Here is a 115,343-nt window from a genome sequence, read left to right as displayed (position 1 = left end):
TCGTCATGTCGGCGGCATTATCGAAAACCCGGAGTTCTATCCGTATATGACGGGCTGGGATAACCTGAAGCAATACCAAAGAATGTCCGAGGGCGTCACCGAAGCGAGAATTCACGAGGTGACGAAGCTCGTCGGCCTGCAGAACGCGCTCGGGAAGAAGGTGAAGACGTATTCCCTCGGCATGAGGCAGAGGCTCGGCATCGCGCAGGCGCTGCTGCACCGCCCGTCCGTGCTGATTCTGGACGAACCGACGAACGGTCTCGATCCGGCGGGCATTCGCGAGATGAGGGAATATATGAAGGAAATCGCGGAGAAGGAAGGAATCGCGATTCTCGTATCCAGTCACTTGCTGTCCGAGATGGAGCAGATGTGCAGCCGCGTCGTCGTCATCCAGGAAGGCAAGCTGGTGACGGTCCGCTCGATAGGAACGGAAGAGAAACGGGAACGGTCGACGGTGCAGCTGTCCCTGCAGGTGGATCGCGCGGAGCACGCGGCCGGCTTGCTGCGCCAAATGACGGAAACGCGGGATGCCGAAGTGGTTCAAACCTCCGAGGTTCGCGTCCAGCTCGGCCTGGCACATGAAGACATTCCGGCCGTAGTGGCCGCGCTTGCCGCGGCGGGGATCCGTTTGTATCGCGTGGAAGAAATCAAACAATCGCTCGAAGACGAGTTTTTGAAATGGACGGAGGGGAACCGCATTGCTTAACTTTGGCGCATTAATAACGAATGAGTGGATTAAGCTGTACAAGAAAAAATCGTTTTTTGTTTATTTGGCCGTTATGGCCGTATTTGTCGGCATCATTGCCTACGCGGCTTATCGCGGATGGATGAGCGGAACCGACAGCGCGCTGGGGTTTGTGGAATCCATTGTCTCCATGAGTGCTGCTGGACAAATCTTGCCAATGGTTGTTATCATTGCAATTGCTAACATCGTACCGCAGGAATTCCGGATGGGCACGATCAAATTCCTTCTCATTCGGGCGCAGTCCCGCAATAAAATATTGGCATCCAAATACGTCGTCGCGCTTCTCTTTTCCTTCTTCCTTATAGCGGCAACCTGGCTGATGTGCTTGATAGCGGGACTCGCATTGTATGGCTTCGGCGGGGGCGGGGATATGTGGCCGCAGATCGGCGAAAACGTGCTGTACTTGACGATTTATACGTTCGCCTTCGTATCGTTAACATTTATGCTCGGCGTCTTGACCCGGTCCAGCGGAGCCACCGTCGGCATCGCGATGTTCAGCGTCATGGTCGGAGGGCTGTTCACTTTGCTCCTGACGCGCTACTCCTTCATTAAATTCGTGCTGTTCCCTAACGTGGACCTGTCGGTCTACGATGGCGGCGGCTCGATGCCGCACGGCATGACGCTTGGTTTTTCGGCAACGGTTATCGGGGCTTACGTTCTTTTATTCTTGATCGCTAGCTTCGTTACTTTCAGAAAACGCGATGTATCCTGATGCGGGCGGCGCCGCAGGGCATCGAAAGGAGCATGGCCCATTGTGACTATCGAATTCGACAATAATGCCCCCATCTACATCCAGATCATGAATTACATGAAGAAACAGATCGTCATCGGCAAGCTGGGGCCCGGCGACAAAATCGAATCCGTTCGGGACCTCGCCGCCGAGCTGCAGATTAATCCGAATACGATACAGCGCACGTTCCAAGAGCTGGAGCGCGAGGGCATCGTGGAAACGAAACGCGGTCTTGGCCGCTATGTAACGGAAGAGGAGTCGACCATTATGCGGATAAAAAAAGAAATGGCGGCGGAGCTGCTGGACCGATTCGTGGGCGGTATGAAAGAGCTTGGCTTCACGGGGGCGGACATCGTCGCGCTCGTGGAAGACGCCGTTCGCGACGACGCGAACGCCAAAGGAGGCGCTTAAGAATGGAGCCGGTATTGGAGGTTGCGCAGGTCGGGAAGCGATACGGCTCGAAGGAAGCGCTCAGGGACGTATCGTTCAAGGCCGGCGCGGGCAAAATCATCGGCCTCCTGGGCAGCAACGGCAGCGGAAAAACGACGCTCATGAAGCTGGTTGCGGGCATCGCCGCCCCATCATCGGGCGAGATCCGGATTTGCGGCGAGCCCGTCGGCAGGCAGTCCAGAGCGATGACTTCCTTCATGCCGGATAAGCCGATGACCGAGCCGTGGATGCGCGTGAAGGACGCGATCGCGTTCTCCGCCGATTTCTTCGCCGATTTCGACCGGGCCAAGGCGAAGGAAATGCTGTCGTTCATGGGACTGTCGGACCGCGACAGAGTGTCGTCCTTGTCCAAAGGCATGAACGAGCGGCTGCAGCTGACGCTGGCCTTGTCGCGGAATGCAAGACTGTATTTGCTCGACGAGCCGATCGGCGGGGTGGACCCCGTCGCCAGGGAGAAGATATTGGATGCCATCGTCCAATATTACAGCGAGGACAGCTGTCTGATCGTATCGACGCATCTAGTAACGGATATCGAACGCATTTTCGACGAGGTCATCTTCGTCAAAGACGGCCGATTGGTCCTTCACGAGGAAGTGGAGCAGATCCGAATGACGCGCGGAAGAAGCGTCGTCGATCTATTCAAAGAGGTGTATGCGGAATGATCAAGCTGCTTAAATACGATTGGAAGCGCAACGCAACCGCGATTACGGCAATGTTCTGCATCTTGATCGCCGTCCAAATCGGCTTCTCGGTTTTCGCATGGTATCGGGATTACGATCCTACTGTGCAATACGTTATCTCAAGCATGCTCTACGCCTTTTGCGGTTTTCTGGCGTTTATCGCGGCGTGCATGACGTTTAATGCCAATTTGAAGTCATACAGCAGGAGGCTGCTTCCTCTTCCGTCGCTATACACCGTGTTGTCGTGTTTTGTTTTGCTGCTTGCCACGCATGCGGTATTGGCCGGATTGTATTTCCTGCACGATTGGATTTATAGGCTCCTATTCGACATCGAGACGTTGTCCGCGTTAGCTGCGGAGCATTTAACGATCATCCATGCGCTCAGCATATTGTTGGCCTATGTGTTCGGGCTCGCCTCGACGACCATCGTCATTTTCTTCGGGGTGGCCATCGCGCGAATGTTTGAAGGTAAATTGGGGATCTTCCTTGGCATCGCCGCATGCATAGCGATTTATAGTTTGGTTGGATGGCTGGGAGAAATTCTGTTTCCGTTTAGGGAATCGAGCATGTCTTTGGTGTTTTTACAAGTGGACTTTGCGAACCATGGTCCGGGCAACGAGGAAGTCACCTTTATTCCGTTCGAGAATATGCGGCTGGGCGAGGTGCTTTACGAGCTGCTGTACAACAGCGTCCTCTTATACGGTATTCTCTACATCATGGATCGGAAAACAAAGCTGTAAACTCATTAAGCCGCAAGCATGCCAGCTCCTGGCGCGCTTGCGGCTATTCAAGTTCGTTTACGTATCAGCGGAAGATCGGCGCGCGGCGATCGATCTGCGATAGTCCTTCGGAGCGAGGCCTTTGCTTTCGCGGAATACCCGCGAGAATGTCTTGTAGGAGCCGTAGCCGACCTCCATCGCAACCTCGGCGACGCTCATTTCCGTCGAGGCGAGCAGTCCGCAGGCATGCCGGAGCCGCAGATCGCGGAGAAACTGCGAATAGGTTTGACCGGTCGTTTCCTTGATCACCTCGCTCATCCGCGAAACGCTGAGAGAGAAACGCGCGGCAAGATCGGACAAGGCCAGCTCATCCTGGTAATGCTGATGAATGTAATGAATGATGGACCAGATCGAACCCGTCTTCCTTCCATCTCCGGCGCGAAGGCTATCCGCGGAATGATGGCCGCCGCTTGTTCCTCCAAGCTTAGCGGTCCTTCTCGTCCTGTCGAAGAGAACCAATATTTCCTTCAAGCGGGTTTGCAGCATCGTCTGCCTCCAAGGCTCGCGGCCCGCGTACTCCCGGTACATATCCTCGATTAGCCATTTCATCCGCTCGCGATCCGACCCTTCAAGCTGGACAAAAGGCCTTTCTCCCGCGAGATCGATTAGCCTCAGCAGCCCTTCCCCCGCGGAGGATTCCATCAGCAAGTCCATGCTGAACATGCAATTATATAAGGTCAGCGGTCCGTCCGTGCCCGTATACAGCTCGTGTATCTGATACGGCAGCACGAACGTGAACGTCCCGGGCAGCATTTCGTGCAGCGTCTCGTTGATCGCTTCGCGCCCGGCCCCTTCGACCACATACGAAAATTCGAGAAAATCGTGCCGGTGAGCCCGGAAGCCGTTCGGCAGCCGATTAAGGCTGATATGCAGAGGGCTAGACGTATTCATGTTCGGATATGTTTTGAGATAGTCTGGAAAGTAGGTCATGACAGCCTCCGAAAAAATGAGATATTTATCGAAAAAACCAGCACTCTTTTTGGATACGATTATTTTAACATAAAGGGCGTAAGCGTTTGCTATGAGTTGCATGGACAATCGAAAATAGAAGACATATCGGAGGTTATCGGAATGGGCAACAAGATTAGAATCGGCATTATCGGCGCGGGCAACATCGGGAACGTGCATGCGCAGGAGTTCTCCAAGCTATCGGAGCTGTGCGACATTACGGCGATTACGGATGCATACCTTCCGCTGGCGCAAGAAAGGGCGGTGCAGCACGGCATCCCGGCCGTAACCGCGACGCCGGAGGAGCTGATCGCACGCAGCGACGTCGACGCGGTCGTCATCGGAGTGCCGAACCAATTCCACGCGGCGCTTGCCGTTCAGGCGATCGAAGCCGGCAAGCATGTACTGCTGGAGAAGCCGATGGGCATCAACAGCGATGCAGCACGCCAAATCTTGCAGGCGGCGGATAAGTCGGACCGCGTCGTGATGGTCGGTCATCAGATGCGGTGGGAAGCGATTCCGATGGCGATCAAGGAGCAAGTGGAGCGCGGCGAGCTCGGTAAAATTTATACCGCCAAAACCGGCTGGTTCAGACGCAAAGGGATTCCGGGCTGGGGTACCTGGTTTACGAGGATGGATCAGTCCGGCGGCGGTCCGTTGATCGATATCGGCGTGCATATGCTGGATCTGGCCTTATATTTGATGGGCAATCCGAAGCCGGTTTCGGTCTACGGCTCCACTTACGCGGAGTTCGGTCCGAAGCGCAAGGGCATCGGAACATGGGGCAAGCCGAACTGGGACGGCATTTATGATGTCGAGGATCTAGCGACGGCGCTGATCAAGATGGAGGACGGCAGCACCTTGTCCCTCGAGGTCAGCTGGGCGGTTCATATGGATACGGACAATACGCCGTTCGTACATCTGATGGGCACGGAAGGCGGAGCGAGCTATAGAGGAGGTTCCGGCAAGCTGCTGACCGAGAAGTTCAACCGACCGCTGGAGACGCCGCTGACGAAGCCGGACAACGACGAAGGCGAGAGGGCGCGCCTCAGCCGACATTTCCTGGAATGCATTCAAACCGGGGCAACGCCGATAACGTCTGCGCTTACGGGCTTTACGAACAATCTGATTCTTGACGCCATCTACGAAAGCTCGAGAACCGGACATGAAGTGATTCTGGACTGGAATCTGAACAAATAGGAGGCAGGGAGCATGCTGAGAGGACTTACGGGCGCCGGGCTGGGCAAGCTGGAGGATGAGCGGCAGCTGATAGAACTAGCGGGAAAATTCGGATTCCAGGCGGTTGACCTGGACGCGAGAGCCTTAATTGAAAAGTATGGCGAGGTAGAGGCGAAGAGATTGCTGGAGAAGCATGGCGTCGTCGTCGGATCGATCGGGTTGCCTGTGGAATGGCGGGGAACGGAGGAGCAGTTCGCGAACGGGCTGAAGGAGCTGTCGAAGTCGGCCGAGGCTGCCCAGAAGCTGGGCTGCACGCGCTGCTGCACGTATATTTTGCCGTCGACGGACCTGAAGGCCGCGCATTTCATGGCGCTTGCGACCCGCAGGCTTCGCGAGTGCGCCGTCATTCTCGGCGAATACGGCCTATCGCTAGGACTGGAATTTGTGGGTCCGCATCATTTGCGCACGGCATGGAAAAATCCGTTTATTTGGACGATGCAAGAGACGCTTGATTGGATTGACGCGATCGGAGAGCCGAACGTAGGCCTCCTGCTGGACGCTTATCATTGGTACACGAACGGAATGGACGCGAGCGCGATCGAGGCGCTGCGGAAGGACCAGATCGTCCATGTCCACATTAATGACGCGCCCGACGTACCCGTGGAGGAAGCGCTCGACAACGGGCGGCTTTATCCGGGCGAAGGCGTTATTGATCTCGCCAGCTTCCTGAAGGCTCTGCAGGAGATCGGTTACGAGGGTCCCGTCGCGCAGGAAATTTTGGCCGCGGCTCCGCCGCAAGGAACGCCGGAGGAGCTGGCGCAGCGCTCGAAGAACGGTTTTGACCTTGTATTCGAAGCGGCAGGCCTATCCGTAAGAGCATAAGCTTCTATTCCATGAAGAATGGCTCATTCCGCCGCGCGGCGGAATGAGCCATTCTTTTTTTGTTGGCATAACCGATTCGCTACCTACAAATAATGAAAAGGATTGAAGCTTATGTTATAAGGGAGGAAACGGAATTGGCGTCGAAAGGAAACACTTCAAGCCCATACAAAAAGATGTCGATGTCGCCGAAGGAATACCAAGCCTTCGCCAAAGAGAAGGAACCGCCCCGTTCTGTGCTTGGCAATTGCGTCAAAGCGTTTCTTGTCGGCGGTTCGATCTGCCTCGTCGGACAAGCGATATCCGAGCTTTTCGTTCATTTGATGAACATGACGCCCGAGGAGGCGAGCAATCCGACGGTTGCGGTTCTGATCCTGATATCCGTTATTTTGACGAGTCTAGGGGTTTACGACAAGCTTGCGCAATTCGCGGGCGCGGGTTCGGCCGTGCCGGTGACGGGCTTTGCGAATTCGATGTGCTCCGCGGCGCTGGAGCATCGAAGCGAAGGGCTCGTGCTCGGCGTGGGGGGCAACATGTTCAAGCTCGCGGGCGCCGTTATCGTGTACGGCACGGTCGCGGCATTTTTTGTCGGCATCGCGCATCTTATTCTGGGAACCGGGGGGCAATAACATGCTCCGCGGCAAACAATCCTGGTGGTTCGAGAACAAACCCGTCATTATCGGAGCGGCAACCGTGGTCGGACCCGACGAAGGGGAAGGGCCTCTCGCTTCGGAATTCGATCTGGTGCATCCCGAGCTCGACATGCAGCAGAAAAGCTGGGAGAAAGCCGAGCGGCTATTGCTTGAGCAAGCCTCGGAATTCGCCATCCAGAACGCGAAGATGGACAAAAGCGGCATCAACTTCTATGTCGGCGGGGATCTGATGAATCAGATCATCAGCAACAGCTTCGCCGCACGGTCGCTCGGGGCTCCGTACCTCGGCGTATTCGGGGCGTGCTCAACTTCGATGGAATCGCTGGCGATCGCTTCGCAGCTTGTCGACAGCGGCGCGGCCACGCATGTGATGGCCGGCACGTGCAGCCATAACTGCACGGCGGAGAAGCAGTTCCGTTATCCGACGGAGTATGGCTCGCAGAAGCCTCCGACGGCGCAATATACCGTGACGGGAGCCGGCGCCGCGATCGTCGCGTCGACCGGAGAGGGTCCCGTCGTGGAATGCGCGACGATCGGCAAAGTCGTCGACCTGGGCATCACGGATCCGTTCAATATGGGCGCGGCGATGGCGCCGGCCGCCGTCGATACGATTCAGGCGCACTTCAACGATACGGGCAGGACACCGGGCGACTATGATCTCATCGTGACCGGCGATTTGGCTGGCGTCGGCCATCCGATCGCCAAGGATCTGCTTATGCAGAACGGGGTGCCGATGGACCATACGGAATTTAACGACTGCGGCCTGATGGTGTACGACGTAGAGAAGCAGAAGGTTCAGGCAGGCGGCAGCGGCTGCGGCTGCTCGGCCGTCGTGACGTACGGGCATCTGCTCAAGCGGATCGCGCGCGGAGAGCTAAAGCGCGTATTGGTCGTGGCGACGGGCGCGCTGCTGTCGCCTTTATCATTCCAGCAAGGCGAGAGCATTCCTTGTATTGCCCATGCTGTGGCCATTGCTGCGGGAAAGGAGTTATCGCCATGATCTTCTTGTGGGCTTTCCTGGTCGGAGGCGCCATCTGCGTGATCGGCCAGCTGATGTTCGACGTTCTGAAGCTTACTCCCGCCCATACGATGGCCACGCTCGTCGTAATCGGCGCCATCATCGACGGCTTCGACTTGTACGAGCCGCTCGTCAAATTCGCCGGCGCGGGCGCTTCCGTCCCGATTACGAGCTTCGGCAACGCGCTTGTTCACGGCGCGCTGACGGAGCTGCATAACTCCGGCTGGATCGGCGTCATCTCGGGCATCTTCAAAGTGACGAGCGCCGGCATCTCGGCGGCGATCATCTTCTCGTTCCTCGCCGCCCTGGTCGTTCGGCCTAAAGGATAGGCAAATAGAAACTTGTGGTAATTGGAGAATCCTGTGGGATTCTCCAATTTTTTTTGGAAGAACACGATTTGTTAATGTCTATAACCTACTGTAAAATAGTACTATTATAACTTGCTCAAAAAGTCCGCTTTTCAGCACGTTTTTCAACTTTTTGAACTTCTTCTATTATTAAAGCGCATTCCTAGACTCAATTCCGGGAGGTTATGAAATGGATATTCGTACTGCTGACATGCAATTATGCTCGACGATACTTCGAAACTTAAACACTTGTATCCTGGGAAAGCAAGAAGAGATTGAGAGATTGCTGATCGCGGTCATGGCCGGCGGACACGTTCTCCTCGAGGATGTGCCGGGAACGGGCAAGACCCAGCTGGTGAAAGCGCTGGCAAAGTCGATTGGAGGACAATTCAGGAGGATTCAGTGCAACCCCGACCTTCTGCCTACGGATATAACGGGCGTATCGATCTACCATCCCAAACAAGAAAGCTTCATCTTCCGGCCGGGTCCGGTCATGACCAATATATTGCTCGCCGACGAGATCAACCGCGCGACGACGAAGACGCAGTCCGCGCTGCTCGAGGCGATGGAGGAGGGCTGCGTGACGGTGGACGGCGACACGTACGAGCTGCCCGCGCCGTTCATTCTGCTCGCCACGCAGAACCCGATCGAGTTCGAAGGCACGTATACGCTTCCGGAAGCGCAGCTCGACCGGTTCATGATGAAGCTTTCGCTTGGCTACCCTAGCCAGGACGACGAGCAGAAGATGATCTCGTCAAGCGGGAGCTACCACCCTTCCGATAACGTGCAACCCGTGCTGGAGACCGGAGATATGATTCAAATCCAAAGCCAGGTGCTGGGCGTTCATATCGACGACGCCGTCGGCAAATATATCGTGAGCCTTGTCCGGGGCACCCGGGACCACGCCAGCGTCATGCTGGGCGCAAGCCCGCGCGCGGCGATCGCGCTGACGCGCGCCGCCAAAGCGAGCGCTTACTTGAAGCAGCGCGATTATGTCACGCCGGATGATGTTAAAGCGCTTGCGCCGTTCGTCCTCTCGCACCGCCTGCTGCTTCGAACGGAAGCAAGAATGAACGGCCTTCAATCGAGGGACGTCGCCCTGCAAGTGCTGCAATCCACGAAAGTGCCGGTCCGGCTTGAGCGATAACGCCATGGAAGCGAAGAAAGCAAAACGGATTCGCTGGCGGTTCATCGCTTTCGTGTACGGCTGCAGTCTTTTCTACTTTTTGTTCCAGGGCGGCAAAACCGCATTCATGTTATTTATTATTCTTAACCTGCTGCTCGTGTATCTCATGCTCGGCCGGTGGAGCGGCATCAGCAAGGTAACGGGAAGCCGGACCTATCAGGCGCATGGCGTTTCCCCGCACGGGCCCATTTCCTCCGGAGGCGCGCTGGAGGTCCAGCTGAATGTAAAAATTCCGGGATATTTCCCATTGCCGTATGTCATCGTGAGGGATGTCCTGCATCGGCATAACGGCCAGCAGCTGAGCTTCGAGACGTCGTTCGTTCCCAACTGGAAACGCTCGGGAGACGTTTCGTACCGGACGCCTCCGCTCACGAGAGGCGAGTACCGCTTCCGGGATACCGAATGTCTCTCCTATGACGTCTTCGGCTTATTCGAGCACGCGGGAACGTTCCGCAGGGAGGCCGTGTTCAGCGTTCTGCCGCAGACCGTGCCGCTCAGGCAGTGGAACGGCTTCCAGCGCGGCATTCGCGGACCTTACTCCCATGCCGCCGCCTCGCGTTCCGCGAAGGAAACGACGCAGATCAACGGCGTCCGCGAGTATCATCACGGCGACAGGCTGTCGCGCGTCCATTGGAACGCGACGGCGAAGACGGGAGAGTGGAAGTCGAAGGCTTTCGAGCGGGAATCCCTTCCCCGGACGCTGATCATTCTCGATCGCTACGCGGCTTCTTCCAGCGCTTCGGCCGATGAGCAGTTCGAGCTGGCCGTCTCCGCTGCGGCTTCGTTCATGGAGCACGGCTCGCGCGACGATACGGCGATCGGCTTGTTGTCCATCGGCGAGAGAGTGACGATGCTGCCGCCGAAGTCCGGCATGGAGCAGCGCAATATGGTCATGAAGCATCTGACGTTCGTCGAGGCGGACGCTCCGCAGCCGATCTATCACTCGCTGCAGCTTGCGGATTCCATCGTCGAGCCCGGCAGCTTCGCGCTGCTGATCTCGCCCGATACGGGAAGCCAAATTATTCAGAGCATGGAATGGCTGTCGCGCAAAGGCGTGACCCCTTGTCTCATTCATATCCGCTCGGCTGAGAAAATATCCGGCAACGTGGCCTGGAAAAAAATCGTGGAGAGCCGCGGCTGGCCGGTTTACGAGATCCGTCAGCTGCAGGAGCTGCCGGCCGCGCTCGAAGGGAGCGTGATCGCATGAGGAAGCCGGCGAAGGCCATCCTGCACTATTTCGGCAGCCATTGGTATGAGAGATTCGTTTCCTTGTTCGTCGCGGCCGTCGTCATGAGCTGCTTGGCCATCTTCGAAGACTACTGGTGGCCCGAAAGCTACGCGATCGCTTACGGCACGTTAATTTGGGCATTCATCATCGATTTGTTTCTGCCTTATCGGCTGAGGTTCGTCAGATGGACGCTGCAATTCCTTGCGGCCGTTATCTTATCGTTCCGCCACGCCAGAATGGAATGGGAGGTCGCGCCGCCGGAGCAAGCCGGCGATGTGGGCTGGTGGCTTCAGCAGACGCTTGCGGGTCTTCATCCTTTTATTTGGTTCGGCATTCTTCTATGGTTTATCCATCTCTTGTTCAGCCTATGGACGGTGACGAGAATCCGGATGTTCGGCTTTATCGGGGCGAGCATTCTCCTGCTTACCGTCGCTGATTCCTTCACCCCGATCTGGCTGTGGGATAACGTCGCGATCGTCGTCTTCGTCGGATTGATCTGGCTGGTGCTGGATCACCTGCACAACCTGGAGCGCAAGCATCCCGACAGCTGGAGCCATCTGCTGGAATATCCGGTGCGGGTCATCACCCCGGCCGCCGTCGTCTTGGCCGTCTTCTTGGTCATCGCGCTGAACGTGCCCTCGATCGCTCCGCTGCTCCAGGATCCTTACACGATATGGAAGAACGCGAAAGGCGAAGAAGTACGCGTATTTCTCGGAGAGAAAGCGATGGTGGACGACAGCGAGCCGTTCTCGAGCGGGAACGCGAGCTCTGGCTACAGCCGCAACGACGAGGAGCTGGGCGGCGGCTTCGACTACGACTTCTCGCCGATGATGACGGTTCAGACCTCCCAGAAGAGCTACTGGCGCGGAGAAGACAAGACCGTCTACAACGGCAAAGGCTGGGATGACTCGGACGTTCCGGTCGAGATGACCCGCGTCGCCAAGGAGCAGGAGCTCGCGCTTACCTTCGAGCCTTCGCTTGCGGAAGTGACGAACGTGAGCCAGATCGTCACGATCGAACGCGATGACGTCTTCCCGGTGTTGTTCGGAGCGGCGCCGATCTCCAAGATCAACTGGATCGGAGAGCCAGAGGCGGCTCTGCCTCGGCGCCTAAGCTGGCTCCCGGAAAGCGCGGAGCTCCGCTGGAACGGGGAAGAGGAGTATCCGAAGACGTATTCGATTACGTCCTCCGTCGTCGTCCTCGACGAAGAGGGACTCCGCGGCACCGAAGCCCGGCTGCCTGATGCGAGACTTAACCAGATGTATCTGCAGCTCCCGGACACGGTTACCGAACGCGTTCGCAGCCTTGCGGCCGAGATAACGGCCGCCGGCGCAACGGATTACGACAAAGCGAAGCTGCTTGAGCAGTATTTGAAGAATACGTACGCCTACAATAATAAACCGGATTTATCGAAGCTGTCGGGAGAGAGCGGGGATTTTGTCGATCAGTTCCTCTTCGAGCTTCTCGAAGGCTACTGCGACTACTTCTCCACCTCGATGGCCGTTATGGCCCGCACGCTGGATCTGCCGGCCCGGTGGGTGAAGGGCTTCTCGCCCGGCGCCCTGCCGGCCGATTATTACGGTCCGCCAAGCGGCATGCTGGACGAGGAGGACCTTAATCCTACCGGAGCGGGGATGTATACGGTGCGCAACTCGGATGCGCACTCCTGGGTCGAAATTTATTTCGACGGCTACGGCTGGATTCCGTTCGAACCGACTTCGGGCTTCCGTTTCCCGTATGTGGCGCCCGAAGGGGAAGAGCTTGTTCTTCCCGAGACGGACACGGATTTGCCGGAGACGACTCCGGATGCCGCGGAAACTTCGAAATCCTCTAACGGCGCATGGGCGTGGATCGGCTTGTCGGCTATCGCGATCGTCGCGGCGGCCGCCGCGTTCCTCGGACGCCGGCAGGTGCTGCAGACTTGGCGCAGCCTTCGGAACCGTTCCTACACCGCCAACGAGCTGATCGTCATGGAGACGAACCGTCTTCTCCGCATGTGCAGGAAGCGGGGGCTTCAACGGGCGGAGCACGAGACGCTTCGCGAAGCCGTCTCCAGGTGGACGGAGAGTCAGAAGCGGCTCAAGGAGGATTTCCGCTACGTGCTGGACCGCTTCGAGCAGGCGAAGTACGGAGCGGCCCCGGCTTCCAGGGAGGAAGCCGACCGGTTCGTGAGCAAGGTGCGTTATTTGATCGGAGAGCTGAAGTAGCAGGCAGCACTCGCGCATACCGCTTGACGGCGTTCGCCGCCAAGCGGTATTTTTTTGCAACAAATTCGGATTATATGGTATAGTTTCGTAAGATAGCAGGGAGAAAGAAGAGGGATATTCACTTATGTTCGAACGATTGCTGCCGAATATGCGCGTTAATTCGGTATATGATATTAACCTCGATGAACTCGCCGCCAGAGGCGTGCGAGGCATCATCACGGATCTCGACAATACGCTCGTCGGGGCGAAGGAGCCTCTGGCGACGCCGGAGCTGGTCGCTTGGCTGGATAAGGTAAGAGCCGCGGGCTTCAAGGTCGTCATCGTGTCCAACAATAACAAAACGCGGGTAAGCAACTTCGCGGCGCCGCTGGACATTCCGTTCTTGCACAAGGCGAAGAAGCCGACGCAGGCGTCGTTCCGCAAAGCGCTCGCGATGCTGGGCCTCGAAGCGCAGCAAACGGTCATGATCGGAGATCAAATGATGACCGACGTGCTGGGCGGCAACAGGATGGGGCTGTTCACGATTCTGGTCATTCCGATCTCGCCGGCAGACGAAGGCGTTATGACGCTGGTGAACCGCCGGATCGAACGGTTTGCGCTCGCGAGGCTTCGCAAGCGCGGTTTGTGGTACGAGGAGGAAACGAAGTGAGCGACCAACAGCTAAGAGAGACCGCGATTTCCTGCGCGGGCTGCGGCGTCAAGCTGCAGTTCCAAGATCCGGAGCAAGCCGGATACATACCGGAGGCGGCCGTGCAGAAAGAACCCGTGATCTGCCAGCGCTGCTTCCGGATCAAGCATTATAATGAAGCTTCATCCGTAGCGGTGGACCAGGACGATTTCCTGAAGCTGCTGGGAAGCATCGGAACGACGGACAGTCTGGTCGTGCATATCGTCGACCTGTACGATTTCGAAGGAAGCTTGATTACGGGCCTACAGCGGTTCGTAGGGAACAATCCCGTGCTGCTCGTCGTGAACAAGATCGACTTGCTGCCGAAGGGCATGAACACGAACCGGATCCGGAATTGGGTGCAGAAGCAAGCCAAAGCCCAAGGGCTCCGCACGATCGACGTCGTGTTATGCAGCGCCAAGCGCAACATGGGGTTCGAGCATGTCATCGAAGCGCTGGACCGTCACCGCGGGGATCGGGATGTGTACGTGGTAGGCGCGACCAACGTCGGCAAGTCCACGCTCATTAATCGGCTGATCCGGGATTACAGCGATATGGAGCGGGAGCTGACGACGTCCAGATATCCCGGAACGACGCTGGACGCGGTGAACATTCCGCTCGAGGACGGCAAATCGATTATCGATACGCCGGGCATCGTATATGCCAGCCGCATGACCGAAGTCGTGCCGCGCAGCTTCTTGGGCTCTCTGCTGCCCGATAAGCCGATCAAGCCGCTTGTCTATCAGCTGAACGAGCAGCAAACCTTGTTCATCGGCAGCTTGGTTCGATTTGATTTCGTCGAAGGCGAGCGCCAATCCTTTACGCTTTATATTTCCAACGCCTTGAACGTCCATCGGACGAAGCTCGAGAGGGCGGATTCTCTCTATGACGATCATAAGGGCGAGCTGCTCGGCGCGCCTACGCTCGAGGAGCTGGAGTCGATTCCGGAATGGACGCGACATTCGCTGCGAGTCAGACAAGGGGAGAAGCAGGACGTCTTTATTTCCGGCCTCGGGTGGATTCAGGTGAACGGCATGCGCGGCGCGCTGATGGACGTCTACGCGCCGAAGGGCGTCAAAGTTTTGCTGCGCGATTCGATGATCTAACCGGATCTTGAATCGGGGGCTCCGGTTAATGGTTAAGGGGGAGACACTGTGACGGGGATAGCAACAGGACACAAAATTGACAGCCATACGGTGCTGTACGGCGTAATCGGCGATCCGATCCGCCATTCGAAATCGCCGATCATGATGAACCGCGCTTTCCGGGAAACGGGAATTAACGGCGTCTACTCGGCTTTCCATATTACGGACGATAAGCTCGGGGATTTCGTCAAGGGCGTACGCGCAATGGGCATCCGCGGCGTGAACGTCACGATTCCGCATAAGCTCCGCATCATGGAGCTCCTCGACGATATTCACGAAAGCGCGCGCATCATAGGGGCCGTCAATACGATCGTGAACGATAACGGCAAGCTGACTGGCTACAACACCGACGGCATCGGTTATGTGCGGTCGCTTAAGGAGGAAGCTTTGCCTGATTTGTCGGGCAAGCGAATCACCGTCATCGGCGCGGGCGGAGCGTCCCGCGGCATCGTTTATGCGCTGCTTCTGGAAAATCCGGAGCGGGTTCGAATCGTGAATCGCTCGGCTGACCGCGCCGCGGAGCTGGCCGCGTCCCTCTCGGGCGGCTCGGCCCCCGTCGAGGCAGCTTCGACCGATAAGCTGGAAGAGTGGTGCGCGGACGCGGACATCGTCATTAATACAACGTCCGTAGGGATGTTCCCGGACGTCGGCCAGTCTCCCGTCCCGGGCGAATGGCTGAAGCCGGGCTCGGTGGCGAGCGACCTGATCTACAACCCGCTGCAGACCGCATTCCTGAAGGCGGCCGAAGCTAGAGGCTGCACCGCTCACGGCGGTCTCGGCATGTTTATTTATCAAGGAGCTTACGCGTTCGAGTATTGGACGGGGCAACCCGCGCCGGCGGCCGCGATGAGGGAAGAGGTGCTCGCTTCGCTTCTCGGATGAGAGGCGAATTTGCGTTTTGGGAGCCCGCATGCGGCAACGATAGAATATGGACCATACGTATACGACAAAGGATGTTGAGAAGATGTTAACAGGCAAACAAAAACGTTATTTGCGCTCGCAGGCGCATCATTTGCAGCCGATATTCCAGGTCGGCAAAGGCGGAACGAACGACCAGCTGGTCCGCCATATCGAAGAGGCTATCGAGACGAGAGAGCTGATCAAGATTTCCGTGCTGAACAATTGCCTTGACGACCCGAAGGAAATCGGCGTCGAAGTAGCCAAGGCGTCGGGGGCCGAGCTTGTGCAGGTTATCGGCAAGACCATCGTGCTGTACAAGGAGTCCAAGGACCACAAAACGATTGAGCTTCCTTAAGAAGAGGAGCTGGAGTTAGTGAAGAAGATCGGCATCATGGGCGGGACGTTCGACCCGATACACGCAGGGCATCTCATCGCGGCGGAAACGGCCCGGGAGCAGGCGGACTTGGACGAGGTTTGGTTCATCCCGACCGCGGATCCGCCGCTTAAGGATCGGGCGCCGCTTGCGACAGGGGAACGGCGCGTGGAGATGGTGCGCCTGGCCACCCAGGGTAACGGCTCTTTCCGGGTCCTCGATATCGAGCTGAAGCGAGGCGGAGTCAGTTATTCCATCGATACGGTAACGGAGCTGCGCAAGCTTCACCCCGGACATGCCTTCTCTTATATTATCGGATCGGACCGCATTAACGATCTGCCGCGCTGGCATCGCATCGAAGAGCTGTCGAAGCTGGCGGGCTTTATAGGATTGGAACGGCCGGGAGAGCCTTTACGCTTGACCTGGCTGCCGGACTTCCTGCGGGATTCGCTGACTCTCGCCAAGATGCCGCAGATCGGCATCTCGTCGACGGAAATTCGGAGCCGGTTCGCGGATGGACGTTCCGCGCGATATCTCGTGCCGGAGCCGGTATATGCTTATATAAGGGGGCTTGGGCTCTATGGATCGTCAATTGATGATTGAACGGGTTCGGGCGGAGATGCCCGAGCGCCGATGGATTCATACCGAGGGCGTCATGGCGACGGCCATCCTGCTCGCGGAACGATACGGCGAGGATCCGCGGCGCGCGGAGCTTGCGGCCATCCTGCACGACGTCGCGAAATATTGGCCGACGGAACGCCAGGGCAGCCTAATCCGCGATAACGGCCTTTCGGAGGATGTGCTCGGCTACGACAAGGAGCTGTGGCATCAATTCGTCGGCGCCTGGGTCGCGGAGCAGGAGTTTGGAATTACGGACGCCGGCGTGCTGGACGCGATCCGGTATCATACGTCCGGGCGCAGGGGCATGTCCAAGCTGGAGAAGATCGTATGGCTGGCCGATTATATCGAGCCGGGCCGGTCCTTCCCCGGAGTAGACGAGATCCGCGCCATTGGCGAGGAAAGCCTGGAGAAGGCGGTCCTGGCCGGACTCGACGGCACGATCGGCTTCCTCATCGCCAAAGGCAAAAGGATTTATCCGTTAACTTTGGAAGCGCGGAACGGATTAATTGAGGAAATTCGCGGAAACTAACGATATCGAATGTTGGAAGCTTGCGAAGCGGTGCTGCTTCGTCATATTTAGGAGGAATGTCCATAATGGCATTGAATGCTGACCTTTTGTTGAAAACAGCGGTGAAGGCCGCCGAAGATAAAAAAGCGATGAACGTCGTCGCTTTGAACCTGAAGGAAATTTCGCTTGTGGCCGATTATTTCGTGATTTGCAGCGGCAATTCCGATACGCAAGTGCAGGCCATTGCGACGGAAGTGCGCAAGCAGGCGGAAATCGGCGGCGGGCGCGTGCGCGGCATCGAGGGCATGGATACCGCGAGATGGGTGCTCATCGATCTTGGCGACGTCATCGTGCATGTGTTCCACCGGGACGAGCGGGACTATTATAATATCGAACGATTATGGTCGGACGCTAAGGTCGTGGAATTCGCATGAGCCTGACGGCAGGTCAGACCTATACGCTGAAAATATCGCGGGAAGTGTCTCCGTACGGATTTTTCCTGAGCGACGGAGAGGCGGAGGTACTGCTGCATTACACGGAGCTGGTCGGTTCGAAGCCGGGCGTCGGGAATACGGTTACCGTCTTCATCTATTTCGATTCCGAGGACCGGCTGGCCGCTACGATGAAGAAGCCGCTTCTGCAGCTCGGCGAGCTTGCCAGGCTGAAGGTCGCCGACGTGCATCCGAAGCTCGGCTGCTTCCTCGAGATGGGTCTCAGCCGGCATCTGCTGCTTCCTCTCTCCGAGCTTCCCGAGAGCATTGCCTACCGGCCGCTTCCCGGCGACGAAGTATTCGTCGTGATGAAGCACGACAAGATCGGCAGGCTTGTCGCCAAGCTTGCCTTCGAGGAAGATCTGTCTCCGCTCGTGTTCGAAGCTCCCGCTAGCTGGCGGAATACGTGGGTCGAGGGCTGGGTAACGAAGACGCTCCAGATGGGCTCGTTCGTCATCGTCGACGGCGGAGTCGTCGGGTTCGGCGTGTACGGACTCATCCCAAGCTCCGAGCGGACGAAGCCGCTTCGTCTAGGCGAACGCGTGCGCGCGAGAGTAACCTACATACGGGAGGACGGACGCGTTAACCTCTCCATGACCGAGCGGAAGGAAGTCGGACGAGTCGAGGATGCCGACCGGATTCTGGCGTTCCTGAAGGAACGTCCGGCGGGAGGCATGCCTTATTCCGACGAGACCGAGGCCGACATCATCAAGCAGCGGTTCGGCATTAGCAAATCCGCGTTCAAGAGGGCGCTCGGCAAGCTGATGAAGGACGGAATCGTTACGCAGAAGGGCAGCTGGACCTACCTCGCGCAGCCTCCGGGCGAGAAGGAGCAGACAGAAGGGGCCGATACGAAATGACGCAATCCTACGGACAATTCGCCCTTGTCTACGATCAGCTGATGGAGGATATGCCGTATGCGGATTGGCTGGGCTTTGCAAGGGAAGCCTGGTCGCGCTACGGCATTCCGGCCTCCGTCGTCGATCTGGGCTGCGGCACGGGAAGCCTGGCCATTCCGCTGGCCCGTTCGGGTTTTCATGTGTACGGCATCGATCTGTCTTCGGATATGCTCTCGGTCGCCCGCAGCAAGTGGGACGAGACGCCGCAGCAGGCCGTCAGATCCCGCGCCGGCACGATCCGCTGGCTGCAGCAGGATATGCGCGAATGGGAGCTCTCCGAGCCTGTGGACGCGGTTATTTCGTTCTGCGACTGCTTGAACTACCTGACGGAGGAAGAGGATATCGAAGCGGCATTCCGCCGCACGTGCGAAGCGCTGAAGCCTGGCGGTTCGTTCCTGTTCGATATGCATCCGCCAAGCCAGCTGATCCGTTACGCGGAGGAACAGCCTTTCGTCCTGGACGAACGCGATATCGCTTACATATGGACATGCGACTTCGAGCCTTCGCGCTGCTTCATCGAGCATCATCTTACGATTTTCGCCCGCGGATCCGAATCGCCGTCCTTCCATCGTTTCGAGGAGACCCACCTGCAACGGGCCTACGATCCCGATTGGATCGAGTCGGCGCTTCGCAAGGCGGGCTTTCGCACGGTCGACAGGTACGCGGACTTCGAATTGAAGCCGGCTAACGCCTCTTCCGAGAGGCTGTTCTTCGCCGCGGTCAAATAAGCTTAGCAACCGAACAAGGCTGCTCTGACGCTCTTGCCGAGCGCTGGAGCAGCCTTGTCGTTCACAGGGACTGTCGAATTTCCTCGATATTTGTATAAAAAAGTTGTTGCCGTTGTATTGACCCGGAACCGTTTGCGAGAATTTTCGACAACCCGGTTCGGGCCCGCCGTCCCCAAACCGCTACTCCCGGAGGGCGTCTTTGAGCCTGCTGTTCATGGAAGCAGGCATGGACGATCGTCTCGACGCGGCGTCCTTCAGCCTGCCGATCTCCGACTTAAGTCTCGCGTTTTCCTCCTCCAGCAAGGCGAGCTTATTTTCCAGATTATCCACATATTGAAGGAGCGCGTTGTCATCGCGCCCCGCCTCCCGGAACAATTCCAGCAGCGCCGAGAGCGCTTCCGTGCGCTTCAATTCCGTCTCCATAGCAGCCTCCATTTAACAATAAAATGTCACTATCCCATCATAGCCATATCTGTTAAAATAGTCGAGTGCGCCGCAAAATCCGTTTCATAGATTCTCCATATTTTTCATTGACGGAACCTATATCTTGATGTAAAATCAAAAACATCATACAACATCTTGATGGATATGGTGAATTCAATCAACTACATCTAGTATATCCAGATGAAGCGCGTCTGCCTGCTACCGGCGGTCAGAAGCGCTTTTTGATTGCTATAATTCAGTAGGGGAGCGGGCTCGCGGTGCTGGTTGTGTACGATTCCAAAACGGGCAATGTCAAACGTTTCATCAATAAACTGAATATGCGCGCGGTCAAGATCGACGAGCAGCATAAGGTGGACGAGCCGTTCGTGCTCGTGACCTATACGACGGGGTTCGGACAGGTGCCGGAGAAGGTGGATTCCTTCCTTGCCGAGAACCACGCCATGCTGCGCGGAGTGTCCGCTAGCGGCAATCGCAACTGGGGACCCGGCTTCGCGAAGAGCGCGGATACGATCTCCAAGAAGTATGATGTGCCTGTCATATTGAAGTTTGAATTGTCGGGAACAAGTCAAGATACGGAACATTTTGTCGAAAGGGTGCGGGCCATTGAAGCATATTGAACTTAACAACGAATTGATGCAGCGCGGAGCGGACGGTTTCTACCAGCTGGACAAGGATAAGGAAGCGGTACAAGCCTTTATGGCGGAGGTAGAAGAGAAAAGCGTGAAGTTCGGATCCCTGCGCGAGAAGCTGGATTACCTGATTACGAACGACTATTACGACAACGTGTTCGATCATTATACATACGAGCAGGTTGAGGCGGTATTCAACCTGACGTCGAGCGCCGGCTTCGAGTTCCAGTCGTACATGGCGATCTCCAAGTTCTACAAGGACTACGCGATGAAGACGAACAACAAGGCGCAGTATCTCGAGCAGTATCCCGATCGCGTCGCGATCGTGGCCCTTCACCTTGGACAAGGCGACGCCGAGCGCGCGCTCCGCATCGCGGAGGCGATGATCGAGCAGCGCCTGCAGCCTGCGACGCCGACGTTCCTGAACGCGGGCAAGAGCCGCCGCGGCGAGATGGTATCCTGCTTCCTGCTGGAGATGGACGATTCTCTTAACTCTATCAACTATGTGCTCGGAACTTGCATGCAGCTGTCCAAGATCGGCGGCGGCGTTGCGGTCAACCTGTCGAAGCTTCGCGGACGCGGCGAGCCGATCAAAGGCGTGGAAGGAGCGGCCAAAGGCATTATGCCGGTGCTGAAGCTGATGGAGGACGCATTCTCCTACGCGGACCAGATGGGCCAGCGCAAGGGCTCCGGAGCGGGCTACTACAACATCTTCGGCTGGGATATTATCGAGTTCCTCGATTGCAAGAAGATTAACGCGGACGAGAAATCCCGCATCAAGACATTGTCCATCGGCCTCATCATCCCGAACAAGTTCTACGAGCTGGCCGCTCAGAACAAGCCGCTCGTCGTATTCGGACCGCATTCCGTACAGAAGGCTTACGGCCGGCATTTGGACGACATGGACATGGACGCGATGTACGAGGAGCTGCTCGCCAACGAGAACGTGACGAAGAAGACGGTCATGAACGCTCGGGACATGCTGACGAAGATCGCTTCGATTCAGCTGGAATCCGGTTACCCGTATATTATGAACAAATCGAACGCCAATAACGTGCATGCCCTTAAGGATATCGGCTCGATCAAGATGTCCAACCTTTGCACGGAAATTTTCCAGCTGCAAGAAACTTCGGAAATTAACGACTACGGCTACGACGACGTCATCCGCCGCGATATTAGCTGCAACCTGGCGTCTCTCAATATAGTGAACGTAATGGAAAAGAAGAAAGTGAAGGATTCCGTTCATGTGGGTATCGAAGCGCTGACAACGGTCAGCGACTTGTCCACGATCGACAATGCGCCTGGCGTGCGCAAAGCGAACGAAGAGCTTCATTCCGTCGGTCTCGGCGCGATGAACCTGAACGGCTATCTCGCGAAGAACAAGATCGCTTACGAGAGCGAAGAAGCGAAGGATTTCGCGAGCGCGTTCTTCATGATGATGAACTACTACTCCTTGGAGAAAAGCATGGAAATCGCGAAGGAACGCGGCATTACGTTCAAAGATTTCGAGCGCTCCGAATACGCGAAGGGCACTTACTTCACGCGTTATATCGAGACGGACTACCGTCCGAAGCTTGACCGCGTGAAAGAATTGTTCGAAGGCATCTACATCCCGTCCCCCGAGGACTGGGCGGAGCTGAAGGAGAAGGTGCAGAAGCACGGCTTGTACCATGCGTACCGTCTGGCCATCGCGCCGACGCAAAGCATCTCCTATATCCAGAACGCGACTTCCAGCGTTATGCCGATCGTCGAGCATATCGAGACGCGCACGTACGCGAACTCCACTACGTATTACCCAATGCCGTATTTGTCGCAGGATAACTTCTTCTACTACAAATCGGCTTACAATATTGATCAGTTCAAGCTGATCGATCTGATCGCCGAAATCGGGCAGCATGTGGATCAAGGCATCTCCACCGTCCTGCACGTGAACAGCAACGTAACGACCCGCGAGCTGGCTCGCTTCTACGTCTACGCGGCGCAGAAGGGCCTGAAATCTCTCTATTACACGAGAACGAAGCGCCTCTCCGTCGAAGAGTGCACGAGCTGCGCCGTTTAAACCGCGATCAAACGCTTGTACAACAATAAAATGTTCGAACTACCTTTAAAGGAGTTTTCTAAAATATGAAAGCAGTTAACTGGAATCGCCCGGACGACGACTTCACGCTGACATTCTGGCAGCAGAACGTGATGCAGTTCTGGACGGACGAAGAAATTCCATTATCCGACGATAAGATGGACTGGATGCAAATGTCCGACGAAGAGCGCACGCTGTACAAAAACGTACTGGGCGGTCTGACGCTGCTCGATACGATCCAAGGCGGAGTCGGCATGCCGAAAATTTTGGAGCATGTGGACGGCCTGCAGCGCAAAGCGGTATTGTCCTTCATGTCCATGATGGAACAAATTCATGCCAAGTCGTACAGCAGCATCTTCACGACGCTGGCATCCGGCGAAGAGATCGACGCGATCTTCAAGTGGGTGGAAGAGAACCCGCAGCTCCAGAAGAAAGCGAACCTGATTTCGTCCTGGTACTCGAATATTACCGGACCGAAGGAATTGTACAAAGCGATGGCGGCTTCCGTCTTCCTGGAGAGCTACCTATTCTATAGCGGCTTCTTCTACCCGCTTTATCTAGCGGGACAAGGCAAGATGACCAGCAGCGGCGAAATTATCGACTTGATCCTTCGCGACGAGAGCATTCACGGCCTGTACGTCGGCGTGCTCGCTCAAGAGCTGTTCGCAACGTTCAGCGCGGAAGAGCAAGCGGCGCTTCAGAGCGAAGTAAACGCGCTTCTGCTCGAGCTGTACGAGAACGAAGTCGTATATACGGATCACCTGTACGCGCCGATCGGACTCGAAGAAGAAGTGAAGGCCTACGTTCGTTACAACGCGAACAAAGCGCTTATGAATTTGGGATTGGAGCCGCACTTCCCGGAAGAGCCGGTCAATCCGATCGTATTCAACGGTATCAGCACGCACACGAAGCAGCATGACTTCTTCTCCAAGAAGGGCAACGGTTATGTGCGCACGATTCACGTGGAGCCGCTGAACGACGACGATTTTGTTTTTAACTTCTAAAACGACGGCTTGACTCATACATTCAATCATGATCGCTCTCGACTATGCCTTGCGGCAAGGCGGGGGCGATTTTTGCGAGAGAGAGGGAGGATTCGATGAAGGTTGTCACGGTCCAAGAGGTAGCCGCACGTTTCCGGCTCGAGGTGCTCGCCGGCGAGCGGCAGCTGGAGAGGAACATCGCGAAGGGCAAAGCGTATCGGCCGGGACTCGAGTTTGTCGGTTACTTCGATTATTTCCCGCAGGAGCATGTTCAGGTGCTCGGCAAAAAAGAAATCACATACCTGCATCGCTTAACCGAGGAGGAAAGAAATCACCATATCGGCAATATCGTCAAATATCATCCTCCTTGCTTCATCGTCACAAGCGGGCAAGAGGGACTTAAATATTTGACCAAATATTGCGAGGAAGAAGGAATACCTCTCCTTCGGACGAGCGAGGAGACGACTCCCTTTCTCGGCATGCTGGACGCATACTTGACCAAGGCGCTGGCGCCGGAGATCGCCGTCCACGGCGTGTGCCTCAACGTGTCGGGAATCGGGATTCTGCTTCGCGGCAAATCGGGCGTCGGCAAAAGCGAGACGGCCCATACGCTGATTCGCAGAGGGCACCGTCTTGTGGCGGACGACATCGTCGTCATCAAGAAGCTGAGTCCACAGACGCTGCTAGGCAGTCATAATGAGAAAACAAAAGAGTTTCTGGCGCTTCGCAGCGTCGGACTCGTGAATGTCGTTCGATTATACGGGAGGAAGGCGTTCCAAGACGAATCCCGGATTACGCTCGATATCGAGCTGACGAAGTGGCGGGACAACGAACTGAACAATGATTTGGAGCTGGAGCCGAAATTCGTGGAGTATATGGGCGTGAAGATTCCCCATATCGAGATTCAGCTGCAGCCGGGACGCGACGTAGCCGGGCTGATCGAAGCGGCAGCGAACAATTGGTATCTGAAGCAGCAAGGCTACAGCGCAGTCGAAGATTTTATGAAGCGGCTGGAATGCGATTGAAATAGGGTATCCTAATTGTTGGAATTCGTGCTACACTTATGAAGGAGAAAGCTCATCCGAACGCCTAGGCCTTACGACAGACGGGAAGCGAATGCTTCTGCCAAGCCTGACAAAACGTTAAGGAGGAAGACAGCGTGGAAAATTGCTCGATCATCTCCAAACCTGCTTTGCAGCTAGTTGGAATCAGCTATTGCGGACCTTACTCATCCTTTCCGGATGAAGCGATTCGGCTCCAGACGGAGTTCCTTGCGCGGAAGCATGAATTCAACGACGCCGTCAAATCGATGGTGCTATACAGTCCCTATTACGGCAATGAAGCTTTCGCGACGTATTGGGCTTGCTATGAAGTGCATCATATGGAAGAGCTTCCTCCGGGGATGGTACGCATCACGATTCCCGCGCATCGCTACGCGATGGTCGCCTGCTCCAACAAGCGAATCGGGGAAGGCTACGAGCAGTTGAATGCCTGGATGAACGAAAAGAAACTTCAGAAGCATGAAAACGCGGTGTCGCTGGAGCTTTTTTATATCGATGAACAGCATTGGGAAGAGGAGCCGGTCGAGCTTCTGATTCCGCTTAAGGACTAAGATCGCAAAGAGCTTGCGGAAGCAGGTTCTTTTTCTTTTTTTTGATGAAAGGGAGGAAAGGCTATGGGTCTGGTATTGCATATTGTGGATGCCTTCACGAATCGCAGGTTTGCAGGGAATCCGGCAGCCGTTTGTTTCGCGGAAGAAGGGTTAACGGATGAACAAATGAACCATATTGCGGCGGAAATGAACTTGTCGGAGACGGCGTTCTTGCGGGAAGCGGAAGGGGAGTGGGAGCTGCGCTGGTTCACGCCCCAAACGGAGGTCGACTTGTGCGGGCACGCTACGCTGGCGGCGGCGCACGCGCTGTGGGATACGGGACGGCTGGCCGCGGAACTGCAAGCCGTGTTCCTGACGAGAAGCGGGAGGCTGACCGTAACGCGTCGCGGAGAGTGGCTCGATATGGACTTCCCAAGCGAGCCGGCCGCAGCCGTGACGGCGCCGAAGGAGCTGATCGAGGCGCTCGGATTGATCCCCCGATTCGTTGGGCGGAACCGCATGGATTATCTGGTCGAGGTGGACAGCGAGCAAACGGTTCGGACTCTCGCGCCCGACATGTCGCTTCTCGGCCGTCTGGAGACGAGGGGCGTCATCGTGACGAGTCTCGCGGCGGATGGCGGCCAGCCATCGTCTCAGGCGTCAGGATATGACTTCGTATCCCGCGCCTTCTTCCCGGCAATCGGCATCGACGAAGATCCCGTAACGGGCTCGGCGCATTGCGCACTGGCGCCTTATTGGGCTAAGAGATTGCGCAAAAAGGAGCTCGCGGGCTATCAGGCTTCCTCTAGAGGCGGCCTAGTCGGCATGAAGCTGATGGGCGATCGCGTGCTGTTATCGGGACAAGCCGTCACCGTTCTGCGGGGCGAGCTGGATCTATCCTCCGAATAATTGGCAAAAAGAAGAGCCGGTATTCCTGGTTAGCATAGACTAGCAGGATTCCGGCTCGCTCTCGTTCTTTATTCCGCGGCACCGATTATCCCATTCCTCTCATCGAGGCGGGAATGGATTTGTAGGCGGTGACGCTGTTCTTGCCGTGCGTCTTGGAGTAATACATCGCTTCATCGGCTTGCTTGACCAACTCCTGGACGCTTGCGCTTTCTTTGGTTGTGCTGAATCCAACGCTGACCGTCACGATCGTCTCTTCCTCGACTCGCCGTCTAATGGATTCGGCGACGATCTCCGGCTTCACGCGATCGATGCTGATGCAGGCGAGCAGCTCTTCTCCGCCGTAGCGGCCGGCGGCGCCGATTCCGCTTGTCTCTTCCTTCATGATCTCGGCGACCCGCTTCAGGACGCCGTCCGCTTTGTGGTGGCCATGCGTGTCGTTCAGCTTCTTGAAATTGTCGATATCGCAGAAGATGACCGCCGCCTTCTTGCCCCGCGCCAGCAGCGCCTCCGCTTTGGACTGGAAGTGGCGCCGGTTGTACAGACCGGTTAACCCGTCTACGATGGACGATTGGTAGGTGGACATCAAGCGGTCGATGACCCACTCGAACAGCAGCATGAAGAGCAGGACGAAGTAAACGATCGGCAGAAGGACCGTCATCGCCTTGAACCACGACGGAGAGCCCTGGAATACATACGTGTCCGCCGCGCGCGAGCATTCATAGATAAAAATGACAATCAAGCTTCCATAATATTTGTTATTCATGTCAGCCGTTCGCGTGGCGATTAATATAATAAGAGTAACGACGACGCCGTAGACGTCCAGCAGGGGAAAGGCCACGGCCCTAATGGCATGCCCGGCATCTCCGCCCGGTTCCACGACGATCTGCAGGAAGGCGATGAGCAGCGTCAGAAAGGACATAACGGTAAAAGGCATGGACCGGAGCCGCGCCGATTGATAGGTATATAATTTCATAAACACAAAGTTTATAATGATGAAGGAAACGACGTGAAGCACGCCGGCCGCGAGATGCGCGAAGACGGATATCTTGGCGCCGGAAGCGGCGATCGCGAGCAGCGTCAGCTGCCTGAGAGCCGCGAGCGCGATCGCTGCGATGAGAAGCCGGTAGGTTTGTTTGCTGCGATAGCTCGCGTATAATTTAACCGACATGAAGAGCATCAACATCAAGATCACAAGGACCGACAAGGCCGACAGCCACTGCCCGTCAGGACCGCTTAACCACTGCATTACTGTCATATCTCAACCACCAATATGCAAAGAATTGTTCCTAGCTTTACAGAAACATATGTTCTATCATATCATATTTTAAGAGAATAGGTAGTCTAAAGTTATCCTCTTAACTTCGAAGCGATCGCCGCTTTAGAAACCTTTCAGGAGCTGGACTTATGAATATTTTGCAAGCTTTGTTTTTCCCGCCGGAGCAGCCGGGCGGCGTATCGTCCATGGTTCCCTATATCCAGGATCGTTTTCTCAAGCTGGGCTGGAGCATGGAGCTGTTCTCTCTGCCGAAGCGAGTCCGGAACAAAGGTCAAGAAGAGGTCGCCTTCCATACGTTCGATTATACCGAATTCATCGGCAACCCGCTCGTCGACAAATACATTCAGACTTACAAGGATTACGTATGGTGGACTCGGATGCGCATACAGAAGTCTTACGACATCATTCATGCCCATCATCCCATTGCCGCAATGGTCATGAAGCAGCTATTCCCGGATACGCCCGTCATCATGACGCTCCATTCGAGCTATGAGCGGGAGCTGATCTTGAACGGGAAGATCGCGGAGGGAGGACCCGAGCATCGTTTCTTGACCTCCATCTACCGCGAACTCGAGTTCCGGACCGATAAGCTGATGACGGTGTCCGAGTCGTTCCGGGGTTATCTGGCGCCGTATATCGAGTCGCCGGAGAGAATCAAGGTCATTCCGAACGGGTTCGACGAGAAGCGCTTCAAGCCGATCTCCCACGAGAACGAAGTGACCCAGCTCATCACCGTCTGCAGGCTCGTGCCCGCCAAAGGCCTCGACATTCTTCTGCACGCTTGCGCGGAGCTGAAGAAGAAAGGCTGCCCGTTCGTCCTGCATATTATCGGGGACGGACCGATCCGCAAGGAGCTGGAGGATTTGGCGCAGCAGCTGGACTTATACGACGACATCATTTTCTATGGTTACATGCTTCACCCGGAAGAGTTCATGCCGTTCTTCGACGTGTTCGTGCTGCCTTCGCGCGCGGAGGCTTTCGGCTCCGTCTTCGCGGAAGCCGCTCTCTGCTGGCTGGCTCTGGTCGGCACGAACGTAGGGGGCATCGCGGAACAGATCCAGGACGGGGTGAACGGGCTGCTCGTGCCGCCCGAGGATCCGGCGGCTCTCGCGGACGCGCTGGAGAAGGTGGTCGTCGATCCTCACTACCGCTACAATCTGGCGCGCGCCGGATGGGACAAAGCCAAGAAGGTGTATTCGCTGCAGCGGGTCATCTCGCAGCTGAAGAAGGTGTATACCGAAGTGAAAGCGAAGCCGCTGCCTAACTAGCAGCGGCTTTGCGCAAGAGGGAAATGATCAAGCATGGATAGGGGGTGACGCGCATGAGCGCGTCTTTTCGGTTCATTCACGCGGCCGACCTTCATCTGGACAGCCCGTTCCGAGGGCTTGCCAAGGCGCCGGAAGCGGTCCGGGAGGAGCTGGCCGAGTCCACGTTCGCGGCCGTCAGGAAGCTGACGGAGACGGCGATCGAGCAGAAGGCCGATTTCATCGTTATCGCCGGCGATTTGTTCGACTCGGCCGACCGCTCCCTGCGAGCCCAGCTTGCGCTGGTCAAGGAGTGGGAACGGCTTTGCGAGGCGGGTGTTGCGGTATACGCCATTCACGGCAACCACGATCATCTGGGCGGCGAGCGAGCACGGCTCGAGCTGCCGCCTAACGTACATATTTTTGGCTCGGACCAGATGACTTATCAGCCGGCCTACACGCGAACGGGGGAGCTTGCCGCGCATGTATATGGCATGTCCTACGGCGAGCGGGCGGAGACTCGGAATTTGGCGGCGACGTACCATCCGGCAGCGGGCGCGCCTTATCATATCGCGCTGCTTCACGGCAATGCGGGCGGCAACCAAACGCACGACCCGTACGCCCCATGCACGGTCCAAGAGCTGGCGGGAAGCGGGTTCCAATATTGGGCGCTCGGGCATATTCACAAACGGGAAGTGCTGCATGAATATCCGCACGTCGTCTATCCGGGCAATATTCAAGGCCGGAATCCGAAGGAATCCGGGCCGAAGGGCTGCTACATCGTAGACGTATCGGACGCATCCCGCACGGAGCTGCGTTTCGTTCCTCTCGATAACGTCAGATGGGCGGCGGAAGACGTATCGATCGAAGGAGCCTCTTCGGAGCAGGATCTCCTTCGAAGGCTTAGACAAGCGGCTGCGGCCGTCAGGGACGGGCAGGATGGACGAGCGGTCATGCTGCGCTTGCGTCTGGTCGGCTGCGGAGAGCTTCACCTGAAAGCGTCGCAGCAGGCAACGCTCGCGGCGCTTCTCGAGGAGCTGCAGGCGGATGACGAGCCGGTCGCGGGTGCGCCATGGCTATACATCTACGAGCTGTCCGCCGAGACGGGAGCGGCGATCGATTGGGACACGCTTGCCGGAGAAGACAGCTTCGCGGGGGAGCTGCTCCGGCTGAGCGACCGGCTGCGTTCGAACGAAGACGAGTGGCGGGCGTTCGCGCTGTCCGCGCTGGAGGACGCGAGAATGCACGCCAAGCTGGGACGTATCGGACGGGACAAGTGGGACAAGCTGCCGGCGGAGTGGCTGAACGATGCCCGGGAGCTCGCGCTTGGATGGATCGTCTCGGGCGACCGCGGCAGAGGCCGAAGCTAATGCGGACTGGCTGTGTCGGCCTGAATCAGGGAAGGGGGCTGCAACGTGAGACTGACCGAAACGCAGATTGACGGTTATGGACAACTGCACAACCGACGGCTCGATTTGGACGCGCCGGTAATTGTCGTGCACGGACCGAACGAAGCGGGCAAGAGCACGCTTCTCGGTTACCTGCGGGCGATGCTGTACGGCTTCGCCAGACGCTCCAATCCCGCCGAGAGAGGCGAACCCTTGCGCGGGGGGAGACATGGCGGCCGGCTGGAATTTCGGACAAGCGCGGGCAGCCGTTACGCGCTGCTTCGTCATGCCGACGAAGCCGGGGGAAGGCCGAGAATCAGACCGCTCGAAATCGCCGGGTCTGAAGGAGACAGTGGGATTCTGCAAGAGCTCATCTTGGAGCAGAAACGGCTGGAGAGCGACTTTCTGGGCCATATCCCCGAGAAGCTGTACCGCGGGTTATTCGCGGTTACATTGACGGAGCTTCACGAAGTCGGCATGTTGTCCGGTGAAGAGCTCGGCCGGCATCTCTACCAAGCAGGATGGGAAGACGGGGCGCAAATCGCGGCCGCGGAGAAAGAGCTGGCCAAGGAGCTCGACGCGTTGTTCCGGCCGAGAGGAACAAGCCAGAAGCTGAACGCGGGCCTTAAGGCGCTGGAGCAAACGGAGCTGGAGCGGAGAAAGCTGACGGACGACATCGATCGCTTCAACGAGCTGCGTCGTCAGGAGGCGGAGACGGAGGAAGCGCTAGCCGATGCGTTCGGGGCGTTGCCGGAAATTCAAGCCAAGCTGAGAGCCTTACGCAGGGCGTCTTCGTCGCGCCCCGCCTGGATGCGCATGCGGCAACTGGCGGCGGAGCGGAAAAAGTTTGTGTATACCGAGGCGCTGCCTTCCGGCGCGGAGGAGGAATGGACGGAGCTCCGAAGGAAGCGGGAAGAGGCTTTGGCCCTTGCGGAGAGCTTGAGGCAGGAGCGGCGATTGCTCGAACGTCAAATCGAGGGCATGGTTGTCGACGAAGCGATGATCGGGAAAGCGGGTAAGCTCGAAGCGGCTCTTCATTCCGGCGATAGGATGCGTTCTCTGAATAGTCAGCTGGCGGAATGGAGACTGGAGCTGCAATCGCTCGACGAAACGATTGGCCGCCTCGTCGCCGGCATTTCGCCGGAATGGACGGAAAGGCAGCTTCGGGAGATGAACGTCACGGTTGCGGAACGGGATTTCGTCCGGGAGAGCCGCGACCGGGAGCAGACCGTTCGCCGGGCGGCTGAGCGTCTTCAAGCGGAGCTCGAGTCGCTTCGCGACGGGGAGAGAGAGCTGGCCAGCCGGCTGCATGAGGCGGACCGGCAGGCCTCCGCCGCGCGGGAACGGCTGAATCGGAGCGGTCAAGGGCGGTTTGGGTTATATCCGGATACGAAAATGGCGTTATCCGCGGCCTGGAACACGTTGGAGGAAGCGCTTCAGGCGTGGGAGGTGGCTCTGGCTAGGGACGATGCGGGTCGCAACGGCCGCGAACGGAAGGCATCAGGAGGCTCCGGATTAACGATAGCCGGCTGCATACTTGTAGGAGCAGGCGCCATGCTGGGCATAGGCGCTTCGGCTGGGATGCTCGGAGACGGCGGCTGGCTGAGCGGCGTGCTCGCCATAGCGTTCGTTGGCGCAGGAGCCGGGTTATTGTTCGCGGACCGGTCGGCGGGGAGCAAAAGCGTCAGAGCAAGCGGCAGCCGTCGCAACCGCATGAACGGCATGGCCGGACAGAGCGAGGAACGCGACGTCCTTCAGGCCATGCTTGCTTTGGCAAAGCCGCCCGTGCCGTTAGATGCCGAACATTGGATGAGCCAGCTGCGGCAGCCGATCGGTCAAAGCGCGGCGGCGCTTCGGGGCGCGATGCGACCCGAGGTGCAGGAGCGGCTCGACGCCATTGCCGAAGCCGATCGGGCGAGGCTTTCGAGGGAGGAAAGCGAAAGCCGGCTGAACCGTCAGCGGCAGCTCATCGAGGATAAGCTGGCCGAGGCATCGGCTATGCGCGGGGAAGAAGCTCGAAGCGCCGCGGAATGGAGCGCTTGGATTGCGGCCCGCGGATTGCCGGAGACGATGTCCCATACCGCGGCGCTCGAAGCGTTCGATCTCGCGGAGAAGGCGCTGGATCGTCTTGGCCAGTACGACAGGATATCGGCCAAAGCCGACGCGGCAAAGCTAGCGCTGTCCGAGTTCGCCTCCGAAGCAGGCGCGTTATGCGAAGGATATGCCGAAGCGGAGAATCGATTGCGAGAGGATCCTCTCCATGCCCTTCAGATTTTGTACGCGGAAGTCCGGAAGCATCAAGCGGCTTCGGCGGAGCTCCGCCGGTTGACGACTATGAAGGAAGAGGCGGAGCAGCGATTGGCCGATGTAACCGAGCAGCTGGAGGCGATCGAGCGGAAGGCCGGCTCGATCCTGCAAAGCTTTGGCTCCGATCGGGAATCGGATTATGAGCATGCCCTGGCAGGGAAACGATCGCTTACGGAAATAGACGGCGAGCTGACGAGGCTGGAAGCGGAATTATCCGCAGGGCACGCCAAGGAAGAGCTTGAAGCGGTGGAATCGCTTCTGTCGACTTATGATGAGCAGGAGCTGGCAGAGCAGTCGGAAGCGTTGAAGAGGAAGGAAGCGTCGCTGACGCAGACGCAGCGGGAGCTGCTGGAGCGCAAAGGCGTCATCAAAGGAGAGCTGGAGCGGATGTTCCACGCGGACGAGAGGACCCGGCTGCTTGCGAAACGGGAGATGGTCATGGCCGGTCTGGACGCCGACATGGAGCGGTACGCCGTTCTATCGATCGCCAAGGCGCTGATTGAGCAAACCAAGCGGACGTACGAGGAAGAGAGACAGCCCGTCGTCCTGCGCCATGCTTCCCGCTACTTAGGCATCATCACCGAAGGGAAATACGTCTGCGTGAGCGCGGCCTCGTCGAAGGAGGGGCTGGTCGTGGAGGATCGGGACCGAAACCTCGTGAGCAGCGCGATGCTCAGCCGCGGAACGGCCGAGCAGCTTTATTTGGCGATGAGACTTGCTCTTGCCAAGGAGGCTTCCCAAGAAGTCATGCTGCCCCTATTGCTGGACGACTTATTCGTTAATTTCGACTCGGCAAGATTAAAAGCGGCGTCCAAGCTGCTAGCCGAACTTTCGGTGGAACGGCAAATCATATTCTTCACGTGCCACGAGCGCACTCGCGATCTTCTGATGGCGGACTGTAAAGGCGCGAAGCTGGTCGAGCTTGCTCGTACGGAGCTGCGGTCAGGATCGCCTATAAGAAACTCTCTTTCGGATAATCAAGAAGAGCCAGCCCAAGCTGATCAAGCCGAACATCGGATATAAAGTCGACAGAAGCGGACCGAATCCGATTTGGCTGGCCAGGTAACAAATAAAAAGGATCACGAATGTGAGCAGCCCTCGAGACCATTTGGTCCGTTCTTCCAGCTGAAGCGTCAGTCCGTAGATGTCCGCGATCAGCGTCGTGAAAATTTCCGAGAAGATGAGGAAAATATAAATGAATTGCACATAGTACCCAAGCTGTCTCGCAATGCCGCCCATCGGAATGGCGAATTGCTGGATGCCGGGCATATGGACCGACAAGGCGATATGTCCGGCAAGCAGCATGAAGCCTATGCCGAGACCTCCGATCCAGGAGCCGGCGACGATCGTTTTTTTGTCGCGGATTTCCGCTCCGAGAGGGACGAGCACCGCTTGGGCAAGAGCTAAGTTGAATGCGGTATACAGGAACGGGGACGCCCACGCGGCCCATGGGGAATAGTCTGTAGTCAGGGTTATGAATTTATTCGAGCCCGGCGTATTGAACGTATCGATCATGACAATAACGGTGAACAGCAGCATCACCGGAACCACGACGGCGTTGACGGCCAGAATGGCCTTCATTCCTTTGCGGAGGAGAAGGAAGCTGCCGGCGATCGTAATCAGCAGGCCGGCTTGATAGGAGATGTTCCAATGCTCGTAGAAGATCGTGCCGGCCCCAGCCAGCATGACGGCGGTTACGCCGAGAAGGATGACCAGCATAAATAAGCTGATCAGCTTGCCGTAGCGTTCGCCGAACAGCGCGATGTTCAAATCCTCATACGATTTGGCTTTGATCTCGCTTGCAATTAACATCATCTTCGTGCCGAGCCAAATGAACAGACCGGTGGCAAGCGCGATCGTGAACGAGCCCCAGTAACCGAATCTGGTAAAAAACTGCAGGATTTCCTGCCCCGTCGCAAAACCGGCTCCAACGATCGTTCCCATGTAGGTCGATGCGATTTGCAACATTTTGACTAGCCGATTATTCATTTCAGCTTCCCCCGTTCCACAACCTTCTTTCTATGAAGGTATGTCCAACGCGAGACAAGCATGACATAAAAGTGCGCGGGGCAGGTTAATGGCATTGGGTGCTATCGTTCGGCTATTAACTTAACGGCGACGATTTCGTTCCGCTGCGGATCGAGCTCGATTCGCAGGGAAGCGCCTCGCGCTTCATAAAGAAGCAGGAAGTCGGATTCTTCCTTGGGTTCTCCCAGCTCCAATTCGGCTATGTCAGGCGCCCTCCCTACACGGAGGCCTCCCAGCTCGGTTGACACCTCCGGGTCGTACACTTCCACGAAATGTACGGTGTGAAGCGGGTCAATGCCTACGGAATATCCATCGTATTCCAAAACCTCGATTTCGCCCGAGGGATCATTAAGGGAATAGCTGTCGTATGGCGAGCCATACTGCTTTATGATGTCAGTACGGCTGTCCTTTAGCGAAATGCCTTTCAGCATAGGGGCGTCTACATTCCATTGACCCGATGGGACGAGGGTACCCGAATCGGCGGGATTAGAATTATTCGTCTGCATGGAAGAGGTTTCCGTCGACGTCTCGTTGTCCGCAGGCCGCGTTAATGGCGGTTCTTCATCCGGAGTTGTATTCTGGCCCAGGTCCGGCTGTCCCTGGGTGATGGCTCGTCCATCGCTAGGGACGGGTTGGGGGTTCGGACTCTGGCATGCGGTAAGAGAAGCGGCAAAAAAAAGCGCGACTGCCGTTCCGAGGAAGCGCCGAGGGTTCGCTTGCGCGTTCATAGGATCTCCTCCTTTTCGGCCTATACGATACTAGACGCCTCTTAGACCTATAATGTTGCTCGAAATTTGAAGAATCAAGCAAAACATTTGTAAGATTTCTTGCCATCAGTTGCGCAGTTTGTTGTCCTGTGGTACTTTATCGAAAAGGGTTTATTGGCGGAGGTTAGATGCAATGGAAAAGTTGAAGCAACGAATTATGGAGCAGTCGTCGATTCTGTCGAACGATGTGCTGCGCATGGACGCCATTATTAATCATCAGGTGGATCCGGGACTGACGATGGAGATGGGACACGAGTTCGCGAACCGGTTCGCCGAGCATGGCATTACGAAAGTGATCACGATCGAATCCTCCGGCATTCCCGCGGCTTTCGCTACCGCTTACGTGCTAGGCGTGCCGCTTGTATTCGCAAGAAGGAAAAAAACGCTGATCGCCGATCCGGACGTCTATATCGAGCGGGTGCCTTCCTTCACGAAGGGGATGGTCACGGACATCATGGTATCCAAGGAGTTTCTGTCCAGCGACGACAAGCTGCTGTTCATTGACGATATTATCGCCAATGGCGATGCGGCCCGCGGCTTGATCAAGATTATCGAAAAATCCGGCGCGAAGCTTGCAGGCATGGGGATCGTTGTCGAAAAATCGTTCCAGGCGGGTGGCCGAACGCTTAGGGAGCAGGGCATTCAAGTGGAATCCCTTGTCAAAATCGCCTCGCTGGATAACGGGAGCATTCAATTTGAGTAAGATGTACCAGCTCGGAAGCCCTTTCCCCAATCGATGTTTTCGCTTATAATGAAACTCAAGTGATCGAGGGGAGGCATAAGTAATGGGGAACATGTCAGCAGATTTTTTGATTGAGAAGCTAGCCGATGCCAAGGTGCATTTCGAGAGAGCGCTTGATTGCAAGCATACGGAATTCGACGATCTTTATCCTTACATGATCGAGCATCCTCAATTCTTCTGGTACAAACGGTATGTGGCGTGGTCGGAGCTCCTGACCGTCGTTAAGCTTTGCACCGAGCTCAAAGTAGAATGGCGCGAGCAATTCACGGAGAAGCAAGCCGAATATATCTCGGGCCGGGTCATGTCCTCGCGCGTCCTTGACGAATGGTATGAAACGAACCGGGAGCATGTTGGATAACGAAGCGACCGCACTCATAAGAGACCTCAATGATAAGCAAATGTTATCATTGAGGTTTTTTTGTATAATAGGGATTGGAAGATTGTTCTTCATGCTCTGGAACGCTTCGAAGTAAAGGAGGGCAAGCAATGGTTTCGGAAGAGCAGCTAGACGCGTTTCGGTTATCCGGGGAAACCGTTCGCGTCGTACGGGACGAGATGGAGATCAATGATGTGCTGGGCATCGTGGTGGCATGGGATGAGACTAGCGTGGTCATCCGCAAGCCTAGCAGAAGAGTGGTGAAGCTCAGCCGCGAATACCGATACATGCCGGCGACGGATGAACGATTGCCTGCAGCCGATCACTGATCGATTCATAAGGTTTGGACAAGGAATGAACATTCGAGGAGGGTGATAGGAATGAAATGTCCGGTTTGCGATGATGTGAAGATGAGAGAGGTCATTAAGGATGAAGTAGAAATCGATGTATGCCCGCAATGCAAAGGCGTATGGCTGGATCGCGGAGAGCTGGAGAAGCTGATGCACGGCGTAAGGGAAGTACGCCAGGATTATGAGCGAATGGAGCAGCAAATGCATCAGGATGCGCCGCCATTCGCCTCGCCCGCGCCTCAGCCTCCGCAGCAGCCCGGGAATCCGACCGGCGGATATTCGCAAGGCTCCCCGCAGTACGGCAGCCAAGGCGCGCCCGGCGGCTCCGGACAGGGCTTTGGCGGAAGCCAGCCTTATGCGAACCCGCAGCAAGGCTCCCCAGCCGGACAAGGCTTCGGCAGCCAGCCTTATTCCAGCCCGCAGCATGGCGGATTCGGCGCGCCGCCGCCGCCGCCGGGAGCCGGCTACAATCAGCCGCAAGGCGGTTATGGGCACGGCCAGCCGTCGAATCCGGGATACCCGCCGGGATATGGCCAGCAAGGCCACGGCAAGGGGCACTACGGATACGACAAATACGGGAGACCGTATAAGAAGAAAAAGACCGTGCTGGACGTCTTTGGCGATCTATTCGATTAATATGACGGGTTAGCGCACAAAATAGAAGAGTCTTTCGCCATATTGCCTTTGCAGGCAGTTAAGCGAAAGACTCTACTTTATTCAAAGCTTATTCAAAGCAGAAAAAGAAAACCCTCCGTTAAGGAGGGTTTCTTTATGTACAATGGATATCATCCATGTATGAGTGTTGATGGTGCGGTCGAGAGGACTCGAACCTCCACGGCTGTTACACCACTAGAACCTGAATCTAGCGCGTCTGCCAATTCCGCCACGACCGCATATATTGTGTCAACAGAAAATAATATAACACAGGTCCTGTTATAGGGTCAAGTGTTTCATTTTGTTTTTTTTTAGAGACGCAAAAAATCGAGGTGCAGAAAGCATACTGACCTCTATAAAAGATGATTGAAGACGGCCGAGCTCGGCCGTTTTTTTTCTGTTCTCCGATGACGCCTTCCTTACGGTTTGCCGAATCCTGCTACAATGGGGAAGGGATCATCATCGGATTTCCCCCCCGAGCGAGTTGTTTTTCCACGCTCCCATTAATCGACCTGCGCGATAAGATAAACATGTACCAAGCAACCACAAACAGAACACGAGGGGATGAACGGCGGATGAAAAAAGGACTGAAAAGATCGTTGACACTGCTGGCAGCCGTTACGCTCGCTTTCGGCATCGCGGGATGCGCGGGCGGCAGCAATAGCGGCAATACGAGCACCGGAAATGAGACCGGAGCGAACAATGCGGCCGAGACGAAAGGAAATGGCGAAAAGACGAAGCTGGTTTACTGGACCTATCAGCGTCATGACGCGGAGTACATCAAAGCGAAGATCGACGAGTTCAACTCTACGAACCAAGACAACATCGAAGTGGAAATGACGATGATGGCGGAGAACTATCCGCAATCGCTGGATCTGGCTTTCGCAAGTGATCAGGCTCCCGACGTATTCGCGGCCCAGCGGCCGAACGAGTTCTACGCGAAAGGCTATTTCGAGCCGCTGAACGATTATATGACGGACGACTTGAAAGCGAAATTCGAAGGCTTCATCCTTGAAGGCGGCAATCAATTCGACGGCAATATTATTTCTTTGCCGAACGTCGGCAACACGATTCGCCTGGTCTACAATGTCGATATGTTCGAGAAGGCGGGACTTCAGCCGCCGAAATCGCTCGACGAAATGGTCGCCGCGGCGAAGAAGATTACGGAAATCGGCAAAGCGGACGGCATCTATGGCTGGTCGCTGCCATATAAGAGCCCGTCCAGCGCGCTTGGGCGTTCCGCGGAGAAGATCGCGGAGATGAACGGGTTCCACCGTTCCGGCTTCGACTTCAAGACAGCGAAGTACGACTTCACCGGCTGGAAGCCGATTATAGAAGCGTTCCGCCAAATGAGCGCGGACGGCAGCGTGCTGCCTGGCTCGGAGGCGCTTGATATGGACCCGATGCGCGCGCAATTCGCGGAGGGCAAGATCGGTATGTACATCTCCTATTCGACGGAGCCGGGCGTGTACAACACGCAGTTCCCCGCCAAAATTCGCTGGGACGCGACACTGGTGCCTACGATTGACGGCGGAGAGCCGCAGGGCGCCGTCGATCCCGCCGCCATTACTTGGCTGTCTATGAGCAGCGAATCCAAGAACAAGGAAGCGGCATGGAAATTCATGACTTATATGTATCAAGACGAGGTGCTCCGCGGCTACCATGAAGCCGGTCTAGGCATTTCCGTATTGCCGCATGTGCTCGAAGGAGCCAAAGAGCCTTCGGTTCCGGGCATCAAGAGCTTCCTTCCGACCAAATACGACGCCGCATGGCCGATTGCTCCGTCCGGCGTTACGCCGGAAGGAAAAACATGGCATGAAGAGTTCGTGAAATACATTCTGGTAGGCGGCGATCTGGATCAAGTGATCAGCGACCTGAACGCCAGCTACAACGCGGCGCTCGACAAGGCTGTCGCGGACGGCAAAGTGAAGGTTACGGCCGATCCGTCCTTTGACCCGAAAGCTCTGCAGAAATAAGACGAGGATAAATCCCGCATCCGGAGGCTGCCATGATACAGAAATGGAAGAACCATGCGGAAGCCTATCTTTTCGTTACTCCGAGTGTGATCTTGACGGTTACACTCGGAATTTATCCGATTTTATGGGCTTTGCGCTACATGTTTTACGACTACAAAGGCTATGGCGAAGCGAAGTTCGCAGGGCTCTATAATATTAAGCGGCTGTTCCGCGACGACTATTTGTGGGACGCGATCTGGAACACGTTCGTGTTTGCGTCCGGCAAAATGATTCTGACTCTGCCCGTCGCATTGCTGCTGGCGGTTCTGTTAAACGGCAAACTGAGGGGACGCAACCTGCTGCGCGGTATTTATTTCATGCCTACGATATTCAGTACGGCCGTCATGGCCGTCGTATTCTACCTCATCTTCAACTCCTACAACGGTTTGTTGAATCAAATTTTGAACATGATCGGATTGCCCGCGGTCGAATGGCTGAATATGCAGAATGCGATGCTGACCTGTATCATCATCGCGGCTTGGGGAGGCATCGGCAATTACATGCTGCTCTTCCTGGCCGGGTTGCAAGGCATACCGAAGGACGTATATGAAAGCGCCGAGCTCGACGGCGCCACCGGAGCAAGAAGGTTCTGGTCGATCACCATTCCCATGCTGGGCCCGGTTCTAAATATCATTATGATGCTGGCGATTATGAGCGCGCTCGAAAGCTATGAGGCGATTATGGTCTTAACCGGCGGCGGACCGTCCGGTGCGACGGAGGTTATGCATCTCTATCTCTACAAGCTGTTGTTCCCGGTTTCGACGGGCGAGACGATGGCCCAGGATATCGGCTACGGCTCCGCCGTCGCGATGCTGCTGGCCTTGATCGTAGGCGTGATTACCGGTTTGTACTTGTATTTATCCAGAAAGCTGAACGATATTTATTCCTGATTGCAGGCATAAGGAGGAGAAATCATGACGCGCATATCGGGAAGGATTCTGACCTGGACTTTTCTGCTCATTACAGCCGCGCTTCTGCTGCTTCCCATTGCGCTCGCCATGCTCGGTTCGTTCAAGACGAATCAGGAGCTGAACGCGGGCTCGGCGCTTCTGCCGAAAGTATGGCAGCTCGAAAATTATCTCTACACCTGGAAAGAAGCGAAGTTTTCCGTCTATGTGTGGAATAGCGTCATCTATAGTGTCGGGGCGACCATAACGACGGTTACCGTCTGCTCCTTGGCCGCATACGCGGTCGCGCGCAGGTCGTTCCCGGGACGGAAGCTGCTGCTTGGCGTTTACTCCGCCATGATGTTCATCCACATGGGGGTGCTGACGCTGAAGCCCGCTTATCAAATCATGGTGACGCTCGGCCTTCATAAGTCGGTGCTCGGTCTCATTATTATGATGACCGGCGCGGGCGGCACGACGTTTTTTATCCTGTACGCCTTCATCCGAAGCATCTCCAAAGAGCTGGATGAAGCGGCCATGATCGACGGCGCAAGCTCTTTCTATATTTTCTCGCGTATTATATTGCCGCTGTGCGCGCCGGCGCTCGGCGTCGTCGGACTGTTCGCCTTCCGCGGAGCCTGGAACAACTACATTCTACCTCTCGTATTCACGATGTCGCAGCCGGAGCTTCAGCCGATAACGGTCGGACTGGCGAATATTCGATACGGCTTCGGGGGCGCGGTCCAAAGCCATCTGATGCTGACGGGCGCTTGCATCTCGATGCTTCCGATGCTGCTTATGTACATCCTGGCGAATAAGTCCTTCGTTCAGATGAATGTAGGCGCGATAAAGGGTTGATGGGGCTTGTCCCGCATGTTACCATCTATGGCAACTACCTAAAGCGAGGCGGGGAACCTCATGAGCTTCATCTACAAATTATCGTTCCAGCAAAGGATTTGGTTGGCGTTTATCCTGATCGTCTCCGTCGTCGTCTCGGCCACCGGTCTGCTGGCTTATCAGATAGCGGGGAACTTGGCCGAAAACAATGCGGATCGCCTAAGCCGGGATATGCTGAGCAAAACCTCGCAGGCGCTTGACGAGAAGCTGAATAAAGTGAAAACTTCGGTTTTTTCGATGATGATGAACATGGATTACAGGAGAGCGGTAGGCCTGGAGCCGGCATCCGACTTTCAAAACTATTACACGCATCTGTCGGCTCTGCAAACCGTCTTCATCCAGATGAAGCTGGTGGAGCCTCTAATCGATTCGATTCTAGTGGCAACGCCGGAAGGCTCCTACTATGAAACGTCGAAAATCGGTCTGCCACGGGAATCCTTTTACGCTACATCGCTGTATGACTCGGTTGTGACGTCAGAGGAACGCCATATCGAGCTGTGGATCGGGCCTCACGAGGATCCTTTCTATAACGAGAAGGGAGACATGATTACGTTCCTGACGGAAGGAGCGATGAACATGGCTTCCGACAACAAGTACGTTCTGGCGAACGTGAAGGTGGAGGAGCTCACCCGCTATATTAACCGCGATCTAGGCTTCAACGAGGGGCGATTCATCCTGCTCTCCCGGGAAGGAGAGACGATCTCCCCGTCCGGCTCCGGAACCTTTCCGGATTTCGCGCTGCATCCTTCCGTCCAGAAGGCTCTTCAACAAAATGAAGGAAGCTTCCCTTACCACGCGGGCGACAAAGATTATCTCGTTCATTACAAAAGACTTGATTCGGCAAGCGAGTGGGTGCTGTTCAGCGTCCTGCCGAAGCAGAGCATAGCTCAGCAGCTGGGAAGCATTACATGGGTCATTATCATTTTTATCCTCGTTACCCTTATCATCTCGATCTTCTTCGCGCGCCTGCTGACGCGGCTGCTGCTCAGGCCGCTAACCAAGCTTCAGACCGTAATGAAGAAAGTCGAGCACAGCGACCTGGACGTTCGGTTCGAAAGCGAATTTCAAGACGAGATCTCGCAGGTCGGCTTCCGCTTCAACCGAATGCTGGACGAGATCAACCGGCTGTTCCTTGAGGTGAAGGAAGCGGAGACGGAGAAGCGGAGGTCGGAGCTGAAAGCGATGCAGGCTCAGATCGATCCGCACTTCCTCTATAACACGCTGAACACGATTTATTGGAAAAGCCAGCTGCAAGAGCATGAGCATGTGCAGCAGATGGTGCTTTCCTTGTCGAAGCTGTTCCAGCTCGGCTTGAACAAAGGAAGAGAGATGACGACGTTAAAGAACGAGATCACCCATGTGACGCAGTACATAAACATTCAGAAGCAGTGCTATACGTCCTTGTTCGACTTCCGGGTAGACGTGCAGGAAGGAGTAGACCTAACTCAGCCCATCTTGAAAATATTACTCCAGCCGCTCGTCGAAAATTCGATCCTGCACGGGTTTAAGGATCGAAAGGATGGAGGATTCATCCACATTCATATTTTCCAATTCGAAGACCGGCTCGTGCTCGAGGTTGAAGATAACGGCGTGGGATTCGAGCCTGCGGAAGATGAGGACGGCGCGAGGCTGAGCGGGTACGCGCTTCAGAACATCCATAAGCGGCTGGCGCTCCAATACGGCAGCGACGCGGAGCTTGAACTGATCAGCATTCCGGACATGCGAACCCAAGTAACCATTCGTATACCACTACAATCCCGGCAAAGCGGACTAGGAGCGTAAACAGCATGAATACGAACAGTTGGAAGATGTGCGTTATTGACGACGTCGTCGCCGTAATCGACGGGATATCGAGAAGCGTGAAGTGGCAGGAGCACGGTATCGAGCTGGCGGGCACGGCAACCGACGGAGAAGAAGGGCTGAAATTAATCGAAGAGGTGTCGCCGGAAATTATCATTACCGATATTCGCATGCCGAAGATGGATGGCCTGATGTTAACGGAGCGGGTGAGGTCCATACTGCCGTCCTGCAAAATTATATTCATAACCGGATTTACCGACTTCGAATACGCCCAGCAGGCTATCAAGCTAGGCGCGTTCGACTTCCTGGCGAAGCCGTTCTCGCTGGACGAGATTCTGGATGCCGTGCTGAAGGCGAAGACCGTCCTGGAAGAGGAACGGAAAGAGGAGCTGGCGCGCCTCGAGCTCGAGCAGAAGGTGAAGACGAGCCTGCCGATGCTTCGGCAGGAATATATGCAGCTGCTGCTGCATCATCGAGGCGGCGAAGAAAAGACTTGGCAGCGATGGGATTTTCTCGAAATTCCGCTTGGCAAACAAAATTTTGTCGTCATGGTGCTGGAGATGGACGATTTTGCGGAGAAATGCGAGCATATTCCGATCCATCAGGCCGAATTGCAGCGCTTCTCGCTGCAAAATATTGTGGAAGAGACGATTGCCGGTTATACGACAGGTATCGTCTTCCGGGAGACGATGGATCGGTTTGTTGCCGTCTTTAATGAAAACGAGCAGTATGGCAGCCTTATGATCGCGGAGAAGTGCTGTCAGAACATTGAGCGATATACGAGATTTACGGTTTCGATCGGCCTTGGGCTTGGGGTTAGAGACAGGAGTGAAATCTCCGGCTCATACGGCCAAGCGGTAGCGGCCTTATCTTACCATTTCTACACCGGCGGCAACGGCGTGTTCGGCTACCATGAAGTGAACACAAGCGAAAAAAGGCGCCCGTACTGCTCGGTCGACATGGAGAAAGAGCTTCTGTACAGCGTTCGCAGCGGCAACTCTCACAAGGCATCCGAGCTGTTTATGCGGATTTTTGCCGACTTTGAGGCGACGGACGATATGCCGGATCCGGAATATTTTATCAGCTTCTATTATGAGATGGCTTATATGATGATTCGCGTGCTGCTCGAGGTCGTATCGCAGGAGGAGGCGGCCGAGCTGGTGCGGGGCGTGCGAGAACGGAATATGACGGGCATCACGTCGCTCCGGAAGCTGCAGGAAAAGCTGCTTCAGCTATGCTGGCAAATCTGCGAGATGATCGAGCGCTCGCGGGCCAGCGAAGCCTCCGTTATAATCGAGGAATCCGTACGGTACATCCGGGACCATCTGCATGAGGAGCTGACGGTGCAGAATCAAGCTAAGCATGTACATCTTAGCGGGAGCTACTATGCCAACCTATTCAAAAAAACGATGGGCCTGCCATTTGCGCAGTTCGTGACGCAGGAGCGGATGGAGCTCGCCAAAAAGATGCTGATAGACGGGCATCAGGTTCAGGAAATCGCGATAGCGACGGGGTATGGGGACCGGCGTTACTTCAGCGAGGTGTTCAAGAAGCATATAGGCATAACGCCTTCGGAGTTTAAGCAGAAGTATTTGCCGGTATAAGCGAGAATGAGCTTCTATGAGCGCACATGGGAGATGATAGGATGACTAATATTGGGATATGGGTAAGCGCCGAACCTGGGGTTAGGCGGAAGATATTGAATGCGGGCAAGCAGCTGATGATGATGGAGGTGCACTTCGAAGAGAATGCGGAAGGCTATATGCACAGCCATCCGCATGAACAGATGACCTACTGCATGAAAGGCTCCTTCGAGTTTGAGGTGGATGGGACGAAGCATGTGCTCCATGCCGGTGATACGCTTTGCATCCCCGGTCATGCGGTTCATGGATGCCGCGCTTTGGAGCCCGGCATTCTGTTGGACTCGTTCACGCCGCTGCGAGAAGATCTGTTAAACGCAAAGGTAACGTCATAAGCCGCGATTGGCTAACTGGGAGGCAAAGCCGGTGAACGAGTCGAGAAGAAACACGGCGAGAAGCAATGCCCGGCTTCAACAGTTTGGGCACGCATTACAAAGTCTGCGCTTGAAAGCGCGGGAGGCGCTGCTGATCCAGCATGAAGTGTCGAAGAACGAACGAGGCGACTGGGCGCATTATTATCATTGCAGGCACGACGGCTGCGCGTTGACCTTCGATTGGGCGCTGCCGATGGAGCATCGCTGCCCGCGCTGCGGAGAGCTCTGGGAGGGCGAGCCGTTCGATTCCGCTTGGATCGGTCTTGCCCACAGCAAGCGCGGTCAGCTGATGAAGCAGCTGGCCGTCATGCAAGCTCTGGAGCTGGATATGGAAGCGTTATCAAACTTAAGAGACGCGTTTCTCGATTATGCGCGCTATTATGCCGGGTTCGAGGTCCACGGCGATATTCCATACAACGGCCCGGGCAAGCTGTTCGCCCAGACGCTGGACGAATCGCATTGGATCATGGATCTGGCGCTGGCCTATCAATGGGTTGGCGATCAATTCGAGCCGGAAGAACGCGAGTATATCATGATGGGCTTGTTCCGCCCCTGCGCTCATTTCTTGATTGATTATAAGGAGCGCCAAATCCATAATCATGCGGTGCTGATTACCTCGGCAATCTCGATTCTCGGATTTATTCTTCACGACGCCGACATTCAGCGGGCGGGGCTGGATGGCGACTTCGGGTTGTACGACCAAATAGCGAGAGGCGTTCTCCCGGACGGCTTCTGGTACGAGGGAGCGTTTACTTACCATTACTATGCGATGGAGCCGATCCTACAATATGCGCTTACGGTCGAAGGATCGGACTGGGATATTCGGAGGATCCCGTCCGTGAATGACGCTTTGAAGCGCATGTTCGACTTCCCGCTTCGTTTCTTGCTGCCGGGCGGTATGTTCCCGGCGTTGAACGACGCAAGCAAAGTCGTCGGCATCGAGTCTTTTATCCCTTATTACGAGTTTGCAAGCGGCTGGTTCGGGGATGAGCTTTACCGGGAGCTGCTGACGGAAGTGTATGCGGGCGGCAAAAGCCGAGACTCCCTGTTTGCGCTCATATGCGGCAGTCCAATGGAGCATAGGGATGGCGGTCAGCGTCAATTGATCCCTAAGCTGGCATCCGAGTGGCATTGCTCGGAAGGCAGCGGCCTGACGAAGCTGGTGAACCGCCAAGGGTATCATGTGATCGTGAAGCACAGTCCGTTCAGCGGCGAGCATGATCATATGGACCGGCTGGCCCTTTCTTTTGGTTTCGAGGCCTTGCCGATATTCAGCGATCCCGGTACGGTCGCGTATGCCGTGCCTGCCCACTACGACTGGTTCAAGCATACATACTCGCACAACACCGTATGCTTGAACGGCGCCGACCAGCCCCCCGCGGACTGCCGGCTTATCGCGTCGGGCGAAGAGCAATGGGGGCAGTGGGCAGCTTCTTCCGTGTCCTGGGGCAGCGGGGAATATCGCATGGAAGGCAGCATTATTTTGCCGGAGGAGATGTGCCCGTGGAATGAATCGGCGTATGACGGATCTAGCATCACGCGCATTAATGCGCTGACGGATCATTTGCTTCTCGACCTGATCAAAGTGAACGCAAATGAAGGTACGGAGGTTGATTTGCCCTACCATGTCAGCGGCGCAGCCGAATGGGGCGGGAATTGGAAAGGGACGGATTATCGATTAAGCTTGCTTAAGCAGGGGTTGTTCAAGGACAAGCGCAAACGGCCGGCGACGAATGTCGATCGGATGAGCTGGACGATAGGAAAGCTTCGAATGGACCAGCTTTTCTGGAGCTCTGAAGCTTGTACCCTGTATGCCGCGAGAACGCCTGATAATCCGCCCGACCGGGATCGCCAATCATTGATCCAGCGCTTGCGGATCGGCATAGCGGGCGAAGCATGGATCATGAACGTATTCGCCGTCGATGGCACTGACGTTGCTTCCTTTTCCGTCCGGGAACAAGCTGATCAATCGTTCGAATTAACGGTTGGAGGCGGATCGTTCGAAGAACGATTTGTTGTTCGCTGCCTGGGAGAGCAAGTGGAGCTGCGCATGGAGGAGCTGTAACATGAAACAACCTAATATTTTATTGTTAATGACTGACCAACAGCGCTGGGATACGCTTGGATGCTACGGCAATTCCGTTATCGAGACGGCGAACTTGGATTGGTTAGCTTCCGAAGGCACGGTAATTACGCATGCCTACACGCCAAGCCCTTCATGCATTCCGGCCAGGGCGAGTCTGCTGACGGGAATGGATCCCTGGCACACCGGGATACTGGGGATGGGCAGCGGTCAAGGCCCGATGGGCACCGGCTTCCGTCATACGCTGCCGGGCGAGCTGGCCAAAGCGGGCTATCATACGCAGGGGATTGGGAAAATGCATTTTTTCCCGCAGCGTTCGTTGAACGGCTTCCATCATACGCTCCTCGACGAATCGGGCAGAACGGAGGATCCTGGCTTCCTCTCGGACTATAGAGCCTGGTTCGAGCGCAATAAGACAGGCGATTATGGCTTCACCGATCATGGCATCGGCTGGAACTCATGGATGGCGAGACCGTATCATGCGCCGGAATTTTTGCACCCGACGAATTGGACGGTGAATGAATCGATCGCCTTCCTGAAGCGAAGGGATCCGTCCAAGCCGTTTTTTCTGAAAACGTCTTTCGCCCGGCCGCATTCCCCATACGATGCCCCTTCGTTCTACTTCGATTTGTACCGGGGCAAAACCTTGCCTGCGCCGGATGTCGGCGACTGGGCCGGCATACATGACCGAGCGGAAGAAGCCTTCAAGCCGGACGCCTGGAGAGGCGTCCGAAGCAAGGAGGAAATCATGCGCGCAAGGGCTGGTTATTACGGCTCAATTCATCACATTGATCATCAAATCGGCCGGTTGTTTCAATTCATGATTCAGGAAGGCTTGATGGAGAATACGATCATCGTGTTCGTCTCGGATCACGGCGATATGCTCGGGGATCACAATCTGTGGCGCAAAACCTACGCGTACGAGGGCTCGGCCCGCATACCGTTTATCGTCCGCCTGCCTCGATCGTTGGGCCGAACCGTCAAGAGGATGGATGGACCTGCCGCGATTCAGGATGTCATGCCAACGCTATTAGAAGCCGCGGGGATTCCGGTCCCGGAAACGGTGAACGGATTCAGTCTGCTGCCGGCGCTTAGAGGCGACTCGATAAGCTTGAGAAAGTATGTTCACGGGGAGCACAGCGCTTGTTATGCCGAGGAACAGGAGATGCAGTATGTGACCGACGGCAAGATGAAGTTTATTTGGCTCCCGAGGCTCGGAACGGAGCAGCTATTCGATTTAACGGAGGATCCGAAGGAATGCCGCGACGTCGCCGGCAGCGAAGCATATGCTCAGGAGCTTAAGCATTGGAGGAACAGGCTGATAGCAGAGCTGGAGCCCCGCGGTTTGGGGCTGACGGACGGAGTCCGGCTGGTAAGCCAGGTAGGCAAGCCGCCGATTATCTCCCCTCATTACGCCTCGCGTGTCGGAAACAAGATAGGATATTAATGGAACTCTTCGTGGATCTTTGCTTGGGATCAGAAGATTAATAAAGCAAATTATGAGACGTAATGAGACCAGTTGTCGCCACGACTTCTGGTCTTATTCTTTATCCCAGCTTTGGCTTCAGCGGGCTGTAGGACTACAAGTTAAGTTCTTCGCTTCACTATCCCGTCAAATCAGTAGCTAGTATGGGGGGCCACGTGGTTTCATGGCCTTTGCTTCACTATCCCTTCAGATCAGGAACAGGTGAGGATTGTGTGCTACAAATGTATTGATTCGCTATCCTGTCAGATCAGGAGCAGATGCGGAGGCCATATGACTTCAAGTTCTTTGGTTCACTATCCCTTCTACTCAGGAGCGAGTATGGAAGGCCGTGGGGCACCGAGTCCTTTGCTTCACTATCCCATCGGATCAGGTGAATAAAAAAGGTGCGTGGCAGACGGAAATGTTCCTATGGCCATGTTGATTAACGCACTGAGAAGTGGGGATAGCTAGACCTGGAGCTTGAACGACTAGTTGATCCAGGTGAAAAATGAGCTGGTGTCAGAGGCCCTGAGAAGAGGGGATAGTGAGAACTGGTGGTAGAACGACATCGTTAATTCTGGCAAAAGGGAAACGAACCGGTTGGAGGAAACCCCTGAGCAAAGGGGATAGCTAGACAAAGTGGTAGAAAGACATAGTTGATCAAGTCAAAGAAACAAACAGTTGGAGGAGATCCTGAGAAGAGAGGATAGTTAGACCTGGTGGTAGAACGACATCGTTGAGCCAGGCAAAAGAAAGGTGGAAAAATAACAGAATATTGGGGCTGTGGCCAATGATTCACGGGGATAGAGACAGACAGGATAAAAAAGAGCAGGCGCCGTTAATATGACGCCAGCCCTAAGCTTGCAAAGTTTGCTCTTTAGAAAAAATAAAAAAAGGCCCAAGCTCATGCGCTTGAACCCTTTATATGGTGCGGTCGAGAGGACTCGAACCTCCACGGCTGTTACACCACTAGAACCTGAATCTAGCGCGTCTGCCAATTCCGCCACGACCGCATGTCTCAGTGACGTTTTCTATAGTAGCACGGACAGGCCGGACAAGTCAATCATTCGGATAAAGTTTAAATTTTCAGCCTATTCCAACATAACGCGGGGTTCATAATCTTGTCAGGGTTTGGGGATAGTACCTGATATTGGTGCGTGTCAAAGCGCAAGTGCGAATGATAGGAGAGATGAACGCAATGGCAAATTCCCGGCTTGCTACAAAGATAAGAATCGCGGCTATGTGCGCGGTGTTGGTGTCGACAATAGGGTATCCATCCGCGAGCTCGGCCGAGGCGGCATGGAGGCAGGTGACCGATCCCGAATCCTCTTCACCGGCGGCCGATCGGGCGGAGCGTCCGAGCACTCCCGCGGCAGATAGGAAAGTGGCTATCGTCATCGACGATTTCGGGAACGGGATGGCGGGCACGGAAGAGATGCTGAGGCTGCCCGTCAAGTTCACGGCAGCGGTTATGCCGTTTATGCCGACGACCAAAGAGGACGCGGAAGCTGCGCATCGGCTTGGCCATGACGTCATCGTCCATATGCCGATGGAGCCGAATAAAGGCATGAAGCGCTGGCTAGGCCCGGGCGCGCTTACGTCCAATCTTACAGACGCTGAGGTTAGGAGCCGCGTGGAACTAGCGATCGCGGATGTTCCTCATGCGATTGGCATGAATAATCACATGGGCTCCAAGATCACGGCCGACGAGCGCATCATGCGAGTCGTGCTGACGGTCTGCAAGGAGCACGGGTTGTTTTTCCTGGATAGCCGTACAACCTACAAGACGGTCATCCCGAAGATCGCCGATGAAGTCGGCGTGCCGATCGTATCGAATGACGTGTTCCTGGATGACATCTATACGGAGCAGCATATTTCGAAGCAGGTCAATCTGGTTCGCAAGCTGCTCGAGAAGCATGAAAGCACGGTGACGATCGGCCACGTCGGCCCGCCGGGGAAGAAAACGGCATCCGTCCTCAAGCAATCCATCCCTAGCATGCAGTCCGTGGCCAGCTTCGTTCGTATATCGGATATGGTTCGCGCGTCAATGGGAGATCCACTTATAATGCCGAATCCCTGAAAGAATGGCTTGGGCGATCTCGGTCTGGCGCACGGGATTCGTCAACATGTTACGGTCTTCCGCATTGCTGATGAAGCCCATCTCGACGATGACGGACGGCTGATCGACACGGCGCAGCAAATAGAACGGTTTGCCGAGACGGGGGTAGGCGGAGGTTTGCTGCTGCCGGTTTAGAGCATCCTGTAAGCAGAAAGCGAGCAGGGCGCTCTCTCCCGTATTCTGATGGAGCACGAGAGGCCCTCTTTTCCGGCTGCTTTTGGCTGAGTTAACATGCAGGCTGACGAGAAGCTCGCTGCCGATCTCCTTGGTAAGCTGCTGCCGTTGCGCGAGATCCTTACGATGTCTGGAGCGCGTGCGCTGCCAGTTGTTTTCATCGCTTAAGGCATAATCACCTGTCCGGTTCATGACGGCGGGTATGCCTTTGCTTTGCAGAAGCAAATAAAGCTTGCTGGCGATTGCAAGGTTAATGTCCTTCTCGAGCATTGTTCCGTACGACGCGCCGCCGTCTACGCCGCCATGTCCTACGTCGATGATGACCGCCGTACGGGGCAGCATCCATACTTGCCCTTTATCGCCTGTCCGGCCCATCGTCTCGTCCGCCGATGCTGCGAAAGGAAACAGCAGGCAGCCAGCCATGATGATGTTGGTCCAACCGGTATGTGAAAGCCGCAACGATGCAAAAAGACGCGAGATTGGCATGTACACCCTCCCAAACGGATCTGGATCGCAAATAAGATGCGTATGGTTAGCGTGTCTTCTCCGAGGAAAACTCATGCATGGTTACGGCGCGCTTGAAACGGGAATGATAAATCTATCAGAACTGTGACAAGCAAGGAGGTGATCGTGATGGCGGTTAAAGGGGGCAGCGATTTGGTTAAATACATGACGGAGCGATTCGTGGAATATGTAGAGACGCCTGCCGAAACGCGCAAGCAGGCAAGGACGTCAGCCAAAGCGGCAAGAGAGCCTTGGCTGATCAGATGGTTCGGCTGGGGACCTGCCGGATTGCTCATATGGTGGCGCGGCAAAGGACGCTCCGAAGAGCGTCACAGATAGAATTTGCCTTGCTCCAGCAGCAAATTGACGGGAATGTACCGGCGATCCGCTCCGTCTTCGTCCGTATCGAGCGCGAGGAAGAGCTGATCGCCGTTCCACAAATCATAGCCGACGACGGACCATACTTGCCTTAGCTTGCCCTTATAAGCTTCCGTTGTATACCGAAGCTCATTTTTATCATTGAGCGCTTGAAGGAGAGCCGAATAACGAGGCGCTTCAAGCTTGAGCGGCTGCTTCGTGAGCCAAGGCATTCTGGCATATGGATCAAAGGAATCGACAAGTCCATAAGCGGTTGAAAGTTTTGCATGGGAGGCAAGTACACCATGCTTTTTTGCGTTTATCCGGCCAAGCTCTTTCTTCCACTCCGAATCCTTGGCGATCGGTAAGCCTTCTCCCGACATGCCATCCGTGTAATACATCCCCGATTTCGAGGTAATGCGCCATACGGCATGAAGAGGATCGGCATAGACGCGCTCCGCTTGATAATGGATAAGTTCAAGCTGCAGCAGGGATAGCTGCAGCGATTGTTCATTGAATAACGGGTAGGAGCCGGTTCCGTATTCGCCTAGCTGGAGTCCGCCTTCCTCCAAGGCATTAATCACGAGATAACCGATGATATCGCGCTTCTCATTCGTAAGCTGGACGAGCCAGCTATGAGTTCCCGGTCCAAGCGCGGATACGGATAACGCCGCGTTCTTCCAAGAAGCATAACGGGCTTTGGCCGACAGCTCGTCCACCCATATTCGGGCTTGCTCCTTCACCTTGGATTCGTCGGTTGCTTGGGTCACGGCGGATGCGGCAGCATCAGCGGAAGAATGCGGGCCATTATAGGCAGCCGATAGCAATAGAGATGCCGCTATTAGACAAGAAACGTAAATCTTGCTGCGAAACTTGGACAATTGTCATCACCTCACTACCAGTGTAGCGGACAAGCAGGGAGAAGGCTGTTGCAACCTGTCGCCGCGCGAGAGGGAAGCATCAGCCTTTTTTTGCCGTAATCCACCGATTCCCGTCATATATTATTCATTCGATGCCTTCCATGTGGAAAATGCCGCAGTTAATGGCGGATGCCGTCACGCGGGGCTCATACTGCCACCGGATCTCGGCCTTACGCTGCTCATATTGCTCCTGGATGGCCGGCTTGTTCTCGTCGAGCGCGTGGCCGATTAGCGGTTCATAATAAGTCTGAATGCGCTCCAGCTCCTCCTCGAGCCTCTTGGCCGCTTCGGTCGCCCATGTGTAGTCATACGTTTTCAGCTTGCGCTCCAGCTGCTGCTCGACAATCGTTTGCGCTTTCCCGAACGAGATGCCGTTTTTCGTGACATGAACGTTGGCGGGCAGGCGCGGCGTCAGCTTGGCCTTGAGAAGCCTTTCGTGAAATCCGTCAATGCAATGACCGGTAGCGAGCGATACGCCGAAGCTGTGAATTTCCTCTCGCTTGCGGTCGCAGGCGAATTCAACTTTCATGTTCACGCCCAGCCAAGCGGTGTAAGCGGTCGACTGAAACGGGCTCGCGCCTCGTTTATCCGGCTCTTGGAACAAATAGACGAAGCTGCCATTGGACTTCGCGGCCTCGAACAATTGCTCCAGCTTGCGAGAGCCGAAATAGAGCTCTTCTCTCGGGATGCGCGGCGCATTAATGGATCCGTTAATGAAACCGAAAGACCTTGCCAAAGCGGCATCGGCCGCGGCCGCTTGGCTGTCTTGCTGTTGAGGCTCTATTTTCTCTTCCATTGCGGTCTTCGCTTGCAAGGAGGCTTCGTACTTGTCTTTGTCCGTCACGAACAGGAAGGACATCGTCTCGGGTTCGGCTCCGACGCGGTCGACGAAGCTCCAATAATAGGGGCGGTTCGTCAGCTCGCGGTCGGCCTGCGGCGACAGCTTAACGGTGTAGTGAGCCGGCGATTTCTCCAAAATGGAGCATTCCGTTGCTTCCAGATAACGTCCTACGAATTTGTGTACTTGCTTCGCGTTCACGGGTTCACCTCCGTTCCCAGTCGGTCCGTTCGAATGAGCAAATCCGGCTTCGGCGCGTAAGGATTGCTCCCTGTCGATTTCACTTCTTCGCGGATTTGGCTGATCGAGCTGCCCAGCATGCTTAGCTGACGCTGCAAATCCTGATCGTTGCCGGATTCCAGAAGGGCTTTCGCCAGTCGCTGCTCGAGAGAGTCTCCGCCTTCGAATCGTTCGAGTATGTGGTCAAGCTCCCCGATAACGAGCTCGAACAAATTGATTTTTTCGTGCAGCAGGTTGACGATGTGCTCTTCAATTGTTCCAAGCGTGCATAAATTGTAGATGCGCACGTCTTCGGTCTGACCGAGCCGGTGCACGCGTCCGATCCGCTGCTCGACGCGCATGGGATTCCACGGCAGATCGAAGTTGATCATGTGGTGGCAGAACTGCAGATTGATGCCTTCGCCGCCGGCCTCCGTCGCGATCAACACCTGCGCGCGGCCGCGGAACAGATCCATCATCCAGTCTTTTTTGCCGCGGTTCATGCCGCCCCTGTAAGGAACCGCCATCATGTCGTGGCTGCGGAAGAACTGCAGCAAATATTCCTGCGTGGCTCGGTATTCCGTGAAGATGATGACCTTCTCGTTCATTTCTTTGACGAGCTCCATCGCTTTTTCCGCTTTCGTGTTCGCTTTGATGCCTTTGATTTTTTCGACGAGCTCCCAGATTTTCGGACGGATCGGCGAATCCTCGGACGTTTTTTTAAACAAATTGACGAGCGTCAGGAATACCGCGTCCCGGCTGCTGCATACTTCGCGCTGAAGCGTTACGAGAGACAGCATGCTGGACATGTCGCCGCCGCTCTCGTCATACCGTTCTTTCACGAAGCCGGTTACGGCGTCGTATAAGGCTTTCTCCTCGGGAGATAGGGAGAGCGGAATGTTTTTGACGAAACGCCTCGTGAAATGAATGCCTCCGTCGCCTCTGCGGTTGCGGATCATGACGGTCGACAGCGCTTCCTGCAGCTGATCTTCGTTTTTGGGCAGCCGCTTATCGACGACGAAATTGGCCGCGAACTCGCTTTGTCCACCTAGCTGGCCCGGCTTTAGCAGCGTAATGAGATTGTACAGCTCGTCCAAATCGTTCTGAATCGGCGTTGCCGTCAGAAGGAGACAATATTTTTTGCGCAGCTGGGTGGCGAACTGATAGTTTGTCGTTTTTTTATTTTTGAGCTTATGGGCTTCATCGATGATGATCAGATCGTAATCCGTCCCCAGCACGCGCTCCCGATGCGGGTCGCGTTTGGCCGTATCGATGGATGCGACGACGACGTCGTAGCCCCATGTATGCTCTTTCTTCTGCGCGACCGCTGATATGCCGAACTTCTGATTCAGCTCCCGTACCCATTGCAAAACAAGAGAAGCGGGGACTAGAATGAGAGCCCTTCTGACGAGTCCTCGCACCATATATTCTTTGAGCACGAGTCCGGCTTCGATCGTTTTGCCTAGGCCGACTTCATCTGCAAGGATCGCCCGTCCGCCCATCTCGTGCAGCACCTTGCTTGCCGTGCTGATCTGATGGGGCATCGGCTCGACCGCGGGCAGCGTCTTCAAGCACTGCAGCTCTTCGAAGCTTTCGACGCGTTTGGCTTCTTCGGCTTCCATAGCCAATTGATAGAGCGTCCAGTCATCCCATGGACCATTCTTGCCGATCCGCTGCTGCAGCTCGTCGAACCAGCTTCGGTCTACCTGAAGATCCACATGGGGATGAAGCTTGCGCTTGGAGACGGCTTGGCTTGGATCAGCGGCGGTTTGGGGCGAATTGTCGAATGTCATATCGAGCGCTCCTTCCGGTAGTTTTCAAAAACATACATGTCATTAGTATGACCTTTCGGTAGCATATTAATAAGATGTGATGTTTTTCATTGAAATTTTCCATATATAGTGTGTTATAATGATTTTACATACTACATGTTGATTTTTTGTGCTATTGAACTTTGGAGGGAGTGGTGAGGAATGCGGCGGTTAGAGGGGCTCAGCGAAAAAATATTTTTGGATCGGTATGCAAGAAAGCATGCGGATGCCGGCAGGGTGAAGAAAGGCGATATCGTCCTTGCGTTAATCAAAGACGACCCGAAATTCCCGGTCAAAGAAGTCGGCGAGGTCGTGCGAAGAGACGGTACGGAGGTCGAGGTGCGGCTTGCAAGCGGCGAAACGATCGTAACGAATACGGATCGCCTGACTCATCCGATCGAGCAAACTCCCGACCAGATGTGGGACCGTCTGGCGGAAGCCATGGCCTCCGTCGAAGCAACGCCAGCCAAACAAGTAGAATGGGAGAGAAAGTTTCGCGAGCTGCTGGATGATTGGAAGCTTGTTCCGGGAGGTAGAATAGCAGCCGGCGCGGGAGCAAGCGACGAGTTGACGTTGTTCAATTGCTATGTCGTCCCATCGCCGAAGGACAGCAGAGGCGGAATCATGGAGACGCTTAAGGACATGACGGAAATTATGGCGCGCGGCGGCGGAGTCGGCATGAATCTATCGTCGCTGCGGCCGAGGCGCGCCATCGTGCAGGGCGTGAACGGAGCGTCGAGCGGCGCCGTATCCTGGGGCGGGCTATTTAGCTACACGACGGGCTTGATCGAACAGGGAGGGAGCCGCCGCGGCGCGCTTATGCTTATGCTGAACGACTGGCATCCCGATCTGCTTGAATTCATAACGGTCAAAGAGACGATGGGTCAAGTGACGAACGCCAATTTGTCGGTGTGCGTTAGCGACTCGTTTATGGATGCCGTCAAACGCGATCTGGAGTGGGAGCTGGTCTTCCCCGATACCAAGGATCCGGATTACGACGAGCTGTGGACGGGCGATCTGGATGATTGGCGGAAGCGCGGCAAGCGAATTGTTTCTTATGGCAAGCATCGGGCGAAAGACATATGGCACCGGATTATCGAATCGGCGTGGAAATCGGCCGAACCCGGCGTCGTGTTCATGGAGCGATACAATAAGCTATCGAATAGCTGGTACTTTAATCCGATAGTATCGACTAATCCTTGTGGAGAACAAGGCCTTCCGGGATGGGGAGTGTGTAACCTGTCCGCGATCAATTTGTCCAAATTTTACGATGAGAAGCAGCATGACGTCGCTTGGGAGGAGCTTGGCAAGGCGACGCGCTGGTCGGTCCGTTTCCTGGATAATGTCATCGATAAAACGCCGTACCACTTCGAGCAGAACGAAGCGAACCAGAAGCGGGAGAGACGGATCGGGCTGGGCACGATGGGTCTTGCGGAGCTGCTCATCAAGCTTCGCATTCGGTACGGCAGCGAGGAGTCGCTGCGGCTTCTCGACAAGCTTTACGGCTTCATGGCGAAGGAAGCTTATCTCGCTTCGTCCCAGCTGGCGGCCGAGAAGGGTTCGTTCCCTGCTTTCGATTCCGCGAAATTCGTTCAAAGCGGCTTCATGCAGGAATTGATCGGCGCGTTCCCGGAGGTCGGGAAGGCAATCGCCAAGAACGGCATGCGCAACGTTACGGTCATCACGCAGGCTCCTACCGGGAGCACGGGGACGATGGTCGGCACCTCGACGGGCATCGAGCCGTATTTCGCCTTCGAATATTACAGGCAAAGCCGGCTTGGCTACGACAAGCAGCTTGTCCCCATTGCGCAAGAGTGGAAGGACGCTAACCCCGGCAAGGACCTTCCGGACTATTTCGTCTCCGCCATGGAGCTGTCGGCTGAAAATCATATTCGCGTGCAGGCCGCCATCCAGCGCTGGGTGGACAGCTCCATCTCCAAAACGGCGAATTGTCCCGCGGACTTCACGGTTGAGGATACGGAGAGGCTGTATGAGCTTGCGTATGAGCTGGGCTGCAAGGGCGTCACGATCTACCGCGACGGAAGCCGCGACGTGCAGGTGTTGTCGGCGGCGGGAGGGGGAGGAGACAGCACAAAGGAGCAGTCGGATAAGGCGGCAACCGATATACCGGTAATTGCAGATCAGCCTGCGTCTCTATTAGGTTCCGGCGCCGTGTCCGACCGAAAATATAAACGCAGACCTTCCGTGCTGCGAGGCGCCACGTACAAGATCAATACGCCGTTCGGCATGGCGTACATTACGATTAACGATCTCGACGGCGCCCCTGCGGAAATATTCCTGAACGTAGGCAAAGCGGGCTCGGACGTATTCGCCATGGCGGAGGCGCTAGGCAGAGTATGCTCGTTATTCCTGAGGTACGGGGACCATGGGGACAAAGTCCGTCTTCTCGTCAAGCATCTGAAGGGGATTGGCGGATCCGGCGCGATCGGCTTCGGCGCGAACCGCGTGGATTCCATCGCGGATGCGGTCGCCAAAGCGCTCGAGATGCATGTCGAGAGCGGATCGGAACAGCAGGCGGCAGCTTTGGAGGGAGAATGGAAGAAGGAGGCGGGTGACAATGTCGCCACAAGAGAAGCCCTGCCATATGCTCCGTCCGGCAATGAGGTCGATTTATGCCCTACCTGCGGTTCGGCCACGCTTATTCATTCGGAAGGCTGCAAGCAGTGCTCGACTTGCGGCTTCAGCAAATGTTAACAGCAACGGATATCTGCAGAATAGACGTATGTGAGTTGAGCTGTTAACGTCACATTGCAAAGCCTGTCACTAAGTCCGTAATTATGGCAAAAAACAGCCCGAAGGGAATATTTCCTCCGAGGCTGTTTTTTAGTAATGAATGACATAAAAAGATTAACCTCTCTTGCGAATCCCCTCAAAATATCACTGTCGCCAACTCTGTCAATCGTGTTCCCGTATATCTTGACACGCAATACTATCGGATCGTATGCGGTGTCGTTATCGGAAAACCGTCATATCACGAAGCTCGGGCATACGGGTCTTGGCGCCGGCGTTACCATCCTGTCCTTCCATGAGATGCTCCCTAAAGAAGCTAACGATGGTTTCATTCACGATCTTAGCCGTGCGCTCGGGGTTAAGCTTGCCTGTCATGCCTGGCAGATTCATATACTTTAGAAGCGGAGAGATAAACGGAAGATCGGTGTAATTCAGATGACCCGTTCCCGCAATGTAGAAGGCTTCTCCTTTGTTGTTCAACAGGCTTCGGAGATGCTGCATTTCTTGTAAATTCGAATCTGCCTCCGCTTCGAATTGTTCTCTCGTTATTCCTATCTCTTCAAACTGGGCGTCTGTGAAATGAAAGGTTCTATGAATCAAATGAAAAGCTTCCTGGGCAGCTTCCGAGTATAAGAACATGAAGGGCTTCGCAGCGGCTGTCTGATCCTTGAATCCAAAAAGCGTGCCATCCATATTAATGCCCGCTGTGATTCGCGGATCGGATAAGGCGTCATAGGAAGCGGCGCCGCCGAAGGAGTGACCGATCACGCCAACATTCCCCATATCTACTCTGCCGCCAAAGCGGCTTTCCGTTTGTTTGTCATTTAAACGCTCGAATTGATCGATCACGTAGGAGATATCGTCCGACCATACCTGACCCGTATAATCCCTATAGCTCTCCGAATTCTCGAATTGCTTATCTGACAATCGGAAGGGCTTCATGGTCCCATCGGGGAGGATGGTTCCGAATGTGCCGTAGGTATGATCAATAGAAGCAACGATAAAGCCGTGGCTGGCAAGCTCGGCGGCCTGGGACGTATGGAATAAACGCGATGAACTGTAACCATGGTTAAAAAGGATTAGAGGGTATTCAGTCCGGGAACCGGCGACTTCGGCATTCTCGGCGGCATGGCTCGATGTATATTTGAGATAATCGAGGAGCAGTGCCGGTACTCCTATCCGCTGCGCGAGCATTTGCCGTTCCTCTGCTGTCAGCAGGGAGGATAGAGCAGGGTTGCTTTGCTGCTCGGCGGGATACCAGACTTGGACGAGCAGCTCCCGGTTCTCCCCGGGATCGGCTGCGAAGGGATCCTTCCTATTCATGTCCGTCCATTGGAACGTTTGCGTTCCGACAGCATAGCGTCCCGTAGGTGCAGGAAGCTCGGGAATAGGCAGAGCATAGGCGAGGAGGGCCGTGAGCGTTAGGGCCAGTATTCCCAAAGCGCTTAGGGCAATGCGAGCTATACGCCGCGGCTTCCTGCGAAGGCCGCTCGCCCTCCTGAAGCGGAGGAAGGATAAGCCGCAGAGTATCACGGTCATCACATAGGAGAAGGACATCTGCCATCGAAGCCCTTCGATTATGCTGTGGGCAGCCAATACAAGCAGACCTGTACTGCTCCCTAGAATAATCGCTAGCCGATGACGCGGTGCTTGGAAGAGCAGCAAGATGAAGATGATTGTATTCGTGATGAGTAACAGGAACTCGAGCAAACTCAACATGATCACTCCGTTACTTGGATATTCATTCCTTCAATATGGAATTTTTTCCATTGTATTTGAAGTGTGGATTCAAGTTGAACCGTCTTCGGGATGATCCCGTCCAAGACTTTAGTCCAAATCTAGTCTCATGTTACCCATGCTTCGGTCAATAAGGCTACGCGTCCGCTTTCAGCTTGCCGGTATTCTGAATGACGGTGTCGAACTTGATATCGACGTTCAAGGAAGGGAAGTAGTCCGTCCGCCAACGCTCCAGCTGATCCCTTGAATATTGGGTGCGGAATAATTGGCCTGCTCCAAGGACGTCGGCCTGATGCGCCTTCAACTTCTTCAGCATGGCGTCGAACCGGTCGCTTAACAAAGCTTCGACCTCTTTTTTTATCTGCTGCTGGGACGGCTGCCCCCTCGTTTCGATCAAAGAAACTTTAAGAGAAATCCTTCCTTTCACCACCGGATGGCCGTCCTCGATTGAGCCCCGGCGGCGAATCGAGCTGCTGAGGATCTCGACGGTCGCGTGATCCATGACTTCGATTTTGCCCTTGGCGCTAATGCCATTGAACATGTTAATGAGCAGGGTTTGGTCCGAGGTAAGCCGTTCGACCAGCTTGCCGCCTCGGATCACGCCCGATCCGTTGCTTTCAATCACGGTCCCCGTGCCGGAGCGGACAATCGGGATGACGGTATCGCGGGTGTACGAATGAATGCTTCGGAACAGCTCCCAAACGCGGTCTGCCGAGATATGGGGGTTCCACCCCGCATTTTTCTCGAAGAAGTTAATGAGGATGGTTCCGTTGTTTTTATTAAACGAATCGATATTGCGGAAGAAGAGATTGATCGGCTCATCGCAGATGGCCGTCATCGTTTTGGGAGAGAGGGAGTGAGCCCTCATGAACGTTTCGACACTATCATTGACGCCTTCCTCCGCATAGCCTTTCTCGAATAGAACGACCTTCAAGTGCAAGAGATCGATTTGGCTTTCCATGTTTTTGCTGATGCGGTCGACGATCTCGCTGATCGTCGTTCCGGTTTCCTCGACTAGGCGGATTTTGGTCGCGCCAAGGCCCGGCTCCGGTATTTGCAGCACGACCAGGTATTGGGACTCTCTCTTTGCAATACCCATGACGATGGGAAGCGACCGATGGTTTATGTCTTTGTTGTCCCAGCATCCGCCAAGGAGCAGCATGATGAGCAGACATACCAGAACGGCAGCAATCGCTTTATTGCGCGCGCGCTTCATTCGTGTTATCTCCTTTCCTGGCGTATCGGATTCCGATCGCGAGCGTAGCGGCCGGAATGACGAACATCGCGTACAGCCTGAAGTACGTATTCCACCCAAGCAGCCGCTCCACTTGCTGCCAATCCTCGATTTTCGTGCAGGCGATGAAGGTCGCGCAGGTCCATATCATGACTGCGGGTTTGAACGGAAGGTTAACGAAATGCGTTGCAATCCTGACCGTTTGCCACGTGACTATAGCCATGAAGACCAACACGAACACGAACATGCTCAGCATGAAGAACAACGTTGTCCTCTCGAAAATGAGATAATCGACATCAACGGTATCCGTCGCCATCAGGAAAGGGAACAAAAACGTTGCGGACGTGTTCTGGCCGAAGGTCAAGAGGGGAACGTACACCGAAATCAAAAACAGCGGCAGCAGAATCAGACTGGACATGAGCAATCTGCGATGGCTGTAATCAAGCGAGGGCTGGATGAAGCCGAGAAACAAGAAGCCTCCCCCGAACGCGAACAAGCTTCTAAGGAAAGGAACGCCGAACAAAAACGAGAAGCTTGCGGATGCACGGTCAATGCTTGGAAGCAGGTAATGCCAGTCCACGTTCTGGAAGGAGGTCGCCAGAACGAAGACGGCGAACGGCAAACTCAGCCCGAACAGGAGCAAGCCTGACCGCATGATCGACTCGATGCCCAGCGAGGCGACATAAGCGGAAACTCCGAGAAGGAGAGCCATTGTCGCCCAAAGAGGGGTGTTCTCCAAAAAAAGCAGATTCACGATTTCCGAATAAGCCCTTGCGGTGATGACAAGAACCATAGTCAAATAAACGAATACCGGGGCAAGCAGAAGCGCGGACCAGGTTCGGCCGGCCGAGGAGAAAAGGTCTAGCACGCTCTGTCCGTCAGCAAGCCGCAAGCCTTTCAAATAGACAAACATAACGGCGGCGTGAATGGCGAATCCGGTCAATATCGGAATCCAGTGCCCGACTTCCGTCGATTCGATAATGTCAGCGGGATACAAAAAGAAAATCAAGCCCGAGTGGATAAGCAAATACATGCTGATCACTTGCGCGTTCTTAACCATTCGACTTCCTCCCCGGCTTGTAGAGCTCTAGATAAGGAATGCCAAACGAGGTGACGCTCGCTAGATACGCGCAGATGACGACCAGACCTGCTACCAGCCCGATTACTCCGTACATCGCGGATAACACGAGCAGCAAATACTTGAAGAGCCGAATGGAAAACGAATTTTGAAAGCCGACGACGACGGAGCTGGATATGGAGGTGGCCGCTAGTATGATGATTAGCAAATTGCTGACCAGCTTGGCGCTGACGACGGCCTGTCCCAGAATGATGCCACCGACCATAGTAACCGTCGGCCCGATGCTCTTCGGGAGGCGAATGCTGGCCTCCAGCGTCAGCTCGAGTATGAAGAGCAGAAGAAGCGTCTCGACGAGAGAAGGATAAGGAACGTCCACCCGGCTTTTGGCAATCGTTAAGGCCATCTCGATGCGAAGGACATCCGGATTCACGGAAACGAGCGCCACGTATAAGCCGGGGATGATAATGTTCGTCAAGACGGCAAGCATGCGAAGGAAGCGAATCAGCATCATGAAGATCGCGGGGAAATTCCGATCGTTCTGCACGGCGAACATGTCCCACATCAAGCTTGGCAGAATGATGGCGAACGGCATTCGTTCGAGCAGCAGGACGGCTTTGCCTTCGTTCAACGCCGTTTCGGCTTCTTGGGGAAGCTCCGATGTATTGAACTTCGTCACAAGCGTCCATCTCGGGAAGCCAAGCAGGGAGGCCAGCTGCTGAAGATCGCCAGCGTCACGTTCGGCGTTCTGTACCAGCCGCTGCGTAATGGATTCCTTCAGCTTCGCATCGATCACTCCTTCCTTGTAGAGGAAAGAGACTCTCTTCTGACCTGAGCTGCCAAGGCGGAAGTCACGTGTATGCAAGCTGCCGCTTGGCTCATGCTTGCGGATGAGTCCGATATTGGTATCGATGTCTTCGACGAATGCGCTGATGGAGCCCCTCAGCACATTTTCGGTCGTGGGCGATTCGATGGATCTGGATAAGGATTTGGCAATTGGCGTGAGGGATGCGAAACGATTGCCGTTCTCGTGCCATAGAAGAGCTTGGCCGCCGAGCAGGAGCGCCAGCAGCGCTTCTTCCTCCGGCTCCGTGATCTCCTCGCCCAAGGAGCCGCGTTCGGGTTGATCGGCAACCCAAGCGGCCCGCTGATATAGGTCGTTTAAAGTCGCCGGAAGGTCGATGAGCGAGCGAAAGGCGATGAAGATTGTAGGTTGGCCGGCCAAGCGTATGTGCTGGAATAGCAGGTCGGAATCCGTCTCCGACCGGGCCTCTAACTCCTTGATCATTCTCATGACTTCGCCTCGCTCTCGCCTTTTTTTACCATTATGCGCGAAATGGCCGGAATCATGCGCATCGAGCGGAGTTCCCAATGGAACATTTTTGACAAAAGAAAAACCTCCATTTGCGCTTAGCGAGCGTGAATGGAGGTTTGCTTCTCATTTGGAGGTAATCATGCCCGCCGTAGTAGGGTCAACGGCTTGTCTGCGACGGAGTCCGGGCTATATCGGGGAACGAGTCGACCGTCGAACGCGTCATGACGCGAGTCCCCGTATCGATCCTTTCCATTATCGGCTTTTGATGCGCGGCAGCTAGTAGGCCGGCGATGATCTCTTCGCCCCACTGCTGTTCGTTCTGCGAAACGACGGACGTAATTTGTCCGTTGTGGATCGCCTCCTTGATGTCGGACTGCATGCCGAAGGCGACGACGTCGCGGTTCAGGCCTTTTGCCTTCCATACCAGAATCGAAGACGATGCGGACCACAAATCCAGCGAAACAAAAGCGTCGAAATGGGGATGTCCGTCGATCATGATCTCCATGTCGGCGAGAGCTTGATCCTCGCTCCCGCCGTTATAGCGGATATCGAGCACCTGGATGTCCGTATGCGATTCGATATATTGCAGCATGCCTTCCAGCCGCTGCTTCTGCGCCGTCATAGTGGGGAATCCGCTCTCCACCAGCACCATGCCCCTGCCTTTGAGAAGCTGATCGAGCACTTCTCCGACCAGCTCCCCGCCCTTGAAATGATCCGCGCCGATATAGGACAGCCGCTTGCTGCCCGGCGAATCCGTCTCGAAGCAGATGACGGGGATGCCGGCGTCGATGGCCTTGTCGATGACGGGCGCCAGAGCGTCGCCGTCGACCGGACTGACGGCGATCCCGTCGACGCGTTGTTTGATCATCTGCTCCATCATGCGGATTTGCTGCTCTAGATTCACTTCATCCGGAGCTTTGACGAAAAGGTCGATTCCGAGAGGCTCAGCCGATTGCTCGGTTAATTGCGTAATCATTTCGTAGAAAGGATGCGCCATCGGATACAGAATGCCGAACAAAAGTCGGGACTCCGTCTCGGACTTCGCCACCGGACTCGGAACGGTAAGCAGATGCTGAGCTTCCGGTTCTTTCACACAGCCGGCAGCCGTGAGCAGGGCGATGATGGCCAGGATAGCGGGAAGCCAGCTACTAGCCGAGCTTGAATGCAGCCTCATTGCCGTCTCCCTTCGTCCCGAGAGCGAGTCCGCCGTTCTGGCGGAATTGCTTGGTCGTCATGCCCGTTACCCGCTTGAATAAATTCGAGAAATAGTGCGCGTCATTGTAGCCGACCTGAAAAGCGACCTCGTACGATTTGGCATGCGTCGTCAGCAGCAGCTCCATCGCTTTCTGGATCCTCGTCTGCGTCAAATATTCGATAAACGTCTGCCCGGTTTCCTGACTGAACACCTTGCTGAGATGGCTCGGGCTGAGCCGGACGTATTCGGACGCGCTTTGGAGCGACACGTATTCTTTATCGTAATGCTCCGCAATGTAGGCCTTTACCTTGAGGATCAGCTCTCCGTATTTGTCCGCGCCTTCGGACCGCCACCTCCAGTACTGCTCGGCAAGGGATATCAGATAGGAGCAGGCGCCTTCCCGCGTTCGAACCGCGCTGATGGCGGCTTGGAACCGTTCCAGCTCGACCTCGTGGGGGCCCATGCTGCGGAACGATTCTTTGGCGGCATGAAGCACCTCGATCGTCAGATCGTTCAGGATGTAGTAGCCGAGGGGAGAGCCTGCCCAGTCATGGCGGTTCAAACCGGCCAAATAAGCGGTGACGAACGTCTCCGCCTCCCCGGGCGTTCCGAGCCTGAGAAAGTCCAAAAATTTGGACCGGTCCAGGAAGACGGGCGGCTCGGGCGGCATATGCGCCGAAACGCTCAGGTTCATCTCTCGCTTATTCTGTCTGGACAGTCGATGCAGATGCATATCCTCCTCGGCCTCCAGATAGGAGAGATGAATGCCCTGAAGGCGGTCATGGATGCTGCCGATCCCGATGGCGGGAGTCTGGCGGGCCGGATTACCGGAGGGCTCCCGCGTCTCGCGGAAGCGGCGCAGACGCTCCTCCAGCTCCTCGGACGAATCTCCTTTGATAACCCACACCGTCTCCGTGCGGCTTCGCTTGAATACCAAAGGCTCTCCGGCATGAGGGAGCGGGGCGGGGAGAACCGCCTCTTCCATGTCCGCCTCATCGGCCGACGCATCGCGGTAATCCGCGATCACAACCGCATAGTAAGGCGACATCAAATCAAGCGAGATCGCCGAGCTCCAATGAATCGCTTCGGAGGTCGTCAGGAAGCCGCAGCACAGATCGCTCAGCAGCTTTTCCTTCGTCATCGTCAGTTTCTCCGACTCGCTCAGCAGCTGCTTCCGGGCGCGCTCCTTCTCGAGCCGCTCTTCGTCGATCTTGCGGCTGACGCTGTGCAGCAGCTCTAGCATGCTCGCGGCGCTGACCGGCTTCAGGCCATATTCCTCGACGCCTAGGCGCAAAGCCGACCTCGCGTATTCGAAATCGCCGTGGCCGCTTAGGATGACAATCTTGATGTCCGGCATCCGTTTGCGGACGATGCTGCTCAGCTCGAGTCCGTCCATGAACGGCATCTTTATGTCGGTAATCAGGATATCGGGCTGCAGCTGCTCGATCAGCTGCAAAGCGATTTCTCCGTCCGGCGCGTCGCCGACGAATTGAAAGCCTTCCTTCTCCCATGGAACGCATTCCTTGACCATTTCGCGGATGAGAATTTCGTCATCCACCAGCATCACTTTTTTCAAGGGGACTGCTCCTCTCTCATCGGTATTCGAATGGCGACCTTCGTGCCGGCGCCTTCCTCGCTGTCCACCGTTACGCCGTACTCCTCGCCGTAATACAGCCTGATCCGCTGCTGGACGTTATGCAGGCCGAAACCGCCGGACACCTCCTTGCCGGTTTCCTCCGGAAGCTGCTGGAGCTGCAGGTTGCGGCGAAGCGTCTCGAGCTTCTCCGCGGACATGCCAGCGCCGTTGTCCTCGACGAGGAGCAGGATGTCCTTCTCCGGGGTTCCGCGGCCGACGATACGGATCAGACCTTTGCCCCGCCGGTTTTTGATGCCATGATAGATAGCGTTTTCAACAACCGGCTGAAGGATTGTTTTTAAGATCGAATAATGACGTAGTGCGGGATCCATATCGATCTCGTAGTCCAGAATATCGCGGTAACGCATCTGCTGAATGACCAAATAGCTGTGGACGTGCTCCAGCTCCTTCTCGAAGCTGATCCAGTCACGTCCTTTGCTTAAGCTGATCCGGAACAGCTTCGACAGAGCCTCGACGAGCAGGATGACCTGCTTGTTGCGACCGGCCTCCGCCATCCAGACGATCGAGTCCAGCGTGTTATAGAGAAAGTGAGGGTTGATCTGAGCCTGCAGCGCCCGAAGCTCCGCCTTCTTCATCTCTTCTTGTTCTTTGATGCTTTGATCCAGCAGCCCCTTGATTTTCCCCAGCATGATATTGAAGTTGTTGCTTAGGTTGGCGATTTCGTCCTTGCCGGTCGTCACGACCTTCGCTTCCAGATAGCCGGAGGCGGCCAGCTGCATTTTGTTCTTCAGCAGCTGGACGGGCCTGGTCAGCCTGGAGGAAATAAAGAAATGGAGCGTGATGGCAAACACGATGCTTAGGATGACGCTGATAATGATCATCTGCCTAATGGAATTCGCTTCCTTCACGATTTCCTGCAGGGGCACGTAGCCGATGATATGCCAGCCGGTCCGCGAGGATTCCGCAGCGAATATGAATTTCGGCTTCCCTCGCGAGGAGTCGATATATTGCCGCTCGGGATGCAGGATGACGTCATTCGCCGCGGGAAGCTGACCGGTCCGCATGCTTGAAGGCGAGAAGATCGGAGAGCCCTCCGAATCGGCAACGTAGAAGAATCCCGTCTCCCCGAGCTTTGTCCCGTCGATTGACCGGCCTACGAGCTGATCGTCGATGTCGATGACGATAAAGCCGATCACCTCATGCGTGATGCGCTGCTTGACGGCGGTCATGATGGAGATGACGTCCGTGTCCGCGTACTGAAAGCCGTCGAGCCGGTCGAGTGGAGACGACTGGGAAGGAGGAACGTTCAGCACCTCGTCCGGATGCTTCGTCAAATAGGCGAAATGCGGATTGCGCAGCGGGTTTCTGTCCAGCTGGAAGACGCCACGGCGCTCGCTGATGCCTCTTCCGTACAGATTGATGATCGAGATGTTGAGCACGCTCTCGTCGTTATAGGTATCCAGATAGGAATCCATCGTTTTTAAAATGTCTTTCGCATCTTCATAGGTATCGCTTTGCGAGAACAGAAAATGGAGGACGCGGGGGTCGTTGCCGAGCTCCAGCAGCTTGCCGGTATCCTCGAATAACAGGTCGATATCGCGCGCCAGCTGTTCGCCGGCGATCATCGAAGACGCTTTGCTGTTGCCGAACACCGTTTGGAACGATTTCTGATAGGAGACGAGGCCGACGGCGACTAACGGCACGCAGGTCAGGATGATAAACATCGTGAGCAGCTTCGCCCGCAGGCTGGAGGCAATCCAATTGATCAGCTTCATAAGCGGCAATTAACCTTTCGCTATAGCGGTAATCTTTTTATATCTGAAGAAACGAATTCTTGCCCTTACTATATCAAAATCGGGTGGCGAAGGATATGGAAGCGTAAACATTCGAAAAAAAACACAATAAACGCGCAAAAAAGCAAACCAAAGCGGGCGGAGTTGACGCAATCGCGTAAAAATTTACAAGGAATACGCATGAAACTCCGTATAAGAACCGTATTTAAGCGTTCTATAATCGACTCAAACCAATGGAGTTGGTTACTTACAAGGGGAGGAATGAAAAACATGAAAGCAACAAAAAAGAAAGGGCTGGCGCTGCTGGCCTCCGTCATGCTGGTAATCACGGCGGCGTGCGGCGGCAACGCGGGAACCAATTCGCCGTCCAACAACGAAAGCGGGGCTTCGAACACCCCGACGACCGAAGCGTCGGCCGCTCCGTCTCCGGAGCAAGGCGACAAAAAGATTACGCTCGGCTTCTCGCAGGTCGGCGCGGAAAGCGGCTGGCGGACGGCCAATACGCAATCGATTCAGGACTCCGCGAAGGAAGCCGGCTTCGAGCTGAAGTTTTCCGACGCGCAGCAGAAGCAGGAGAATCAAATTAAAGCGATCCGTACGTTCATTCAACAGAAGGTGGATGTCATCGCATTCTCGCCGGTCGTCGAATCCGGCTGGGATACGGTGCTGAAGGAAGCGAAGGACGCAGGCATTCCGGTCATTCTGACGGACCGCGCGGTAGATTCCTCGGATACTTCGCTCTACGAAACGTTCATCGGCTCCGACTTCGTCGAAGAAGGACGCCGCGCCGGCACTTGGCTGGTCGAGCAGTTCAAGGACGCGACGGAGGACGTGAACATCGTCGAACTGCAAGGCACGACGGGCTCCGCTCCGGCGAACGACCGCATGGCGGGCTTTGCGGAAGTGATCGCTTCCAATCCGAAGCTGAAGGTTATCGCTTCCCAGACCGGCGATTTCACGCGCGCCAAAGGCAAAGAGGTCATGCAGGCATTCCTGAAAGCGCATGACGACATCGACGTGCTGTACGCCCATAACGACGACATGGCGCTCGGCGCGATCCAAGCGATCGAAGCGGCCGGCCTCAAGCCGGGCGAAGACATCATCATTATTTCGGTAGACGGTGTCAAAGACGGCTTCGTCGCCGCGAGCGAAGGCAAGATCAACTTCATCGTCGAATGTAACCCGCTTCTCGGGCCTCAGCTGATGCAAGCGGTCAATGACGTCATGGAAGGCAAAGAAATTCCGAAGCGCATTGTTACGGAGGAAGGCGTGTTCACGTCCGAGGACGCGAAACGCGAGCTGCCGAACCGTAAATATTAAGACGCCGGAAAAAGCGAGTACGAACAAAAGCCGTTTCCCGGCGATGCGCCGGGACGGCTTTTGTTCGAAATAGAAAGGAGCATACCAATGGAAGAACGCCGGCCCATACTGCATATGAAAGATATCCACAAGCATTTCCCTGGCGTCAAAGCGCTGTCGGGCGTTCAGTTCCGTCTGTTCCCCGGCGAGGTGCACGCTTTGATGGGCGAGAACGGCGCCGGCAAATCGACGCTGATCAAGGTGCTTACGGGCGTCTATTCGATTGACCAAGGCTATGTGGAGATGGAACAGAAGCGCATTGCGATTCAAAGCCCCCAGGACGCGCAAGAGGCGGGGATCAGCACCGTCTATCAGGAAGTGAATTTATGCCCGAATTTATCCGTAGCGGAAAATATATTCATCGGCAGAGAGCCAAGACGGTTCGGCCGTATTCTATGGAAGGAAGTAAACCGCGCCGCCGCAAGCTTGCTGGAGGAGCGGATGAATTTGTCGATCGACGTGACGCTGCCGCTTCACGCGTATCCGATTGCAATCCAGCAGCTGGTTGCGATCGCAAGGGCGCTGAACATCTCGGCGAAGGTGCTCATCCTCGACGAGCCGACATCCAGCCTTGACCGAGGCGAGGTGCGCCAGCTGTTCGACGTTATGAACAAGCTGAAGGGCGAAGGCCTCGCGATCTTGTTCGTCACGCATTTCCTTGACCAGGTGTATGAAATTTCCGATCGAATAACCATTCTCCGGGGCGGAGAATTTGTAGGGGAATACGCGGCTTCCGCGCTGCCCCGTATAGAACTCGTCTCCAAGATGATCGGCAAGGAGCTGAAGCTGCTCGAGGAGCTCCCGAAGCAGCAGGCGGACGCAAACGAAGCGGCCGGCGAGCTGCTGCTCGAAGCGAAGTCTCTGGGCCGGAAGGGCTCTATTGAGCCGTTCGATCTCTCGATCCGCAAGGGCGAGATCGTCGGGTTCGCAGGTCTGCTCGGCTCGGGCAGAACCGAAGCGGCCAGGCTGCTCTTCGGAGCGGACCGTCCCGATCAAGGCTCGCTCCGCATGGGAGAAGCCGGCGCCGTGCATACGCCGAGACAAGCCATCGATCAGGGCATTGCTTTCTGCTCCGAGGACCGGAAGGGCGAAGGAATCATCGACGACCTGACGATCCGGGAAAATATCGTGCTCGCGCTCCAAGCCTCCCAAGGCTGGTTCCGCAGCATTTCGAAGAAGCGGCAGTCGGAAATCGCGGAGCAGTTCATCGAAGCGCTGAACATTAATCCGCCCAACCCCGACCAGCTGATCAAAAACTTGAGCGGAGGCAATCAACAGAAGGTGCTGCTTGCAAGGTGGCTGCTGACCGACCCGAAGCTGCTTATTCTCGATGAACCGACAAGAGGCATCGACATCGGGGCGAAGGCGGAAATTCAGAAGCTGGTTATGTCCTTGTCCGAGAAGGGCATGTCTGTCCTGTTCATCTCGTCGGAGCTGGAGGAAGTGCTCCGGGTCAGCGATCGGATCGCCGTGCTTCGGGACCGGAGGAAAGTGAAGGAAATGTCGGGCGACGACATGAGCGAGCAGCAAGTGATGAAGGCGATTGCCGGAGGGGGAGAAGGATGAAGCATCATTTGTTCTGGCCGGTAACCGTATTGGCCTTGCTGTTGTTGTTCAACTTGCTGTACGATCCGTCGTTCTTCTCGATCAAGCTTAGGGAAGGACAGCTGTACGGAAGCTTGATCGATATATTGAATTTCGGAGCGCCGCTCATTCTGGTGTCGATCGGCATGACTCTCGTTATCGCGACCAAAGGCATCGATCTGTCGGTCGGTTCGATCGTGGCGATCGCGGGCGCGATGGCTTGCCTTACGATCAGCAAAGGCGCGGATCAGAATTCGATCGGCCTCGTAGCGACGGCCATTCTGATGTCGCTGGCCTTGTCTCTCGCGCTCGGGCTTTGGAACGGCCTTCTCGTCGCGGGCGTCGGCATTCAGCCGATCATCGCCACATTGATCCTTATGGTTGCCGGGCGAGGCATCGCTCAGCTAATAACTAGCGGTCAGATTATTACGGTGACGAGCGACAATTATGAATATATCGGAGCGGGCTCGCTGTTCACGCTGCCGTTCTCGATCTTTATCGTTGCGGTTATGTTCGCGGCCGCCTCTCTCCTGACGCGGAAGACGGCGATCGGCCTGTTCATCGAATCGGTCGGCAACAAGCCGGTGGCCAGCCGTCTTGCGGGCATTCGTTCGCGGGCGGTCATGATCGCGGTTTACCTGTTCTGCGGATTGTGCGCCGGGATTGCCGGCCTTATTCTGAGCTCGAACGTATCGAGCGCGGACGGGAACAATGCAGGCCTCTGGTATGAGCTCGACGCGATTCTTGCGGTGGTTATCGGCGGCACTTCGCTGAACGGCGGCCGGTTTTATTTGGCGGGAACCGTCATCGGGGCGCTAATCATCCAGACGCTCACGACGACGATTTACACGATCGGCGTACCGCCGGAAATTACGCTCGTCGTCAAAGCGTTCGTCGTTCTTGTCGTCTGCCTGATCCAATCCGAATCGTTCCGTAAGACGCTCATGCGAAGATGGAGAACGCGCCGCTACCCGGCCGAAAAGGAGTTGACCCGCCATGCTTAAAAGACAGCATATGCCGATTTTCGTAACGGTCGCCCTCTTCGCGTTCATCTTTATCGCCGGATCGTTCCGCTACACCGGCTTTTTCTCCGCGCAGGTGCTGCTCAATTTGTTCATCGACAACGCGTTCCTGCTGATCGTGGCGATCGGCATGACGTTCGTCATCGTATCCGGGGGCATCGATTTGTCCGTCGGATCCGTCATCGCGCTCACGACGATGATATCGGCTACGCTGCTGCAGGACGGCTGGTCTCCGGCCGCCGTCATCCCGCTCGTTCTCATCCTTGGCTCCGCATTCGGCGCGGGGATGGGCGCCATTATCCATTATTTTAAAATCCAGCCGTTTATCGTGACGCTCGCCGGCATGTTCCTCGCCAGAGGGCTGTGCTACGTCATCAGCACGAATACGATCACGATCGACAACGCGTTCTACACGTCCATGGCGCAGACCAAGTTAACGCTTCCGGGCGGGAGCTTCGTCTCCATCAGTGTGCTGATCGCGCTGCTCGTGTTCGGTGCTGCATTCTACATGGCTCACTATACCCGTTTTGGCCGCAACACGTATGCGCTCGGAGGCAATGAGCAATCGGCGGTGCTGATGGGCTTGCCCGTCGCGCGGACGAAGATCGGCGTATACATGTTCAGCGGCTTCTGCTCCGCGCTCGCCGGCGTCGTCTTCACGTTCTACATGCTCTCGGGTTACGGCCTGCACGCGATCGGCATGGAGCTCGACGCGATCGCGGCGGTCGTCATCGGCGGAACGCTGCTTACCGGCGGCTTCGGCTATGTGGCCGGCACGTTGTTCGGCGTGCTGATCCAGGGCGTCATTCAGACGATTATCAGCTTCGAGGGAACGCTCAGCTCTTGGTGGACGCGTATCGTAATCGGCCTGCTCCTGTTCTTGTTCATCGTGCTGCAGAAGTTGTTCAGCGGCCGGCAGCTGCTTCAAAAACATCGCGCTTAGAAGGAAGAGGGAATCGGCGGATTAATGTCGAATTCCCTCTTTCATCCATGTTAGCGAATGGGGAAGGAGTAGACATGAGAAGCGCATTCGAAGTAAGGGGGAGCAGGACGGCGGGTCTTCTCGTATTGATGTTGTTCCTGCTCGCGGGAATCGTCGGCTGCGAGACGTCGGGATCTGGCGGCGATCCTGAAGGTTTAAGCGGAAAGCAAGAGCCCGCTTCGGCGGACCGTATCGCGACGGAGGAGTCCGAGCCGGTGACGCGCCAGGTGAAGCTAGGTTTCTCGCAGCTCGGCTCGGAGAGCGATTGGCGGATCGCGAATACGAATTCGATACAGGAAGCGGCGAAGGAAGCGGGCATCGAGCTGCTGCTCGAGAACGCCGAGCAATCCCAGGAGAAGCAGATCGAAGCGGTCCGTTCGTTCATAGAGCAGGGGGTAGACGTCATTGCCATCGCGCCGGTTGTCGAGACTGGCTGGGAGCCGGTCTTGCGCGAGGTGCAGGAGGCCGGCATCCCGCTGCTCATTCTCGACCGGAAGATGGAGCTTGCGGATCAATCGCTGTACGTGACCTTCATCGGCTCCGATTTCTATGAAGAAGGGCGAATGGCGGGACGGTATTTGCTGGATAAAATGAGGGACCGGATCGGCGAGATTCGAATCGCGGAGCTGCGGGGAACAGAAGGAGCATCGCCTTCCATCGATAGAGGGGCGGGCTTCCGGGAAGCGATCGCCGAAAGGGCGGAGCTGAACATTTTCGCCAGCGAGCCTGCCGATTTCACGCAAGAAAGAGGCAAAGAGGTTATGAAATCGTTTCTGGAAGAGCACGGAAACGAGATCGACGTCCTGTACGCGCATAATGACGATATGGCGCTGGGAGCGATCGAAGCGGTTGAGGAATACGGCTTGAAGCCGGGCAAGGATATCATCATTCTTTCCGTGGACGGCACGCGGCAGGCATTCGAAATGATGGTCGAAGGCAAAATTAACGCGGTCGTAGAATGCAATCCGATGCTGGGACCGAACGTGATGCAGGCGGTGCTGGAGCTGATGGACGGCCGTACTCTCCCGAAACGAATCATTACGCCGGAACGGATCTACACGGAAGTGACGGCGGAGAGAGAGGTCGCAAATCGAAAGTATTAGTAAGTCAAAGCCGCCAGCAACCCTTTCGAGTTCTTGATTATGAGGCTTGATGAGAGGGATGAATGCAGAGAAATCGATAACGTATTGGAACGATCAGCCCCTTTGTCGCCGACGATGGGGTGTTTTTTATGCCGATAGAGATGCCGATGAAAGCCGGGATTCTAGTTCGTTACGTGGGGGGATGTCTTAGTTTGCGTTTTGCTCACTCTCCCTCCGGCTTAGGTAGGCTCAACATCACTCTTGCTCATAGAGGCTGCATGTGTGCTAGTTATCTCAATTTCCCTCTAGCAAAGGAATTCTGTCATTTTTTTTGTTTAGCTCAATCTCGCTTCAGCTCAGGAAGACTGTTTTTCAACTCATTTAACTCACCCTCCCTCCAGCTCAGGAAGACTGTTTTTCTACTCGTTTAGCTCACACTCCCTTCAGCTCAGGAAGACTGTCTTTCCGTGCTGTCTTTCCAGTTCTCCCTTTTTGCACTCATTGATAATGAAGTCCAACTTTACAAAAGGGACAGTGTTGCATACAAAGTAATCCTTTGTTATAATAAATGGGAACATATGTTCTTTTAATTGGAGGTGAACATGGTGCTACAGGCGTTTATCGATCAGTTCGAACAAAAATTTATGAATGAAGAATCCTGCATAGCGGCAGTGGAGAACTGGAAATGGCCCGACGGATTCCGTTGTCCCCATTGTCCTTCTCGCGAAGCGTATCGCATTGCCAATAGACGTCTTCCATTATTCGAATGTGTGCGTTGCGGAGCTCAAACGTCACTGACATCGGGCACGATGATGCATAAGACAAGTACGCCGCTTAGAAAGTGGCTGTTAGCTATGTATTTGGTGTCGTGCGATAAAGCGGCGCTGAATGCCAAGAAGTTGTCGGGAGTGCTGGAGGTCAGCTACAAGACAGCCTGGAGAATGCTGCATCTAATTCGTGTTGCCATTTCCGAGTCTGACAGCGGCCAATTGCTTCAAGGCAAGATCGAGGCTAAACACGAAGTGTTTATGAGGCAGCTGATGCCGACAGACGATAATTTAAGTAAAGAACGATCCGTCATTATTGCGAAAGGAAGAAACTCGGAAGGAGCGACATATTTTAAGATCAAGCGAATTGATCGGAATGTCCAATCCCGAACTGCCTTGCTTGCGGAGGAAAAGAAGGACTTTCAGGATCGCTATTGCGATGCTATATCGTCCGATTTGCAATTAAATGTTCGGTCGCAGCAAATTCGCAAGATTTCTGCTTCGATGTTGAACAAGAAGAAGACGGTTAACGGCAACGGCAATGCCTACCAACAGCAGGTACAGCGGCCGTTTTACCCGCTCTCCATTATCGCGTCCGAAGCTTTCCAGTGGATAAACGATCAATTTCACGGGATTGGTCCAAAGTATGCCCAGCTTTACTTGGACGAGTTCTGTTTTCGTTTGAACCGAAAGCTGGATGATCCGCTTACTTCTATGAGCTGGTTGATAAAGAGGATGTCAGATTATAGCACGACTGCTGCAGAATGGTTGAGCGAAGCGCAAACGAAGACTTCATCTGAAGTATTCTTTAAACAGGCGAGCTGACCCGAACTCTTTACATCCATGCTTCAGCACCCCGACAGCGTTACTGACAGGATTGTACTCATGCTATGTGTAATTCATCTTGTATACCTTCATATCCTACATACTCTCCATACCCTATATATCCTACATACTCGTCCTCCATTCTTAGCTTCCACTTTTCGAATCCTCCAGCAGCCTTTTTTGAGAGACTTGGAGGGATCGCGTCACCTGAACTGTTCCTGAGTTGAAGGGATAGCGTGCTAAAGGGTTTAAAACCGTTCAAGAGCTTACTAAAGCCGAAAATAGTAAGTGAACTAAGAAGAAATTTAGATCTAAGCAATCTAAAGCAATCTAAAGCAATCTAAAGCGATCTAAAGCAATCTAAAGCAATTTAAAGCGAACTAGAGCGACAAGAGCTCGAGTGCTCTAATGTTCTAATGCGTTCTACTTTATTTGCATGGATAAAACGATTCCTTGCGTTCTATCCCGCCTTCACATGTCCAGCAAGGGTAAGGGGTTATTTCATGTATTGCTTACGGAACTTTGCGGGCGAAATGCCAGCCTTCTTCGAGAAGGAGTAGGTGAAATAAGGCGCGCTTTCGTAACCGACCTGTTCCGCGACGACCGCGATCGGCCATTCGGTTTTTAAGAGCAGCAGCTTCGCTTGTTCAATTCGATAAGCGGTCAAATATTCGGAGGGCGTCATGCCGTATACCTGTTTCATGCATCTCGTGATGTAGTTATAGTGGAAGTTGAGCGCCTCGGTCATCATCTGGCTTGTTACTTGCGAGCGGTAGTGGGCCTTCAAAAACGTCTCTGCCTTCTCGGCCAGCGTGACGACCGGACTCGCATACAGGTCGTTCTGACGCAAGTCCATGATCCGCAGCAATTCTTCGAATGTCTGCTGACGGCTCCAGAACGCGTTCGATTGACGCTCGCCGCCCGACCTGTTCAGCTTACGCGCCAGCTGATAGGCTTGTTCGGGATAGGGGAGCGTCCACTGCTTGCGCAGAGTGAGCGAATACGGCGTTGTCTTAAACCGGGCGGCATGGCTCTCTTGGTCGAGCGTTCCGTGAGCCTGCTCCGATTGCAGCCACTCGCCCACCGCTTGGAAGTGAATCCAATAGAAACGCGTCCGCTCCGTGCACGACTGTATGGCGTAATGATAATTGTCAGGCAGCAGAATTAGCGATTGCCCGCCGCTCAGTGACCATTGTGCTTCTTCTTCGCCGATATGCAGACAGCCGGATTCTACAATCAGCCAATCGAACATGCCAAGATGCTGCCGGCTCGGATGCCGGTCGCCGGCTTCGTACAACGTTTCCCCGCTTTCCAAGAAATAGGGGAGCGGGGGTGCCGCAAAGTAGATGAATGACGGAGAGTCCGACATGGGAAGCACCTCATATGCTGTGTGATATTTTGAAAGAAGTTGGTTGGGTTTGCTTCTATTTATCATTTATTGTACGGGATATAATCGGATTTATCAGTATGAAAATGATAAAACGGAGAGGGGAAAAATAAATGGGGCAAGCGGTTGAAAACGAAAGCGCAACGCCAGTATCACATAAGCAGGTAAGCATTTCGGATCCGTTCTGGTCGTACTACATCGATCTGGTCAGGGATGTCGTTGTTCCTTACCAATGGGAGGCGCTGAACGATCGCGTCGAGGGCGCGGAGAAAAGCGGGGCCGTCAGTAACTTCAAAATTGCGGCCGGCCTGCAGCAGGGCGACTACTACGGCATGGTGTTCCAGGACTCCGACGTGGCCAAATGGCTTGAGGCGGCAGCCTACTTGCTGGCCGCGCGGCGGGATTCGGCACTGGAGCAGATCGCGGACGAGATGATCGACATTATTGGCCTTGCCCAGCAGGAAGACGGATACTTGAATACGTTCTACACCGTCAAGGAACCGGAGAATAGATGGACGAATTTGACCGAATGCCACGAACTGTATTGCGCGGGTCACATGATGGAAGCCGCCGTCGCTTATTACGAAGCGACCGGCAAACGCAAGCTGCTCGATATCATGTGCCGCTTCGCCGATTACATTGCTGAGGTATTCGGTGACGGCCCCGGTCAGATGCCAGGTTACGACGGCCATCAAGAGATTGAGCTCGCGCTTGTGAAATTGTATCGCGCTACGGGCAATTCGAAATATTTGGAGCTGAGTCAATATTTCGTCGACGAACGGGGACAGCAGCCAAGCTTCTTTGAAGCGGAAACGGAGAGAAGAGGCGGCCTGTCCCACTGGAGCGGAATGCCTATGAAAGTTGATCTTCCTTATTTCCAGGCGCATCTGCCCGTGCGCGAGCAGCTTACCGCAGCCGGTCACGCCGTTCGCGTGGTATACATGCTTGCCGGTATGGCGGACGTTGCCAGAGAGAAGGGGGACCATACGTTATTCGACGCCTGCAAAAGATTGTGGGACAATATCGTCACGAAGCAGATGTATATTACGGGCGCGATCGGCTCCATGGCTCAAGGAGAAGCCTTCTCCGTCGACTATGACTTGCCGAACGATACGGCATACGCTGAAACCTGCGCTTCAATCGGCCTAATTTTCTTTGCTCACCGGATGCTGCAGATCGAGCCAGACAGCCGCTACGCGGACGTCCTGGAGCGCGCGCTCTACAATACGGTTATCGCAGGCATGTCCCGCGACGGCAAGAGCTTCTTCTACGTGAATCCTCTTGAAGTATCGCCGGCCGTATGCGAAGGCAACAACAAAAACTATAATCACGTGAAGCCCGTACGACAGGAATGGTTCGGCTGCGCTTGCTGTCCGCCCAATATCGCCAGACTGCTGGCATCGCTTGGCGAATACGTTTATTCCGTTAAAGGCACGGTCGTATATTCGCATCTCTATATCGGAGGAAAAGTGGATCTGTCCGTGGGCGGAGCAACCGTCGGTCTTAGCCAAAGCTCCGGCATGCCTTGGTCCGGCGACGTTCGGTACGAGATTTCCGTGGACCGCGAAACCTCATTCGAGCTTGCGCTTCGTCTTCCGGACTGGAGCGAGTCCGCTTCCGTGCGGGTCAACGGCGAGACTCTCGACCTGACCGGCCTCGTCAAGGATGGATACGTCCGGATCGAAAGGGAATGGAGCAATGGGGATGCCGTCGAGCTGAGCCTGGAGATGCCGGCAAGAAGGGTGCGCAGCCATCCGCTAGTGAAAGTGAATGCCGGAAAAGTAGCGCTGCAGCGCGGGCCGCTGGTGTATTGCGCGGAGGAAGCGGACAACGGCGCCGGCATTGAGCAAATCGTGCTTCCTGCGAAGGCAGAGCTTCACGTATCGTTCGACGCGTCTCTAGCCGGAGGGCTTAACCGGATTACAGCGGACGCGCTCAGGCTGGACTACGCGGAATGGGGACAATCTCTGTACCGCTCCGATGCTTCGGTCAGGTTGAAGCCGGAACGGGCAACATTTATTCCCTATTACGCATGGGCCAATCGCGGAAAAGGCGAAATGGCGGTATGGGTGAAGGAGCAGCCATAGTCTAATAGGTCACATTTGGGAGCCGTCGAGGCGGAAAGTTCTGCACTCGGCGGCTTCTTTATGCTTTTAAGCCGATTTTTTGTTTGCGCGGGTGTTTTGAACAGGAAGGGGGAAAATTAGGTAAGCCAAACCGAACCTAAAAATTGTTAAGACAAAGTAAAGGCTTGCTTGTATAATGGGGAAGGCATTGTCCGCCTATTCAACCGATTCCGAATGGAGAATGAACAACATGAAAAAAAATATCGTGGAGCTGAACGTCGTCAAAGCCGTCGCCATATTGGCCGTGCTGCTGATTCATGTTTCGGCCGACCCGCGCGTCAACGTTCCTTGGGGAAGCGCGTCCGCGCCGTTCTACATGGTAGCCAATCAATTAAGCATGTTTGCGGTACCCGTCTTCATCCTGGTCAACGGCCTGGTGCTGTTCTACCGTTATCATGATGACTGGAGCTTCCCGCAAGCGGTTCAGTTTTATAAAAAAAGATTGAAATTTATCGTTATGCCGTATGTGATCTGGTCCGCGATTTATTATCTATACCGCCAGGTGCTGGGCCATCAGCCCGTCCGCTTCGATTTTCGCGATTTTGTCGACCAGCTGTGGTGGGGCGAGACGGGATACCATCTCTATTTCATGGTCATCATCATCCAATTTTATTTGGTGTTCCCTCTGCTGATGGCCGTTGTGAGGAAGCTGCGAATGAAGCCCTATCACCTAGTTTTGCTAGGAGTGCTTGTGCAGGGCGTATTCTATTCCATTCATCATTATGTGGAACCGTTCGAGCGCTCCGCGAAGCTGCTGCCTAACTACGCCATCGTGTTCGGCGTCGGCGCCGCGATCGGCATGAGCTACGCGACGTTTGCAGAGAAGTTCAGGCAGGTATGGTGGACTTTCGGACTGACGATATTCGTTGGGTTCACGTATCTGCTGATGCTGCTCGCTAATCAGGACGGGACCCGCTACTGGCCTCCAGCATACGTCATTCTGTACAACCTGTATGCGGTACTGGCCGGCATCAGCTTGATCTGGATCGGCAAAATCGTGACCGAACGCTCTTCCCGAATCGTTCAGTGGGTGCTTGCGCTTGGCGCCGCCTCGTTCGGCATCTACCTCGTCCACCCGGCCGTGCTGTCTACGTGGAAGACGTTGTTTAATCCCGCGCCGCAGCATATGTATTACCATCCGTACATCGCGGTGACGATGCTGGTCGTCATTGCGGTTCCATGGCTGATCGTGTATTTGACCAAAAAAATAAAGTTTTCCTGGCTCCTTTGGGGCAGATAAGGACAGTCTAGCCGCGTTATCGATTGCGATAACGCGGTTTTTTGCGCTCTTCTAAAAAGCGATATAATCCATAAATGTCAGCGGTAATCTCCATGTAATTCCAGCATGTATAGGAGTAAACTTAAAGCCATGGCGCAGAAAGGGAGGAAATGATTGTGAAATCCAAGCCACTGTTTCAAGAGCATCTGAAGAAATATAAGGGTCATTACGGTATTGGTGCAGCGTTATTGTCCATATCCTGTTTGGTGCAGCTCATTATTCCGCTCCTTCTCGGCCATTTTACGGATCTGATCGAGTCGATGACGGTTACAAAACGGGAGATTATAGGCATTGCCTGCTGGATAGCCGGCATCGGCTTGCTGTCGGCCTTCTTCCGTTCCATTAGCCGTATTTATTTGTTCCGCCTAGCGCGCTTGCTGGAGATGCAGGTGCGGAGGAAGCTGTTCATGAAATGGGAAAGCTTGTCCGCGGAATATTTCAACCGGCAGCGGATCGGCGATCTCATGTCGCATGCCGTTAACGATCTGAACATTATGCGCGACGTCGGCATGACGGGGGTGTTCGCCGCGATCGAAGCCGCGGTGCTCATTGCGGTCGCCATCTTCGCGATGGCCGGCTCCGTCCATGTCGGGTTGACGCTAATCGTTCTGTTGCCGCTGCCGGCCTTGACCTATCTGGCCTACCGCTTCCGGACCCGCATTCAAGATCGGACGACGATGGTGCAGGAGGCGATCGGCGGACTCACGAGCCGCGTCCAAGAGTTCTGCGCGGGTATCCGCGTCGTGAAGGCTTACGCGCAGGAGCGGGCGGAGATGAAGAAGTTCCAGGAAGAGAATGCCCGAAACGTGGAGACGAACCGGCTCCTCATCGAAGCGAACTCCTCGTTCTCCGCGCTAAGCCAGGCGATCGTCGGTCTTAGTTATTTGTTATCCGTCGTGTTCGGAGGACTGCTCGTCATGAAAGGGGGGATCAGTCTCGGTCAATTCGTCGCGTTCAATACGTATTTGACGATGCTAATCTCGCCCGTCGAAAACTTAGGCAAAGTCATCAACGTGTTCCAGCGGGGCAAAGCGGTCGATGAGCGGCTTCGGCACGTGCTGGATACGGCTCCCGAGGTTGCCGACGAAGAAGATACACTGCCGATGGAGGAGATCGAAGGCCGAATCGAATGCCGGCATTTGAGCTTCCGCTATCCCGATCACAAGCAGCATGTATTGGAAGATATTAACCTAAGCGTGCCTCCCGGCGGAAGCCTGGCGATCGTAGGCAAGGTCGGCAGCGGCAAAACAACGCTCGTCCAGCTCTTGCTGCGCTTATACAATCCGCCCGAAGGCACGATATTCATCGACGGCCGCGACATCCGCGGCATACCGCTGCAACGGCTCAGGCAATCGGTCGGGTTCGTTCCGCAGGAGCACATGCTGTTCTCGACGACGATCGGCCAAAACATCGCGTTCGATCCCCAGCATTATTCGGGCGAGCAAATAAGCGAGGCCGCCAAAATCGCGCAAGTGCATGATAACATCGTCGCGTTCCCGAGGCAGTTCGAAACGGCGCTCGGCGAGAGGGGCGTTTCCTTGTCCGGGGGCCAGCGGCAGCGCGTAAGCATCGCGAGAGCAGTCATCAAGAAGCCGTCGATCCTGGTCTTCGACGACAGCCTGTCCGCAGTAGATACGGAGACGGAGGAGCGCATTCTTAGAAATTTGAAAAAAATGATGAAGGGCCGAACGACCATCATCACCAGCCACCGTCTGTCGGCTATCCGGCACGCGGACGAAATTATCGTAATGGACCACGGACGAATCGTGGAGAGAGGCAATCACGCGTCGCTCATGAAGGAAGGCGGACTGTACGCTTCCATCTATGAGAAGCAAACGATGAACCGCGCGATGGAGGGATAACGTGGATATACATGACGAGAAGAAACAGCGTAACGTGAAGGACGCTTTGTTATGGAGGAAGATGCTGGCCTTCGCGGGCCCGTATTGGAAAAACATTCTGCTGTCGTTTCTCTTCGCCCTGCTGATCGCGATAACCGCCGTCTGCCAGCCGCTGATCGTCAAGACGGCTATCGACGACCGGATTGGCGGCATCGGCAAACCGATGGTCTATACCGTGGATGCGTCGCGGATTCCGGAGCTGGAGAGGGATAAACGGATTTACGGGGAGCCCGTCCAGTTGGGCGATGCCGTTTATTTCCGGGCGAAACAGACGGAGAATAGTTGGCCGGAGGGGGTATACCCCGCGCAAATTGCCGAAGTTGACGACCGGTACATTCTGGCCGAAGGGTGGCTCGGGAAGGCCGAAGGGCTGCAATGGACCGGTTCGGGCGGAGAAGCGGTGCTGAAGAGTGAAGAAGGGACCGAATGGCAAGGAACGGTGCTGACGGACGACGACGTTTCGGCGTTCCGCAAGCAGGACTATGCGGGCTTCGTCTGGATCGCGGCCTTGTTCCTCCTCAGCGTCGTCGTGTCCGGCTTATTCACCTACTGGCAGGCTAACCTGCTGCAGAATACCGGGCAAAAAATTATTTACGATATGCGCGAGCGAATGTTCTCGCATCTGGCGAAGCTTCAGACCTCTTATTACGACCGGAATCCAGTCGGCAGGCTGGTTACGCGCGTCGCATACGACGTCGAAGCGATTAATCAATTGTTCTCCCAGGTCATCGTCAATCTGGCGAAGGAAGTGCTGCTCTTATTCGGCATCGCGGGCATCATGCTCTATCTCCACTTGGAGCTGGCGCTCGTATCGTTCGCCGTTATCCCGCTTTTGTTGATCGCTACCTTTTATTTTAAAGGGATGATAAGAGATGCCCAGCGCGTCGCGCGGGTGATGCTGTCACGGCTCAATTCGTTCCTGGCGGAAAGCTTGTCCGGCATGAGCCTGATCCAGATGTTCACGCGGGAGAGCAAGCAGCTGGAGCAATTCGACGCCTTTAATATAGCGCATTACAAAGCCGGCATGAGAGGCACGGTCAACAACTCCGTATTCAACCCGCTGATCGCGTTCTTCGGCAACTTGGCATTGGCGATCGTCGTCTGGTACGGCGGACAGTCCGTTCTCGCCGCAGGCGTTACGTTCGGCATCGTATACGCGTTCACGACGTATGTCCGCCAGTTTTTCCAGCCGCTGACGGCTTTGTCCGACCGGTATACGCAGATTCAGACGGCGCTCGCGTCGGCGGAGCGGATATTCGAACTGCTCGAGGAGAAGCCCACGATCGCAAGTCCCCCGCAGCCGCTTAAGCTGGAGAAGCCGCTGCAAGGTTCGATCGTGTTCGACCGCGTCTGGTTCGCTTACGAGCCCGAGCAATGGGTGCTGAGGGATATTAGCTTCGAAGCGAAGCCGGGCGAGACGGTCGCGTTCGTCGGGGCGACGGGAGCGGGCAAGAGCTCCATTATCGGGCTGATCAACCGTTTCTACGATATTCAAGAAGGAACGGTAAAGCTTGACGGGCGCGACTTGAGGGAGCTTGAGCTTGAGCAGCTCCGAACGTCGATCGGGGTTATCCAGCAGGATCCGTTTGTCTTCTCGGGCAATGTCTACGATAACATTCGCATGAACCGTCCGGAGGTTTCCGACGAGGAAATCCGGATGGCCGCCAAGCTGCTTGAGATGGAGGATTTCATTATGAGGCTGCCTCAGCAGTACGAGACCCGGATCGGGGAGCAGGGCATGCGCCTCTCTTCGGGACAGCAGCAGCTGCTCGCGTTCCTGCGCGTCTTCGTCAGCAATCCGGACGTGCTCATTCTGGATGAGGCGACAGCTCATGTCGATACGGAAACGGAGCAGACGCTGCAGAGGGGGCTTATGAAGCTGTCCCAAGGACGGACGACGCTAATCGTGGCGCATCGGCTGTCGACCATCCAACACGCCGACCGCATTATCGTCATGCACAAAGGACGCATTCAGGAGACGGGAACGCATGCGGAGCTAATGCGGCTTGGCGGCGCCTACCGGAAGCTCGTTGAACTGCAGTACAGCGAGGGATCAGGCGCTGTGCGGACGCAGAACGCACGATAGCCGGCAGCCGCGTACCGGCACAGGCCTTGCGCAAGCTCTCCCTCCGAGAAGGTTAGGGTGACGCTTTGTGCGTTCTCGCGTATTCCTTAGGCGACGTGCCGACCATCTTTTTGAACATGCGGCTGAAATAAAGCTCATCCGAATAGCCGATGCTCTGGGCGATCGCCTTCATCCGGTAATCGGACAACGTCAGCAGCTCCTTGGCCCGGTCCATTCGCAGCTGGGTCAAGTAGTGAACGGGCGTGCTGCCCGCGTATTTTTTGAACAGGCGGCTGTAGTGACTCGGACTGAGGCCGGCGATATCGGCAAGGTCGTCGAGCGAGATATCCTTGTCGTAATGATTCACCATGTAATCGATCGTCTTCTCGATAACGGTATTCGTATGGCCCGTTACGATCTGAGACCGCAGATCCGCGATGATCAGCGTCAGCAGCTCCAGCAGCAGAATGCGCTGCCGCATCAAGACGAGCTGCCCGCGCTGCTTCATCAGCTCGCTGATCTGCTCGCAAGCATGGAGCAGCGGCAGCGGATTCTGAATCGTATAAGCGCCGCTGAGCAGCAGCCGTTCCGCGGATTCGGCTCCCGCGACCCAGCGACCCTCTTCCTCGTAGGACAATGCGTAGCCGAACCGGACGAAATAAAATTCGATCGGCTGCGAATCCTCCGTCCACCGCTGCACGACCATGCCCGGCGCCATGACGAACAGCTTGCCCGGCTCCGCGGCGTGGGCGACGCCGTCGATGACGTAGGTGGCTTTTCCTTTGGCGATGAGCCAGATGCTGTTGAACCGGTGCGTGTAAGGCTCATGCTTCCAATCGGCTTCTTTCCTCCGGTGTCCCGCCAGCTGCACCTTGAAATTCATCTGATTCAGCTGCCGCATCATATCTCCCGGCCTGATCATTTCTTGAAATCCCTCCTTCGATTCCATCAGCCTCTCATCGTTCGTTCGCGGAAGACGGTCGGGGGCATGCCGTAATAACGGGCGAACGCCCGCGTGAAGGAATAAGGCGTGGAATAGCCCAGTGAATAGGCGATTTCCGTCACGGTCGCCTCCTGCTCCTTCAGCCAAGCGGCCGCTTTCTTCATGCGCACCTCCGTCATGATCTGCTGCGGCGATTTGCCGGCGGCCGCCGTGAACGCGGTCGAAAAATAATTCCGATGCAGCCCCGCCATCTCGGCCAGTCGTTCGACCGTCAAGCCTTCGGCCGCATGCAGCTCGATGTAGGCGATACTCTGCTCGACCCAATCCGGCAGGCTCGCGTTCGTCTTCTGTCCGCCGTCAATTAGAGCCGCGAGCAGCTGAAGCAGCAGGCTCTGCAGAATAAGCCCCCGGCTAGTCTGCGAAGGGCTGCCTTCCTCATTCCGAAGAACGCGGAATTGCTGATCGATGATCGTCATGATCGATGACGTTAATCTTGTGCGCGCAAAAGGCGTGTCTGGCGTTATTCCCGCTTCGTCAAGCAGCGGCTCCGCGGCGGGACCGCCGAAAGCGATCCAGCGCAGCCGCAGATCGAGGCAATCCTCCCGGCGCCGGTACGTATAGGTGCGTTCGGGAAACAAGCAGAACAGATCGCCTTCCCGAAGCGTGACGCTCCGTCCGTCCTCCAGCAGTTCGAGCTCGCCCGCCACGATAAAGTGAAGGCTGTAGCAATCGATGCGCTTCGGTCCGGCCTGATAGCCCGGCTTCGTCACGCTGTGGCCGGCGCGGATCGTCCACAGCTGCTCGTTCCGCTCCCAGGCTCCCGGCGTGTAAAACAGAAATTCCGCGGTTTCCCGTCTGTCGTCCTGCAACGTCATGAAGTTGCTCCCTGCTTATAATCGGATGGTTGTACCTGATATTCGGATATGGTCAACTAGGATTATTCCTCCTAAAATTATACCATAGGAGGCGATTCACGGATGAGAAAACCTAATATTTTGTTGATTACAAGCGACCAACAGCATTGGAATACGATCGGGGCGTTCAACCCCGAGCTTCGGACGCCGAACCTGGATCGGCTGACCCGGGAAGGGACGATGTTCTCGCGCGCGTATTGTCCGAATCCAACCTGCACGCCTAGCAGAGCCTCCATCATAACGGGCATGCATCCAAGCCAGCATGGGGCGTGGACCCTCGGCACAAAGCTGCTGGAGGACCGTCTTACGGTAGGAGACGAGCTTCGCGATGCTGGTTACCAGACGGCCCTAATTGGCAAGGCGCATTTCCAGCCGCTTCGTTCGACGGAGGAATATCCTTCGGTCGAGGCCTATCCCGTGCTGCAGGATTTGGAGCATTGGAAATCGTTCGAAGGTCCGTTCTACGGCTTCGACCATGTGGAGCTGGCGCGGAATCATACGAACGAGGCGCATGTCGGCCAGCATTACGCGCTATGGATGGAAGAGAAGGGGTGCGTGAATTGGAGGGACTACTTCCTGCCGCCGACGGGCACGATGGATCCTTCCCAAACGTATAAGTGGCCGATTCCCGAGGAGTTTCATTATAATACGTGGATCGCGGAACGGACGAGCGCGCTGCTCGAGCAGTACAAGGATACGGGCGAGCCGTTCATGCTGTGGTCCAGCTTCTTCGATCCGCATCCGGAATATTTGGCGCCGGAGCCTTGGGATACGATGTACGACCCGGACAGCTTGACGATCCCGTCGCTCGTGCCGGGCGAGCATGACCGGAACCCGCCGCATTTCGGCATGACGCAGGAGGACAATCCGGATTTCTCCCATTTGATGGAGAGCGGGTACGGCATTCACGGCTATCGCTCCCACCACGAATACGAATACGGCGCCAATGCGAGATTGACCGATTACGACAAGAAGAAGCTGGTCGCCGTTTATTACGGAATGATCAGCCTGATGGACAAATATATCGGTCATATCCTGGATAAGCTGGATGAGCTCGGTATGGCGGACAACACGATCGTCGTGTTCACGACGGATCATGGCCATTTCTTCGGGCAGCACGGACTGCAGGCCAAAGGAGGCTTCCATTACGAGGATCTGATCAAGCTGCCGTTCATCGTCCGTTACCCGGGGCAGGTGCCGGCCGGCAAGCGGTCGGACGCCATTCAGTCGCTCGTGGACCTCGCGCCGACGTTCCTGTCTTTCAGCGGCGTTCCCGTTCCGCACGCGATGACGGGCGTCGACCAGAAGGAGGTTTGGCTGGGGAACAAGCCGTATGCCAGGGATCACGCGATTTGCGAATTCAGGCACGAAGCAACGACCATTCATCAGAAAACGTACGTGGACGAGCGCTACAAAATAACGGTGTACTACAATCAAACTTACGGCGAGCTGTTCGACTTGGCCGAGGACCCCGGAGAGCTGCATAACCGATGGGAGGATCCCGCCTACGCGGATTTGAAATCGGAGCTGCTGCTGAAGTACATCTGGGCCGAGCTTGGCAAGGAGTCCATGCCGATGCCCCGGATCTGGCACGCATAGCAGGGCACCCGCATCGGTACAAGGCCGAGCGTCAACGTTCATAATCATCGAGAGAGCTTCCGCCAGAAGCTCTCTTTTTTGTTCACCGTAGAAATTTCCCCTATCCTTGCAGGATATTCTCCTTTCCATTCTTGAAGGTCCCCGTCAAAATAGAAGTATCCGCAGAAGCTTCTTCTACTGTTTTATTCGCTCCCTCATTTCTTTCCAACCTGTTAGCAAATCCGCCACTCATCGCACTCTGAATCTACAACCGTACTCATTACGACAAAAAGGAGGTGCTATTCGTTACGGCTGAATTGTAATCGCTTACATGTATAGTGACTATGATTTCATTCCATCGGCGAAAGGGGATTTCTATGACATTAGTACATACCGGTAAATTAACTCCTGCAATGAGAGGTTTGATCGCCGCGTTAGCGGCTCTGCTCGTCGTAACCGGCTTCCAGCTCACCGCACCGAAAGTCGAAGCGGCCGAAGCGGCCGCTGCGGGCGGCAAGATTATAGTAGGCTATTGGCATAATTTCGATAACGGCTCCACCAATATTAGGCTGAGAGACATTTCGCCCGACTTCGACGTCATCCAAGTCGCGTTCGCGGAGCCCCTGGGAGGCTCGCATACGGGGAACATGGCCTTCGTTCCGTATAACGCGACGGTGGCAGAGTTTCAAGCCGACGTCGATTACCTGCAAGCCCGAGGGCAGAAGGTGCTGATCTCGATCGGCGGCGCCAACGGCACTGTCGAGCTGATGACAGCACAGGCAAAGCAGACGTTTGTCAGCACGATGAAGGGCATTATTGATCTGTACGGCTTCGACGGCTTCGACATCGACCTCGAAGGCAGCTCCTTGGCGCTGAACGCGGGCGATACGGATTTCAAGAATCCCACAACGCCGAAAATTATAAATTTGATCGCGGCTTCCAAAGAGATTTTGGCCGGCTACGGTTCGGGGTTCATGCTGACAATGGCTCCGGAGACCGCTTACGTTCAGGGCGGCTCCAGCACGTACGGCGGTCCATGGGGCGCGTATCTCCCCGTTATTCACGCGCTGCGCGGGGACCTCGATTATTTGCACGTTCAGCATTATAATTCCGGTTCCATGATGGGCCTCGACGGCAGATCCTATACGCAAGGCACGCCGGACTTTCACGTGGCGCTGGCCGAGATGCTGCTTGTCGGCTTCCCGGTCGGCGGCAACGCGAACAACATGTTCCCGCCGCTTCGCGCGGACCAAATCGTGATCGGCCTGCCGGCCTCCCCGCAGGCGGCGGGGGGCGGGTATACGTCCCCGGCGGGCGTTCATAAAGCGCTTGACTATTTGATCAAAGGCCAGTCGTACGGGGGCAGCTACATCCTGCGAAACCCTGCAGGCTATCCGGAGCTATCCGGGGTCATGACCTGGTCGATCAACTGGGATAAATTCGTGAATTACGAATTTTCGACGAGTCACCGCGCCTATCTAGACCAGTTCGGAGGCGGCAGCGGGGGCGGGGATGACACGACGCCGCCGACGGCGCCGGCGAATCTGGTCAGCACGGGCAAAACCTCGTCCAGCGTCAGCTTATCTTGGAGCGCCTCGACGGATAATACCGGCATTGCGAGCTACGTCGTCGAATACGGAGCGGGGCAGACGGCAAGCGTGACCGGAACGACCGCAACGGTGAGCGGGTTGTCCGCCGGCACATCTTACACCTTCAAGGTGAAAGCCAAAGACGTCGCAGGCAATATGTCGCCGGCAAGCGCGGGAATTACGGTCACGACGGATGCGGGGGGCGTCTGCAGCGTTCAAGCCTGGAGCGCAGACGCGGTATATACACAGGGGCAGCGCGTCTCCTACGGAGGAAGCTTATATGAAGCGCAATGGTGGACCAAAGGAGACCGTCCCGATCTAAGCGGGGCTTGGGGCGTGTGGCGAACGGTCGGGTCATGCGGAAGCGGTCCCGGCACGGGCAGAGGAGGCGATACGGCGGCGCCGACCGCGCCAAGCGGACTCGCAAGCACCAGCGCGAACGCGAGCTCTGTCAGCCTCTCGTGGATGGCTTCGAGCGACAATGTCGGCGTGACGGGGTATACGGTCTATTATGGTTCGGCAAGCGTTAACGTAACGGGCACTTCCGCGATAATAAACGGACTTACCCCTAGCACCGCCTATACGTTTACCGTCAAGGCGAGAGACGCCGCCGGCAACTTGTCGGCAGCCAGCAGTCCGCTGCAGGCTTCCACGACGGGCGGAGAGGGCGGCGGAGACTCATCGGCCTGGACGGCCGGAAAGAGCTACGCCGCGGGAGATATCGTTACCTTCGCCGGCCAAACCTACAAATGCCTTCAGCCGCATACCTCGCTTGCGGGCTGGGAGCCGCCTAACGCTCCCGCCCTTTGGCAGCATCAATAAAAACAGCAACGGCCTCGCGCGCCGCTTTGGCGCGCAGAGGCCGTTATTCATGCGTCGTCCTACTTTTTCAGCTTAAAATGCACGACTGCGCTGTAGCGCATCTTCTCGCTTCGGGGGTCGAACACCGCCTGATGGGACACGGCGTGCACGTCCAGCATTAAGGCTTTGTTGACCTCGATCGCTTTCCCGATCTGCTCTTCCAGCGACTTCAGGTTGGAAGCTTCGAAAAATTCGATTTTCGTTTCGATAAGGTCGAGTCTAAACTCCATTCTTCTTCCGTTCCTCCTCAATCCTAATGAAGATACACGACTACGTTCATTATAACCTGCTTCGTCAAGCCATCCAATCGGATAGTATTCAATCCACATATGGAATGGTAAGATGAGGTAATCATTGTACGAATAGGGAGGAGTCTCTTTTTGGAACCGAATGTTGCAGAATCTTTGTCATCCAGCATGGGGGAGAAACCGCTTGCCGTAAGAATCTGGCAATATAAGCTGCATTACGTGATCGTCATTTCCGCCATGATTTTTTTGTTTGTTTTTAAAATATGGCCTTTGCTGCAAGGGCTGTATATGTCGATGGTCGACTATAAGCCTTTCCTTGGTTTATTCGCAAGCGAGTGGATCGGCTTCGGGAATTACCGGATGCTATTTTCCCAGCCATATTTCCGGGAAACGTTCGTGAATACGGTAACGTATAAGCTCGCCTATTTCGCGCTCTCGGCCGGTATAGCGTTCGCAGCCGCCATCTCGCTCAGCGGGATCCGTTCTCCTCGGTTACGGGGGTGGAGCGCGTCCGTTCTAGTGCTGCCATACTTTTTGCCATCCGTCCTTGTCGGTTATTGGATTCTTCTTTTATTTAATCCATCGCTTTCGCCGTTTTCGTTGTCCGAACGGCCTTTGCTCCTCGGAAGCGGATCGTCCGTGCTTATCCCGCTCTCGGCAGAAGTTTTCAAAACCAGCGGTATTTCCATTCTGGCAGCCGTAACGGCAATTGCGGCCAAGCACGCTTCCGCGACATCGGAGGTACAGAGCGCCCACGGTTTTTGGAGAATGACCGGCAAGCCTGCCGCGAGAGCTATTATCGCCGTTGCGCTTATTCAGCTGTCCGTTTTCGCTACGACGGATCAGGAGCTTCTGCTCCTTCTCATTAGTCCGTTAACTTACGAAAACTTGGGAACGATCGATTATTTCGTATATCAAACAGGGCTGATGAATGGGCAATACAGCATGGCTTCAGCCGCCTGGTTCGTGAAATACGCGATTCAGATCGTCTTCGCGGCAGCTGCTTATTTCGTGATAAGAGGGTCGTTTCTAGCCGATCTCTTCCATCCTTTGGCCCGCGACGGGATCGCGCCTCAAAGAGGTTCCGGCTCAAGGGTGGCCGGGACTGCCGTTTCGATTCTATCCATAATTGCTGTTGTCGCGATAATGATTCTATTATTCGTTTATCCGTTTTTTGCACCCGGAGAGAAACAACTGGCGATTGGCGATCTGATCTCCGTACCCAATCTTATCGTCTATGTGCTGTTATACGGGGCGGCGACAATCGTAAGCATGCTCTTCGCGCTTGTACTTGCTTACCCGATGACCGTCAACCGATTGCCCGGCAGAACGTTTTACCGGCTGTTCTTGATTATTTGCATGTTTTCGGGACCGGCCGTTATTCATGAATATATGTTTTTCCGTAATGCGGGAATGGTGAACACGGTGTTTCCGCTTGCGCTTCTTGGGATCACCAATTTCGCGGCGGTCTTCGTGCTCAAAAGCATCTTCAACAGCAAGCACGCGCATCTGAAGATGCAAGCAGAGAAGGAAGGAAAAGGAGAGCTTGCCGCCTTCTTCACGCTATTTGTTCCGAACATATGGAAACCACTAATCGGTCTCGGCGTGCTTCAATTCGTCCTGCTATGGCATTCCTATCTCCCGTCCGTCCTTTATATTAACGATCCTTCGCGGCAAGCGCCGCTGACATTCCTGTTTAACATGACCCGGATGGAACCGGAGGTTATGGCGGATCCCGCCGTTATGCAAGCGGGAGCATTGCTTAGCTTGCTGCCGGTCGCGTTGTTCCTGGTCTTCCGAAGATGGCTGACCTCCGAGGTGATGCTTTCCGCGCTCGTGAAAAAATAAGTTATTAACAAAAGTTCTGAAATTGTTAACGATTTGAACGCGTGTCGGGATTTATTTTAGGTACAATAAGGGGAGTAGAGAGGAGGGGCAGAGATGGCGAACGTACCGGCATCGGTGTGGATCTTTTCCGGCATTATCATCGCTCTTGTTACTTGGATGACGTTATGGGTAACCAAAAAAGCTTACTCCAAGAAGTGGGAAGATTCGGAAGAATAAATCGCGAGTTTGCGTGAAATAATATCGGCGGTTCCCGGACAGCATTCGGGACCGCCGGTTTTTTTGTCGGCTAGATATAAAAAAGAGCATCTTCGCAAAAGCGAAAATGCTCTGATTATGTAAGTTTAACTTACCGAGGGAAAAATGGTGCCGCCGAGAGGACTTGAACCCCCAACCTACTGATTACAAGTCAGTTGCTCTACCAATTGAGCTACAGCGGCTTGTCCCTGTGTTCCTCGAACACAAGACTTATTATTACACACAATGAATTCATTATGCAAGCCTTTTTGCGAAGTTTAAATTTTCAGAAAAGTCATAAGTTCAACCACGCTTTTTTCAATCTTTTTACGCCGTCTTTGAGCTGCTGCTCGGACAAGCCGCCGAAGCCTATCATGACATAAGAGGGAGGACAATTCTTTGGCTCGTTCCAATGCTTGGCTGGCGAGTATACCCTGCAGCCGCTGGATTCGGCGAGCTCCATCAGCTGTTCCGTGCCCATGCCCGGCACATCCAGCAGCAGGTGCATGCCCGAGCTGTCTCCGATAACGCGGGCGCGATCTCCGAATTGGTTGCGGATCGCGTCGATCAACGTTTTATGGCGGATCTGATATACGCGTCTCATTCGTCTGACATGCCGGGCGAAATGGCCTTGCTTCATGAAGATCCACACGGCTTGTTGAATGATCGGCGAAGACGCTTGACTGTATGAGCCGAGCTTGCGCCGTACCTGATCTAGCAGCTTCGAAGGCAGAATGGTGTAGCTCAGCCTGACGCCCGGGAGAAAGGACTTGGAGAAGGTTCCCGTGTAGATGACCCGGTCATGCGTATCCAGCGCTTTGAGAGCGGGAATCGGAGCGCTGTTGTACCGGAATTCGCTGTCATAATCGTCTTCGATGATGAAACGATCATGCTCGGCCGCCCATTGGAGCAGGCGCAGGCGCTTCTGTACCGGCATCACCATGCCCAAAGGAAACTGATGGGATGGCGTGACGTACACGGCTTTCGCCCGGCCCGCGGCATCCTGCAGCTGCTCGACGTCGATGCCGTCATGGGCGATTCCGATCGGCTGCAAAGCGCAGCCAAGGTGACGGAATACGGTTTTGACCCCGTCATAGCCGGGCTCTTCCATCGCGATGACGGACGTTTGAAGCTCAAGCAGCTGAACGAGCATGCTAATCGCGTGCTGCGTTCCCGCGCAAATATAAATTTGGTCTGCCGCGCAATCCACGCCGCGCGATTGGTACACGTAACGCGCGATTTCTTCCCGAAGGCCCAGATGGCCGAAGGGGTCGCCGTATCCGAGCACATCCAGGGGATTCGACGATAGCGCCTCCGTCATGCATGATCGCCAGATGGAATGCGGGAACCGGTCGAAGGCGATATCTCCATACCGGAAGTCGAATTCCGGTTTCTTCTGCTTCTCAAGCCTGGCCCGGTTATTTGCGTCTGGCACATGGGAATCCGCGGGATGGGGAGGGATAAGCTCGTCCAGAGGCTGCACGCGGTAGCCGCCGCGCTCTCTGCTCGCGACATAGCCTTCGGCCACGAGCTGACCGTACGCGGCTTCTACCGTGTTCTTGCTGATGCCGAGATGCTGCGCCAGCTGGCGGATGGAAGGCAGCGATTGCTCCGCGGACAACGAGCCGGTCTCGATTTCCTTGCGGACATAGTGGTACAGCTGCAAATACAGCGGCGATCGGCTGTTTTTGTCCAACAACGGCGTTATAGCGATCATATTCATTATATGTTCTGTCCCCTCCTTTACTGTCAATTCTGTCACTTTCGGCAGTGACAGAAACGGTATATAGTGACAATAACACAGTCAATGGTTCATTGAGAAGGGGAGAGACGCATGTTTACGGTAAGATTGCAAATACGAGAATGTACGGATGAAAGCAAAATCGACGCTTTTCTGAAGCAGGCGGAAACAGGGTTTTTGGGCTTGTCGGACGAAGGGAAGCCTTACGTCGTGCCGCTCAACTTCGCATGGCTGAAGGATCGGAACGCCTTTTATTTTCATGGGGCGGAAGAAGGACGCAAAATGCGCGTGATGGAGCACAATAACGAGGCGTGTCTGACCATAAGCGAATCGTACGGGACCATCCCTCATCCTGTGCCCGCCAAGACGGATACCGCTTATATGAGCGTCATGGCTTTCGGACAGATCGAACCCGTGAAGGATTTGGACGAAGCGACGGAAGCGATGCAGGCGATGCTGGACAAGTACGCGCCGGGCTATTACGATTCGCCGCTAGCCAAGACGCATGTCGAACGATACCGTTCGTCGATGGGCAGCGGTACGGCGGTATTCAAGCTGAAGGTTCAGTTCCGTTCGGCGAAGGAAAACGAAAGCCGCTAACAGCCCGCGATAAATAAAGGCAGGATAAACGTCGTTTGACGCTTAGCCTGCCTTTTTGCATAAGATGGAGTTGGATTATGCCGTTTCGCCTTCGAGCTCCGGCTGCTCGATTTGCATTTCGATCTTGCGGATGCGGTTTTTGCTTGTTTCGCGGATGATGAACTTCAGATGCTCGAACTGATGCTCCTTGCCGGGCTTCGGATCGACCAGCTTGCTGTAGAGCCATCCCCCGATCGTATCGACGTCTTCTTCCTCGAAATTCATGCCGGTCAGATCGCCCAGCTCGTCGAGCAGCACCTTGCCGTCAAGCAGGTAGCAGTTGTCCGCCAGCTGTTCAATCTCCTTGCGCTCATCCGCGTCGAATTCGTCGCGGATCTCGCCGACGATCTCCTCCAGGATGTCTTCGATCGTGATAAGTCCGGAGGTGCCGCCGTATTCGTCCACCAGAATCGCGATATGCACGCGTTCCTGCTGCATGCGCTTCAGCAGCATCTTAACGGGCGTTACTTCCGATACGCTGAGAACGGGGTGAATCAGCTTCTTCATATCGAACGCTTTGTCGACGTCGTATTCAAGGAACAGCTGCTTCGTATTAATCATGCCCACGATATTGTCTTTGCTCTCGAGCGCGACCGGGAACCGCGTATATTGCTCCTTGCGGATAATCTCCAGGTTGTCCTTGAGCGAATAGTTCGTATATAAACAAATCATGTCTGTACGAGGGACCATAATTTCTTTGGCCAGCAATTCGTCGAAAGCGAAGATCCGGCTCACATAGCCGTACTCCGTGTTGTTGATTTTGCCGCTTTGGTAGCTCTCGTTCAGAATCAATTGAATTTCTTCTTCGGAATGCGCTTCTTCGTGCTCGGTCATGGGCTTCAGACCGAACATGCGGACTAGCGCGTTGGCGGAGCCGTTAAGCAGCCAGATGAACGGGAACATGAGCCGATGGAAAAAGATAATTGGCTTTGCCGTTAAAAACGAGATGTATTCCGCTTTCTGGATGGCCCACGATTTCGGCGCGAGCTCGCCTACGACGACGTGAATGAACGTAATAACCACGAACGCGATGCCGATGGACAAAGCATGGCTAAGCGTTTCGTTCATTTCCATTCCTTCAAAAACGGGTAAAAGAATTTTTTCTACCGTCGGTTCCCCCAGAAAACCAAGCCCGAGGGCGGTAATTGTAATACCGAGCTGGCATGCCGACAAGTAGGCATCCAGATTGCTCGTCACCTTCTGAACGGCGAGCGCGTTCTTCCGGCCCTCCTGCACCAACTGCTCGATCCGGCTCGCCCGCAGCTTAACGATGGCAAACTCCGTCGCGACAAAAAATGCAGTCAAAAAAATTAGAAGAGCAATCATGAATAAATTCAGACCTATACCGTCACTACCCATTTTGGATTCTCACAACCCTTTTATAGTTATAGTTTTATATTTACTTATGCCTTACTATAGCGAAAGATTACAAGTACTGACAACCGCCAAAAGGGACCTTATTAGGCGCTCAGGTTCAATTAGGGCGAATTATTCGATTCGGGAGCGTCATTCTCATCGATTTTCGACCCTTTACAAGCGCAATTCGCAGCCGTAAGATGAGTTCATATGAACGGATTACGTCAGGATGGGAGGCGGGAAAGATGCAAACCTATTCGCTCACGCGGCAGGAGCTGGGATCTCTGCTTCAGGCGCTTGATCGTCAGAACGATTTGAAACCGTCGGATATATTAAGAAGAGCCTGGTTCGGCAAGAGCCCGCCGCCATCGCCGGAATTCCTGCCGCAGAGCATTCTTCCTCCTATAGTGGAGAAGCTGATGCGAAGCGGAGAGCGCAAGGGCTTCTCCCTGCACGAGATTTCCGATTTGGGCCAGCTTCTTGATTTCTCGACGCTGTCCGTCACTTCCATGCAGAACTGGGTAAAGCGGGATTTTAAGCCTTATTTCCAATGTCCGGGCGCCGGCAAAAAGTATTCGCTGAATCAAACCGCCATGCTGTTAATGATAGACGATTTAAAGGCCAACCTCGATTTCGAATCAATCCGGGGGCTTTTTGCGATTTTGTTCCCCCTGCCGGACGAACCGAAAAAATGCGATGAATATGCAAACGGCATAACGCCGCTGAACTTGTTCGCTTTTTATTCCGGATTATATGAAGATTTGAATCTTCTTAACGCCTGGGATTCCTTGAACGGAGAGCTGTTGGAGCAGAAGGTGAGGGAGCGCGCGGCGAGAACGGCGAGCGCGATGCCCGCGCTGCCCGAGAGGCAGAGGAAGGCCGTCCGTAACATCCTGTTCGTCGCCGTCGTCTCCGTGCAAGCGGCTAAGCTTCAATCCATGGCAAGGCGCTATTGCCAAGCTACCTTATATATGAACAAACCGTAACGAGCCGCCCCTCAGCAGCTCGTCCGGACTAACAGCAGAGAGGTTGTGCGCATCGATGTTCAAGCCATTCATGAAAGCCTCCAGATTCAGGGTCATACCCGTCATGCTCATCCCGGTGGCCCTTGGCGCGCTCGGCGCCTACGTATGGGAAGGGGCGTTTCATCCGCTCTTGTTTCTCCTGACGCTCTTCGGAGCGGGGGCAGCTCATCTTTTCTCCAATATGATCAACGATTTGTGGGATTATAAGAATGGGACGGACGGGGCGGCCAAAGGAACGGAGGGGGCCATCTCGACCAACTCCGGGTTTTTAACGAACGGTACGTGGAGCTTCGGGAAATTCCGCTTGGTCACTTGGCTGCTGTTCGCGCTCGCCGCCGCCAGCGGAATCGCGCTTAGCATCCTTAGCGGATGGGCCGTCATCGTCTTCGGACTGGCGGGGGCGTTCATCGCTTATTTCTACGTCGCTCCGCCCATCCGGTTCGGGTACAGGGGAAAAGGATACAGCGAAATCGCGATCCTGCTTGCCTTCGGCGTGCTGCCGGTTACCGGCGCTTATTACGTGCAGGCCGGCGGCTTGGATTACCGGGCGCTGCTGTTATCCTTGCCGATCGGCCTGCTGACGACGCTGATCCTGTTCAACCACCACTTCCTTCACTGGGAGGCGGACCGGTCGGCCGGCAAGAGGACGCTTGTGGTCGTATGGGGAGAGAAGCGGGCGCTCCGCTTCTCCCGGGCGCTGCTGCTTCTCGCATACGCTTCGCTGATCGTCTGCGTGATGACCGCCGCATTGCCGCTCTATGCGCTGCTTGCTCTGCCGACCGCCGTTCCGATATATTTGGTGTACGGCCGGCTGCAGGCGCATAATCCTTCGGCCGCTTATTTGCCGCTTATGGGGGCTTCTCTGAAGGCTACGGTTCGCTGCGGCGCGGTATTGATCGCGGTATTAATCATTCAAGGCGCCCTGCATTAAGTACGGGGCAGAGAAAGAGAGGACATGACAGATGGGTCATATTACAACGCTGGGCGATTTCCATACGATATTAAATGAAGGAGAGGTTTGGAAGATGGGCGGCTTCCCGCTGCCGGACGGTTCGTTCTGGCAGTACCGGGAGCCCGAGGCCGTCGTTATCGTGCGCAACGGCATTCTATACACGCGGGCAACGATCTCGCGCTCGCACGATAAAGTACAAATTCTGGATAACGCGAAGCACATGTATTATTCCGCGAAGCCGGTCGAAGTTCCGGAAGAGGGAGAAATCAGCTTCGAGCTTAAGATCAGGGCGCGCACGCAGAACACGGCCCCCGGAGACTTGTACGACGGATACGTGTCGCTTAATCTGCTGGACTTCACGACGGGAGGCGCGCTAGACTTCTTCGTGGGCAACGATCAGTTCGCAAGCGTCTACGCCGTGCTTCCGTTCCCGGGCGTGACCGTTCCGGAGACAAGCGGGACCAAATACTTCTGCGTGTTCAAGGAAGAGAAGGAAGGCTTCGCGCCGAGGGAGTTCAACACGTACAAAATTACGTACAATCGCGCTACGGACGAGACGGCGTTTTACGTTAATGGCAATCTAGTGCGGAAGGAAAGCAACACGCCGGTCAAATTCAATCAATTCACGGTTGCACTCGGCATTATGACGGAGAAGGACTTGACGCCGGAAGGAAGCGTCTCGGCGCATGGGCAGACCGTTATAGCGGAGTGGTCGCCGATTACGATCGAAGTGAAGGAATAACCCCTCTTCCGAAGGAGAACAAGCATGTTATTCGTGTTGATCGCATTATGCACGATCGCGGCGATTCTATGGCTGTCCGAGCCGGGCTCCGCCGTCAACCGTAGGCTCGGCGCGCTCGCTTTCAGCGGGGGCGCCGGAGCGCTGGCGGCGATACTGGACGCGGATTGGATTCCTTTCGCCGCCGATGCCGGCGCCAATGCCGGCACGCTGCTTGCCTTATACCGGCTGCAAGCGTTCTCGTCCGTGTTTTCGTACTATGGCATTCCTTATTTTTTCTTATTGTTTGCGATGTCTTATCGGGGTATTCGGTTAAACCGCCGGCTTTCCTTCGCGATTCCCGGGCTGCTGCTGCTGCCGATCGTTTACTGCCTCGTCTTTACGCCACCGTATAACGAGCTGTATCCGATCACGTTCGGCATCGTCGTATGGTGGGCCGTGCCGTATATCGCGGCGGGCGCCGGCTTCATCCTCACGAAACGCGTGCCTCCGACCGTGTTCGCCAGAACGCACTGGGTTGTTTGTTTCGCCGTTTTGCCGCCCGTCCTGTTCGCGATGATCATGAATTACGTGCTTCCGAGCATGGGCATGCTGCGGATGTGGGTGTACAACACTTGGATCGTCGGTCTCGGCACGCTTGTGTTCATTCTCGGTATGTTTACATATGGATTTATGGGTATTCGAATATTAATCGACCGGAGGCGTTACGATTCCACGCTGCGAGCCGTTACCTCCGGTACGGCCATGCTGAATCACGCGATCAAGAACGACGCGGGCAAGCTGCGTTTATTCGCGGAGAAGATGAAGAGGTACGCGGCCGAAACGAAGCAGGAGGAGCTGCTGGCGGACGTCGAGGCGGTGCTGTCCGCTTCGCGCCATATGGAAGAGATGGTCGCCCGCGTCCATCGCAGGACGGAGGATCTGACACTGCGGCTCGAACGAGCGGATCTCGCGGACGTCGCCATGGAAGCGCTCCACGCGCTTAAGCCCTCTCTCAGGGGCATCGAGCTTCGGACGGAGCTTCGGCCAGGCTGGACGTTCATGCTCGATCGCGCGCAGACGTCGGAAGCGATTACGAACATCGCGATGAACGCGATCGAGGCGATGGGGAAGCAGGGCCTCCTGCAAGTATCCCTGACCGAAACGAAACGGGAGTTGATCCTGGAGATCCGCGACACGGGTCCCGGGATGGACCGGTCGATGCGCATGAACGCGTTCGAGCCGTTCTACTCGACCAAACGCACGGGGCATAATTTCGGTCTGGGCTTGCCTTATGCCTATCACGTCATGAGGAAGCATAAGGGCAGTCTCCAGCTAAGAAGCAGGAAAGGCGAAGGCACAACGTTCTATATGGCTTTTCCGAGAAAGACGCTGCAGGCGAAACGCGCCGGGGAAGAAACGCCATAGGCGGATAAGGAGCGATTACGATAGACGCGATTCGGATTGGATTGGTGGAGGATGACCCCGATTGGAAGCGGGGGCTGGTCAGTTATTTGGGCGCGGAGCCCGATTTCAAGCTGATATGGACGGCTTCGAGCGGTGAAGAGCTTCGCGCGGCGATAGCCGGAGCCGAGCAGCCGGCGGACGTCGTGCTGATGGACATTATGCTGGACGGCCGGCCCGAAGGCATCCGGCTGGCGGAAGAAGCCGCTCTCTCGACGGGAGCGCGCGTCATCATGCTTACCTCGATGGAGGAGAAGGAGCTTATTCTGCAATCGTTCCAAGCGGGGGCCATCGATTATCAAATCAAAAGCAGCTTCGAGAAGCTCCCGTCGGCGATTCGGCTGGCCTTCGGCAAACAATCGCCGATCAGCGCCGAGGCGGCGGAGAAGCTGCGGGAGGAATTCAGGAGGCTTAAGCAGCTGGAGCGGGAGTTCGAAGCGAAGAAAATGAGCGATCTCATAACCCCCTCCGAGCTGCAGCTGCTCGGCTTGATTCACGAGGGCTACTCGCAGCCGCAAATCGCGGATAAGCTGTTTATTACGCTGCGCACGGTCAAAAACCACGTGAACAATATACTGAAGAAGCTTGGGATGGACGGCTCCAAGGAAGCCGCGGCCAAAGCGAAGGAGATGGGATTGCTGGACGGACAAGAACAGCCCGGCTCCGATAAGAAATAGTACCAGGAATTGTTGGTACTATTTTTTTTGCGGGAATATTATATGATGGATTTGTAGCCAGGTACTAAGCTTTTGGAACAAGATGGAAGGGTGTATCTCATGTTCGAAATGTTTGCCTTGCCGCATTTGGCCGCGTTAGCAGCGGCATTGGCCGCTTTCGCGGCAATCGTCTTATACCGTAAGGGTTTGAGGGAAGAGAGAACGAATCGCCGATTCCGGATCGGGATGGCGCTTCTGCTCGTGCTGTGCGAAGCGGCGCTGCAGCTCTCCTATTTCATCGACGGCGAATGGAGCGCGGGATCGCTGCCTTTCCAACTATGCAGCCTGACGCTGCTGCTGTCCGCCGCGGCGCTCGCGTTTCGATGGAAGCGTCTGTATACGATCGTATTTTTTCTCGGGACGCTGGGAGCGCTCCAGGCGATGATTACGCCCAATCTTACCCAGCCGTTTCCGCACTTTCGCTACTTCCACTTCTTCATCGCGCATATCGGCATTATCGCCACGGCCGTCTATTTGCTTGCCGTCGAGCGATACCGCCCGACGCTCCGGTCCGCGTTCGGAGCCCTGGCGTGGCTCCATGTGCTTGCCATTCCGGCGGCGATCGTCAATATCGCGACCGGCACGACCAACTTCATGTTTTTGGCCCGGAAGCCGGAGACGGCCTCATTGCTCGACGCGCTGGCGCCTTGGCCCTGGTACCTGCTTCAGCTGGAGCTTGTAGCGGCCGCGCTATGCTTGACGCTGCTGGGCGTTGCTAAACTTGCATATCGAATCAACGGGAGGTTACGGGGATGAAATTAAACGAATTGTTAAAGAAGCACTGGACATCGCTGCTCGGCGCGTTGTTCGTCATTACCGCGTTTATTACGCTGTTTCAGTATACCGTCGATCAAGGATGGTTGACGAACGCGATGAAAACAGGCTTCGGCTTGCTGGCGGGGATCGGGGTCGCCTTCGCTGGTCTGAAGGTCGCGCAGAAGCCGGCATGGATCATTACCGGCGAAATCATGATGGGCATCGGCGCCTGTATTCTGTACGCCACGTTCTCGTTTGCCGGCATTTTCTACGCCTTCTGGGAGCCGACGCTTGTTCTGCTCGGGATGGCCGCCGTCACGTTCGGCATCGTCTATTACGCCTACAGATTCCAATCGCGCCTGCTGATGAACATCGCGATCGTCGGCGCGCTCTTGTCTCCGCTGCTTATGCGCCCGGAGACGGACCAAGTATTCACGTTGTTCTTGTATCTGCTCGTGCTTAACGCCGCTTTTATCGCGATAAGCCTAGTGAAAGGGTGGATGGAGCTCCGGATCGTGAGCTTCTGCGGCACGTGGCTGATGTACACGGTTTATTTTGTGCATTTCGACCCGTCGACCGAAGGAATCTGGAGCATGCCGATCCGTTACGCGCTCGCCGCGTTCCTGTTCTATACGGCTGCGCTGCTGGCGTCGTCTTGGAGAAACAAGCTGAGTTTCGAAGGCTTGGATTTATATTTGAATCTCGCGAACGGCATTTTGTTCGGTATTTGGGCGCTGACCGTATGGAGCGGCGACGTCCCGTACGGCTATACGCTCGGGTTCATCGCAATTGTCTATCTGCTCGCCGGAACCATCGTTTACAAGCTGAAAGGGAAAATGTCGGTTTCTTCCGCCGCATTCGGACTTGGCGGCATGCTGCTCTTGCTTATGGCCTTGAACAGCCTTGGGGAAGGCGTTCTGTTCAACGTCATCATGTGGGCGCTTTACGCCTGCCTGCTGACGGCGCTCGGAGCCGTTAAGCGCTGGATCGCCGCGACCATTCTCGGCGTCACGATCTGGTTCTTCCTCGGCGTATTCTGGTACGCGGTCACTTGGTGGACGGATCGCGGCGAATGGTTCGGCGTATACATTCCATTCCTTAACTGGGGAGCCGTCGCGTGGATGCTGCTTGCCGGCCTTGGCTTCTACTATGCGAGAAATCTCAAATTTGACGAATTATCGCCAAATGCGGGCCGGATCTTCTCCCGGATTTTCGCGCTGCTCTCCCACCTGATCGTCGGGGGACTGATGGCAAGACAAATTCAGAACCTGTTCACGGAGTACTGGACGGATGCTCCGAAGGTCTACATGGGACTTACTTTATCCATCGTCTGGGCCGTCTACGCGCTGATCCTTATGTTCTGGGGCGCCTATTACCGCGAGAACACCTTCCGCTGGTTCGGATCCGCGGTGCTGGCCATCGTCGCGATAAAGACGATCTTCATGGATCTCAGCGGAGAAGCCGCTTTGTTCAAAGTGCTTGTGCTCCTGGTGCTCGGCGGCCTCTCCTTCTTCATGACTTGGATGAACGGGAAATGGCGGGCGGACGACCGGGCAAGCTCCGAGCCTGTCAGCAAGCAATAGCTAGCAGACATCGTTTTATATGAGCGGCCTCGGGCATCCAGTAGACAGGATGCCCGAGGCCGCTTCATTTTGCAGGCAGATCATGGGGGTGGCGGTATGGTATAAAAACATGTACAATAAAATCCGATATCATACGAGTACGCATTATTTATACGTGACAACAAGAGGGGGCATCGTCCATGAGTATCGATCCACGCACCATGAAGGCGTTGCTGCAGGCGCAGCTCGCCCCGAGTTTAGATATCGGCTTGAACAAAAAAGCCGCGGTTGCTCCAGGCGGTGAAGATTTGGCATCTTTATTCAGCACCATATTGTCCGCGCAGATGTCGACCGATCATTCGGCGGCAACGGGTACGACGGCAGGGAAAACGCCGGTTTGGTCGAACGAGCTGTGGGCGCAGGTCGCGCAATACGGCATCGCTGACGCAAGCGCGCTCCCGATCGTGAAAGAATCGTCTTCCGATTACGAGCCGAGCAATCATTCGTTCGGAGAGCTGATCGAGCGCGCGGCTTCGAAATACGGCGTAGAGCCCACGCTCATCCACGCGGTTATCGCGACGGAGTCCGGCTTCAATCCGAACGCGCAGTCGCATGCGGGAGCCAAAGGCCTTATGCAGCTGATGGACGGCACGGCGCGCGGTCTCGGCATAGTCGATTCGTTCGATCCGGCGCAGAATATCGAGGGCGGCACCAAATATTTGTCCATGCTGCTCCGCAAGTACGACGGCAACGAAGCCGTCGCGCTGGCAGCTTATAACGCGGGTCCCGGCAGACTTGATCGTCTCGGCATCTCGACGGACGAGGAGCTGATGGCAAGGCTGCACGAATTGCCTAGAGAGACGCAGCGATACATCGGGAAGGTCCAGGAGGCCAAGCCTTAACCGCACACGAGATCACGATTGACACTTGCGTTCTGGACGCGAGCCGAATCGCTGGTCTCTTCTTTGTTTCAGGAGAGGATGATCGTTTATGTTGTATTTCGACCATTGCGCGTCGACGCCGCCTCGCGAAGAAGTGATAACGGCGATGTCCGAGGTCATGAGAAAGCACTACGCCAACCCGTCGTCTCTCCATGCCGGCGGCTCGGAGGCCGCCAAGCTGATCGAGAGGTCCAGAGCGCTTCTCGCGGCCCAGCTGGGAACGAGCGGCGGGAGATGGCTATTTACGTCCGGGGGCACGGAAGCAAACAATCTCGCGCTGAAGGGCGCGGCCAGAATGTATCGCTCGCGGGGTAATCATATCGTAGCATCAGGCATCGAGCATGCCTCCGTGCATGACGCGCTTAAGCAGTTGGAGCAGGACGGGTACCGCGTAACCTTCCTGCCGGTAGCGCAATCGGGCCATGTATCGCCGGAGGACGTCAAGAAGGCGCTGACGAAGGAGACAATACTCGTCACCGTCATGCACGTGAACAACGAGATCGGAACGGTGCAGCCCGTGCGCGAAATCGGGGAGCTGCTGAAGAGCTTTCCCCAAATTCTGTTCCATGTCGACGCCGTGCAGAGCATCGGCAAAGTCCCGCTTGATCCGGAAGGCTGGGGGATCGATCTCGTCAGCGCCTCCGCGCATAAGCTGCGCGGCCCGAAAGGCGTGGGCTGGCTATATGTCCGCGACGGCGTGCAGCTTCAGCCGCTGGCGTCGGGAGGCAGCCAGGAAGGCGGCTTCCGCGCCGGGACGGAGAACGTGCCGGCGATCGTGGCGTCGGCCAAAGCGCTGCGCATGGCTATGGAAAGCATGGAGGAGCGAGCCGTCCGAATGAGACGGTTCTCGGACAAGCTGCGGGCATTCGTCCGAAGCTGTCCGGAGCTTAAGCTGAACGGGGAGGAGCCGCTTGCTCCGCATATCGTGCATTTCTCATACCCCGGGATGAAGCCCGAGGTTATCGTCCACATGCTGGAGCAGCATGGTATAATGGCGTCAACGAAATCCGCCTGCTCGTCCAAGGACGACAAGCCGAGCCGCGTGCTGCTTGCTCTTGGAGCAAGCGCGGCCCACGCGTCAGGGGGCGTGCGCGTCAGCTTCGGGGACGAGCACGAGGACGAACATATTGATCAGCTGATCTCCGCGCTGAGAAGCGTGATAGGGAAGCTGAAGCCGCTGGAGAGGAGCAGGAAACATTGATTTACGACCAAATCGTATTGCGTTACGGCGACCTGATCATGAAGGGAAGGAACCGCAACCAATTTGAGAAAAGAATGCAGCAGCAAGTAAGAAGCGCGCTCGCGCCCTTCAAAGGCGTTACCTATTGGAAAACGTACGGACGGCTCTACGTCAAGCTGAACGGTCTGCCCTACGAACCGATCGCGAATCGGATCAAGGATTTGTTCGGCCTTCATTCCCTGAGCCCGGTTATAAGCTCCGAGACGGAGCTGGAAGCGATCAGGGCCGCGGCCATGACGCTCATGACTTCCCTGAAGCAGCCGCCGAAAACGTTCAAGGTAAGCGTGAAGCGCGGCTGGAAAGGCTATCCGCACCAATCGCAGGAGATGAATCACCTGGTGGGGGCGCATATCCTCCGGGCATTCCCTGATTTAAGCGTCGACGTGCGCAATCCGGAGGTTGAGCTCAGGGTCGATATTCAGGAGGAAGCCACCTATTTGTTCTGCGAGGTGATTCCCGCTGGTGGCGGCTTCCCTTACGGCTCCAACGGCAAAGCGATGCTGCTGCTCTCGGGCGGGATCGACAGCCCGGTCGCGGGGTGGATGGCGATGCGCAAGGGCCTGGAAATCGAAGCGGTGCATTTCCACAGCTACCCGTTCACGAGCGAGCAGGCCAAGGACAAAGTGGTTGCCCTCGCCAAGCGGCTGGCCTATTACCACGGAGCGCCTCTGAAGCTTCATCTCGTTCCGTTCACCGATATCCAGACGACGCTTGCCCAGCAGGGACAGGATAATTTGATCATTACGATGATGAGAAGGGCGATGCTCCGAATTACGGAGCAGCTCGCGGTCCGGAACGGCGCTCTCGGCATCGTGACGGGCGAAAGCCTTGGCCAAGTGGCGAGCCAGACGCTGCCGAGCATGAACGTCATCGGCCGCGCGACGGATCTGCCGCTTCTGAAGCCTCTGCTCATGATGGACAAGGAGGAAATCATCAGCCTCGCCAAGAAGATCGGAACGTACGACACGTCCATTCTTCCGTACGAGGACTGCTGTACGCTGTTCCTGCCGAAGTCCCCGAGCACGAACCCGAATATGCATATCGTGGAGCGGGTGGAAGCCGGCATCGCGAATCTGAACGACATGATCGAAACGGCCGTCCGAGACACCGAACGGATGATATTGAGGCCGAACCAGCCCGAGCCGGAGGAAAACGCGGGAGAAGACAGCTGGTTCTAAATCGAAGCCTGCGCGCAGAGAAAGCAGCGGTCCCTTACGGGCATCGCTGATTTTCGCTTTTTTTCGGACATATTCCCCCAAGCTTGTACATACGTCTGTTATGAGGGGGAGATTTCTGTGGACAGCGCCATTATTTTTCTCGAAATTGCTTTAATTAACGTACTGTTAAGCGGAGACAACGCGATCGTCATCGCGATGGCGAGCCGGCAGCTTCCCGCGAAGCAGCGGAAGGCCGCTATTTGGTGGGGAACCTTCGCGGCCGTCGGTCTTCGCTGCGCGCTTACCGTCGTAGCCCTGCAGCTGCTGCAAGTGCCGTATTTGCAAGCGGCCGGTGCGATTCTTCTGCTTATGATCGCCGTTAAGCTGCTTATCGACTCGGGCGGCGACGCGGATGCGCATGTAAAGAGCAAAAAAACGGTTACGCTCGCGGGAGCCGTCTGGACGATCGTGACGGCCGACTTTATTATGAGTCTCGACAACGTGCTGGCCATCGCCGCCGTCGCCGAAGGAGATATCGTCCTTATCCTGCTCGGCATCGCGCTGAGCATCCCTATGATCGTGTGGGGAAGCCAGGCGCTCGGCAAGCTGCTGTCGAAATTTCCCGCGCTTTCCTATATCGGAGCGGCGCTGCTCGCGTATGCCGCCGGCGAGATGCTGATGAAGGACCCGGGACTGAACGCCGCCGTGTTCCACGGCAACCATACGTTATCGGAGCTTATTCCGATGCTGTGCATCCCGCTGGTCATCATTCTCGCCGTGCTTCGCAAAAGGGCGGATTAACCGATTCGGGCCGCGCCGGGAGGCGCGGCTTCTTTTTTTTGCGAAACTCTCGACAGGTTACTGGTTTTTTTGCGCCAGTTCCTTTAAACTAAGAAGGATAAAAAACTGGCGTCTTTCGTTTGTCTATGCGAACGATGTTGTAAGGAGCGGAATGGATATGCCTGCAAACAAATATTCCGCTGGAATTATTTTGCTGCTAGCCGGGGTCCTTATTTTTTTGGGCAAATTAGGGGTATTCAGCTTCTTGGGGGCTATTTTTTGGCCGTTGCTCGTGTTGATTCCGGGAGTGCTGCTGCACGTGCTCTATTTCGGCAGAGTAGTTCCGGCCGTGATGCTGGTGCCGGGCGGGATGCTCGTGGTTTACGCATTGCTGTTCGTCATCTGCAACATATTCGGTTGGGAAAGCTTAAGGTATCTGTGGCCGGTATTTATTCTCGGCGCCGCCGCGGGTCTCTACGAGTACTACATGTTCGGCTCGAACGTGCCGCGTGTCGTATTCACGGCGTCGATCGCGCTGGGGATCGCCTCCGTGCTGTTCCTGGTGCTCGTCCTGCTCTGGAGCTGGGGCATCTATCTGATCGCCGCCTTGTTTATCGCCGCGGGCGGATGGCTGATGTTCGGTTCTCGCAGGCGTTGGTAGGAGAAAGAGAAAAGAGCGCAAGTTCAAGCTATTGAACCTGCCTCTAAAATCAAAAATTGGAGTGGATTAATTTTTATGCAAGCAAGAGAAAACTTACGCAACATCGCGATTATCGCCCACGTTGACCACGGCAAAACGACTCTGGTCGACAAACTTCTTCAGCAATCCGGCACGTTCAGGGAGCATGAAGCCGTGCAAGAGCGCGCCATGGACTCCAACGACCTCGAGCGCGAGCGCGGCATTACGATTCTTGCCAAGAACACCGCGATTACGTACAAAAACTATCTGATTAATATCGTCGACACCCCGGGCCACGCCGACTTCGGCGGCGAAGTGGAGCGGATCATGAAGATGGTTGACGGCGTGCTTCTCGTCGTCGACGCGTTCGAAGGCTGCATGCCGCAGACGAAGTTCGTGCTTCGCAAAGCGCTGGAGCATCAGCTGACGCCTATCGTCGTCGTGAACAAGATCGACCGTCCGAACGCCAGACCGGTCGAGGTTATCGACGAAGTGCTAGACCTGTTCATCGAGCTTGGAGCGAACGACGAGCAGCTTGAATTCCCGGTCGTATATGCCTCCGCGCTGATGGGAACGTCCAGCCTGGACCCGGAGAAGCAGGACGAGAACATGATGGCGCTGTACGACACGATTGTCAGCCATATTCCGTCCCCAACGGAGAACGTGGAAGAGCCGCTCCAGTTCCTCGTTACGCTGCTCGATTACAACGAATATTTGGGCCGCATCGCCATCGGTCGCGTGAACCGCGGCACGATCAATCAAGGTCAAGCGGTGGCGGTTATCGACCGCGACGGCAAGACGAAGCAAGCGCGGATCGAGAAGCTGTTCGGATTCCAGGGCCTTAAGCGCGTTGAAATTCCGGAAGCAGGCGCGGGCGACATCGTCGCGATTGCCGGCATCCGGGAGATCAACATCGGCGAGACGATCGCGGATCCGCAAAATCCGGAGGCGCTGCCCGTACTGAAGATTGACGAGCCTACGCTGCAGATGACGTTCCTCGTCAACAACAGCCCGTTCGCGGGCCGCGAGGGCAAGTGGGTCACATCCCGCAAGCTTCGCGAGCGTCTGTTCAAGGAGCTGGAGACGGACGTCGCGCTGCGCGTCGAAGAGACGGAAAGCCCGGACGCGTTCATCGTATCGGGGCGCGGCGAGCTCCACCTCGGCATTCTGATCGAGAACATGCGCCGCGAAGGCTACGAGCTGCAGGTTTCCAAGCCTGAGGTTATCGTGAAAGAAATCGACGGCGTTAAGCAAGAGCCGTACGAGCGCCTACTGATCGACGTTCCGGAAGAAAGCATGGGCGCTGTTATGGAGAGCCTGGGCACCCGCAAAGCCGAAATGGTGAACATGATCAACAACGGCACGGGCCAAGTTCGTTTGGAGTTTATTATTCCTGCCCGCGGCTTGATCGGTTATCGTACGTCGTTCCTTACGCTTACGCGCGGCTACGGCATTATGAACCACGCGTTCGACAGCTACGGACCGCTTGCCGGCTCCGGAGTCGGCGGCCGTCATCAAGGCGTGCTTGTCGCGAGCGAGAACGGCACATCCACATTCTATGGCATGTTGGGCGTAGAGGACCGCGGCTTGATGTTCCTCGAGCCGGGAACGGAAATTTACGAAGGCATGATCGTAGGCGAGCATAACCGCGATAACGATATCATCGTCAACATCTGTAAAGAGAAGCAGCTCTCCAACGTCCGTTCGGCGGGCAAGGATGACACGGTGAAGCTGAAAACGCCGGTTATCTTCTCTCTGGAGCAAGCGCTCGAATATTTGAACGACGACGAATATTGCGAAATTACGCCGAAGTCCATCCGTCTGCGCAAGAAAATCTTGGTGAAGAGCGAGCGCGAGCGCGCGGAGAAGCACCGCAAAATGTCGCAGGCTGGCGTCTAGTTACAGCGCCTGCGCCGCAGGTTTCGGATCTGCGTTTAGGAGGTAAGAAGGATGCAAGCATGGTTCAGCGAGCATAAGCTCGTCACGTATATTATTATTTTGGCGTTTACGATTTACATTTTTAACGCCGTCTTCCGGCCGCAGGCGAAACGCCTGCCTATCCTGAAGGAAGTGCTCGTCTATCTGATGATGGCGCTGGGGTCGTTCATCCTGATGATCATGCAGGTCGATAAGCTGCCGATCATTCAATGTATGGCGGTTGCGGTGATCATGATGTTGATGCTGCGCGGACGGCAAATTTACGATAAGTGGAAGAAGGGGCGTTCCGGGCATGCGGGCACGGAGCCCCGCAACGCGGAGAACGGCCAATGAGATTCGAGGACGCGCTGTTCAACTGGCTGCAGATCCGAATCGTCGCCGACGCAAGACCGGATGACGGAGCCGCGCGAGACACGTTAGCGTTCTTCGAGCAAATCCTGAGGGAAGATCACGGGCTTACGTCCTTCGACATCGCTAGGACCGATGAGACGATGATCCATGTCCGTTACGTGAAGGACTCCCGCCAGAAGCTGCAGATGTTCCCCCGTGAGGACGGGGAACAGCTGCTGCAGGACATTATAGATAATCCCAAATACAACTGAGCTTGAAGGTGGAAGACATGAGTCAAGGACGGACATCATTGCCTCCTCGGTCAGAATCGCGCAAGTCATCCGCACCCCCAAAGAATAAGACCCCCAAAAAGAAGAAGAAGCGGCCGCTGCTGACCGCCTTCTTCGTTCTGTTCTTCGGGCTGCTCTTATGCGCTGCGGCGCTCGTCGCTTACGTCGGCTTCAAAGCGAACGACGCGATCGAGACGATAGGTCTCGACGAGACCCAGGCGACGGAAGTCCCCGTACAGGAATCCGTCAAGGAGAAGCCCGTCGCATTCGTGTTGATGGGGCTTGATACGAGGGAGCGCGGAGGTTCGCTCAATACCGACGTCATGATGGTTGCCGCCTTTAACCCGAATACGAAGAAGGCGACCGTCGTATCGATTCCGAGGGATACCTACGTTGAGGTGGACGGCTATCGCGGCCGCAAGGCCAACCGGTTCTACGCGGACTTCTATACGGTCGCGGGCAGAGAGAACGGGCATGATAAGCAGCAATCCGATCTGGCGGGCAAAAAAGCCATCAAAGAAGTGATGGGAAAGCTGTTCGACATCGATATCCAGTATGCGGGCATCATTAATTTTAACGGCTTTACCGAGGTTGTGAATGAGCTTGGCGGCGTGAAGGTGAACGTCGATATGCGCATGAAGTACAAAGACTCAGCCGACGGCACGGATATCGATCTGCAGCCGGGCGAGCAGACGTTGTCCGGGGAAGACGCGCTCGACTTTGTCCGATACCGCAAGTCGAACGACGGCACGAACATGTCCAGCGACTTCGATCGGAACCGAAGGCAGAGCGAGGTGCTCGGGGCCATCGTCGATGAGCTGATGAGTCTCGGAGGGATCGCCAAAATCGGCAACGTTATTGATTCCGTCGGCAACAACATTTCGGTGGACATGCCGAACTCGGAAATCAAACGGATGATTGGCAAGTATATGAGCCTCCGCAGCAGCGATATCGAGTTTCTGTCGCTGGAGGGCGTATGGAGAAGTCCGAACGTATACGTGAACGAAGAAAGCCTTGCGCAGGCGCAAGCCGCCCTCCAAGCAAAAATGGCTGAATGACCGTAGACTGTCGCCAATATAATAGTTATAATTGGAGCTAAGAAGCTCGCTTTTGGATGAGGATTCAGAAGGAGGTCATGCGGATGGCGAAACGATATGCTGCGGTACACCCGCGTCCTGATGCTTGGCCCCATGCGATGCTGCGTTACGAAGATGATGGAATGGCAATGAGAATACAATCGGACAAGTGTGCAAGTATTTGGCCTGCGCACGGAATGAAAGCCTAGTGATAAGATCACTAGGCTTTTTGCGTCTTTTGGACAGCTTTACCATAACTTAACGAATATTCGCCTGCGCATCCGGTTTTCTCTCTTTTGCGTCTTCATGGCTGCCAAGCTGATTAACATCTTCGTCATCGATGGCGGGCGGAACGATATCCCGCGGCATTTGCGGCACGAGCCGCCCCATAATGTCGGCGAGCTCTTCGGCGAAGCCGGCAATGGGACGTCCTTTACGCAAGTCCTCGCCGATTTCCTGCAGTCGATTCGCGATATCGATATCCGCGGTCACGAAGGCGTCGACGCCGTAGGGGTCCTTCCGGAAGGCTTCTGCTACCGAATATTTGATTGTACCTACCCGGGAGCGTTCCAGATTGCCGTCAACGTTGATGCCGACGACCGCCGTGTTCCCGATGACGACGCAGTGCGCGTTCTCTACGCCTTGAATGCCTTTGGCGAGCTCCTCCAGATGCGTCTCCACCTCTGTACGATCAAGGATCTGCTTCTTGCCGCCTTCGTTCTGCTGGGCCGTTACGCGGCCATTATTCTGAGGAGAGGGTGATGAATCATTACGTGCGCCGGCGCTGCAGCCCGATGCTACGATCGCGATAACGATTGCCGCAGATAACCATTTGTACATGTATGCCACCTCTTTGAAGTTAAGTGTCGCGCATTTTTTCGCTTATGCAATAGTGTGTCCGCTGCCAACTGAGGCTATGTATGCAAATGTATATCCGACGCCGGGAGGGTTCTCATGAAAAAAATATTCGTGCTCGATACCAACGTTTTGCTGCATGATCCGCAATCGCTCTTCGCCTTCGATGATAATGAAGTCATCATCCCCGCGATCGTGCTGGAAGAAATCGACTCCAAGAAGAGGCTCGCGGATGAGCTGGGGCGAAACGCCCGTCACGTCTCCCGATTGCTCGATACGATGAGAGAGCAGGGCCATCTTCATGAAGGAATCATGCTGCCGGGGGGCGGAATACTGAAGGTCGAGCTCAATCATAGAAGCTTTATTCGCGTGCAGGAGATGTTCGGGGAGATGTCCAACGACAACCGGATATTAGCGGTCGCGCTTAATTATCATATGGAGCAAGAGAAGCTGGATGATCGCCGGCAGGTCGTGCTGGTGAGCAAGGACGTCCTTGTCCGGATCAAAGCGGACGTGCTCGGATTATCTGCGCAGGATTTCTTGTCCGACCGCGTAATCGATAATTCGGAGTTCTATAACGGCAATCTGACGCTGCATGTTCATCCGGCCGTGATCGACGAGTTTTATACGTACCGTTTCCTAAGCGTCAACAGCCTGCAATTGCGCGAGAGGCTGAACCCGAACGAATTTGTCATACTGCGGGATGAGATGGGCACTTCGAAATCCGCGCTTCTCAAAGTTAGCACGGATGGCGCCAGGCTCGAGCCGCTATACCTAAGCAACGATCCCGTATGGGGGATAACCGCGCGGAACGCACAGCAGCGCATGGCGCTGGAGCTGCTGCTTAACGACGATATTCCGCTTGTCACTTTATCGGGGAAGGCGGGCACGGGCAAAACGCTGCTAGCGCTTGCCGCTGGCCTCCTCAAGGTGGAGGATGAGCATAAATATAAGAAGCTTCTTATCGCGAGGCCCGTGGTGCCTATGGGCAAGGATATCGGTTATTTGCCGGGCGAGAAGGAAGAGAAGCTCCGCCCGTGGATGCAGCCGATTTACGATAATCTGGAATATTTGTTCGATACGAAGAAGTCGGGCGACATCGATAAAATCCTAATGGGCATGGGCAGCATACAAGTCGAGGCGCTTACTTATATTAGGGGGCGTTCGATCCCGGGGCAATTCATCATCATCGACGAAGCGCAAAATCTGACCAAGCATGAAGTGAAAACGATCGTTTCGCGGGTTGGGGAAGGCAGCAAAATCGTTCTGATGGGCGATCCCGGCCAGATCGATCATCCTTACCTCGATTCGATAAGCAACGGGCTGACGCATATCGTCGAGAAATTCAAGCGAGAAGGCATTAGTGGACATATGACGCTCGAGAAAGGCGAACGGTCGAAGCTGGCGCAGCATGCCGCCGACCTGCTGTAAGCGGTTTGGAAAAGCAAGACAAGGGCCGTGAGAAGTGGCCCTTGTCTTCTTTTTATGGCAAACAAACGATCTCCGCCAAATTGTAAATTTAAGCGTATACATAGGAAGGCTTACCTGTTATTCTATACCATATCAAGCATTAGGAGCGGGAAAGGAGAAGGCTGTGTCCCCCCGAAAATATGTGCCTCTCTTCATAAGCGCGTTACTGCTTACCGGGCTGCTGCTCGTTTATATCTCGGAGTCCCTTGACTGGGATTGGAATCGTACCCGCCTATCGGATGGCGAGAGTCCGGTTATACCGGCCAGCGGCATGCGTTGGCTGCCAGAGCAATCGGAGCTTCATATTTCATTAGCGGTCCCTGCCCGTGATTTCGGCGTGCTGCAAGCACGCACGGAAGCGTTCATGATCCGGTATCCGCATATCCGCGTCGAGCTGACGAACGAATCCCCGTCGAGCAATCGTTACGAGTCCGTGGTGGAACGGAGCACGCAAGGATCGGTGCCCGATGTCATGCTCGTGAATAACGGATGGGTCATCCCGCTGGCCGTTCAGGGCTTTCTGAAGCCAATCGACAGCCTGATGTCCGGCGATTCGCTCTCCGACCAGCTGCCGGGGTTGCTTGAGCCCATGAAGTGGAACGGATATCTATGGGGGGCTCCGAGGGGAATAGATCCTTATATATTCGCTTGGAACAAGCCGCTGCTGGAGCAATACGGTATGGCGAAGCCGCCAAGCGACTGGACCGCTTTTCTTGAGCTGGCAGATCGAATAGCGGCTGCGCAGGAAGACGAGCAAGGCAAGCGGGTTGCGCTGACGAGCTTTGCCCCCGGAGGCCTCCTGCAGCTGCTGTTGTGGACGGAGCGCTTCGACGCTGCGGCAGGCAGCTTGCTTCAGCTGCGGTCGCTATCGGATGCGCAGCTATCCATGCTGGCAGAGCTGCAAGCTCGCTCGAGCCTAGTAGAGTCCATGCCAATCGGACAGGCTCAGAAGCTCGATCCAGTCATAGCGGACAATCGGATCCTGCTGTTGTTGCTGCCTTGGAGCGATTACGATAAGCTGAGCGAATCGGCGAAGGAGCATCTGCTCGTGGAGCATGAGTACGTGCCAACGCCATGGCTAAGCGGAAGCAGCTTTGTCATCGGGGCAGCAACCGAGCATGAGGAGGATGCCATGCTG

General features: G+C 55.4%; 102 protein-coding genes and 3 tRNA genes (2 of these 105 cut by a window edge). 79 read left to right on the top strand and 26 right to left on the bottom strand.

Annotation, left to right across the window (positions count from 1 at the left end):
• The 5 genes in view from NQZ67_RS07970 to NQZ67_RS07950 are tightly spaced (at most 42 nt apart) and all read left to right on the top strand, a layout consistent with a single transcriptional unit that may run on beyond the window.
• Nucleotides 1-706, top strand: partial view of an ABC transporter ATP-binding protein gene (locus NQZ67_RS07970; protein ID WP_257444411.1) — the 3' portion only. The gene continues 260 nt to the left of window position 1, outside the view; the window shows 706 of its 966 coding nt (coding positions 261-966); its start codon lies beyond the left edge, outside the window; it ends in the stop codon at nucleotides 704-706.
• Nucleotides 699-1,457, top strand: a complete 759-nt coding sequence (locus NQZ67_RS07965; RefSeq protein ID WP_257444410.1) for a DUF2705 family protein — start codon at nucleotides 699-701, stop codon at nucleotides 1,455-1,457. Before NQZ67_RS07970 ends, NQZ67_RS07965 begins: the two co-directional genes overlap by 8 nt.
• Before the next feature lie 42 nt (nucleotides 1,458-1,499).
• The gene (locus tag NQZ67_RS07960; RefSeq protein WP_257444408.1) at nucleotides 1,500-1,886 is read left to right on the top strand and encodes a GntR family transcriptional regulator; all 387 of its coding nucleotides are present in this window, start codon (nucleotides 1,500-1,502) and stop codon (nucleotides 1,884-1,886) included.
• Between the two features lie 2 nt (nucleotides 1,887-1,888).
• Entirely contained in the window at nucleotides 1,889-2,587 is a 699-nt protein-coding gene (locus NQZ67_RS07955) for an ABC transporter ATP-binding protein (RefSeq protein ID WP_257444407.1), read from the top strand.
• The gene (locus NQZ67_RS07950) at nucleotides 2,584-3,345 is read left to right on the top strand and encodes a hypothetical protein (RefSeq protein WP_257444406.1); all 762 of its coding nucleotides are present in this window, start codon (nucleotides 2,584-2,586) and stop codon (nucleotides 3,343-3,345) included. Before NQZ67_RS07955 ends, NQZ67_RS07950 begins: the two co-directional genes overlap by 4 nt.
• 57 nt (nucleotides 3,346-3,402) lie before the next feature.
• Here NQZ67_RS07950 and NQZ67_RS07945 read toward each other — a convergent pair whose 3' ends face one another.
• Nucleotides 3,403-4,314 (bottom strand): AraC family transcriptional regulator, encoded by a 912-nt coding sequence (locus NQZ67_RS07945; protein WP_257444404.1) that lies wholly within the window; start codon nucleotides 4,312-4,314, stop codon nucleotides 3,403-3,405.
• Nucleotides 4,315-4,449: 135 nt separating this feature from the next.
• On the opposite strand from NQZ67_RS07945, the gene NQZ67_RS07940 reads away from it, so the two are divergent.
• From NQZ67_RS07940 to NQZ67_RS07860, 17 genes are all read left to right on the top strand, one after another.
• Nucleotides 4,450-5,532: a Gfo/Idh/MocA family protein gene (locus NQZ67_RS07940; protein ID WP_257444577.1), complete on the top strand. Its 1,083-nt coding sequence runs from the start codon at nucleotides 4,450-4,452 to the stop codon at nucleotides 5,530-5,532.
• Nucleotides 5,533-5,544: 12 nt separating this feature from the next.
• Nucleotides 5,545-6,393: a sugar phosphate isomerase/epimerase family protein gene (locus NQZ67_RS07935; protein ID WP_257444402.1), complete on the top strand. Its 849-nt coding sequence runs from the start codon at nucleotides 5,545-5,547 to the stop codon at nucleotides 6,391-6,393.
• 173 nt (nucleotides 6,394-6,566) lie between these two features.
• Nucleotides 6,567-7,019 carry a stage V sporulation protein AC gene (spoVAC, locus tag NQZ67_RS07930; protein ID WP_257444574.1) on the top strand — a complete coding sequence of 151 codons (453 nt, stop codon included), beginning with the start codon at nucleotides 6,567-6,569 and terminating at the stop codon, nucleotides 7,017-7,019.
• Between the two features lies 1 nt (nucleotide 7,020).
• Nucleotides 7,021-8,043, top strand: a complete 1,023-nt coding sequence (spoVAD, locus tag NQZ67_RS07925; protein WP_257444400.1) for a stage V sporulation protein AD — start codon at nucleotides 7,021-7,023, stop codon at nucleotides 8,041-8,043.
• A complete protein-coding gene (gene spoVAE / locus NQZ67_RS07920; protein ID WP_257444398.1) occupies nucleotides 8,040-8,390 on the top strand; it encodes a stage V sporulation protein AE in 351 nt (116 codons plus the stop codon). The genes spoVAD and spoVAE overlap by 4 nt, the downstream gene beginning before the upstream one ends.
• A gap of 208 nt (nucleotides 8,391-8,598) precedes the next feature.
• Nucleotides 8,599-9,555: an AAA family ATPase gene (locus NQZ67_RS07915; RefSeq protein WP_257444396.1), complete on the top strand. Its 957-nt coding sequence runs from the start codon at nucleotides 8,599-8,601 to the stop codon at nucleotides 9,553-9,555.
• Nucleotides 9,545-10,801, top strand: coding sequence for a DUF58 domain-containing protein (locus NQZ67_RS07910; RefSeq protein WP_257444394.1), 1,257 nt, complete (start codon nucleotides 9,545-9,547; stop codon nucleotides 10,799-10,801). The genes NQZ67_RS07915 and NQZ67_RS07910 overlap by 11 nt, the downstream gene beginning before the upstream one ends.
• Nucleotides 10,798-13,029 carry a transglutaminase TgpA family protein gene (locus tag NQZ67_RS07905; RefSeq protein WP_257444392.1) on the top strand — a complete coding sequence of 744 codons (2,232 nt, stop codon included), beginning with the start codon at nucleotides 10,798-10,800 and terminating at the stop codon, nucleotides 13,027-13,029. Before NQZ67_RS07910 ends, NQZ67_RS07905 begins: the two co-directional genes overlap by 4 nt.
• Nucleotides 13,030-13,153: 124 nt before the next feature.
• Nucleotides 13,154-13,678 (top strand): YqeG family HAD IIIA-type phosphatase, encoded by a 525-nt coding sequence (locus NQZ67_RS07900; protein ID WP_257444390.1) that lies wholly within the window; start codon nucleotides 13,154-13,156, stop codon nucleotides 13,676-13,678.
• Nucleotides 13,675-14,802 (top strand): ribosome biogenesis GTPase YqeH, encoded by a 1,128-nt coding sequence (gene yqeH, locus NQZ67_RS07895; RefSeq protein ID WP_257444388.1) that lies wholly within the window; start codon nucleotides 13,675-13,677, stop codon nucleotides 14,800-14,802. The genes NQZ67_RS07900 and yqeH overlap by 4 nt, the downstream gene beginning before the upstream one ends.
• A gap of 48 nt (nucleotides 14,803-14,850) precedes the next feature.
• Nucleotides 14,851-15,723, top strand: coding sequence for a shikimate dehydrogenase (locus tag NQZ67_RS07890; RefSeq protein WP_257444386.1), 873 nt, complete (start codon nucleotides 14,851-14,853; stop codon nucleotides 15,721-15,723).
• An 82-nt stretch (nucleotides 15,724-15,805) separates the two neighbouring features.
• The gene (gene yhbY, locus NQZ67_RS07885) at nucleotides 15,806-16,096 is read left to right on the top strand and encodes a ribosome assembly RNA-binding protein YhbY (RefSeq protein ID WP_257444385.1); all 291 of its coding nucleotides are present in this window, start codon (nucleotides 15,806-15,808) and stop codon (nucleotides 16,094-16,096) included.
• An 18-nt stretch (nucleotides 16,097-16,114) separates the two neighbouring features.
• Nucleotides 16,115-16,717, top strand: a complete 603-nt coding sequence (gene nadD / locus NQZ67_RS07880; protein WP_257444382.1) for a nicotinate-nucleotide adenylyltransferase — start codon at nucleotides 16,115-16,117, stop codon at nucleotides 16,715-16,717.
• Nucleotides 16,695-17,264: a bis(5'-nucleosyl)-tetraphosphatase (symmetrical) YqeK gene (gene yqeK, locus NQZ67_RS07875; RefSeq protein ID WP_257444381.1), complete on the top strand. Its 570-nt coding sequence runs from the start codon at nucleotides 16,695-16,697 to the stop codon at nucleotides 17,262-17,264. The genes nadD and yqeK overlap by 23 nt, the downstream gene beginning before the upstream one ends.
• Nucleotides 17,265-17,329: 65 nt before the next feature.
• The gene (gene rsfS, locus NQZ67_RS07870) at nucleotides 17,330-17,677 is read left to right on the top strand and encodes a ribosome silencing factor (protein ID WP_257444380.1); all 348 of its coding nucleotides are present in this window, start codon (nucleotides 17,330-17,332) and stop codon (nucleotides 17,675-17,677) included.
• Nucleotides 17,674-18,594 carry a CvfB family protein gene (locus NQZ67_RS07865; RefSeq protein WP_257444378.1) on the top strand — a complete coding sequence of 307 codons (921 nt, stop codon included), beginning with the start codon at nucleotides 17,674-17,676 and terminating at the stop codon, nucleotides 18,592-18,594. The genes rsfS and NQZ67_RS07865 overlap by 4 nt, the downstream gene beginning before the upstream one ends.
• Nucleotides 18,591-19,361 carry a class I SAM-dependent DNA methyltransferase gene (locus NQZ67_RS07860; protein WP_257444376.1) on the top strand — a complete coding sequence of 257 codons (771 nt, stop codon included), beginning with the start codon at nucleotides 18,591-18,593 and terminating at the stop codon, nucleotides 19,359-19,361. The genes NQZ67_RS07865 and NQZ67_RS07860 overlap by 4 nt, the downstream gene beginning before the upstream one ends.
• Before the next feature lie 180 nt (nucleotides 19,362-19,541).
• Here NQZ67_RS07860 and NQZ67_RS07855 read toward each other — a convergent pair whose 3' ends face one another.
• A complete protein-coding gene (locus tag NQZ67_RS07855; protein ID WP_257444374.1) occupies nucleotides 19,542-19,784 on the bottom strand; it encodes a hypothetical protein in 243 nt (80 codons plus the stop codon).
• A gap of 278 nt (nucleotides 19,785-20,062) precedes the next feature.
• Between NQZ67_RS07855 and nrdI the strand changes: the two genes are divergently transcribed.
• The 6 genes from nrdI to NQZ67_RS07825 all read left to right on the top strand — a co-directional run bounded on the left by nrdI (nucleotide 20,063) and on the right by NQZ67_RS07825 (nucleotide 25,994).
• Entirely contained in the window at nucleotides 20,063-20,422 is a 360-nt protein-coding gene (nrdI, locus tag NQZ67_RS07850) for a class Ib ribonucleoside-diphosphate reductase assembly flavoprotein NrdI (RefSeq protein ID WP_257444372.1), read from the top strand.
• On the top strand, nucleotides 20,409-22,493 hold the full coding sequence (nrdE, locus tag NQZ67_RS07845; RefSeq protein ID WP_257444370.1) for a class 1b ribonucleoside-diphosphate reductase subunit alpha: 2,085 nt from the start codon (nucleotides 20,409-20,411) through the stop codon (nucleotides 22,491-22,493). The genes nrdI and nrdE overlap by 14 nt, the downstream gene beginning before the upstream one ends.
• A gap of 65 nt (nucleotides 22,494-22,558) precedes the next feature.
• Entirely contained in the window at nucleotides 22,559-23,515 is a 957-nt protein-coding gene (gene nrdF / locus NQZ67_RS07840) for a class 1b ribonucleoside-diphosphate reductase subunit beta (protein ID WP_257444366.1), read from the top strand.
• A gap of 95 nt (nucleotides 23,516-23,610) precedes the next feature.
• Nucleotides 23,611-24,519, top strand: a complete 909-nt coding sequence (gene hprK / locus NQZ67_RS07835; protein WP_257444364.1) for an HPr(Ser) kinase/phosphatase — start codon at nucleotides 23,611-23,613, stop codon at nucleotides 24,517-24,519.
• Between the two features lie 134 nt (nucleotides 24,520-24,653).
• Nucleotides 24,654-25,106 (top strand): GyrI-like domain-containing protein, encoded by a 453-nt coding sequence (locus tag NQZ67_RS07830; RefSeq protein ID WP_257444363.1) that lies wholly within the window; start codon nucleotides 24,654-24,656, stop codon nucleotides 25,104-25,106.
• A 63-nt stretch (nucleotides 25,107-25,169) separates the two neighbouring features.
• Nucleotides 25,170-25,994: a PhzF family phenazine biosynthesis protein gene (locus NQZ67_RS07825; protein WP_257444361.1), complete on the top strand. Its 825-nt coding sequence runs from the start codon at nucleotides 25,170-25,172 to the stop codon at nucleotides 25,992-25,994.
• Between the two features lie 85 nt (nucleotides 25,995-26,079).
• Here the strand turns inward: NQZ67_RS07825 and NQZ67_RS07820 are convergent, their stop codons facing one another.
• Nucleotides 26,080-27,249: a GGDEF domain-containing protein gene (locus NQZ67_RS07820; protein ID WP_257444360.1), complete on the bottom strand. Its 1,170-nt coding sequence runs from the start codon at nucleotides 27,247-27,249 to the stop codon at nucleotides 26,080-26,082.
• A gap of 149 nt (nucleotides 27,250-27,398) precedes the next feature.
• Here NQZ67_RS07820 and NQZ67_RS07815 point away from each other — a divergent pair, with 149 nt between their 5' ends.
• Genes NQZ67_RS07815 through NQZ67_RS07805 form a run of 3 tightly spaced genes read left to right on the top strand, consistent with a single transcriptional unit; the run spans nucleotide 27,399 to nucleotide 33,232 of the window.
• Nucleotides 27,399-28,538 carry a glycosyltransferase family 4 protein gene (locus tag NQZ67_RS07815; RefSeq protein ID WP_257444358.1) on the top strand — a complete coding sequence of 380 codons (1,140 nt, stop codon included), beginning with the start codon at nucleotides 27,399-27,401 and terminating at the stop codon, nucleotides 28,536-28,538.
• A 53-nt stretch (nucleotides 28,539-28,591) separates the two neighbouring features.
• Nucleotides 28,592-29,884 carry a metallophosphoesterase family protein gene (locus NQZ67_RS07810; RefSeq protein ID WP_257444356.1) on the top strand — a complete coding sequence of 431 codons (1,293 nt, stop codon included), beginning with the start codon at nucleotides 28,592-28,594 and terminating at the stop codon, nucleotides 29,882-29,884.
• A 45-nt stretch (nucleotides 29,885-29,929) separates the two neighbouring features.
• The gene (locus NQZ67_RS07805; RefSeq protein WP_257444355.1) at nucleotides 29,930-33,232 is read left to right on the top strand and encodes an AAA family ATPase; all 3,303 of its coding nucleotides are present in this window, start codon (nucleotides 29,930-29,932) and stop codon (nucleotides 33,230-33,232) included.
• On the opposite strand, the gene NQZ67_RS07800 is transcribed toward NQZ67_RS07805, so the two are convergent.
• Nucleotides 33,152-34,198, bottom strand: a complete 1,047-nt coding sequence (locus NQZ67_RS07800; RefSeq protein ID WP_257444353.1) for a YkvI family membrane protein — start codon at nucleotides 34,196-34,198, stop codon at nucleotides 33,152-33,154. The genes NQZ67_RS07805 and NQZ67_RS07800 overlap by 81 nt on opposite strands.
• Before the next feature lie 101 nt (nucleotides 34,199-34,299).
• The gene (locus NQZ67_RS07795) at nucleotides 34,300-34,965 is read right to left on the bottom strand and encodes a hypothetical protein (protein ID WP_257444351.1); all 666 of its coding nucleotides are present in this window, start codon (nucleotides 34,963-34,965) and stop codon (nucleotides 34,300-34,302) included.
• Between the two features lie 172 nt (nucleotides 34,966-35,137).
• On the opposite strand from NQZ67_RS07795, the gene NQZ67_RS07790 reads away from it, so the two are divergent.
• The 4 genes from NQZ67_RS07790 (at nucleotide 35,138) to NQZ67_RS30585 (ending at nucleotide 37,108) form a co-directional block, all read left to right on the top strand.
• Nucleotides 35,138-35,707 (top strand): xanthine phosphoribosyltransferase, encoded by a 570-nt coding sequence (locus NQZ67_RS07790; protein ID WP_257444350.1) that lies wholly within the window; start codon nucleotides 35,138-35,140, stop codon nucleotides 35,705-35,707.
• Between the two features lie 82 nt (nucleotides 35,708-35,789).
• Nucleotides 35,790-36,104: a hypothetical protein gene (locus NQZ67_RS07785; RefSeq protein ID WP_257444348.1), complete on the top strand. Its 315-nt coding sequence runs from the start codon at nucleotides 35,790-35,792 to the stop codon at nucleotides 36,102-36,104.
• Between the two features lie 128 nt (nucleotides 36,105-36,232).
• Nucleotides 36,233-36,451, top strand: a complete 219-nt coding sequence (locus tag NQZ67_RS07780) for a hypothetical protein (RefSeq protein WP_257444346.1) — start codon at nucleotides 36,233-36,235, stop codon at nucleotides 36,449-36,451.
• A gap of 51 nt (nucleotides 36,452-36,502) precedes the next feature.
• Nucleotides 36,503-37,108 (top strand): TFIIB-type zinc ribbon-containing protein, encoded by a 606-nt coding sequence (locus NQZ67_RS30585; protein ID WP_371825276.1) that lies wholly within the window; start codon nucleotides 36,503-36,505, stop codon nucleotides 37,106-37,108.
• A 170-nt stretch (nucleotides 37,109-37,278) separates the two neighbouring features.
• Here the strand turns inward: NQZ67_RS30585 and NQZ67_RS07770 are convergent.
• Nucleotides 37,279-37,365, bottom strand: a tRNA-Leu gene (locus NQZ67_RS07770).
• Nucleotides 37,366-37,701: 336 nt separating this feature from the next.
• Between NQZ67_RS07770 and NQZ67_RS07765 the strand changes: the two genes are divergently transcribed.
• Genes NQZ67_RS07765 through NQZ67_RS07730 form a run of 8 tightly spaced genes read left to right on the top strand, consistent with a single transcriptional unit; the run spans nucleotide 37,702 to nucleotide 48,269 of the window.
• On the top strand, nucleotides 37,702-39,102 hold the full coding sequence (locus NQZ67_RS07765; protein WP_257444345.1) for an ABC transporter substrate-binding protein: 1,401 nt from the start codon (nucleotides 37,702-37,704) through the stop codon (nucleotides 39,100-39,102).
• 32 nt (nucleotides 39,103-39,134) lie between these two features.
• Nucleotides 39,135-40,031, top strand: a complete 897-nt coding sequence (locus NQZ67_RS07760) for a carbohydrate ABC transporter permease (RefSeq protein WP_257444344.1) — start codon at nucleotides 39,135-39,137, stop codon at nucleotides 40,029-40,031.
• Between the two features lie 24 nt (nucleotides 40,032-40,055).
• Nucleotides 40,056-40,886, top strand: coding sequence for a carbohydrate ABC transporter permease (locus NQZ67_RS07755; protein WP_257444343.1), 831 nt, complete (start codon nucleotides 40,056-40,058; stop codon nucleotides 40,884-40,886).
• A gap of 60 nt (nucleotides 40,887-40,946) precedes the next feature.
• On the top strand, nucleotides 40,947-42,707 hold the full coding sequence (locus NQZ67_RS07750; protein WP_257444341.1) for a sensor histidine kinase: 1,761 nt from the start codon (nucleotides 40,947-40,949) through the stop codon (nucleotides 42,705-42,707).
• Between the two features lie 5 nt (nucleotides 42,708-42,712).
• Nucleotides 42,713-44,329 (top strand): response regulator, encoded by a 1,617-nt coding sequence (locus NQZ67_RS07745; protein ID WP_257444340.1) that lies wholly within the window; start codon nucleotides 42,713-42,715, stop codon nucleotides 44,327-44,329.
• Between the two features lie 41 nt (nucleotides 44,330-44,370).
• Complete coding sequence (locus NQZ67_RS07740) at nucleotides 44,371-44,700, top strand: cupin domain-containing protein (protein ID WP_257444338.1); 330 nt, start codon at nucleotides 44,371-44,373, stop codon at nucleotides 44,698-44,700.
• 31 nt (nucleotides 44,701-44,731) lie between these two features.
• A complete protein-coding gene (locus NQZ67_RS07735) occupies nucleotides 44,732-46,804 on the top strand; it encodes a heparinase II/III domain-containing protein (RefSeq protein ID WP_257444337.1) in 2,073 nt (690 codons plus the stop codon).
• Nucleotide 46,805: 1 nt separating this feature from the next.
• Nucleotides 46,806-48,269 (top strand): arylsulfatase, encoded by a 1,464-nt coding sequence (locus NQZ67_RS07730; RefSeq protein ID WP_257444335.1) that lies wholly within the window; start codon nucleotides 46,806-46,808, stop codon nucleotides 48,267-48,269.
• Nucleotides 48,270-49,213: 944 nt separating this feature from the next.
• On the opposite strand, the gene NQZ67_RS07725 is transcribed toward NQZ67_RS07730, so the two are convergent.
• Nucleotides 49,214-49,300: transfer RNA gene (locus tag NQZ67_RS07725), tRNA-Leu, on the bottom strand.
• Nucleotides 49,301-49,485: 185 nt separating this feature from the next.
• Between NQZ67_RS07725 and NQZ67_RS07720 the strand changes: the two genes are divergently transcribed.
• Nucleotides 49,486-50,367: a divergent polysaccharide deacetylase family protein gene (locus tag NQZ67_RS07720; protein WP_257444333.1), complete on the top strand. Its 882-nt coding sequence runs from the start codon at nucleotides 49,486-49,488 to the stop codon at nucleotides 50,365-50,367.
• Here NQZ67_RS07720 and NQZ67_RS07715 read toward each other — a convergent pair.
• A complete protein-coding gene (locus NQZ67_RS07715) occupies nucleotides 50,332-51,066 on the bottom strand; it encodes an N-acetylmuramoyl-L-alanine amidase family protein (protein ID WP_306812754.1) in 735 nt (244 codons plus the stop codon). The genes NQZ67_RS07720 and NQZ67_RS07715 overlap by 36 nt on opposite strands.
• 147 nt (nucleotides 51,067-51,213) lie before the next feature.
• On the opposite strand from NQZ67_RS07715, the gene NQZ67_RS07710 reads away from it, so the two are divergent.
• Nucleotides 51,214-51,423, top strand: a complete 210-nt coding sequence (locus tag NQZ67_RS07710) for a YqzE family protein (protein ID WP_257444332.1) — start codon at nucleotides 51,214-51,216, stop codon at nucleotides 51,421-51,423.
• Here NQZ67_RS07710 and NQZ67_RS07705 read toward each other — a convergent pair.
• The 3 genes from NQZ67_RS07705 to NQZ67_RS07695 form a co-directional block, all read right to left on the bottom strand.
• Nucleotides 51,414-52,322: a hypothetical protein gene (locus tag NQZ67_RS07705; RefSeq protein ID WP_257444330.1), complete on the bottom strand. Its 909-nt coding sequence runs from the start codon at nucleotides 52,320-52,322 to the stop codon at nucleotides 51,414-51,416. The genes NQZ67_RS07710 and NQZ67_RS07705 overlap by 10 nt on opposite strands.
• A gap of 124 nt (nucleotides 52,323-52,446) precedes the next feature.
• Nucleotides 52,447-53,400: a YqhG family protein gene (locus NQZ67_RS07700; RefSeq protein ID WP_257444329.1), complete on the bottom strand. Its 954-nt coding sequence runs from the start codon at nucleotides 53,398-53,400 to the stop codon at nucleotides 52,447-52,449.
• Nucleotides 53,397-55,211 carry a DEAD/DEAH box helicase gene (locus tag NQZ67_RS07695; RefSeq protein WP_257444327.1) on the bottom strand — a complete coding sequence of 605 codons (1,815 nt, stop codon included), beginning with the start codon at nucleotides 55,209-55,211 and terminating at the stop codon, nucleotides 53,397-53,399. The genes NQZ67_RS07700 and NQZ67_RS07695 overlap by 4 nt, the downstream gene beginning before the upstream one ends.
• Nucleotides 55,212-55,391: 180 nt before the next feature.
• Here NQZ67_RS07695 and NQZ67_RS07690 point away from each other — a divergent pair, with 180 nt between their 5' ends.
• A complete protein-coding gene (locus NQZ67_RS07690) occupies nucleotides 55,392-57,944 on the top strand; it encodes an adenosylcobalamin-dependent ribonucleoside-diphosphate reductase (RefSeq protein WP_257444326.1) in 2,553 nt (850 codons plus the stop codon).
• A gap of 258 nt (nucleotides 57,945-58,202) precedes the next feature.
• Here NQZ67_RS07690 and NQZ67_RS07685 read toward each other — a convergent pair whose 3' ends face one another.
• The 7 genes from NQZ67_RS07685 to NQZ67_RS07655 all read right to left on the bottom strand — a co-directional run bounded on the left by NQZ67_RS07685 (nucleotide 58,203) and on the right by NQZ67_RS07655 (nucleotide 67,908).
• The gene (locus NQZ67_RS07685) at nucleotides 58,203-59,519 is read right to left on the bottom strand and encodes an alpha/beta hydrolase family protein (RefSeq protein ID WP_257444570.1); all 1,317 of its coding nucleotides are present in this window, start codon (nucleotides 59,517-59,519) and stop codon (nucleotides 58,203-58,205) included.
• A gap of 334 nt (nucleotides 59,520-59,853) precedes the next feature.
• The gene (locus NQZ67_RS07680; protein ID WP_257444324.1) at nucleotides 59,854-60,933 is read right to left on the bottom strand and encodes a Ger(x)C family spore germination protein; all 1,080 of its coding nucleotides are present in this window, start codon (nucleotides 60,931-60,933) and stop codon (nucleotides 59,854-59,856) included.
• Nucleotides 60,914-62,011, bottom strand: coding sequence for a GerAB/ArcD/ProY family transporter (locus tag NQZ67_RS07675; RefSeq protein WP_257444322.1), 1,098 nt, complete (start codon nucleotides 62,009-62,011; stop codon nucleotides 60,914-60,916). Before NQZ67_RS07675 ends, NQZ67_RS07680 begins: the two co-directional genes overlap by 20 nt.
• Entirely contained in the window at nucleotides 62,004-63,320 is a 1,317-nt protein-coding gene (locus tag NQZ67_RS07670) for a spore germination protein (protein ID WP_257444321.1), read from the bottom strand. The genes NQZ67_RS07675 and NQZ67_RS07670 overlap by 8 nt, the downstream gene beginning before the upstream one ends.
• Before the next feature lie 178 nt (nucleotides 63,321-63,498).
• Nucleotides 63,499-64,515: a sugar ABC transporter substrate-binding protein gene (locus NQZ67_RS07665; protein WP_257444319.1), complete on the bottom strand. Its 1,017-nt coding sequence runs from the start codon at nucleotides 64,513-64,515 to the stop codon at nucleotides 63,499-63,501.
• Nucleotides 64,490-66,103, bottom strand: coding sequence for a response regulator (locus NQZ67_RS07660; RefSeq protein ID WP_257444569.1), 1,614 nt, complete (start codon nucleotides 66,101-66,103; stop codon nucleotides 64,490-64,492). The genes NQZ67_RS07665 and NQZ67_RS07660 overlap by 26 nt, the downstream gene beginning before the upstream one ends.
• Nucleotides 66,104-66,108: 5 nt before the next feature.
• Nucleotides 66,109-67,908, bottom strand: coding sequence for a sensor histidine kinase (locus tag NQZ67_RS07655; protein ID WP_257444317.1), 1,800 nt, complete (start codon nucleotides 67,906-67,908; stop codon nucleotides 66,109-66,111).
• A gap of 288 nt (nucleotides 67,909-68,196) precedes the next feature.
• On the opposite strand from NQZ67_RS07655, the gene NQZ67_RS07650 reads away from it, so the two are divergent.
• From NQZ67_RS07650 to NQZ67_RS07625, 6 genes are all read left to right on the top strand, one after another.
• Entirely contained in the window at nucleotides 68,197-69,246 is a 1,050-nt protein-coding gene (locus NQZ67_RS07650) for an ABC transporter substrate-binding protein (RefSeq protein WP_257444315.1), read from the top strand.
• Between the two features lie 87 nt (nucleotides 69,247-69,333).
• The gene (locus tag NQZ67_RS07645) at nucleotides 69,334-70,851 is read left to right on the top strand and encodes a sugar ABC transporter ATP-binding protein (protein ID WP_257444314.1); all 1,518 of its coding nucleotides are present in this window, start codon (nucleotides 69,334-69,336) and stop codon (nucleotides 70,849-70,851) included.
• Complete coding sequence (locus tag NQZ67_RS07640) at nucleotides 70,848-71,873, top strand: ABC transporter permease (RefSeq protein ID WP_257444312.1); 1,026 nt, start codon at nucleotides 70,848-70,850, stop codon at nucleotides 71,871-71,873. The genes NQZ67_RS07645 and NQZ67_RS07640 overlap by 4 nt, the downstream gene beginning before the upstream one ends.
• Nucleotides 71,866-72,834 carry a galactofuranose ABC transporter, permease protein YjfF gene (gene yjfF / locus NQZ67_RS07635; RefSeq protein WP_257444310.1) on the top strand — a complete coding sequence of 323 codons (969 nt, stop codon included), beginning with the start codon at nucleotides 71,866-71,868 and terminating at the stop codon, nucleotides 72,832-72,834. Before NQZ67_RS07640 ends, yjfF begins: the two co-directional genes overlap by 8 nt.
• 74 nt (nucleotides 72,835-72,908) lie before the next feature.
• A complete protein-coding gene (locus NQZ67_RS07630; protein ID WP_257444308.1) occupies nucleotides 72,909-73,976 on the top strand; it encodes an ABC transporter substrate-binding protein in 1,068 nt (355 codons plus the stop codon).
• Nucleotides 73,977-74,557: 581 nt separating this feature from the next.
• The gene (locus tag NQZ67_RS07625) at nucleotides 74,558-75,547 is read left to right on the top strand and encodes an IS1595 family transposase (RefSeq protein ID WP_257444307.1); all 990 of its coding nucleotides are present in this window, start codon (nucleotides 74,558-74,560) and stop codon (nucleotides 75,545-75,547) included.
• 496 nt (nucleotides 75,548-76,043) lie between these two features.
• On the opposite strand, the gene NQZ67_RS07620 is transcribed toward NQZ67_RS07625, so the two are convergent.
• Nucleotides 76,044-76,916, bottom strand: coding sequence for a helix-turn-helix transcriptional regulator (locus NQZ67_RS07620; RefSeq protein WP_257444305.1), 873 nt, complete (start codon nucleotides 76,914-76,916; stop codon nucleotides 76,044-76,046).
• Between the two features lie 131 nt (nucleotides 76,917-77,047).
• Between NQZ67_RS07620 and NQZ67_RS07615 the strand changes: the two genes are divergently transcribed.
• The 4 genes from NQZ67_RS07615 to NQZ67_RS07600 all read left to right on the top strand — a co-directional run bounded on the left by NQZ67_RS07615 (nucleotide 77,048) and on the right by NQZ67_RS07600 (nucleotide 84,326).
• Nucleotides 77,048-79,021 (top strand): glycoside hydrolase family 127 protein, encoded by a 1,974-nt coding sequence (locus tag NQZ67_RS07615; RefSeq protein ID WP_257444303.1) that lies wholly within the window; start codon nucleotides 77,048-77,050, stop codon nucleotides 79,019-79,021.
• 229 nt (nucleotides 79,022-79,250) lie between these two features.
• The gene (locus tag NQZ67_RS07610) at nucleotides 79,251-80,300 is read left to right on the top strand and encodes an acyltransferase (protein WP_257444301.1); all 1,050 of its coding nucleotides are present in this window, start codon (nucleotides 79,251-79,253) and stop codon (nucleotides 80,298-80,300) included.
• Between the two features lie 155 nt (nucleotides 80,301-80,455).
• The gene (locus NQZ67_RS07605; protein ID WP_257444300.1) at nucleotides 80,456-82,201 is read left to right on the top strand and encodes an ABC transporter ATP-binding protein; all 1,746 of its coding nucleotides are present in this window, start codon (nucleotides 80,456-80,458) and stop codon (nucleotides 82,199-82,201) included.
• A 1-nt stretch (nucleotide 82,202) separates the two neighbouring features.
• Nucleotides 82,203-84,326: an ABC transporter ATP-binding protein gene (locus NQZ67_RS07600; protein WP_257444299.1), complete on the top strand. Its 2,124-nt coding sequence runs from the start codon at nucleotides 82,203-82,205 to the stop codon at nucleotides 84,324-84,326.
• 52 nt (nucleotides 84,327-84,378) lie between these two features.
• Here the strand turns inward: NQZ67_RS07600 and NQZ67_RS07595 are convergent, their stop codons facing one another.
• The gene (locus NQZ67_RS07595; RefSeq protein ID WP_257444297.1) at nucleotides 84,379-85,227 is read right to left on the bottom strand and encodes an AraC family transcriptional regulator; all 849 of its coding nucleotides are present in this window, start codon (nucleotides 85,225-85,227) and stop codon (nucleotides 84,379-84,381) included.
• 26 nt (nucleotides 85,228-85,253) lie between these two features.
• Entirely contained in the window at nucleotides 85,254-86,123 is an 870-nt protein-coding gene (locus NQZ67_RS07590) for an AraC family transcriptional regulator (protein WP_257444295.1), read from the bottom strand.
• A gap of 102 nt (nucleotides 86,124-86,225) precedes the next feature.
• Here NQZ67_RS07590 and NQZ67_RS07585 point away from each other — a divergent pair, with 102 nt between their 5' ends.
• Nucleotides 86,226-87,761, top strand: coding sequence for a sulfatase family protein (locus tag NQZ67_RS07585; RefSeq protein ID WP_257444294.1), 1,536 nt, complete (start codon nucleotides 86,226-86,228; stop codon nucleotides 87,759-87,761).
• Between the two features lie 356 nt (nucleotides 87,762-88,117).
• Nucleotides 88,118-90,151 (top strand): fibronectin type III domain-containing protein, encoded by a 2,034-nt coding sequence (locus tag NQZ67_RS07580; protein WP_257444293.1) that lies wholly within the window; start codon nucleotides 88,118-88,120, stop codon nucleotides 90,149-90,151.
• A 59-nt stretch (nucleotides 90,152-90,210) separates the two neighbouring features.
• Here the strand turns inward: NQZ67_RS07580 and NQZ67_RS07575 are convergent, their stop codons facing one another.
• Nucleotides 90,211-90,420 (bottom strand): DUF2536 family protein, encoded by a 210-nt coding sequence (locus NQZ67_RS07575; protein ID WP_257444292.1) that lies wholly within the window; start codon nucleotides 90,418-90,420, stop codon nucleotides 90,211-90,213.
• 150 nt (nucleotides 90,421-90,570) lie between these two features.
• Here NQZ67_RS07575 and NQZ67_RS07570 point away from each other — a divergent pair, with 150 nt between their 5' ends.
• Nucleotides 90,571-92,286, top strand: coding sequence for a hypothetical protein (locus tag NQZ67_RS07570; RefSeq protein ID WP_257444291.1), 1,716 nt, complete (start codon nucleotides 90,571-90,573; stop codon nucleotides 92,284-92,286).
• Nucleotides 92,287-92,379: 93 nt separating this feature from the next.
• On the top strand, nucleotides 92,380-92,502 hold the full coding sequence (locus NQZ67_RS07565) for a hypothetical protein (RefSeq protein WP_257444290.1): 123 nt from the start codon (nucleotides 92,380-92,382) through the stop codon (nucleotides 92,500-92,502).
• Nucleotides 92,503-92,647: 145 nt separating this feature from the next.
• Here NQZ67_RS07565 and NQZ67_RS07560 read toward each other — a convergent pair.
• A tRNA-Thr gene (locus NQZ67_RS07560) sits at nucleotides 92,648-92,723 on the bottom strand.
• Nucleotides 92,724-92,815: 92 nt separating this feature from the next.
• Entirely contained in the window at nucleotides 92,816-94,243 is a 1,428-nt protein-coding gene (gene pdxR / locus NQZ67_RS07555; RefSeq protein WP_257444289.1) for a MocR-like pyridoxine biosynthesis transcription factor PdxR, read from the bottom strand.
• A gap of 111 nt (nucleotides 94,244-94,354) precedes the next feature.
• Between pdxR and NQZ67_RS07550 the strand changes: the two genes are divergently transcribed.
• Nucleotides 94,355-94,861 carry a pyridoxamine 5'-phosphate oxidase family protein gene (locus NQZ67_RS07550; protein WP_257444288.1) on the top strand — a complete coding sequence of 169 codons (507 nt, stop codon included), beginning with the start codon at nucleotides 94,355-94,357 and terminating at the stop codon, nucleotides 94,859-94,861.
• Nucleotides 94,862-94,936: 75 nt separating this feature from the next.
• Here the strand turns inward: NQZ67_RS07550 and NQZ67_RS07545 are convergent, their stop codons facing one another.
• The gene (locus tag NQZ67_RS07545) at nucleotides 94,937-96,259 is read right to left on the bottom strand and encodes a hemolysin family protein (RefSeq protein ID WP_257444286.1); all 1,323 of its coding nucleotides are present in this window, start codon (nucleotides 96,257-96,259) and stop codon (nucleotides 94,937-94,939) included.
• A 242-nt stretch (nucleotides 96,260-96,501) separates the two neighbouring features.
• On the opposite strand from NQZ67_RS07545, the gene NQZ67_RS07540 reads away from it, so the two are divergent.
• From NQZ67_RS07540 to NQZ67_RS07465, 16 genes are all read left to right on the top strand, one after another.
• A complete protein-coding gene (locus tag NQZ67_RS07540) occupies nucleotides 96,502-97,242 on the top strand; it encodes a DUF1836 domain-containing protein (protein WP_257444284.1) in 741 nt (246 codons plus the stop codon).
• Nucleotides 97,243-97,297: 55 nt separating this feature from the next.
• Nucleotides 97,298-98,212: a prenyltransferase gene (locus NQZ67_RS07535; RefSeq protein ID WP_257444283.1), complete on the top strand. Its 915-nt coding sequence runs from the start codon at nucleotides 97,298-97,300 to the stop codon at nucleotides 98,210-98,212.
• Nucleotides 98,213-98,243: 31 nt separating this feature from the next.
• Complete coding sequence (locus NQZ67_RS07530; RefSeq protein WP_257444281.1) at nucleotides 98,244-98,975, top strand: DUF6081 family protein; 732 nt, start codon at nucleotides 98,244-98,246, stop codon at nucleotides 98,973-98,975.
• Between the two features lie 24 nt (nucleotides 98,976-98,999).
• Nucleotides 99,000-100,379, top strand: a complete 1,380-nt coding sequence (locus tag NQZ67_RS07525; RefSeq protein ID WP_257444279.1) for a sensor histidine kinase — start codon at nucleotides 99,000-99,002, stop codon at nucleotides 100,377-100,379.
• 44 nt (nucleotides 100,380-100,423) lie between these two features.
• On the top strand, nucleotides 100,424-101,092 hold the full coding sequence (locus NQZ67_RS07520) for a LuxR C-terminal-related transcriptional regulator (protein ID WP_257444277.1): 669 nt from the start codon (nucleotides 100,424-100,426) through the stop codon (nucleotides 101,090-101,092).
• Between the two features lie 99 nt (nucleotides 101,093-101,191).
• Complete coding sequence (locus NQZ67_RS07515; RefSeq protein ID WP_257444276.1) at nucleotides 101,192-101,887, top strand: YwaF family protein; 696 nt, start codon at nucleotides 101,192-101,194, stop codon at nucleotides 101,885-101,887.
• The gene (locus tag NQZ67_RS07510; protein WP_257444275.1) at nucleotides 101,884-103,470 is read left to right on the top strand and encodes a DUF2339 domain-containing protein; all 1,587 of its coding nucleotides are present in this window, start codon (nucleotides 101,884-101,886) and stop codon (nucleotides 103,468-103,470) included. Before NQZ67_RS07515 ends, NQZ67_RS07510 begins: the two co-directional genes overlap by 4 nt.
• A gap of 179 nt (nucleotides 103,471-103,649) precedes the next feature.
• Nucleotides 103,650-104,351: a lytic transglycosylase domain-containing protein gene (locus NQZ67_RS30310; protein ID WP_306812750.1), complete on the top strand. Its 702-nt coding sequence runs from the start codon at nucleotides 103,650-103,652 to the stop codon at nucleotides 104,349-104,351.
• A gap of 88 nt (nucleotides 104,352-104,439) precedes the next feature.
• Complete coding sequence (locus NQZ67_RS07500) at nucleotides 104,440-105,591, top strand: cysteine desulfurase family protein (protein WP_257444273.1); 1,152 nt, start codon at nucleotides 104,440-104,442, stop codon at nucleotides 105,589-105,591.
• Nucleotides 105,588-106,808, top strand: a complete 1,221-nt coding sequence (thiI, locus tag NQZ67_RS07495) for a tRNA uracil 4-sulfurtransferase ThiI (RefSeq protein WP_257444271.1) — start codon at nucleotides 105,588-105,590, stop codon at nucleotides 106,806-106,808. Before NQZ67_RS07500 ends, thiI begins: the two co-directional genes overlap by 4 nt.
• Nucleotides 106,809-106,925: 117 nt before the next feature.
• Entirely contained in the window at nucleotides 106,926-107,588 is a 663-nt protein-coding gene (locus NQZ67_RS07490; RefSeq protein WP_257444269.1) for a TerC family protein, read from the top strand.
• Between the two features lie 157 nt (nucleotides 107,589-107,745).
• A complete protein-coding gene (locus NQZ67_RS07485; protein WP_257444268.1) occupies nucleotides 107,746-108,228 on the top strand; it encodes a hypothetical protein in 483 nt (160 codons plus the stop codon).
• Nucleotides 108,229-108,303: 75 nt separating this feature from the next.
• Nucleotides 108,304-110,145, top strand: a complete 1,842-nt coding sequence (typA, locus tag NQZ67_RS07480) for a translational GTPase TypA (protein WP_257444266.1) — start codon at nucleotides 108,304-108,306, stop codon at nucleotides 110,143-110,145.
• A gap of 51 nt (nucleotides 110,146-110,196) precedes the next feature.
• Entirely contained in the window at nucleotides 110,197-110,517 is a 321-nt protein-coding gene (locus NQZ67_RS07475) for a YlaH-like family protein (protein WP_257444264.1), read from the top strand.
• The gene (locus tag NQZ67_RS07470) at nucleotides 110,514-110,786 is read left to right on the top strand and encodes a hypothetical protein (protein ID WP_257444262.1); all 273 of its coding nucleotides are present in this window, start codon (nucleotides 110,514-110,516) and stop codon (nucleotides 110,784-110,786) included. Before NQZ67_RS07475 ends, NQZ67_RS07470 begins: the two co-directional genes overlap by 4 nt.
• Before the next feature lie 17 nt (nucleotides 110,787-110,803).
• A complete protein-coding gene (locus NQZ67_RS07465) occupies nucleotides 110,804-111,862 on the top strand; it encodes an LCP family protein (RefSeq protein ID WP_257444260.1) in 1,059 nt (352 codons plus the stop codon).
• 276 nt (nucleotides 111,863-112,138) lie between these two features.
• On the opposite strand, the gene NQZ67_RS07460 is transcribed toward NQZ67_RS07465, so the two are convergent.
• A complete protein-coding gene (locus NQZ67_RS07460) occupies nucleotides 112,139-112,720 on the bottom strand; it encodes a YhcN/YlaJ family sporulation lipoprotein (protein WP_257444258.1) in 582 nt (193 codons plus the stop codon).
• 114 nt (nucleotides 112,721-112,834) lie between these two features.
• Between NQZ67_RS07460 and NQZ67_RS07455 the strand changes: the two genes are divergently transcribed.
• Nucleotides 112,835-114,166: a PhoH family protein gene (locus NQZ67_RS07455; protein WP_257444256.1), complete on the top strand. Its 1,332-nt coding sequence runs from the start codon at nucleotides 112,835-112,837 to the stop codon at nucleotides 114,164-114,166.
• Nucleotides 114,167-114,329: 163 nt separating this feature from the next.
• Nucleotides 114,330-115,343, top strand: partial view of an ABC transporter substrate-binding protein gene (locus NQZ67_RS07450; protein WP_257444254.1) — the 5' portion only. 309 nt of this gene lie beyond the right edge of the window; the window shows 1,014 of its 1,323 coding nt (coding positions 1-1,014); its start codon is at nucleotides 114,330-114,332; the stop codon falls past the right edge of the window.

It is taken from the genome of Paenibacillus soyae (assembly GCF_024623455.1).
GTDB lineage: Bacteria > Bacillota > Bacilli > Paenibacillales > Paenibacillaceae > Pristimantibacillus > Pristimantibacillus soyae.
Note: the sequence above shows the minus strand (reverse complement) of the source record. Positions and strands in the feature narration are given on the sequence as shown.

Bases quoted from the DNA above. Each gene is read 5' to 3' on its own strand.
- NQZ67_RS07955 (WP_257444407.1), top strand. From the start codon at position 1,889: ATGGAGCCGGTATTGGAGGTTGCGCAGGTCGGGAAGCGATACGGCTCG.
- NQZ67_RS07950 (WP_257444406.1), top strand. From the start codon at position 2,584: ATGATCAAGCTGCTTAAATACGATTGGAAGCGCAACGCAACCGCGATT.
- NQZ67_RS07945 (WP_257444404.1), bottom strand. From the start codon at position 4,314: ATGACCTACTTTCCAGACTATCTCAAAACATATCCGAACATGAATACG.
- NQZ67_RS07935 (WP_257444402.1), top strand. From the start codon at position 5,545: ATGCTGAGAGGACTTACGGGCGCCGGGCTGGGCAAGCTGGAGGATGAG.
- spoVAC (WP_257444574.1), top strand. From the start codon at position 6,567: ATGTCGATGTCGCCGAAGGAATACCAAGCCTTCGCCAAAGAGAAGGAA.
- spoVAD (WP_257444400.1), top strand. From the start codon at position 7,021: ATGCTCCGCGGCAAACAATCCTGGTGGTTCGAGAACAAACCCGTCATT.
- spoVAE (WP_257444398.1), top strand. From the start codon at position 8,040: ATGATCTTCTTGTGGGCTTTCCTGGTCGGAGGCGCCATCTGCGTGATC.
- NQZ67_RS07915 (WP_257444396.1), top strand. From the start codon at position 8,599: ATGGATATTCGTACTGCTGACATGCAATTATGCTCGACGATACTTCGA.
- NQZ67_RS07905 (WP_257444392.1), top strand. From the start codon at position 10,798: ATGAGGAAGCCGGCGAAGGCCATCCTGCACTATTTCGGCAGCCATTGG.
- NQZ67_RS07900 (WP_257444390.1), top strand. From the start codon at position 13,154: ATGTTCGAACGATTGCTGCCGAATATGCGCGTTAATTCGGTATATGAT.
- yhbY (WP_257444385.1), top strand. From the start codon at position 15,806: ATGTTAACAGGCAAACAAAAACGTTATTTGCGCTCGCAGGCGCATCAT.
- yqeK (WP_257444381.1), top strand. From the start codon at position 16,695: ATGGATCGTCAATTGATGATTGAACGGGTTCGGGCGGAGATGCCCGAG.
- rsfS (WP_257444380.1), top strand. From the start codon at position 17,330: ATGGCATTGAATGCTGACCTTTTGTTGAAAACAGCGGTGAAGGCCGCC.
- NQZ67_RS07865 (WP_257444378.1), top strand. From the start codon at position 17,674: ATGAGCCTGACGGCAGGTCAGACCTATACGCTGAAAATATCGCGGGAA.
- NQZ67_RS07860 (WP_257444376.1), top strand. From the start codon at position 18,591: ATGACGCAATCCTACGGACAATTCGCCCTTGTCTACGATCAGCTGATG.
- NQZ67_RS07855 (WP_257444374.1), bottom strand. From the start codon at position 19,784: ATGGAGACGGAATTGAAGCGCACGGAAGCGCTCTCGGCGCTGCTGGAA.
- nrdF (WP_257444366.1), top strand. From the start codon at position 22,559: ATGAAAGCAGTTAACTGGAATCGCCCGGACGACGACTTCACGCTGACA.
- hprK (WP_257444364.1), top strand. From the start codon at position 23,611: ATGAAGGTTGTCACGGTCCAAGAGGTAGCCGCACGTTTCCGGCTCGAG.
- NQZ67_RS07825 (WP_257444361.1), top strand. From the start codon at position 25,170: ATGGGTCTGGTATTGCATATTGTGGATGCCTTCACGAATCGCAGGTTT.
- NQZ67_RS07820 (WP_257444360.1), bottom strand. From the start codon at position 27,249: ATGACAGTAATGCAGTGGTTAAGCGGTCCTGACGGGCAGTGGCTGTCG.
- NQZ67_RS07815 (WP_257444358.1), top strand. From the start codon at position 27,399: ATGAATATTTTGCAAGCTTTGTTTTTCCCGCCGGAGCAGCCGGGCGGC.
- NQZ67_RS07810 (WP_257444356.1), top strand. From the start codon at position 28,592: ATGAGCGCGTCTTTTCGGTTCATTCACGCGGCCGACCTTCATCTGGAC.
- NQZ67_RS07800 (WP_257444353.1), bottom strand. From the start codon at position 34,198: ATGAATAATCGGCTAGTCAAAATGTTGCAAATCGCATCGACCTACATG.
- NQZ67_RS07795 (WP_257444351.1), bottom strand. From the start codon at position 34,965: ATGAACGCGCAAGCGAACCCTCGGCGCTTCCTCGGAACGGCAGTCGCG.
- NQZ67_RS07790 (WP_257444350.1), top strand. From the start codon at position 35,138: ATGGAAAAGTTGAAGCAACGAATTATGGAGCAGTCGTCGATTCTGTCG.
- NQZ67_RS07785 (WP_257444348.1), top strand. From the start codon at position 35,790: ATGGGGAACATGTCAGCAGATTTTTTGATTGAGAAGCTAGCCGATGCC.
- NQZ67_RS07780 (WP_257444346.1), top strand. From the start codon at position 36,233: ATGGTTTCGGAAGAGCAGCTAGACGCGTTTCGGTTATCCGGGGAAACC.
- NQZ67_RS30585 (WP_371825276.1), top strand. From the start codon at position 36,503: ATGAAATGTCCGGTTTGCGATGATGTGAAGATGAGAGAGGTCATTAAG.
- NQZ67_RS07765 (WP_257444345.1), top strand. From the start codon at position 37,702: ATGAAAAAAGGACTGAAAAGATCGTTGACACTGCTGGCAGCCGTTACG.
- NQZ67_RS07760 (WP_257444344.1), top strand. From the start codon at position 39,135: ATGATACAGAAATGGAAGAACCATGCGGAAGCCTATCTTTTCGTTACT.
- NQZ67_RS07755 (WP_257444343.1), top strand. From the start codon at position 40,056: ATGACGCGCATATCGGGAAGGATTCTGACCTGGACTTTTCTGCTCATT.
- NQZ67_RS07750 (WP_257444341.1), top strand. From the start codon at position 40,947: ATGAGCTTCATCTACAAATTATCGTTCCAGCAAAGGATTTGGTTGGCG.
- NQZ67_RS07745 (WP_257444340.1), top strand. From the start codon at position 42,713: ATGAATACGAACAGTTGGAAGATGTGCGTTATTGACGACGTCGTCGCC.
- NQZ67_RS07740 (WP_257444338.1), top strand. From the start codon at position 44,371: ATGACTAATATTGGGATATGGGTAAGCGCCGAACCTGGGGTTAGGCGG.
- NQZ67_RS07730 (WP_257444335.1), top strand. From the start codon at position 46,806: ATGAAACAACCTAATATTTTATTGTTAATGACTGACCAACAGCGCTGG.
- NQZ67_RS07720 (WP_257444333.1), top strand. From the start codon at position 49,486: ATGGCAAATTCCCGGCTTGCTACAAAGATAAGAATCGCGGCTATGTGC.
- NQZ67_RS07715 (WP_306812754.1), bottom strand. From the start codon at position 51,066: ATGCCAATCTCGCGTCTTTTTGCATCGTTGCGGCTTTCACATACCGGT.
- NQZ67_RS07710 (WP_257444332.1), top strand. From the start codon at position 51,214: ATGGCGGTTAAAGGGGGCAGCGATTTGGTTAAATACATGACGGAGCGA.
- NQZ67_RS07695 (WP_257444327.1), bottom strand. From the start codon at position 55,211: ATGACATTCGACAATTCGCCCCAAACCGCCGCTGATCCAAGCCAAGCC.
- NQZ67_RS07690 (WP_257444326.1), top strand. From the start codon at position 55,392: ATGCGGCGGTTAGAGGGGCTCAGCGAAAAAATATTTTTGGATCGGTAT.
- NQZ67_RS07685 (WP_257444570.1), bottom strand. From the start codon at position 59,519: ATGACCGTGATACTCTGCGGCTTATCCTTCCTCCGCTTCAGGAGGGCG.
- NQZ67_RS07680 (WP_257444324.1), bottom strand. From the start codon at position 60,933: ATGAAGCGCGCGCGCAATAAAGCGATTGCTGCCGTTCTGGTATGTCTG.
- NQZ67_RS07675 (WP_257444322.1), bottom strand. From the start codon at position 62,011: ATGGTTAAGAACGCGCAAGTGATCAGCATGTATTTGCTTATCCACTCG.
- NQZ67_RS07670 (WP_257444321.1), bottom strand. From the start codon at position 63,320: ATGAGAATGATCAAGGAGTTAGAGGCCCGGTCGGAGACGGATTCCGAC.
- NQZ67_RS07665 (WP_257444319.1), bottom strand. From the start codon at position 64,515: ATGAGGCTGCATTCAAGCTCGGCTAGTAGCTGGCTTCCCGCTATCCTG.
- NQZ67_RS07655 (WP_257444317.1), bottom strand. From the start codon at position 67,908: ATGAAGCTGATCAATTGGATTGCCTCCAGCCTGCGGGCGAAGCTGCTC.
- NQZ67_RS07650 (WP_257444315.1), top strand. From the start codon at position 68,197: ATGAAAGCAACAAAAAAGAAAGGGCTGGCGCTGCTGGCCTCCGTCATG.
- NQZ67_RS07645 (WP_257444314.1), top strand. From the start codon at position 69,334: ATGGAAGAACGCCGGCCCATACTGCATATGAAAGATATCCACAAGCAT.
- NQZ67_RS07640 (WP_257444312.1), top strand. From the start codon at position 70,848: ATGAAGCATCATTTGTTCTGGCCGGTAACCGTATTGGCCTTGCTGTTG.
- yjfF (WP_257444310.1), top strand. From the start codon at position 71,866: ATGCTTAAAAGACAGCATATGCCGATTTTCGTAACGGTCGCCCTCTTC.
- NQZ67_RS07630 (WP_257444308.1), top strand. From the start codon at position 72,909: ATGAGAAGCGCATTCGAAGTAAGGGGGAGCAGGACGGCGGGTCTTCTC.
- NQZ67_RS07625 (WP_257444307.1), top strand. From the start codon at position 74,558: ATGGTGCTACAGGCGTTTATCGATCAGTTCGAACAAAAATTTATGAAT.
- NQZ67_RS07620 (WP_257444305.1), bottom strand. From the start codon at position 76,916: ATGTCGGACTCTCCGTCATTCATCTACTTTGCGGCACCCCCGCTCCCC.
- NQZ67_RS07615 (WP_257444303.1), top strand. From the start codon at position 77,048: ATGGGGCAAGCGGTTGAAAACGAAAGCGCAACGCCAGTATCACATAAG.
- NQZ67_RS07610 (WP_257444301.1), top strand. From the start codon at position 79,251: ATGAAAAAAAATATCGTGGAGCTGAACGTCGTCAAAGCCGTCGCCATA.
- NQZ67_RS07595 (WP_257444297.1), bottom strand. From the start codon at position 85,227: ATGATCAGGCCGGGAGATATGATGCGGCAGCTGAATCAGATGAATTTC.
- NQZ67_RS07590 (WP_257444295.1), bottom strand. From the start codon at position 86,123: ATGACGTTGCAGGACGACAGACGGGAAACCGCGGAATTTCTGTTTTAC.
- NQZ67_RS07585 (WP_257444294.1), top strand. From the start codon at position 86,226: ATGAGAAAACCTAATATTTTGTTGATTACAAGCGACCAACAGCATTGG.
- NQZ67_RS07580 (WP_257444293.1), top strand. From the start codon at position 88,118: ATGACATTAGTACATACCGGTAAATTAACTCCTGCAATGAGAGGTTTG.
- NQZ67_RS07575 (WP_257444292.1), bottom strand. From the start codon at position 90,420: ATGGAGTTTAGACTCGACCTTATCGAAACGAAAATCGAATTTTTCGAA.
- NQZ67_RS07565 (WP_257444290.1), top strand. From the start codon at position 92,380: ATGGCGAACGTACCGGCATCGGTGTGGATCTTTTCCGGCATTATCATC.
- pdxR (WP_257444289.1), bottom strand. From the start codon at position 94,243: ATGAATATGATCGCTATAACGCCGTTGTTGGACAAAAACAGCCGATCG.
- NQZ67_RS07550 (WP_257444288.1), top strand. From the start codon at position 94,355: ATGTTTACGGTAAGATTGCAAATACGAGAATGTACGGATGAAAGCAAA.
- NQZ67_RS07545 (WP_257444286.1), bottom strand. From the start codon at position 96,259: ATGGGTAGTGACGGTATAGGTCTGAATTTATTCATGATTGCTCTTCTA.
- NQZ67_RS07540 (WP_257444284.1), top strand. From the start codon at position 96,502: ATGCAAACCTATTCGCTCACGCGGCAGGAGCTGGGATCTCTGCTTCAG.
- NQZ67_RS07535 (WP_257444283.1), top strand. From the start codon at position 97,298: ATGTTCAAGCCATTCATGAAAGCCTCCAGATTCAGGGTCATACCCGTC.
- NQZ67_RS07530 (WP_257444281.1), top strand. From the start codon at position 98,244: ATGGGTCATATTACAACGCTGGGCGATTTCCATACGATATTAAATGAA.
- NQZ67_RS07525 (WP_257444279.1), top strand. From the start codon at position 99,000: ATGTTATTCGTGTTGATCGCATTATGCACGATCGCGGCGATTCTATGG.
- NQZ67_RS07515 (WP_257444276.1), top strand. From the start codon at position 101,192: ATGTTCGAAATGTTTGCCTTGCCGCATTTGGCCGCGTTAGCAGCGGCA.
- NQZ67_RS07510 (WP_257444275.1), top strand. From the start codon at position 101,884: ATGAAATTAAACGAATTGTTAAAGAAGCACTGGACATCGCTGCTCGGC.
- NQZ67_RS30310 (WP_306812750.1), top strand. From the start codon at position 103,650: ATGAGTATCGATCCACGCACCATGAAGGCGTTGCTGCAGGCGCAGCTC.
- NQZ67_RS07500 (WP_257444273.1), top strand. From the start codon at position 104,440: ATGTTGTATTTCGACCATTGCGCGTCGACGCCGCCTCGCGAAGAAGTG.
- NQZ67_RS07485 (WP_257444268.1), top strand. From the start codon at position 107,746: ATGCCTGCAAACAAATATTCCGCTGGAATTATTTTGCTGCTAGCCGGG.
- typA (WP_257444266.1), top strand. From the start codon at position 108,304: ATGCAAGCAAGAGAAAACTTACGCAACATCGCGATTATCGCCCACGTT.
- NQZ67_RS07475 (WP_257444264.1), top strand. From the start codon at position 110,197: ATGCAAGCATGGTTCAGCGAGCATAAGCTCGTCACGTATATTATTATT.
- NQZ67_RS07470 (WP_257444262.1), top strand. From the start codon at position 110,514: ATGAGATTCGAGGACGCGCTGTTCAACTGGCTGCAGATCCGAATCGTC.
- NQZ67_RS07465 (WP_257444260.1), top strand. From the start codon at position 110,804: ATGAGTCAAGGACGGACATCATTGCCTCCTCGGTCAGAATCGCGCAAG.
- NQZ67_RS07460 (WP_257444258.1), bottom strand. From the start codon at position 112,720: ATGTACAAATGGTTATCTGCGGCAATCGTTATCGCGATCGTAGCATCG.
- NQZ67_RS07455 (WP_257444256.1), top strand. From the start codon at position 112,835: ATGAAAAAAATATTCGTGCTCGATACCAACGTTTTGCTGCATGATCCG.